The sequence below is a fragment of the Mesorhizobium australafricanum genome, from assembly GCF_033977265.1.
GTDB lineage: Bacteria > Pseudomonadota > Alphaproteobacteria > Rhizobiales > Rhizobiaceae > Mesorhizobium > Mesorhizobium australafricanum.
In genome coordinates, this window is sequence record NZ_JAVIIT010000008.1 from 55789 (window position 1) to 162960 (window position 107172).

General features: G+C 64.5%; 125 protein-coding genes, 2 tRNA genes, 1 pseudogene and 1 riboswitch (1 of these 129 only partly in view). Of the genes and pseudogenes, 75 read left to right on the forward strand and 53 right to left on the reverse strand.

Annotation, left to right across the window (positions count from 1 at the left end):
• Both RFM98_RS16895 and RFM98_RS16900 read left to right on the forward strand, forming a co-directional pair.
• A protein-coding gene (locus RFM98_RS16895) for a hypothetical protein (RefSeq protein WP_320309933.1) crosses the window boundary here: on the forward strand, positions 1 to 295 show its final stretch. 335 nt of this gene lie to the left of the window's left edge; only the last 295 of its 630 coding nucleotides appear in the window; the start codon falls outside the window, past its left edge; it ends in the stop codon at positions 293 to 295.
• Positions 296 to 353: 58 nt separating this feature from the next.
• Positions 354 to 1202 (forward strand): 23S rRNA (adenine(2030)-N(6))-methyltransferase RlmJ, encoded by an 849-nt coding sequence (locus tag RFM98_RS16900; protein ID WP_320309934.1) that lies wholly within the window; start codon positions 354 to 356, stop codon positions 1200 to 1202.
• Between the two features lie 6 nt (positions 1203 to 1208).
• On the opposite strand, the gene RFM98_RS16905 is transcribed toward RFM98_RS16900, so the two are convergent.
• Positions 1209 to 1964: a helix-turn-helix domain-containing protein gene (locus RFM98_RS16905; protein ID WP_320309935.1), complete on the reverse strand. Its 756-nt coding sequence runs from the start codon at positions 1962 to 1964 to the stop codon at positions 1209 to 1211.
• 165 nt (positions 1965 to 2129) lie between these two features.
• Between RFM98_RS16905 and RFM98_RS16910 the strand changes: the two genes are divergently transcribed.
• The 3 genes from RFM98_RS16910 to RFM98_RS16920 all read left to right on the forward strand — a co-directional run bounded on the left by RFM98_RS16910 (position 2130) and on the right by RFM98_RS16920 (position 3513).
• Positions 2130 to 2552: a VOC family protein gene (locus RFM98_RS16910; protein ID WP_320309936.1), complete on the forward strand. Its 423-nt coding sequence runs from the start codon at positions 2130 to 2132 to the stop codon at positions 2550 to 2552.
• A gap of 34 nt (positions 2553 to 2586) precedes the next feature.
• Positions 2587 to 2949: a DoxX family protein gene (locus tag RFM98_RS16915; protein WP_320309937.1), complete on the forward strand. Its 363-nt coding sequence runs from the start codon at positions 2587 to 2589 to the stop codon at positions 2947 to 2949.
• Positions 2950 to 3060: 111 nt separating this feature from the next.
• The gene (locus tag RFM98_RS16920) at positions 3061 to 3513 is read left to right on the forward strand and encodes a hypothetical protein (protein WP_320309938.1); all 453 of its coding nucleotides are present in this window, start codon (positions 3061 to 3063) and stop codon (positions 3511 to 3513) included.
• Between the two features lie 52 nt (positions 3514 to 3565).
• Here the strand turns inward: RFM98_RS16920 and RFM98_RS16925 are convergent, their stop codons facing one another.
• From RFM98_RS16925 to RFM98_RS16935, 3 genes are all read right to left on the reverse strand, one after another.
• A complete protein-coding gene (locus tag RFM98_RS16925; protein WP_320309939.1) occupies positions 3566 to 4828 on the reverse strand; it encodes an RNA polymerase sigma factor in 1263 nt (420 codons plus the stop codon).
• Entirely contained in the window at positions 4825 to 5229 is a 405-nt protein-coding gene (locus RFM98_RS16930; RefSeq protein WP_320309940.1) for a YciI family protein, read from the reverse strand. Before RFM98_RS16930 ends, RFM98_RS16925 begins: the two co-directional genes overlap by 4 nt.
• Before the next feature lie 153 nt (positions 5230 to 5382).
• Positions 5383 to 5973, reverse strand: a complete 591-nt coding sequence (locus RFM98_RS16935; protein WP_320310184.1) for a TetR/AcrR family transcriptional regulator — start codon at positions 5971 to 5973, stop codon at positions 5383 to 5385.
• Positions 5974 to 6076: 103 nt separating this feature from the next.
• On the opposite strand from RFM98_RS16935, the gene RFM98_RS16940 reads away from it, so the two are divergent.
• From RFM98_RS16940 to RFM98_RS16960, 5 genes are all read left to right on the forward strand, one after another.
• Positions 6077 to 6607, forward strand: a complete 531-nt coding sequence (locus tag RFM98_RS16940) for a DinB family protein (RefSeq protein ID WP_320309941.1) — start codon at positions 6077 to 6079, stop codon at positions 6605 to 6607.
• A 410-nt stretch (positions 6608 to 7017) separates the two neighbouring features.
• Entirely contained in the window at positions 7018 to 7392 is a 375-nt protein-coding gene (locus tag RFM98_RS16945) for a hypothetical protein (protein ID WP_320309942.1), read from the forward strand.
• A gap of 271 nt (positions 7393 to 7663) precedes the next feature.
• Positions 7664 to 8260, forward strand: a complete 597-nt coding sequence (locus tag RFM98_RS16950; protein WP_320309943.1) for a glutathione S-transferase — start codon at positions 7664 to 7666, stop codon at positions 8258 to 8260.
• 134 nt (positions 8261 to 8394) lie between these two features.
• Positions 8395 to 8772: a TfoX/Sxy family protein gene (locus tag RFM98_RS16955; RefSeq protein ID WP_320309944.1), complete on the forward strand. Its 378-nt coding sequence runs from the start codon at positions 8395 to 8397 to the stop codon at positions 8770 to 8772.
• A 64-nt stretch (positions 8773 to 8836) separates the two neighbouring features.
• Entirely contained in the window at positions 8837 to 9259 is a 423-nt protein-coding gene (locus tag RFM98_RS16960; protein WP_320309945.1) for a GFA family protein, read from the forward strand.
• Between the two features lie 123 nt (positions 9260 to 9382).
• Here the strand turns inward: RFM98_RS16960 and RFM98_RS16965 are convergent, their stop codons facing one another.
• Positions 9383 to 10030: an outer membrane protein gene (locus tag RFM98_RS16965; protein WP_320309946.1), complete on the reverse strand. Its 648-nt coding sequence runs from the start codon at positions 10028 to 10030 to the stop codon at positions 9383 to 9385.
• A gap of 412 nt (positions 10031 to 10442) precedes the next feature.
• On the opposite strand from RFM98_RS16965, the gene RFM98_RS16970 reads away from it, so the two are divergent.
• The 6 genes from RFM98_RS16970 to RFM98_RS16995 all read left to right on the forward strand — a co-directional run bounded on the left by RFM98_RS16970 (position 10443) and on the right by RFM98_RS16995 (position 15622).
• Entirely contained in the window at positions 10443 to 11207 is a 765-nt protein-coding gene (locus RFM98_RS16970; RefSeq protein ID WP_320309947.1) for an SDR family oxidoreductase, read from the forward strand.
• Entirely contained in the window at positions 11204 to 13303 is a 2100-nt protein-coding gene (uvrC, locus tag RFM98_RS16975; protein ID WP_320309948.1) for an excinuclease ABC subunit UvrC, read from the forward strand. Before RFM98_RS16970 ends, uvrC begins: the two co-directional genes overlap by 4 nt.
• A gap of 493 nt (positions 13304 to 13796) precedes the next feature.
• Positions 13797 to 14393, forward strand: coding sequence for a CDP-diacylglycerol--glycerol-3-phosphate 3-phosphatidyltransferase (gene pgsA / locus RFM98_RS16980; protein WP_320213841.1), 597 nt, complete (start codon positions 13797 to 13799; stop codon positions 14391 to 14393).
• A gap of 1 nt (position 14394) precedes the next feature.
• A complete protein-coding gene (gene moaD, locus RFM98_RS16985; protein ID WP_320309949.1) occupies positions 14395 to 14646 on the forward strand; it encodes a molybdopterin converting factor subunit 1 in 252 nt (83 codons plus the stop codon).
• 1 nt (position 14647) lies between these two features.
• The gene (locus RFM98_RS16990; protein ID WP_320309950.1) at positions 14648 to 15127 is read left to right on the forward strand and encodes a molybdenum cofactor biosynthesis protein MoaE; all 480 of its coding nucleotides are present in this window, start codon (positions 14648 to 14650) and stop codon (positions 15125 to 15127) included.
• Positions 15128 to 15205: 78 nt separating this feature from the next.
• Positions 15206 to 15622 (forward strand): YbaY family lipoprotein, encoded by a 417-nt coding sequence (locus RFM98_RS16995; RefSeq protein WP_320309951.1) that lies wholly within the window; start codon positions 15206 to 15208, stop codon positions 15620 to 15622.
• Between the two features lie 36 nt (positions 15623 to 15658).
• On the opposite strand, the gene RFM98_RS17000 is transcribed toward RFM98_RS16995, so the two are convergent.
• Entirely contained in the window at positions 15659 to 16135 is a 477-nt protein-coding gene (locus RFM98_RS17000; RefSeq protein WP_320309952.1) for a cupin domain-containing protein, read from the reverse strand.
• Between the two features lie 103 nt (positions 16136 to 16238).
• On the opposite strand from RFM98_RS17000, the gene RFM98_RS17005 reads away from it, so the two are divergent.
• The 5 genes from RFM98_RS17005 (at position 16239) to RFM98_RS17025 (ending at position 18682) form a co-directional block, all read left to right on the forward strand.
• Positions 16239 to 16655: a MarR family winged helix-turn-helix transcriptional regulator gene (locus RFM98_RS17005; protein WP_320309953.1), complete on the forward strand. Its 417-nt coding sequence runs from the start codon at positions 16239 to 16241 to the stop codon at positions 16653 to 16655.
• A 168-nt stretch (positions 16656 to 16823) separates the two neighbouring features.
• Positions 16824 to 17090 (forward strand): hypothetical protein, encoded by a 267-nt coding sequence (locus RFM98_RS17010; protein WP_320309954.1) that lies wholly within the window; start codon positions 16824 to 16826, stop codon positions 17088 to 17090.
• 206 nt (positions 17091 to 17296) lie between these two features.
• Positions 17297 to 17362: riboswitch (Fluoride riboswitch) on the forward strand.
• Between the two features lie 96 nt (positions 17363 to 17458).
• Positions 17459 to 17872, forward strand: a complete 414-nt coding sequence (gene crcB / locus RFM98_RS17015) for a fluoride efflux transporter CrcB (protein WP_320309955.1) — start codon at positions 17459 to 17461, stop codon at positions 17870 to 17872.
• Positions 17873 to 17884: 12 nt separating this feature from the next.
• Entirely contained in the window at positions 17885 to 18307 is a 423-nt protein-coding gene (crcB, locus tag RFM98_RS17020) for a fluoride efflux transporter CrcB (RefSeq protein ID WP_320309956.1), read from the forward strand.
• A 30-nt stretch (positions 18308 to 18337) separates the two neighbouring features.
• Complete coding sequence (locus tag RFM98_RS17025) at positions 18338 to 18682, forward strand: DUF190 domain-containing protein (RefSeq protein ID WP_320213847.1); 345 nt, start codon at positions 18338 to 18340, stop codon at positions 18680 to 18682.
• Here the strand turns inward: RFM98_RS17025 and RFM98_RS17030 are convergent.
• Both RFM98_RS17030 and ndk read right to left on the reverse strand, forming a co-directional pair.
• Positions 18664 to 18846 (reverse strand): hypothetical protein, encoded by a 183-nt coding sequence (locus RFM98_RS17030; protein WP_320309957.1) that lies wholly within the window; start codon positions 18844 to 18846, stop codon positions 18664 to 18666. The two genes, RFM98_RS17025 and RFM98_RS17030, sit on opposite strands and share 19 nt — an antisense overlap.
• A gap of 216 nt (positions 18847 to 19062) precedes the next feature.
• On the reverse strand, positions 19063 to 19485 hold the full coding sequence (ndk, locus tag RFM98_RS17035) for a nucleoside-diphosphate kinase (RefSeq protein ID WP_320213849.1): 423 nt from the start codon (positions 19483 to 19485) through the stop codon (positions 19063 to 19065).
• A 174-nt stretch (positions 19486 to 19659) separates the two neighbouring features.
• Between ndk and RFM98_RS17040 the strand changes: the two genes are divergently transcribed.
• Complete coding sequence (locus RFM98_RS17040; RefSeq protein WP_320309958.1) at positions 19660 to 19875, forward strand: hypothetical protein; 216 nt, start codon at positions 19660 to 19662, stop codon at positions 19873 to 19875.
• 3 nt (positions 19876 to 19878) lie between these two features.
• On the opposite strand, the gene RFM98_RS17045 is transcribed toward RFM98_RS17040, so the two are convergent.
• Together RFM98_RS17045 and RFM98_RS17050 are read right to left on the reverse strand one after the other, a co-directional pair.
• Entirely contained in the window at positions 19879 to 20175 is a 297-nt protein-coding gene (locus RFM98_RS17045; protein ID WP_320309959.1) for a DUF1905 domain-containing protein, read from the reverse strand.
• 16 nt (positions 20176 to 20191) lie between these two features.
• Positions 20192 to 20884, reverse strand: coding sequence for a glutathione S-transferase family protein (locus tag RFM98_RS17050; protein ID WP_320309960.1), 693 nt, complete (start codon positions 20882 to 20884; stop codon positions 20192 to 20194).
• 61 nt (positions 20885 to 20945) lie between these two features.
• On the opposite strand from RFM98_RS17050, the gene RFM98_RS17055 reads away from it, so the two are divergent.
• From RFM98_RS17055 to RFM98_RS17070, 4 genes are all read left to right on the forward strand, one after another.
• Positions 20946 to 21455 (forward strand): DinB family protein, encoded by a 510-nt coding sequence (locus RFM98_RS17055; RefSeq protein ID WP_320309961.1) that lies wholly within the window; start codon positions 20946 to 20948, stop codon positions 21453 to 21455.
• Positions 21456 to 21643: 188 nt separating this feature from the next.
• Positions 21644 to 22324 carry a hypothetical protein gene (locus RFM98_RS17060; RefSeq protein ID WP_320309962.1) on the forward strand — a complete coding sequence of 227 codons (681 nt, stop codon included), beginning with the start codon at positions 21644 to 21646 and terminating at the stop codon, positions 22322 to 22324.
• Positions 22325 to 22657: 333 nt separating this feature from the next.
• Positions 22658 to 23443, forward strand: a complete 786-nt coding sequence (locus RFM98_RS17065) for a GGDEF domain-containing protein (RefSeq protein ID WP_320309963.1) — start codon at positions 22658 to 22660, stop codon at positions 23441 to 23443.
• Between the two features lie 343 nt (positions 23444 to 23786).
• Positions 23787 to 24602 carry a sterol desaturase family protein gene (locus tag RFM98_RS17070; RefSeq protein ID WP_320309964.1) on the forward strand — a complete coding sequence of 272 codons (816 nt, stop codon included), beginning with the start codon at positions 23787 to 23789 and terminating at the stop codon, positions 24600 to 24602.
• 63 nt (positions 24603 to 24665) lie between these two features.
• On the opposite strand, the gene RFM98_RS17075 is transcribed toward RFM98_RS17070, so the two are convergent.
• From RFM98_RS17075 to RFM98_RS17085, 3 genes are all read right to left on the reverse strand, one after another.
• Positions 24666 to 24968, reverse strand: coding sequence for a DUF982 domain-containing protein (locus RFM98_RS17075; RefSeq protein ID WP_320309965.1), 303 nt, complete (start codon positions 24966 to 24968; stop codon positions 24666 to 24668).
• A 195-nt stretch (positions 24969 to 25163) separates the two neighbouring features.
• The gene (locus RFM98_RS17080; protein ID WP_320309966.1) at positions 25164 to 27245 is read right to left on the reverse strand and encodes an ATP-dependent helicase; all 2082 of its coding nucleotides are present in this window, start codon (positions 27243 to 27245) and stop codon (positions 25164 to 25166) included.
• A gap of 83 nt (positions 27246 to 27328) precedes the next feature.
• Entirely contained in the window at positions 27329 to 27496 is a 168-nt protein-coding gene (locus RFM98_RS17085) for a hypothetical protein (RefSeq protein ID WP_320309967.1), read from the reverse strand.
• Between the two features lie 135 nt (positions 27497 to 27631).
• On the opposite strand from RFM98_RS17085, the gene RFM98_RS17090 reads away from it, so the two are divergent.
• Entirely contained in the window at positions 27632 to 27805 is a 174-nt protein-coding gene (locus RFM98_RS17090) for a hypothetical protein (protein ID WP_320309968.1), read from the forward strand.
• 432 nt (positions 27806 to 28237) lie between these two features.
• Here RFM98_RS17090 and RFM98_RS17095 read toward each other — a convergent pair whose 3' ends face one another.
• Positions 28238 to 29206 carry a LysR substrate-binding domain-containing protein gene (locus RFM98_RS17095; RefSeq protein ID WP_320309969.1) on the reverse strand — a complete coding sequence of 323 codons (969 nt, stop codon included), beginning with the start codon at positions 29204 to 29206 and terminating at the stop codon, positions 28238 to 28240.
• 113 nt (positions 29207 to 29319) lie between these two features.
• Between RFM98_RS17095 and RFM98_RS17100 the strand changes: the two genes are divergently transcribed.
• The 5 genes from RFM98_RS17100 to RFM98_RS17120 all read left to right on the forward strand — a co-directional run bounded on the left by RFM98_RS17100 (position 29320) and on the right by RFM98_RS17120 (position 32593).
• Positions 29320 to 30153: a hypothetical protein gene (locus RFM98_RS17100; RefSeq protein ID WP_320309970.1), complete on the forward strand. Its 834-nt coding sequence runs from the start codon at positions 29320 to 29322 to the stop codon at positions 30151 to 30153.
• Positions 30153 to 31277 (forward strand): DMT family transporter, encoded by a 1125-nt coding sequence (locus RFM98_RS17105; protein WP_320309971.1) that lies wholly within the window; start codon positions 30153 to 30155, stop codon positions 31275 to 31277. The genes RFM98_RS17100 and RFM98_RS17105 overlap by 1 nt, the downstream gene beginning before the upstream one ends.
• Positions 31258 to 31479, forward strand: a complete 222-nt coding sequence (locus tag RFM98_RS17110; protein ID WP_320309972.1) for a hypothetical protein — start codon at positions 31258 to 31260, stop codon at positions 31477 to 31479. Before RFM98_RS17105 ends, RFM98_RS17110 begins: the two co-directional genes overlap by 20 nt.
• A 358-nt stretch (positions 31480 to 31837) precedes the next feature.
• Entirely contained in the window at positions 31838 to 32281 is a 444-nt protein-coding gene (locus RFM98_RS17115; protein ID WP_320213863.1) for a Ros/MucR family transcriptional regulator, read from the forward strand.
• A gap of 3 nt (positions 32282 to 32284) precedes the next feature.
• Positions 32285 to 32593 carry a hypothetical protein gene (locus RFM98_RS17120; RefSeq protein ID WP_320309973.1) on the forward strand — a complete coding sequence of 103 codons (309 nt, stop codon included), beginning with the start codon at positions 32285 to 32287 and terminating at the stop codon, positions 32591 to 32593.
• Positions 32594 to 32716: 123 nt separating this feature from the next.
• On the opposite strand, the gene RFM98_RS17125 is transcribed toward RFM98_RS17120, so the two are convergent.
• The 3 genes from RFM98_RS17125 to RFM98_RS17135 form a co-directional block, all read right to left on the reverse strand.
• Positions 32717 to 32917, reverse strand: a complete 201-nt coding sequence (locus RFM98_RS17125; protein WP_320309974.1) for a hypothetical protein — start codon at positions 32915 to 32917, stop codon at positions 32717 to 32719.
• A 287-nt stretch (positions 32918 to 33204) separates the two neighbouring features.
• Positions 33205 to 33345 (reverse strand): hypothetical protein, encoded by a 141-nt coding sequence (locus RFM98_RS17130; protein WP_320309975.1) that lies wholly within the window; start codon positions 33343 to 33345, stop codon positions 33205 to 33207.
• A 141-nt stretch (positions 33346 to 33486) separates the two neighbouring features.
• Positions 33487 to 33756, reverse strand: coding sequence for a hypothetical protein (locus tag RFM98_RS17135; protein WP_320309976.1), 270 nt, complete (start codon positions 33754 to 33756; stop codon positions 33487 to 33489).
• Between the two features lie 137 nt (positions 33757 to 33893).
• Between RFM98_RS17135 and RFM98_RS17140 the strand changes: the two genes are divergently transcribed.
• The 5 genes from RFM98_RS17140 (at position 33894) to RFM98_RS17160 (ending at position 42134) form a co-directional block, all read left to right on the forward strand.
• Positions 33894 to 35771: an ABC-F family ATP-binding cassette domain-containing protein gene (locus RFM98_RS17140; RefSeq protein WP_320309977.1), complete on the forward strand. Its 1878-nt coding sequence runs from the start codon at positions 33894 to 33896 to the stop codon at positions 35769 to 35771.
• 130 nt (positions 35772 to 35901) lie between these two features.
• Entirely contained in the window at positions 35902 to 37104 is a 1203-nt protein-coding gene (locus RFM98_RS17145) for a helix-turn-helix transcriptional regulator (RefSeq protein ID WP_320309978.1), read from the forward strand.
• Positions 37105 to 37801: 697 nt separating this feature from the next.
• Positions 37802 to 39016, forward strand: a complete 1215-nt coding sequence (locus tag RFM98_RS17150) for a hypothetical protein (protein WP_320309979.1) — start codon at positions 37802 to 37804, stop codon at positions 39014 to 39016.
• Positions 39017 to 39168: 152 nt separating this feature from the next.
• Positions 39169 to 39768 carry a hypothetical protein gene (locus RFM98_RS17155; RefSeq protein ID WP_320309980.1) on the forward strand — a complete coding sequence of 200 codons (600 nt, stop codon included), beginning with the start codon at positions 39169 to 39171 and terminating at the stop codon, positions 39766 to 39768.
• A gap of 260 nt (positions 39769 to 40028) precedes the next feature.
• Positions 40029 to 42134 carry a molybdopterin oxidoreductase family protein gene (locus RFM98_RS17160; RefSeq protein ID WP_320310185.1) on the forward strand — a complete coding sequence of 702 codons (2106 nt, stop codon included), beginning with the start codon at positions 40029 to 40031 and terminating at the stop codon, positions 42132 to 42134.
• On the opposite strand, the gene RFM98_RS17165 is transcribed toward RFM98_RS17160, so the two are convergent.
• Positions 42135 to 44891, reverse strand: coding sequence for a tetratricopeptide repeat protein (locus RFM98_RS17165; protein ID WP_320309981.1), 2757 nt, complete (start codon positions 44889 to 44891; stop codon positions 42135 to 42137). It abuts the gene before it with no gap.
• Positions 44892 to 45105: 214 nt separating this feature from the next.
• Between RFM98_RS17165 and speB the strand changes: the two genes are divergently transcribed.
• The 5 genes from speB to RFM98_RS17190 all read left to right on the forward strand — a co-directional run bounded on the left by speB (position 45106) and on the right by RFM98_RS17190 (position 49745).
• Complete coding sequence (gene speB, locus RFM98_RS17170) at positions 45106 to 45909, forward strand: agmatinase (RefSeq protein ID WP_320309982.1); 804 nt, start codon at positions 45106 to 45108, stop codon at positions 45907 to 45909.
• 74 nt (positions 45910 to 45983) lie between these two features.
• Positions 45984 to 46760 carry a 4-hydroxy-tetrahydrodipicolinate reductase gene (gene dapB, locus RFM98_RS17175; RefSeq protein WP_320309983.1) on the forward strand — a complete coding sequence of 259 codons (777 nt, stop codon included), beginning with the start codon at positions 45984 to 45986 and terminating at the stop codon, positions 46758 to 46760.
• 200 nt (positions 46761 to 46960) lie between these two features.
• On the forward strand, positions 46961 to 47947 hold the full coding sequence (locus RFM98_RS17180; protein WP_320310186.1) for an ABC transporter substrate-binding protein: 987 nt from the start codon (positions 46961 to 46963) through the stop codon (positions 47945 to 47947).
• Positions 47948 to 48046: 99 nt separating this feature from the next.
• Positions 48047 to 48856 (forward strand): ABC transporter ATP-binding protein, encoded by an 810-nt coding sequence (locus tag RFM98_RS17185; RefSeq protein ID WP_320213875.1) that lies wholly within the window; start codon positions 48047 to 48049, stop codon positions 48854 to 48856.
• A gap of 10 nt (positions 48857 to 48866) precedes the next feature.
• A complete protein-coding gene (locus tag RFM98_RS17190; protein WP_320309984.1) occupies positions 48867 to 49745 on the forward strand; it encodes an ABC transporter permease in 879 nt (292 codons plus the stop codon).
• 27 nt (positions 49746 to 49772) lie between these two features.
• Here RFM98_RS17190 and RFM98_RS17195 read toward each other — a convergent pair whose 3' ends face one another.
• Both RFM98_RS17195 and RFM98_RS17200 read right to left on the reverse strand, forming a co-directional pair.
• Positions 49773 to 51146, reverse strand: coding sequence for a sensor histidine kinase (locus RFM98_RS17195; protein ID WP_320309985.1), 1374 nt, complete (start codon positions 51144 to 51146; stop codon positions 49773 to 49775).
• Complete coding sequence (locus RFM98_RS17200; protein ID WP_320309986.1) at positions 51143 to 51820, reverse strand: response regulator; 678 nt, start codon at positions 51818 to 51820, stop codon at positions 51143 to 51145. Before RFM98_RS17200 ends, RFM98_RS17195 begins: the two co-directional genes overlap by 4 nt.
• 482 nt (positions 51821 to 52302) lie before the next feature.
• On the opposite strand from RFM98_RS17200, the gene RFM98_RS17205 reads away from it, so the two are divergent.
• From RFM98_RS17205 to RFM98_RS17220, 4 genes are all read left to right on the forward strand, one after another.
• Positions 52303 to 52533 carry a DUF680 domain-containing protein gene (locus RFM98_RS17205; RefSeq protein ID WP_320309987.1) on the forward strand — a complete coding sequence of 77 codons (231 nt, stop codon included), beginning with the start codon at positions 52303 to 52305 and terminating at the stop codon, positions 52531 to 52533.
• Positions 52534 to 52585: 52 nt separating this feature from the next.
• On the forward strand, positions 52586 to 52792 hold the full coding sequence (locus RFM98_RS17210; protein ID WP_320309988.1) for a DUF680 domain-containing protein: 207 nt from the start codon (positions 52586 to 52588) through the stop codon (positions 52790 to 52792).
• 273 nt (positions 52793 to 53065) lie between these two features.
• The gene (locus RFM98_RS17215; RefSeq protein ID WP_320309989.1) at positions 53066 to 53311 is read left to right on the forward strand and encodes a DUF680 domain-containing protein; all 246 of its coding nucleotides are present in this window, start codon (positions 53066 to 53068) and stop codon (positions 53309 to 53311) included.
• Positions 53312 to 53368: 57 nt separating this feature from the next.
• Complete coding sequence (locus RFM98_RS17220; protein ID WP_320309990.1) at positions 53369 to 53614, forward strand: DUF680 domain-containing protein; 246 nt, start codon at positions 53369 to 53371, stop codon at positions 53612 to 53614.
• A gap of 216 nt (positions 53615 to 53830) precedes the next feature.
• Here RFM98_RS17220 and RFM98_RS17225 read toward each other — a convergent pair whose 3' ends face one another.
• From RFM98_RS17225 to purM, 3 genes are read right to left on the reverse strand one after another with little or no spacing between them, the layout of a single operon-like run.
• Positions 53831 to 54340 carry a SixA phosphatase family protein gene (locus RFM98_RS17225; RefSeq protein WP_320309991.1) on the reverse strand — a complete coding sequence of 170 codons (510 nt, stop codon included), beginning with the start codon at positions 54338 to 54340 and terminating at the stop codon, positions 53831 to 53833.
• A gap of 14 nt (positions 54341 to 54354) precedes the next feature.
• Positions 54355 to 55062, reverse strand: a complete 708-nt coding sequence (gene purN, locus RFM98_RS17230) for a phosphoribosylglycinamide formyltransferase (RefSeq protein ID WP_320309992.1) — start codon at positions 55060 to 55062, stop codon at positions 54355 to 54357.
• A complete protein-coding gene (gene purM / locus RFM98_RS17235; protein WP_320309993.1) occupies positions 55059 to 56138 on the reverse strand; it encodes a phosphoribosylformylglycinamidine cyclo-ligase in 1080 nt (359 codons plus the stop codon). Before purM ends, purN begins: the two co-directional genes overlap by 4 nt.
• Before the next feature lie 402 nt (positions 56139 to 56540).
• On the opposite strand from purM, the gene RFM98_RS17240 reads away from it, so the two are divergent.
• From RFM98_RS17240 to RFM98_RS17260, 5 genes are all read left to right on the forward strand, one after another.
• A complete protein-coding gene (locus RFM98_RS17240; protein ID WP_320309994.1) occupies positions 56541 to 57158 on the forward strand; it encodes a CDP-alcohol phosphatidyltransferase family protein in 618 nt (205 codons plus the stop codon).
• A complete protein-coding gene (locus RFM98_RS17245; protein ID WP_320309995.1) occupies positions 57070 to 58317 on the forward strand; it encodes an AI-2E family transporter in 1248 nt (415 codons plus the stop codon). The genes RFM98_RS17240 and RFM98_RS17245 overlap by 89 nt, the downstream gene beginning before the upstream one ends.
• Before the next feature lies 1 nt (position 58318).
• The gene (gene hdaA / locus RFM98_RS17250; protein ID WP_320309996.1) at positions 58319 to 59023 is read left to right on the forward strand and encodes a DnaA regulatory inactivator HdaA; all 705 of its coding nucleotides are present in this window, start codon (positions 58319 to 58321) and stop codon (positions 59021 to 59023) included.
• A gap of 395 nt (positions 59024 to 59418) precedes the next feature.
• Complete coding sequence (locus RFM98_RS17255; RefSeq protein ID WP_320309997.1) at positions 59419 to 59676, forward strand: type II toxin-antitoxin system Phd/YefM family antitoxin; 258 nt, start codon at positions 59419 to 59421, stop codon at positions 59674 to 59676.
• A complete protein-coding gene (locus RFM98_RS17260) occupies positions 59673 to 60053 on the forward strand; it encodes a type II toxin-antitoxin system VapC family toxin (RefSeq protein WP_320309998.1) in 381 nt (126 codons plus the stop codon). Before RFM98_RS17255 ends, RFM98_RS17260 begins: the two co-directional genes overlap by 4 nt.
• Before the next feature lie 16 nt (positions 60054 to 60069).
• Here RFM98_RS17260 and RFM98_RS17265 read toward each other — a convergent pair whose 3' ends face one another.
• The 4 genes from RFM98_RS17265 to RFM98_RS17280 all read right to left on the reverse strand — a co-directional run bounded on the left by RFM98_RS17265 (position 60070) and on the right by RFM98_RS17280 (position 63400).
• Complete coding sequence (locus tag RFM98_RS17265; protein WP_320309999.1) at positions 60070 to 60792, reverse strand: LCP family protein; 723 nt, start codon at positions 60790 to 60792, stop codon at positions 60070 to 60072.
• A gap of 69 nt (positions 60793 to 60861) precedes the next feature.
• A tRNA-Pro gene (locus RFM98_RS17270) sits at positions 60862 to 60938 on the reverse strand.
• 183 nt (positions 60939 to 61121) lie between these two features.
• On the reverse strand, positions 61122 to 62297 hold the full coding sequence (locus RFM98_RS17275; RefSeq protein WP_320310187.1) for a flavin-containing monooxygenase: 1176 nt from the start codon (positions 62295 to 62297) through the stop codon (positions 61122 to 61124).
• Positions 62298 to 62431: 134 nt separating this feature from the next.
• On the reverse strand, positions 62432 to 63400 hold the full coding sequence (locus tag RFM98_RS17280; RefSeq protein WP_320310000.1) for an NAD(P)H-dependent oxidoreductase: 969 nt from the start codon (positions 63398 to 63400) through the stop codon (positions 62432 to 62434).
• Between the two features lie 251 nt (positions 63401 to 63651).
• On the opposite strand from RFM98_RS17280, the gene RFM98_RS17285 reads away from it, so the two are divergent.
• Together RFM98_RS17285 and RFM98_RS17290 are read left to right on the forward strand one after the other, a co-directional pair.
• Complete coding sequence (locus RFM98_RS17285) at positions 63652 to 63957, forward strand: ETC complex I subunit (RefSeq protein ID WP_140803495.1); 306 nt, start codon at positions 63652 to 63654, stop codon at positions 63955 to 63957.
• Positions 63958 to 63996: 39 nt separating this feature from the next.
• Positions 63997 to 64073, forward strand: a tRNA-Arg gene (locus RFM98_RS17290).
• 37 nt (positions 64074 to 64110) lie between these two features.
• On the opposite strand, the gene RFM98_RS17295 is transcribed toward RFM98_RS17290, so the two are convergent.
• The gene (locus RFM98_RS17295) at positions 64111 to 64440 is read right to left on the reverse strand and encodes a LysR substrate-binding domain-containing protein (protein ID WP_347349894.1); all 330 of its coding nucleotides are present in this window, start codon (positions 64438 to 64440) and stop codon (positions 64111 to 64113) included.
• Positions 64441 to 64532: 92 nt separating this feature from the next.
• Between RFM98_RS17295 and RFM98_RS17300 the strand changes: the two genes are divergently transcribed.
• The gene (locus RFM98_RS17300) at positions 64533 to 65555 is read left to right on the forward strand and encodes a glycosyltransferase family 9 protein (protein ID WP_320310002.1); all 1023 of its coding nucleotides are present in this window, start codon (positions 64533 to 64535) and stop codon (positions 65553 to 65555) included.
• Between the two features lie 421 nt (positions 65556 to 65976).
• On the opposite strand, the gene RFM98_RS17305 is transcribed toward RFM98_RS17300, so the two are convergent.
• Entirely contained in the window at positions 65977 to 66219 is a 243-nt protein-coding gene (locus RFM98_RS17305; protein WP_320310003.1) for a DUF982 domain-containing protein, read from the reverse strand.
• A 279-nt stretch (positions 66220 to 66498) separates the two neighbouring features.
• Between RFM98_RS17305 and RFM98_RS17310 the strand changes: the two genes are divergently transcribed.
• Entirely contained in the window at positions 66499 to 66663 is a 165-nt protein-coding gene (locus tag RFM98_RS17310; RefSeq protein WP_320310004.1) for a hypothetical protein, read from the forward strand.
• 154 nt (positions 66664 to 66817) lie between these two features.
• On the opposite strand, the gene RFM98_RS17315 is transcribed toward RFM98_RS17310, so the two are convergent.
• Together RFM98_RS17315 and RFM98_RS17320 are read right to left on the reverse strand one after the other, a co-directional pair.
• Positions 66818 to 67063, reverse strand: a complete 246-nt coding sequence (locus RFM98_RS17315) for a DUF982 domain-containing protein (RefSeq protein ID WP_320310005.1) — start codon at positions 67061 to 67063, stop codon at positions 66818 to 66820.
• A gap of 105 nt (positions 67064 to 67168) precedes the next feature.
• Positions 67169 to 67363, reverse strand: a complete 195-nt coding sequence (locus RFM98_RS17320; protein ID WP_320213907.1) for a hypothetical protein — start codon at positions 67361 to 67363, stop codon at positions 67169 to 67171.
• 432 nt (positions 67364 to 67795) lie between these two features.
• Here RFM98_RS17320 and RFM98_RS17325 point away from each other — a divergent pair, with 432 nt between their 5' ends.
• Positions 67796 to 68155: an ArsR/SmtB family transcription factor gene (locus tag RFM98_RS17325; RefSeq protein ID WP_320310006.1), complete on the forward strand. Its 360-nt coding sequence runs from the start codon at positions 67796 to 67798 to the stop codon at positions 68153 to 68155.
• A gap of 219 nt (positions 68156 to 68374) precedes the next feature.
• On the forward strand, positions 68375 to 68917 hold the full coding sequence (locus RFM98_RS17330) for a cytochrome b (protein ID WP_320310007.1): 543 nt from the start codon (positions 68375 to 68377) through the stop codon (positions 68915 to 68917).
• Positions 68918 to 69278: 361 nt separating this feature from the next.
• On the opposite strand, the gene RFM98_RS17335 is transcribed toward RFM98_RS17330, so the two are convergent.
• The 5 genes from RFM98_RS17335 to RFM98_RS17355 form a co-directional block, all read right to left on the reverse strand.
• Positions 69279 to 70085, reverse strand: a complete 807-nt coding sequence (locus RFM98_RS17335; protein WP_320310008.1) for an ABC transporter permease — start codon at positions 70083 to 70085, stop codon at positions 69279 to 69281.
• A 5-nt stretch (positions 70086 to 70090) separates the two neighbouring features.
• Complete coding sequence (locus tag RFM98_RS17340; RefSeq protein WP_320310009.1) at positions 70091 to 70924, reverse strand: ABC transporter permease; 834 nt, start codon at positions 70922 to 70924, stop codon at positions 70091 to 70093.
• 22 nt (positions 70925 to 70946) lie between these two features.
• Complete coding sequence (locus RFM98_RS17345; protein ID WP_320310010.1) at positions 70947 to 72059, reverse strand: ABC transporter substrate-binding protein; 1113 nt, start codon at positions 72057 to 72059, stop codon at positions 70947 to 70949.
• Between the two features lie 74 nt (positions 72060 to 72133).
• Entirely contained in the window at positions 72134 to 73228 is a 1095-nt protein-coding gene (locus tag RFM98_RS17350; RefSeq protein ID WP_320310011.1) for an ABC transporter ATP-binding protein, read from the reverse strand.
• A 188-nt stretch (positions 73229 to 73416) separates the two neighbouring features.
• Positions 73417 to 74304 carry a LysR substrate-binding domain-containing protein gene (locus RFM98_RS17355; protein ID WP_320310012.1) on the reverse strand — a complete coding sequence of 296 codons (888 nt, stop codon included), beginning with the start codon at positions 74302 to 74304 and terminating at the stop codon, positions 73417 to 73419.
• An 82-nt stretch (positions 74305 to 74386) separates the two neighbouring features.
• Here RFM98_RS17355 and RFM98_RS17360 point away from each other — a divergent pair, with 82 nt between their 5' ends.
• The 3 genes from RFM98_RS17360 (at position 74387) to RFM98_RS17370 (ending at position 77836) form a co-directional block, all read left to right on the forward strand.
• Positions 74387 to 75979 carry a zinc-binding metallopeptidase family protein gene (locus RFM98_RS17360; RefSeq protein WP_320310013.1) on the forward strand — a complete coding sequence of 531 codons (1593 nt, stop codon included), beginning with the start codon at positions 74387 to 74389 and terminating at the stop codon, positions 75977 to 75979.
• Positions 75980 to 76014: 35 nt separating this feature from the next.
• On the forward strand, positions 76015 to 76947 hold the full coding sequence (locus RFM98_RS17365) for a dimethylarginine dimethylaminohydrolase family protein (RefSeq protein ID WP_320310014.1): 933 nt from the start codon (positions 76015 to 76017) through the stop codon (positions 76945 to 76947).
• A gap of 166 nt (positions 76948 to 77113) precedes the next feature.
• Entirely contained in the window at positions 77114 to 77836 is a 723-nt protein-coding gene (locus tag RFM98_RS17370; RefSeq protein ID WP_320310015.1) for a 3-keto-5-aminohexanoate cleavage protein, read from the forward strand.
• A 130-nt stretch (positions 77837 to 77966) separates the two neighbouring features.
• Here the strand turns inward: RFM98_RS17370 and add are convergent, their stop codons facing one another.
• From add to RFM98_RS17385, 3 genes are all read right to left on the reverse strand, one after another.
• Positions 77967 to 78959 (reverse strand): adenosine deaminase, encoded by a 993-nt coding sequence (gene add, locus RFM98_RS17375; RefSeq protein ID WP_320310016.1) that lies wholly within the window; start codon positions 78957 to 78959, stop codon positions 77967 to 77969.
• A 107-nt stretch (positions 78960 to 79066) separates the two neighbouring features.
• Positions 79067 to 80125: a Gfo/Idh/MocA family protein gene (locus RFM98_RS17380; RefSeq protein ID WP_320310017.1), complete on the reverse strand. Its 1059-nt coding sequence runs from the start codon at positions 80123 to 80125 to the stop codon at positions 79067 to 79069.
• 162 nt (positions 80126 to 80287) lie between these two features.
• A complete protein-coding gene (locus RFM98_RS17385; protein ID WP_320310018.1) occupies positions 80288 to 81073 on the reverse strand; it encodes a ThuA domain-containing protein in 786 nt (261 codons plus the stop codon).
• Positions 81074 to 81244: 171 nt separating this feature from the next.
• Here RFM98_RS17385 and RFM98_RS17390 point away from each other — a divergent pair, with 171 nt between their 5' ends.
• Positions 81245 to 81976, forward strand: coding sequence for a bestrophin-like domain (locus RFM98_RS17390; RefSeq protein ID WP_320213921.1), 732 nt, complete (start codon positions 81245 to 81247; stop codon positions 81974 to 81976).
• A 2-nt stretch (positions 81977 to 81978) separates the two neighbouring features.
• On the opposite strand, the gene RFM98_RS17395 is transcribed toward RFM98_RS17390, so the two are convergent.
• The 7 genes and pseudogenes from RFM98_RS17395 to RFM98_RS17425 all read right to left on the reverse strand — a co-directional run bounded on the left by RFM98_RS17395 (position 81979) and on the right by RFM98_RS17425 (position 89094).
• Complete coding sequence (locus RFM98_RS17395; protein ID WP_320310019.1) at positions 81979 to 83217, reverse strand: glycosyltransferase; 1239 nt, start codon at positions 83215 to 83217, stop codon at positions 81979 to 81981.
• A gap of 254 nt (positions 83218 to 83471) precedes the next feature.
• Positions 83472 to 85100 (reverse strand): DUF2778 domain-containing protein, encoded by a 1629-nt coding sequence (locus RFM98_RS17400; RefSeq protein WP_430682317.1) that lies wholly within the window; start codon positions 85098 to 85100, stop codon positions 83472 to 83474.
• A gap of 588 nt (positions 85101 to 85688) precedes the next feature.
• Entirely contained in the window at positions 85689 to 86804 is a 1116-nt protein-coding gene (locus RFM98_RS17405) for an NAD(P)/FAD-dependent oxidoreductase (protein ID WP_347349895.1), read from the reverse strand.
• Between the two features lie 23 nt (positions 86805 to 86827).
• Positions 86828 to 86920: pseudogene (locus RFM98_RS31260) on the reverse strand (FAD-dependent oxidoreductase); the annotation flags it as partial.
• Positions 86917 to 87639 carry a methyltransferase domain-containing protein gene (locus RFM98_RS17415; RefSeq protein WP_320310023.1) on the reverse strand — a complete coding sequence of 241 codons (723 nt, stop codon included), beginning with the start codon at positions 87637 to 87639 and terminating at the stop codon, positions 86917 to 86919. The pseudogene RFM98_RS31260 and the gene RFM98_RS17415, both read right to left, overlap by 4 nt.
• Complete coding sequence (locus tag RFM98_RS17420) at positions 87636 to 88703, reverse strand: type III polyketide synthase (RefSeq protein ID WP_320310024.1); 1068 nt, start codon at positions 88701 to 88703, stop codon at positions 87636 to 87638. The genes RFM98_RS17415 and RFM98_RS17420 overlap by 4 nt, the downstream gene beginning before the upstream one ends.
• Positions 88704 to 88935: 232 nt before the next feature.
• On the reverse strand, positions 88936 to 89094 hold the full coding sequence (locus RFM98_RS17425) for a hypothetical protein (RefSeq protein ID WP_320310025.1): 159 nt from the start codon (positions 89092 to 89094) through the stop codon (positions 88936 to 88938).
• Positions 89095 to 89352: 258 nt separating this feature from the next.
• Here RFM98_RS17425 and RFM98_RS17430 point away from each other — a divergent pair, with 258 nt between their 5' ends.
• The 6 genes from RFM98_RS17430 to RFM98_RS17455 all read left to right on the forward strand — a co-directional run bounded on the left by RFM98_RS17430 (position 89353) and on the right by RFM98_RS17455 (position 93552).
• A complete protein-coding gene (locus tag RFM98_RS17430) occupies positions 89353 to 90876 on the forward strand; it encodes a multicopper oxidase family protein (RefSeq protein ID WP_320310026.1) in 1524 nt (507 codons plus the stop codon).
• Positions 90873 to 91439: a cytochrome c gene (locus RFM98_RS17435; RefSeq protein ID WP_320310027.1), complete on the forward strand. Its 567-nt coding sequence runs from the start codon at positions 90873 to 90875 to the stop codon at positions 91437 to 91439. The genes RFM98_RS17430 and RFM98_RS17435 overlap by 4 nt, the downstream gene beginning before the upstream one ends.
• Positions 91440 to 91618: 179 nt before the next feature.
• Positions 91619 to 91852 (forward strand): hypothetical protein, encoded by a 234-nt coding sequence (locus RFM98_RS17440; RefSeq protein ID WP_320310028.1) that lies wholly within the window; start codon positions 91619 to 91621, stop codon positions 91850 to 91852.
• Positions 91853 to 91951: 99 nt separating this feature from the next.
• Positions 91952 to 92098: a hypothetical protein gene (locus RFM98_RS17445; protein ID WP_320310029.1), complete on the forward strand. Its 147-nt coding sequence runs from the start codon at positions 91952 to 91954 to the stop codon at positions 92096 to 92098.
• Between the two features lie 424 nt (positions 92099 to 92522).
• On the forward strand, positions 92523 to 92741 hold the full coding sequence (locus RFM98_RS17450; RefSeq protein WP_320213935.1) for a hypothetical protein: 219 nt from the start codon (positions 92523 to 92525) through the stop codon (positions 92739 to 92741).
• A gap of 106 nt (positions 92742 to 92847) precedes the next feature.
• Entirely contained in the window at positions 92848 to 93552 is a 705-nt protein-coding gene (locus RFM98_RS17455; RefSeq protein ID WP_320310030.1) for an SOS response-associated peptidase, read from the forward strand.
• A gap of 28 nt (positions 93553 to 93580) precedes the next feature.
• On the opposite strand, the gene RFM98_RS17460 is transcribed toward RFM98_RS17455, so the two are convergent.
• Together RFM98_RS17460 and RFM98_RS17465 are read right to left on the reverse strand one after the other, a co-directional pair.
• The gene (locus RFM98_RS17460; RefSeq protein ID WP_320310031.1) at positions 93581 to 93841 is read right to left on the reverse strand and encodes a hypothetical protein; all 261 of its coding nucleotides are present in this window, start codon (positions 93839 to 93841) and stop codon (positions 93581 to 93583) included.
• 3 nt (positions 93842 to 93844) lie between these two features.
• Entirely contained in the window at positions 93845 to 94132 is a 288-nt protein-coding gene (locus tag RFM98_RS17465) for a hypothetical protein (RefSeq protein ID WP_320310032.1), read from the reverse strand.
• Positions 94133 to 94244: 112 nt separating this feature from the next.
• On the opposite strand from RFM98_RS17465, the gene RFM98_RS17470 reads away from it, so the two are divergent.
• Positions 94245 to 94424 (forward strand): hypothetical protein, encoded by a 180-nt coding sequence (locus RFM98_RS17470; RefSeq protein WP_320310033.1) that lies wholly within the window; start codon positions 94245 to 94247, stop codon positions 94422 to 94424.
• 67 nt (positions 94425 to 94491) lie between these two features.
• Here RFM98_RS17470 and RFM98_RS17475 read toward each other — a convergent pair whose 3' ends face one another.
• Positions 94492 to 94908, reverse strand: coding sequence for a winged helix-turn-helix transcriptional regulator (locus tag RFM98_RS17475; RefSeq protein WP_320310034.1), 417 nt, complete (start codon positions 94906 to 94908; stop codon positions 94492 to 94494).
• 100 nt (positions 94909 to 95008) lie between these two features.
• Between RFM98_RS17475 and RFM98_RS17480 the strand changes: the two genes are divergently transcribed.
• The gene (locus RFM98_RS17480) at positions 95009 to 95596 is read left to right on the forward strand and encodes a dihydrofolate reductase family protein (RefSeq protein ID WP_320310035.1); all 588 of its coding nucleotides are present in this window, start codon (positions 95009 to 95011) and stop codon (positions 95594 to 95596) included.
• Between the two features lie 172 nt (positions 95597 to 95768).
• Here the strand turns inward: RFM98_RS17480 and RFM98_RS17485 are convergent, their stop codons facing one another.
• Complete coding sequence (locus tag RFM98_RS17485) at positions 95769 to 95987, reverse strand: hypothetical protein (protein ID WP_320310036.1); 219 nt, start codon at positions 95985 to 95987, stop codon at positions 95769 to 95771.
• Between the two features lie 149 nt (positions 95988 to 96136).
• A complete protein-coding gene (locus RFM98_RS17490) occupies positions 96137 to 97336 on the reverse strand; it encodes a cytochrome-c peroxidase (protein ID WP_430682320.1) in 1200 nt (399 codons plus the stop codon).
• A gap of 263 nt (positions 97337 to 97599) precedes the next feature.
• Between RFM98_RS17490 and RFM98_RS17495 the strand changes: the two genes are divergently transcribed.
• Complete coding sequence (locus tag RFM98_RS17495; protein WP_320310037.1) at positions 97600 to 99132, forward strand: acid phosphatase; 1533 nt, start codon at positions 97600 to 97602, stop codon at positions 99130 to 99132.
• Positions 99133 to 99348: 216 nt separating this feature from the next.
• Here the strand turns inward: RFM98_RS17495 and RFM98_RS17500 are convergent, their stop codons facing one another.
• Positions 99349 to 99801: a MarR family winged helix-turn-helix transcriptional regulator gene (locus tag RFM98_RS17500; protein WP_320310038.1), complete on the reverse strand. Its 453-nt coding sequence runs from the start codon at positions 99799 to 99801 to the stop codon at positions 99349 to 99351.
• 104 nt (positions 99802 to 99905) lie between these two features.
• Between RFM98_RS17500 and RFM98_RS17505 the strand changes: the two genes are divergently transcribed.
• Positions 99906 to 100730 carry a p-hydroxycinnamoyl CoA hydratase/lyase gene (locus tag RFM98_RS17505; protein WP_320310039.1) on the forward strand — a complete coding sequence of 275 codons (825 nt, stop codon included), beginning with the start codon at positions 99906 to 99908 and terminating at the stop codon, positions 100728 to 100730.
• A gap of 83 nt (positions 100731 to 100813) precedes the next feature.
• Positions 100814 to 102304 (forward strand): AMP-binding protein, encoded by a 1491-nt coding sequence (locus RFM98_RS17510; RefSeq protein ID WP_320310040.1) that lies wholly within the window; start codon positions 100814 to 100816, stop codon positions 102302 to 102304.
• Positions 102305 to 102399: 95 nt separating this feature from the next.
• On the opposite strand, the gene RFM98_RS17515 is transcribed toward RFM98_RS17510, so the two are convergent.
• A complete protein-coding gene (locus tag RFM98_RS17515; protein ID WP_320310041.1) occupies positions 102400 to 105069 on the reverse strand; it encodes a putative bifunctional diguanylate cyclase/phosphodiesterase in 2670 nt (889 codons plus the stop codon).
• A gap of 3 nt (positions 105070 to 105072) precedes the next feature.
• On the opposite strand from RFM98_RS17515, the gene RFM98_RS17520 reads away from it, so the two are divergent.
• The 3 genes from RFM98_RS17520 to RFM98_RS17530 all read left to right on the forward strand — a co-directional run bounded on the left by RFM98_RS17520 (position 105073) and on the right by RFM98_RS17530 (position 106895).
• Entirely contained in the window at positions 105073 to 105495 is a 423-nt protein-coding gene (locus RFM98_RS17520) for an OsmC family protein (RefSeq protein ID WP_320310042.1), read from the forward strand.
• 5 nt (positions 105496 to 105500) lie between these two features.
• Positions 105501 to 106025 carry a carboxymuconolactone decarboxylase family protein gene (locus RFM98_RS17525; RefSeq protein ID WP_320310043.1) on the forward strand — a complete coding sequence of 175 codons (525 nt, stop codon included), beginning with the start codon at positions 105501 to 105503 and terminating at the stop codon, positions 106023 to 106025.
• Between the two features lie 126 nt (positions 106026 to 106151).
• Complete coding sequence (locus RFM98_RS17530) at positions 106152 to 106895, forward strand: 2OG-Fe(II) oxygenase (RefSeq protein WP_320310044.1); 744 nt, start codon at positions 106152 to 106154, stop codon at positions 106893 to 106895.
• Positions 106896 to 107172: the final 277 nt, after the last annotated feature.

Sequence of the window (107172 nt, forward strand, 5' to 3'; positions counted from 1 at the left end):
CTTTCGCGACGAGGCCGGCGTCATCGAGGCGGTCACACCCGGTCCTTACGTCTTCACCGTCGGCCCCGGAGATGCCGACGGCATCGACATGCGCGCAGTCGATCTCATCCTGCGCGCCGGCACCGCCTCGGTCGACGAACGCGCGCAGCCGGTCGGCTATGGGCTGATGGGCATCGGCCTCGCCGGACTGGTGCTGTCGCTGGTCGTCGGCCGGCGCGGCGGAGGCCATCCGCAGAATCCCAATTCGCAGCCGCCACCGCCGCGCTGGGGCCGCAACGGTTCGCCGCGAGCATGATGCCGAAGAGTGTGAAGCGGTTTTCGGTCGACATGATGCTCTTTAGAGTGAGGCGCGCATGAACTATCGCCACGCCTACCACGCCGGCAATTTCGCCGATGTCGTCAAGCATGCCGTGCTCGCGCGCCTCATCGAATATCTCAAGCAGAAGGACAGGGCCTTCCGCGTCGTCGACACCCATGCCGGCATCGGCCGCTATGACCTTGCTTCGCTCGAGGCCGGCAAGACCGGCGAGTGGCAGGGCGGCATCGGCCGGCTGATCGAGGCCGCGCTCGAGCCGCGGGCAGCGGCACTGCTTCAGCCCTATATGGAAGCGGTGCGCGCGCAAAATCCCGGCGGTGGCCTGAAGCATTATCCGGGCTCGCCGCTGATCGTTCGCCATCTCCTGCGCGGCCAGGACCGGCTGACGGCGATCGAGCTGCATCCCCAGGATGCCGCGCGGCTGAATTCGGTTTTCGCCGGCGATTTCCAGACGAGGGTGATCGAGCTCGACGGCTGGCTGGCGCCGGGCGCGCAATTGCCGCCGAAGGAAAAGCGCGGCCTTGTCCTCATGGATCCGCCTTTCGAGGAAGAGGGCGAGTTCTCCCGCCTCGTCGAGGCCCTGAGGAAGGCGCACCGGCGCTGGCCGGGCGGCATCTACGCGCTCTGGTACCCGATCAAGGACCGCAAGGCGGTCACCGCTTTCCGCGCGGCGCTGAAGGAAACCGGCATTCCGAAACTGCTCGACATTGCTTTCGAGATACGGCCTACCTCGGGCGAACCAAGCTTCGACGGCAGTGGGCTGGTGGTGGTCAATCCGCCCTACACGCTGGAAGGCGAATTGCAGCTGATGCTGCCGGCGCTACACAAAGTGCTCGCCGTCCGGCAGCCGTCGCGCTGGATGCTCGATTGGCTGGCTGGCGAGTAGGGCGCTCTAAGCCAGTACCGAGGGCGTCACCCCGGTCAGCCGCCGGCTCTCGCGGATCAGATGTGCCTGGTCGGCATAGCCGGCTTCGATCGCCAGCAGCGCGGTCGAAGCTTCGCCCTGCCGTCGCTGCAGGCGGCGGAACCGGTGGAAGCGCAGGATGCGGTCGAGCGTCTTCGGGCCATAGCCGAACGTGTCATCGAAGCGCCGGCGCAGCGTCCGCTCGCTCATATGCAGGTGACGCTGCAGGAACGGAACAAGCGGCGTTTCCGGCGGCAATCCCTCGTGGATGACGTCGAAGGCCCGGCCCATCTGCGGGTCGAGCGCATCGCGCCCCTGCGTGTGCATGCCGACGGTCTCCTCCAGTTGCCGCACCAGCTCGACAAGGTCCGGCGCCGCCTTGACGCGCTCGGTCAGCGCGCGGGCGCGGGTGCCCCAGACCTCGCCGAGGTCCAGCCGCCCGCCGACGATTTCGCCGGCCGGCACGCCGAGCCAGCCGGCGGCCGCGCCCGGCCGGAAGCGGAAGCCGATGATCACCGCACCGGCCGGCGGCGTCTCGATCTGCGGCTCCTTGTCCGGCCCTGCCACGCGGAAGCGGCCGTCGATCCACTGCAGATCGATCGTGGCGTCCGGTGTGATGACGATGGGTGGAACAGCGTGCTCGTCCATGCGGTGAACCCAGACCGCGGAGAAGGCATCGGCCAGGTCCGGAGGGGCGGGCCGCTCCCGAAAGAAGCCGGTTGTCTGCGCCAGGACCGGTTCCATCTCTTCTCCGATATGATCGGTACGACGGCCGTTTTGGCCGAAATCTTCAAGGCCGGCCACGTCATCCATGGCAAAACGGACGGAGCTTCACGGGTGCTTCGCGCACTCTCATCGGACCGCATCCGTTTGCGACTGTGGTCACAAATATAGAAAGGAGTGAGAGAAATGAAAGCTCGCATCACCGTACTGACGCTCGGCGTCGATGATCTGGAAGCGTCCCTCAAATTCTATCGCGACGGCCTCGGCCTGCCGACTGACGGCATCATCGGCCGCGAATTCGAGCATGGCGCCGTCGCGTTCTTCGATCTCGCCGGCGGCCTGAAATTCGCCATCTACGAGCGCGCCAACATAGCCTGGGATGCCAGCGTTCCTCAAACCGGCCGCAGCCCGACCGAGTTGACCATCGGCCACAATGTCGGCAGCGAGGCCGAGGTCAACGCGGTGATGGCTGAGGCCGTCAAGGCCGGCGCGCGCGTGGTCAAGCCGGCGCAAAAAACCTTCTGGGGCGGCTATGCCGGCTACTTCCAGGATCCCGACGATCATCTGTGGGAGGTCGTCTACAACCCGGCCTTCGTACCCGAGGACTGAACGGAGCGAAGTGTGTCGTCGAGAGGAGGCCGCCATGCCTGATCAAATGATCCAAGCGCTTGGCGCTCTCCTCATCGGCGGCGTGTTCGTCTTCGCCGGCATCGAGCATTTCGTGAAATTCGCGGCGATGCGCGACTATCTGGCCGCCCGGAAATTTCCGGCTCCGGCCTTGATGCTGGCAGCCGGTTCGGCGGTCGAGGTCGCCGCCGGTTTGCTGCTCGCTATTGGCATAGCCCGGCCAATCGCCGCCGGCGCGCTGGTCATCTTCACGCTGACGACGAACCTCGTGCTGCTGCGTTTCTGGGCCAGCGAGGAGCCGGAGCGCCAGGTGTTGCGCAATGCGTTCCTGATCAACATTGCCGTTATCGGCGGGCTGCTGCTTGCCGGCACTGTCTGATTAGCCGGTGTGGTCTGGAACGAAATTTTGCGGAAACCATTGTTTTCGCACCCGCTTGACCGCCGCCAAGCGAATCCGCACAGTGCGTGCAATCGACCTTGAGAGGCTGTCATGACTCGCTTCGCCCATTCCGCTCTTGCCGCGCTGATTTCACTGAGCACCCCGTTGGCCGCCCCGCTTGGCTTCAGCCAGGCTGCGCATGCCGCCGACCTGTCCATCTATACCGAGGACGACGGCAGCGTCTGCGGCGAAAGCTGGGTGCTGAGCAAGATCACCGACCGCTTCTCCTACCAGGTGCATCACGTGCCGCATCTGCCGGACGTCGCGATCACCGATTTCCGCAACATCCGCCAGCATCGCTATGAGCCGGCGAGCGACGAATGGCCGATCGGCCGCCACTATTGCCGCGCCACCGTCAACCTGTCGGACGGCCGCGACCGCTCGATCTTCTACCTGATCGAGGAAGGCCAGGGTTTTGCCTCGATCGGCGACAATGTCGAGTTCTGCGTCTCCGGCTTCGACCGCTGGATGGTCTATAACGGCCGCTGCCGCGTGCTTAGGTAAGGCGGAGAGGCGCTATCGCCGAAGCTGCCAATCTCCCCCGCAAGGGGGGAGATCAGATAATTGTGCTGGTCTCAACCGTTTCACCACCGGCCCGCGCGAGCAGCAGCGCGCGTTCCCGTTCATTGCCGGTGAGCGCGGCGGCGCGGCGGAATTCGGCGCGGGCTTCCTCCATCCGGCCGAGCTTCGCCAACAGGTCGCCGCGCACGATGGGCAACAGATGTGTATCCTTCAACTGCTCCCGCAGCGCGTCGGCGATGGCGAGGCCTTGCGCCGGTCCGAACGCCATGCCGGCAGCAACGGCCCGGTTGACCTCGACGATGGGCGAGGGCGCGGCCAGCGCAAGCGCCTGGTAATAGGCGGCGATGGCGATCCAGTCGGTGTCGGCCGCGCTCACAGCGCGGGCATGGCAGGCGGCGATCATCGCCTGCAACTGATAGGAACCGGGTGTCGGCGTCAGCGCCATCGCGCGTTTCAGCCCGTCGAGGCCGCGCTGGATCAGTGACCAGTCCCAGCGGCCGCGGTCCTGGTCGGGCAACAGGATCGGATTGCCCGTTCCGTCGGTGCGGGCGCCAAAGCGCGAGGCGCTGAGCTCCATCAGAGCCACAAGGCTGAGCGCCTCGGGCTCCTCGGGCACCAGCGCCGCGAGCAGGCGGCCGAGGCGCATCGCTTCGCCACTCAAATCCGCGCGCAGCCAGTCCGGTCCGGCCGAGGCGACATAACCTTCGTTGAAGATCAGGTAGATCACTTCCAGCACGGCGCCCAGGCGCTCGCGCCGCTCTGGCCCGCGCGGCGTCTCGAAGGCGATGCCGGCATCGCGCAGTGTCCTTTTGGCGCGCACGATCCGCTGGGCGACGGTGACCTCGGGCACCAGGAAGGCGCGCGCGATCTCCTGCGTCGACAGCCCACCGAGCATTCGCAGCGCAAGCGCCGTGCGCTGCTCGGCCGGCAGCACCGGATGGCAGGCGATGAAGACCAACCGCAGCAGATCGTCGTCGATATCCTCGTCGAGCGCCGCCTCGATGTCGGGCATCGCGCGCTCCAGCTCGGCGAGATCGACGGCGAGCTGCCGATGCTTGCCGTCGATCAGCACGGTGCGGCGCAGCCGGTCGAGCGCCCTGTTGGTGGCGACCCTGGTCAGCCAGGCGGCCGGGTTGTGCGGAATGCCGTCGTGGGGCCAGCGCTCCAGCGCCAGCACGAAGGCATCCTGCACCACCTCCTCGGCCAGCCCGACGTCGCGCAGGGTGCGGGTAAGCCTGGCGGCGAGCTTCGGCTGCTCGATCCGCCAGACCGCTTCGATCGCCGCCGTGACGGTCAACCCTTCAGCTCTCCGAACCCTTCGGCGGCCTTCTGGACGTCCTCGGGGAAATCGTTCATCTCGAAAACGCGCCGGACCTCGATAACGTCGTTTTCCCCGGCGGGGCAGCGCCGCGCCCATTCGATGGCCTCCTCGGGCGAGCGCACATCGATCACCCAATAGCCGCCGAGCACTTCCTTGACCTCGGCGAACGGGCCGTCGGTGACAGCCGGCTTGCCGCCCTTGAAGGAGACCCGTGCGCCCGAGGACGGCGGATGCAGCCCGTCAAGCGCGAGCAGGACGCCGGCCCGCTTCAGTTCTTCATTGTATTTCATCATCGTCGCCACGGCCTCGGCTTCGGGCCTGGCGTCGGGAGCCGCGGTCGCGTAGCCGCCGGGGATCATCAGCATCATGAAACGCATCTTGTATTCCTTCGGTTTGGTTGGTTGCGATCATACGACGAATGGGGATCGGCGGAATCGACAGGCGATGCGAAATTAATTGCGATACCGGCAGCCGGGCGAGGAGGCTTGGCGGCGCGCGGGCCGAAGTAAGCTTCCTCTGCCAGCGCTGCCTCAGGCTGCCTTGCTGCCCGATAGGTAGGCGCAGATCAGCTCGCCGAGTTGCTTCTGCAATTCAGGCGCGTCGAGCATGTCGCGGCGCGCTGCGTTGTGGATCACGCCCTCGATCGCCGAGGAGAGCACGCGCGCCATCGTCTCGGTATCCTTGCGGCGCTTGCGATACTGCGCGACGGCCGCCGCATAATGTTCGAGATAGCGCGCCTGGAACGAAGCATGCGCGGCGCGCGAGCCGCGGTCGCCGGGCGCTTCGTCGAGGAGCACCTGGTGCAGCGTCGGATGAATGCTGTGCGCGCCGATCATGCCGCGCACCAGCTCGCGCGCGAACTGCCTGAGCGGCTTCTCGTCTGCTGCCGCTTCGCTGATCACCGACAGCACCTGATCGAAGTGACGGCGCCGGATTGCCTCGACCAGAGCGAGCTTGTCGGGGAAGTATTGATAGAGTGAGCCGATGCTGACGCCCGCGGCCTCGGCAACCTTGTTGGTGGAGAAGCCGGCCCAGCCGAGCTCGCTCAGAACGTGAGCACCGGCTTCGATGATCGCCTCGACGGTAGCGATCGAACGCGCCTGGCGCGGCTGCTTGCGCATGCGCGCGGCCGGCTTTGCAATGCGAGTAGACATCCTGGCCCGTCTCCCGAGAATATAAACAGGATACTCACATTCATTTCATCAACGCAAATGGAGCCGGAAGATGAGTGCCAAGACCCTGCTGAAGAGCTTGTTTGCCTATCAGGCCTGGGCGAACAATGAGCTTGTCGAAAAGCTTGCCGGAATGGGTCCGTCTCCCGACGCCGGGGACCGCCACGCCGCGATCCGTCTGATGAACCACCTCCATGTCGTGTCGCGGATTTTCGCCGCGCATCTCAAGGGCGTTGCCCATGGCTATGCGAGCGACAACACCGAGGAAACTCCGGAGCCCGCCGGGTTGCGCGCCGCGTTGGCCGAGGCCGACGGCTGGTATCTCGATTATCTCGAAACCGTTTCGGAGCAAGAGCTTGCCGAGCCGGTCGCCTTCACATTCACCGACGGCGACAAGGGCTGCATGACGAGGCAGGAGATGCTGACCCATGTCGTCCTGCACGGCAGCTACCATCGCGGCGAGATCGGCCGCATGCTGACGCGGATCGCGGTCTCGCCGCCTTGGGACACCTACGCCGTTTATCTGCATCGGGCCGAGCCGATGCGTCGCCTGCAGGGCGAACGCGAACCCGCGGAGGCTTGAGGGCGGTATCTGAATATGAGCTAAAAGCTCACTTACCAGCGCGCAAGCTTTGATCGCGGCGCGCAGCCGATTGATCTGTAGATGTTTGTGCTGGACAAGATGAGACAGGCGCTCGGCGGGTTCTCCTCTATTGTGAGCACTATGCTCACATTCATTTGTAAGGTTATGCTAGGGATGGGTGGATGATCGGGTCATAGAAGCCGCACGGAAACCTGCATGGCGTGCCGTCACTTCGAAAGTGAAAGATTCGCTCACAATTTTCGATGAGATGCATCTTCTCGCGTTTCGCGTAACCAAAATTCAATAACTGAAAATCATTGTGTTGCTTCGCTGGCTAGACAGTCGCGAGTCAGATATGCATAGGCACGCCGGGTCACTCACGACCATCGGCAAAACGCAAGGGGCATCGCATGGCAAAGACGACAACCAAGGCGCCGGCGGCGAAAGCGCCGGCAAAGAAGCCGGCAGCTAAGGCTGCCGCGAAACCTGCAGCAGTGAAGAAGGCAGCGGCGCCGAAGGCAGCTGCCAAGGCTCCGGCCAAGGCAGCAGCGAAGCCGGCGGCGAAGGCTGCGGCCAAGCCGGCCGCAAAGGCCGCGGCGAAGCCTGTCGCCAAGGCAGCGGCAAAGCCCGCGGCCAAGGCAGCAGCCAAGCCTGCCGCCAAGAAGCCGGCAGCGAAGGCCGCGGCCAAGCCCGCCGCCAAGGCTCCGATGAAGGCAGCCGCCGCCAAGGCACCGGCAGCTGTCAAGAAAGCTGCTCCGGCAAAGAAGCCGGCCGGCAAGAAGTAATCGCGTAGCTTCGCTTGGCTGGCCCAACAGGTGAGGGCGGGTGCCACCCAGGCACCCCTCTCGCCAATTCGGTGTGACAGCGAGCGGAGACGGAGCGGACGCTCCTCCTAAAGCTCTCGGAAATTTTGCTGCCAGGCAAAACTTCCGGGAGCTTTTTTGTTGCGGCAGCCGCGCCGGCAAAATGCATTGGCCAATCGGGATTGGCTTTGCTGGGCCGTTGCTCCGGAGATCTGTTCGGTCGACAGTGCGGCAAACAACTGGGAAACCGATCATGCCGAAACTGCTCTACGCCTCCACGTCCCCCTACAGTTCGAAGGTCCGCATGGCGGCCATCTATGCCGGCATCGCCGTCGACCTCGTGCCGGTCAAGACGGAGGACAAGCCCGCCGAGCTGATCTCGGCCAATCCGCTCGGCAAGATCCCGGTGCTGGTGCTGGAGGACGGCCGCGCGATCCATGACAGCCGCGCCATCACCCAGCATCTCAACCGGCTGTCGAAGAACGCGCTGTTCCCGCGCAATCCCGACAAGCGGCTCGAGGCGGAAGTTCTCGAGGCTCTGGCCGACGGCATTTGCGACTGCGCGCTGTCGATGGTCTATGAGCGGCGTACGCGGCCCGAGACTTTTGTCTATCAGCCCTGGCTCGATCGCCAGTGGGTAAAGATCGCCGCCGCGCTCGACCTGCTCAACGCCAACCCGCCGAAGCTGCCGAAGAAGATCACCGCTGGCCAGCTGGCGCTGCGCGCCACCCTCGGCTACCTCGCGCTGCGCTTTTCCGGCCAGTGGGAGAAGGGCCGCGGTCGGCTCCTGCGCTGGGCCGCGCGGTTTGATGAGAAGTTTCCGGAACTGAAAGGCAGCGTGCCGGGGTAAATACAGCCAATCTCCCCCGCAAGGGGGGAGATCAGCAGCTTCGCCGCTGCGCTTCCCCATAGCGCCGCCTCCACTTGAACCTCCTCCCATTTCCATGCTTGCCTGATACCATCCAAATCGAGGAGGTGGTGAGCATGGCAAAGCCCTCGACCGGCGTCGCGCCCGACCCGATGGTCGAGCGCCTGCGCGCCGCCCTCGGCAAGCGTGCCTTCACCGAGCAGAAGATGTTCGGCGGCACCTGCTTCATGATCAACGGCAATATGCTGATCGGCACCTCCAAGCGCGGGCTGCTGGTGCGTGTCGGCAAGGATGCGCATGCGGCGGCCGCCGCCCGTCCCCATGCGAGCCCGATGGAAATGGGCGGACGCTCGATGGAAGGCTATGTCCACGTCGCGCCGGAAGGCACGGCGAGCGAAGCCGACCTCGGCGCCTGGCTCGCTCGCGCGCTGGCCTTCGTCGAGACGCTGCCGCCGAAGGTCAAGTCCGCCAAGGTCGCAAAGCGGCCAGCCTGAAGAGATCGCGCGGCCTATTCTGCGCCGCATGACGGGCCGCGCCCGGCGGCTGGCGGAGGACAAAATGGCATCTCTGGCGGGACGTTGCATGTGCGGCGCGGTCACCTGGACATATTCCGGGGAAGTCACGCGCAACCTTGTCTGTCACTGCGCCGATTGCCAGCGCGCCACGTCCTCCCCGTTCACCGCCTTCCTGGGGCTGCGACCGGGGCAACTGAGCTGGACCGGCGACATCAGGCACTATGAAAGCAGCCCGAACACGTTTCGCGGGTTCTGCCCATCCTGCGGCACGAGGCTCTATTTTCGCTCCGACAAATGGCCCCACGAGATCCATGTCCATGCCGCGACGCTGACCGACCCGGGCGACTACCGGCCGGACGCACAGGTCGTCATGCGCTCGCGCGCGAGATGGCTCGACCAGCTGCCGTCGATCCCCGTCCATGACGGCTTCCAGCAAAAGCCAGCCGTTCCGGCCGAGAGTCTCTGACGGCTGTCCGCCACGGACAGTAGCGAGGCGGCGGGCATGAGGCGCATCGGCTCGCGGGTGAAGCGCAGGCACAAAAAAAGCCGGGCGCGAGGCCCGGCTTTTCTGTGTCGTGGCTTGGACGACTTAGAACTTCATACCGACGCCGAAGGTGACGCGGTTGTCCTTCGACTTGACGCTTCCGACATTGTCGAAGTTCTTGCTGCCGTAGTCGGTGTAACGGTACTCGACACGGCCGAACACGTTGTCCGTGATCTTGATGTCGCTGCCGACGCCGGCCGTCCAGCCAAACATCGCCTTGCTGTCGCTGGAGATGCCGTCATCGATCTTCTGGTTTTTGCCAGCGAGACCGCCGGTGCCGTAGAGCAGGATTTCCGGAGTCACGGCATAGCCGAGGCGAGCGCGCAGCGAGCCATCGAGGCCGCCCTTGGCCTTGATGCCAGCGCTGTCGCCCTTGACGCCGTTGTAGCCGAGATCGGCTTCAGCGCCGTACACGAAGTTCTCCTGCTGCCACTGGTAGCCGCCGAAAACGCCGCCGACGAAGCCCTTGGTCTTGATATTGGGGCCGCCGTCGCGGAGATTGGCATGACCGCTGAAGCCGTAGCCGGCGCTCAGACCGACATAGGGGCCGGCCCAGGAAGCAACCGGAAGCTCGGCAACCGGGGCGGGAGCCGGGGGCTCTTCGGAAACGACGTCCGCGGCAAAAGCGGTACCGGCGAAGGCGAACAGCCCGAGCGCAGCGGCGAGCGGCGCGAATTTGAGATTGGTCTTCATTATTATAACTCCTTAAGCCACAAGACACTTAGGCTTGTTTGTTCATGAAACGCCCCGGCCCGTCCGGGGGGATAAACGGGTCTGGCGTTCAACGGTTCCAAATGTCGTGCTGAAATGCGGCTGAAGCGAACCTGAACTTGGGTCATTCCCTGGCGCGAATGAGGCCGAACCTTGACGTTGCATCTTCGCAACAGCGAAATGTCAGCAGGCTAATTATGTTGCGCTGCACACCGCTTGGTTCAAGGGGTCCAGCGACATATATTGCCGTATGCGACGCCCCGAATCCGGTGGGGTGGACGCGCGTCCGGGCCGCTTCGCCACATTCCTGCCCCAGGTGGAAATGGCATTTAACGCTTTGGTCCGTCATATTGTGCCGGCTCCCGGAATCGTGAAGCCGATTGAGGATTGACAGATGAAGACAGCTGCCGACGTGGCGCTGGTGACAGGCGGGGCCAAACGCATAGGCAAGGCGGTCGTCGAGGACCTTGCCGCGCATGGCTTTGCCGTCGCCATCCACGCCAATCGTTCGGGTGAAGAGGCCGAGACCTTGGCCGACCGCATTAGGGGCGAGGGCGGCCGCGCCGCCGTGATCGCCGCCGACTTGACCGACATGGACGCCGTCTCGGATCTCGTCGGCCGCGCCGAAGCCGCGCTCGGACCTGTCACGCTACTGGTCAACAACGCCTCTCTGTTCGTCGACGACCGAGTGGAAGATTTCGACTGGCAGGCCTGGGACCGCCATTTCGCCATCCATGTGAAGACGCCGGCGCTGCTGGCGCAGAACTTTGCCCGCGCCCTGCCTGAAGGCGAGGAGGGGCTGATCGTCAACATCATCGACCAGCGCGTCTGGCGGCCGACGCCGCGCTATTTCTCCTACGCGCTGTCGAAATCGGCGCTGTGGACGCAAACGCAAATGCTGGCGCAGGCGCTCGGGCCGCGCATCCGCGTCAACGCCATCGGCCCTGGCCCGACGCTGAAGAACAAGCGCCAGGATGACGATGATTTCGACAGCCAGGTCGAGGGCCTGATCCTGCAGCGCGGCCCGCAATTGCCCGAATTCGGCGCCACGATCCGCTATCTCTGGCAGGCGCGCTCGGTGACCGGCCAGATGATCGCGCTCGACGGCGGCCAGCACCTTGCGTGGCAGACGCCCGATGTGACAGGCATGGTGGAATGAGTCCCTCGACCCAAAGACGCAACGGCGCCGCCGACGATCTGCCGCCCGATCTCGACCCCGATATCGACATTGAGGACGAGGCGGCGGAAGAGATCGTCGAGCCCGAGGCTTTGCCGTCCGGTCCTGAGGTCGCCTTCACGGCCATCGACTGGACGCCGCATGCCGGCGATGCCGACGGCATGGTCGGCACCGAGGTGATCCAGACCCTCGTCAAGCGGCTGCCCAACCAGCCCGGCGTCTATCGCATGATGAATGCCACCGGCGACGTGCTCTATGTCGGCAAGGCGCGCAGCCTGAAGAAGCGCGTCACCAACTACGCGCAAGGGCGTTTCCACACCGCCCGCATCGGCCGCATGGTGCGCGAGACGGCGACGATGGAGTTCGTCGTCACCCGCACCGAGATCGAGGCGCTGCTGCTCGAGGCCAATCTCATCAAGCGGCTCAGGCCCCGCTTCAACGTGCTGATGCGGGACGACAAGTCGTTTCCTTACATCCTGTTGACCGGCGACCATGTCTCGCCCGGCATCTACAAGCATCGCGGCGCGCGCTCGCGCAAGGGCGACTATTTCGGCCCCTTCGCCTCTGCCGGCGCGGTCGGCCGCACCATCAATTCCCTGCAGCGCGCTTTCCTGCTTCGAAGCTGCACCAACTCCTTCTACGAGAACCGCACAAGGCCGTGCCTGCTCTACCAGATCAAGCGCTGCGCCGGTCCCTGCACCGGCGAGATATCGCATGAGGGCTATGCCGAGCTGGTCACAGAGGCCAAGGATTTCCTCTCCGGCCGCAGCCAGAAGGTGAAGACCGAAATCTCTGCGGCCATGCAGCAGGCGTCGGAAGAGCTCGATTTCGAGCGCGCGGCCATCTACCGCGACCGGCTTGCAGCGCTGTCGCATGTGCAGGCGCATCAGGGCATCAACCCGCAGACGGTGGAGGAGGCCGACGTCTTCGCCATCCACCAGGAAGGTGGTCAGACCTGCATCCAGGTGTTCTTCTTTCGGACCGGCCAGAATTGGGGCAACCGCGCCTACTTCCCCAAGGCCGATCCGGCGCTGGAGCCGGCCGAGGTGCTGGGCTCGTTCCTGGCCCAGTTCTATGACGACAAGGTGCCGGCGCGCACGCTGCTTCTCTCCCAGACCGCGCAGGAACAGGAATTGCTCGGCGAGGCGCTCTCCACCCATGCCGGCCGCAAGATATCGATCTCGGTGCCGCAGCGGGGCGAGAAGAAGGACCTGACCGATCACGCGCTGCAGAACGCGCGCGAGGCGCTCGGCCGCAGGCTGGCCGAGACTTCGACCCAGGCGCGGCTGCTCACCGGCTTTGCCGAGACCTTCGGCCTGGCAAAGCCGCCGGTGCGCATCGAGGTCTACGACAACTCGCACATCATGGGCACCAATGCCGTCGGCGCAATGGTCGTCGCCGGCCCGGAAGGTTTTGTGAAGAACCAGTACCGGAAGTTCAACATCCGCTCGACCGAGATCACGCCGGGCGACGATTTCGGCATGATGCGCGAGGTGATGCAGCGGCGTTTTTCGCGGCTGCTCAAGGAGCATGGCGACGAGCAGAAATCGTCAGTGTCTGAGAGCCTTGCCCCGGAGGACGGCGCCGGCGAGGAGGATCTGGTCGCCGGCAATGGCGGCTTCCCGGCCTGGCCCGACGTCATCCTGATCGACGGCGGCCAGGGCCAGATGACGGCGGTGCGCCAGATCCTTGCCGATCTCGGCATCGAGGACCGGGTGGTCGCCATCGGCATCGCCAAGGGTCCGGACCGCGACGCCGGCCGCGAGCGCTTCTTCGTCAAGGGCAGGGAGAGCTTCATGCTGCCGGTGCGCGATCCGGTGCTCTACTTCGTCCAGCGCCTGCGCGACGAGGTGCACCGCTTCGCCATCGGCTCGCACCGCGCCCGCCGCAAGAAGGAGATGGTCAAAAGCCCGCTCGACGAGATCGCCGGTATCGGCCCCGGACGCAAACGCGCGCTGCTCCATGCATTCGGCACCGCCAAGGCGGTCAGCCGCGCCGCGGTCGAGGACCTGGTCAAGGTCGACGGTATCTCCGAGCATGTGGCGAAGCTGGTCTACAATCATTTTCACGAGAGCTGACGGCCGGTTTCGGGCACGGAAGTTCAATGCGGGTGGTCTCTTTTCGGGGATGCTCTGCCTGGATAGGAGCCGAGACAGCTACCGCGTCGTCATCCAAGGGCGAAGCAAGGAGCGAAGCGACGCGGCGCAACCCCTAGGATCCATGCCGTGACACCAAGGCGTTGATTCGTTGCAGAATTCTGCTCCGTTGCATCCCTCGATCGAGGTCACGGCATGGATCCTCGGGTCTACGCAGGAGCTCCGCTCCTGCTCCGCCCGTGGATGACGAAGTTGCTCGGCCTTCGCCCAATCTCCAGCATCGCAAAGAGCCGGCATCGGGGGAGATGCCCCGGTCCACCCTCCGCAGCTGCTGCGGAGGACGGGCAGGGCAAAGGGGTCCTTCACGCCGCCCCTCACGCCATTTTTCCCTGTCCAATCGAATCTCGCCTGTTGACCCCCTACATTGGCTTCTGATTTGAGTACCTCTCTGGCGGAGGAGATTTCCCGAGACGACATGGCACAGCGCGCGTTCAACCTGCCGAACATACTGACCTACGCCCGCATCGTCGCGGTGCCGCTGGTCGTGCTGTGCTTTTTTCTCGAGGGGCATCTGAAGTCGTCCGACTTCGCCCGCTGGTCGGCGCTGGCCATCTTCCTGCTCGCCTCGATCACCGATTACTTCGACGGCTATTTTGCGCGCGCCTGGCAGCAGACCTCCAATATCGGCAAGATGCTGGACCCGATCGCCGACAAATTGCTGGTCGCCACCTGCCTGCTTTTGCTTGCAGCCGACACGGACCGCCACGCCGGCATCGCCGGCTGGTCGCTCTGGGCGGCGATCATCATCCTGTGCCGAGAGATCCTGGTTTCGGGCCTGCGCGAATATCTGGCTGCCTTGAAAGTTTCGGTGCCGGTGACGCAGCTCGCCAAATGGAAGACCACCATTCAGATGGTCGCCATCGCCTTCCTGCTGGCCGGCCCGGCCGGCGACAAGTTCTTTCCGCTGACCACGCAGATCGGCCTGGTTCTGTTGTGGGTCGCCGCGCTGGTCACGCTCTACACCGGCTACGATTATTTCCGCGCCGGCCTCAAGCACATCATGGACGAGTGAGATGCGCCTTATCTATTTCGCCTGGGTGCGCGAGCGGATCGGCAAGCCGGAAGAGGATGTCGAATTGCCGGCCGGCATCGAGACGGTCGCCGATTTGCTTGGCTGGCTCAAGTCGCGCGGCGAGGAGTACGAGAACGCGCTGCAATACCCGGACGTCATCCGCGTCGCCATCAATCAGGAACATGTCGGCCACCGCGAGAAGATAGAAGGCGCGCGCGAGATCGCCCTGTTTCCGCCGATGACCGGGGGCTGAGATGGCCGGCGCGGTCTTGCCCGCCATCCGCATCCAGCGCGAGGATTTCGACGTCGCCGCCGAGATCGCCGGCCTGACCAAAGGCCGCGCCGATGTCGGCGCCGTGGTGACTTTTTCCGGCCTTTGCCGTGACGAACAGGGCGCGCTGTCGGCGCTCGAACTCGAGCACTATCCCGGCATGGCCGAGGCCGAGATCGGCCGTATCGCCGCGCAAGCCCTCGAGCGCTGGCCGCTGCAGGGGCTCACCGTCATCCATCGCCATGGAAAGATAGCGCCGGGCGAAAACATCGTGCTGGTGGTGGCGGCCTCGTCGCACCGGCAGGCGGCCTTCGAGGCGGCGGATTTCCTCATGGACTATCTGAAGTCGCGCGCGCCCTTCTGGAAGAAGGAGCATCTCGCCGACGGCACCCAGGGCGGCTGGGTCGAGGCCAAGGAAGCGGACGACGAGGCCGCCGACCGCTGGAAGAAATCTGGCGAATAAGTCCGGCCTCGGCCATCGAACGACCGCAATCCTTCCCGACCTTGCCAATCGGTTTGATTTGCTTGGCGGAGCAGGGTCATGCTGGACCGCATCGCGGAATTCTTCATCTTTGGGCTGGTGCCGCTGGTCGTCGGCGTGCTTGCCGTGCCGGAAGTGACCAAGGCCGGTGAAAAGACGATTGCCGGCGAGGTGACCTACCGCGAGCGCGTCGCCCTGCCGCCCGATGCCGTGCTTTCGGTCGAGATCGCCGACGTCTCGCTGGCCGATGCGCCGGCAACCGTGATTGCCAAGCGCAAAATAGCGCCGGCCGGCCAAGTGCCGATCAAGTTCGAGATCGGCTTCGATCCCAAGGCGATCAAGCCCCGCAGGACCTATGCGCTGCAGGCCCGCATAACTGTCGAGGACCGGCTGTTGTTCATCACCGACAGCCGCCATCAGGTCGATCCGCTGGATGGCAAGCCGCAGACCGTCGTACTGAAGATGGCAGCGTCCTGACGCTTCACCAAGCGAGCCGAGGCATTTCGCAAAAGATCAGCCCTGTGGCGGCTGTGGCGCCGGCGTCAGGCCGAAGCGGCGCATCAGGTCCATGAGCCTCGCGCGGTCGGGCGGGCCACCGGCGCTGAAGATGGCAAATGCCTCGCGGAAATATTCCGGGCCGATCGCCGCGGATGTCACCACGCACAGCACTTTGGCGGTTTCGGTGGTGTTGTTGTCGAAGCGGTGGACCGCGCCGCGCGGAATGCACAGGGCTTGTCCCGGCTCGATGTTGTGCTGCTGGCCGTCGACGGTAAGCGAGAGTACGCCCTCGATCCCATACATCGTCTCTTCATAGTGGTCATGGCTGTGTGCCGGGGCGAGCAGGCGCTGGGAGCCGGGCACCGTCAGCTCAAAGGCGGCGATGCTGCCGTTCGACTGCTCGCCGGTGAGAAGGAAGCGCACGGCAAGCCGGCCATCGCCGATTGTCTCGTCTGCCGGATTGACGCGGATCTGGTTGGCTTTTTCTAGCATTGCATCCTCCCGCATGGTAAATCGAATTTACCGATATGAGTAAATTCAATTTACCGGACTGTCAATGGCCCAACTCACGGATGACCCGCCAAGGAGGCCTCCTTTGATCGGCGCGCTGCTGCGCGTGCCGGCCATGGCCATCCACCGCAAGCTGATCCGGGAGCTCAGGGCATCCGGATTCGAGGACCTCAGCCCGCCGCATATGGCGGTGATCCAGTATCCGGGTCCGGACGGGATGCGCCCGAGCGCGCTTGCCGAGCGTGCGGCCATGAGCAAGCAGGCCATGAACCAGCTGCTGAAGACGCTGGAGGGCATGGGCTACATCACGCGTTCCATGGCGCCTGACGACGGCGGCGGGACGGTCGTCAATTTCACCGACCGCGGCCGCGCGGCCTATCAGAAGATGGCCGACATCCTGTTGGACATCGAGCGCGAATGGGCCGACGAACTTGGCGAAAAGCGCTTTCATGAGCTGAAACGACTGCTCGGCGATCTCTGGGATACGTCGCTTATTCGCTGAAGCGGGTGCCCCTCGGGCCGACCACCATTGCCGGGAATAATCCGGGCCTACGAAGCGTTCCTTCTAACGTGGCGGGCAGGCAAAGGGGATGTTTCCCGAAAACGTCCCTTCGTTGAAGCCGTCGGACCGAATGCGCGGATCGATCTGGCACCTCAAAGGAGACCAGATATGAAAAACTACATGCTCATCCTCATTACCGGTGTATCGCTGATCGCCTTCGCCGGCTTTGCCAGGGCGGACGACCATCTGTTCAATGCCACTCAGCATGGGTTGAGTCCTGACGGGCAGCCGTTCCAGACCAATAAGGCCGGCCACAGCGGCGATCTCGCGCCTGGTCAGGGCAGCCCGTTCGCGGGTGCCGATACCCAGACACCGGCCACCGACAATGAAACGGCGAACGATCATGCGAATGTGAAGGATCGCCAGCCGAAATGACGTTAAGCCCGCCGAGAGGGGGGCGGGTTTTTAAGAGCAAGTGGGATGCCGTTCTCCGTCCGGAATTGCGTGAAAACAAAGAGATGGAGCGGTTCGCCGTTTCCATGAAACGGTGAAATGCTCTTGCGGGTCGGCTCGTCTCAATAGTTCAGTCTTTCAATCGAGCGCCACGCAATTGACCACGCCGCGGCGACCGCCTAGCCTCCCGCGAAAATGGGGATGGGGTTCCCCCGAAACCGCCTACATACCGGGCTGATGACTTCTGCCAGGCTTGCTCTCGCGCGGCAGGATTTGTTTTTTCCGCTCGCATAGTGCCTGCTTTGTCGAGGTGATTCCGTCTGGAATCGCGTTTGGAAAGGCATGAAGCGATGACCCTTGCGGCTTGCGCCCTGGTCCTGATCGGCGGGTTCTTCGGCGGTATTTCCCGGTTTTTCCTCTCCGGCGTGGTCGGCCGTCGCATCGGCGAGACCTTTCCCTGGGGCACGCTGCTGGTCAACGTTTCCGGCGCTCTTGCCATCGGCGCCTTCGCCGGCGCGGCGCGGGCGCATGGCGGCGTCTTTGCCAGCGATCTCGTCCGCGACCTGATCGTCGTCGGCCTGTTCGGCGGTTACACCACGGTCTCGTCCTTCTGCCTGCAGACGCTCAACCTGGCGCTCGACGGCGAGGGGCGGCTTGCCGCCTTCAACGTCGTCGCTTCGTCGGTGCTGTGTGTGCTGTCCGTCGCTCTCGGCTTCCTGGCCGTCGTCTGGGTGGTTGATTCAACCACCTGGACGATTGGTTAGGCGGCCTGAGCGATGGCGGACAGGCAGACGGCTATGCGGCTGTATCTGGCGGTCGGCTGCGGCGCGGCCATCGGCTCGCTGGCCCGCTTCCTGTCGGGCTATGTCATCGTCTCGCAGCTTGGCCTGAATGCGCTCTATTCGACCGCTTTCGTCAATGTTGTCGGCTCGTGGATCATCATGGCCTTCGCCACGCTGACCGGGCCGGACGGCCGCCTGATGGTCGGTCCCGCCAGCCGCAATTTCGTCATGGCCGGCTTCTGCGGCGGCCTCACCACTTTCTCGGCGATGAGCCTCGATACCTTCATCCTGCTGTTCGAGGGCGACTTGCCGCTGGCCGCGACCTATCTCATCAGTGTGGTCGGGCTGTCGCTCGCCGCCGCGTGGCTGGGCTATCTCATGGCGTCCAGGTTGAACCGCTTGCCCGTCAACAGATAATCAGGCCAACAGGCAATCAGGGAGGAGAACATGGAACTTCCCGCGCAATGCGCGCTGCTCAGGATATTCTTCGGCGAGGACGACAGAGCGGCCGACGGCAGGCCGCTGCACGAGGCGATCGTCATCAAGGCGCGCGAGACCGGCATGGCCGGCGCCACGGTGCTGAGAGGTCCGCTCGGCTTCGGCCGCTCCAGCGTGCTGCACACCGCCAAGATTCTGCGCCTGTCGCAGGATCTGCCTATCGTTGTCGAGATCGTCGACGCGCCGGAGAAGATCGATGCGCTGATCCCCGAGATCAAGGCGCTGACGAAGACGAAGAGCTGCCTGATCACCCGGGAGAAGGTCGAAGTCATCCGCTACGGCGACGGGGACTGAACCCCGATCCCCCGTGAGCCGCCGCGAAGATGGCGGCCGATCGTCCCTTCGTCGAAGATACCGGCGGAAAAGAGTTTCATCGCCTCTACTGCCAGGTCCGATGCCGCGGAGCTTCCCACGGCGATGCCGCGCTCCTCGCAGATCTGGTCATAGATACGCTTCAACAGGACGAGATCGTCCGGATAGGCAGCGCCACTTTCGGAAACATGGGGCTTGACTATGCTCCCCTCCCTCCTATCGGGCGGAAGCGCGATGGTCGCTCACAGCCGGCGACGCCCTTAGCCATCTTGTCGCCGATGCCGCCGATCTAGGGTGTTCGGCGGGTTTGTCCACCCGCAAGCAACGAAGCAACCCGGTCCGACCGGGTTGCTTCGTTATCCTTAGCCGACGATCTCGGTGTCGGAGAACCAGTACTTGATCTCCTGCGCGGCGGTCTCCGGCGCGTCCGAGCCGTGCACCGAGTTCTCGCCGATCGACAGGGCGTGCACCTTGCGGATGGTGCCCTCGGCGGCATTGGCCGGGTTGGTGGCGCCCATCACTTCGCGGTTCTTGGCGATGGCGTTGTCGCCTTCCAGCACCTGCACGATGGTCGGAGCCGACGACATGAATTCCACCAGCTCGCCAAAGAACGGGCGATCCTTGTGGACGGCGTAGAAACCTTCCGCCTCGCGGCGGCTCATCCACACCCGGCGCGATGCGATGACGCGCAGGCCGGCGTCCTCCAGCATCTTGGTGATGGCGCCCGTCAGGTTGCGCCTGGTCGCGTCCGGCTTGATCATGGAGAAGGTGCGTTCGATCGCCATAGGGTCGTCCTTGTTCTGGGAATGGAAATTGGAGTGGCGGGCTCTATACAAGTCGCTTGGCGGCTTGCCAAGGGGAGGCGGCTTCTGGTCAAGGCGAGCCCTTTGCGGGATAATTAGACGGCTGCGAACGCGCGGAACGCAGGCTTGAAGCATCGCGGCGTGGAGCCCGAGGCAATGAACTGGCCCTACCTCAGACGTGGCGATATCGCTGGTATTCTCTTCATGGCCGTTGTCCTTGCCGTGCTCGTCTTCGCCGTGCTGGTCCTGCCGCCGCGGGATCACAATTTCGGCTTCGGCCCGGAATGGCAGTGCACGCGCGTGGGTGAGGGCGAGCCGATCTGCGTCAGGCTGGTCGAGAAGGGCGAGGCGAACAAGGAGCGCCAGGAATAGGCGCTAAAGCTCGATCTCAATGGTCAATGTCGGCGCATCGCCGGCCTTGAGGCCTTCGCGCTGGCGCACCGAGGCCTTGACCGGCAACAGCAGGCTGCCAGACGCCTTGTCGGGAAAGAGCGATGTTTGCCACCTGGTCTTGCCGATCTTAGCCGTGACGCCGAGCGAGCCCCAGGGGCGCGCAAGTCCCGCCATCGCCGCTTTGATCCGTGCCGCGAAGTCGGTTGGCAGCGTCATGAAATGCCAGCCGCCTTTGCCGGGATAGACCCAGATCTCGGCCTGCATCTCATAGCGCAACATCCGACGCTCGCGGCCTTCACGCCGCCGCCGCGACCTGCCGGCCGATCCCGCCATGCAGGTCGAGGCAGCGCTCGAACCAGTGGGCGATGCTGTCGCTATCGTCGAGCAACTGGAAAGGCGAGGCGATGCGGCCCCATTGCAGCGCCCCGAACACGATGTAATCGGCAAACAGCGGCGCCTCGCCGCCAATGAAGGGCTGGTAGGTGAGCGTCGAGCGCAGCGGCTCCAGCGCGGCGCGGAAGGCTGTGAGCCCGGCATCGCGGTTGGCCACGACGTCTTCCAGCCGCTTGCCGTAGCGCTGCTCGCGATTCTCGCGGAAATAGGCCGCATTCGGCACGTCTTGCATCGCATGCAGATCGGTCAGTGCCACCGTCGCGATATAGGGATGGATGGTGAGCTGCGACCAGCGCTCGATGAAGCGCGCCGTCGCCTTGCCGCCTTCGCCGGAAAACAGCGTCGGCCGTTCCGGATAGGCTTCGTCGAGATAGAGCGCGATGGCGAAGGAATCGGCCACCACACGCTCGCCGTCGCGGATCACCGGCACCGTCTTCGATACGCCGCCCTCGACTTTCGGCACCTCGAGGAAGCGCGTCGGCACCTTGGTGGCGGCGAGCCCCTTATGCGCCAAAGCCATCTTGGTCTTCCAGCAATGCGGGCTGAACGGGCGGGCGGTGTCATGGCCGACGAGGTCGTAGAGCAGAATGGTCATTGGCGGGTCCGTTGCTGCGGGTTACGAAGAGCCCGGATTCGCGATGAGCCGGGTGGGAAGAATGAAGCAGCATTTCATGATGTTTGCGGCCTACAATCAATGGGCCAATGGCCGCCTCTACGATGCCGCCGCCGATCTTGGCGAAGACGAGCTCGGTCGTGACGTCGGTGCCTTCTTCGGCTCGATGCTTGGCACGCTCAACCATCTGCTCGCCGTCGACCGTGTCTGGATGAAGCGCTTCACCGGCGAAGGCGACGCGCCTGCCAACACCGCCGCCATCCTCTACCGAGCCTTGCCGGCCTTGAAACTGGCGCGCGAGGCTGAAGACAGAAGGATCGTCGACTGGGTGAGCGGCATGGGCGACAAGGCGATTGCCGGCCGTTTCTCCTACATGACCGTCGACATGCGCACGGTCTCGCAGCGGCTTCCGCCGGCGCTCAGCCATTTCTTCAACCATCAGACCCATCATCGCGGCCAGGCGCATATGGTGCTGACGGTGCTCGGCCGGCCTTCCGTGCCGCTCGACCTGATGCTGTTCCAGCGCTCCGAGGAAGGCCGCGCCTATGCCTGAAGCCTCGCTCTGGAGAAGTCTCACGTTTCTGGTGCGATTTCATTGTCACTCGCGCCTGCTGTGAGAACGTCTCGCGTCTGGAGCTTTTACCTTAAATATTGATGTAATATCGTAAGGTTATTTAATATTTCGATATAGAGATCAAAAACTACAAACTATTCTTAAAAATTCGCATCCGAAACCGAGTCATGGCTTTCGGCGTAGATATTTGCGCGCAAGTCATAGCTAAAACACGCGATGCTAATATGGCGCAGCGCAGCAAATATGGCGTTCAAAAGGAGAGTGTCATGCCTAGTATCGTTCGAAAAATGTATAAAGCCCTTACCTGTGGCACGATTATCGCTATTTTGGCAGTTCCAGCGAATGCTGCAAGTCTCGGGCTTGGTGGTCTCGGCGGCGCATCCGTCGGAGATAACAGCGCCAGCGCCAACGCGGGCGGGGCAAGCGGCGCCAATGCAAACGCCTCGTTCGGGGGAAGCAGCACCAGTGCGACGGCTTCCATCGGCGGCACCAGCGGTGCAAACACCTCGGTTTCGCTTGGCGGCGGCCAGGCAGGGGATGCGGCGGTTTCCCTCGGCGGCACCAGCGGCACCGGAGCCACCGCCTCGGTCGGCACTAGGGGCGCCAATGTAGGCATCGGCACGCTTGGAGCTTCTGGCGGTGTCGGCGTCGGTATCGGCACACCAGGCACACTGGGAGTTCCGGGTACCCCCGGCACGCCAGCTACCATCGGTCAACAACGTGCCGTCGCTCAGATGACGAGCAGCCAGCTCGCGCGCATGAAGAAGCGGTGTGTCGATGTGCTTTCCAGCGAAGGTGCCTATGACAGCGATCTCAGGGCCTTGTGCCTGATGATCTCGCGTCGCTGACGCCGGATCGAGGATCCGGCAGGATCATGCGCCAGGTCAGAGTGCCATGCCGTTCCGGGTGCCGCCAGGCAACACCGGGCAATGGACCAGTGTCGGACCAGCCGTGAGGCTCCACGGCACTCTCCTACCGCGCCGCCGGCGCAGCCTGCGGCGTGCTGACGAGAACCTCCGGCCAGTCGGAAAGCCCGCCACCAGCGGTGGTGGGCTTTCTGTTGCCCGTCGAGGTGGGCCGGTCCCGACCTCTGGTTAACCAAACTTGCATTGAACCTAATAGATTAGGACTTCGTTTGCGCTCCTGCCCCAAAATGGAGCCGTTGCAACGGGAGCAATGGCATGCGCATCGATTTGTCCCCGACAAGCTGGGGCAGGGTTTTGGTGGTCACAGCCGCCGGCACCGCCTTTTTCATTGCCGCCGCCTTCTTCGTCGATTCCTTCAATTTCCCCTCGCTGTCGCCGCAAGCGCTGCTTTGGGCGCAACTCACGGATCTTTTCCTGCCGCTTGTCCTTGGCGGCTCCTTCCTGTTCGTCCTGATGTGGAAGATGCGCCAGCTGGCCATCGCGCAGAAGGAGCTCAGCGTCGTTGCCGCGACCGACAGCCTGACCGCGGTCTTCAACCGCGGCGCCTTCTCGATGCTGGTCGAAGCCTACCTCCAGCAGGCGCGCGGCCAGACGGTCGCCGATGCCGGCGCGCTGCTGATCGTCGATGCCGACCACTTCAAGTCGATCAATGACCGCCTCGGCCACGATTGCGGCGACCAGGCGCTCAGGCTGATCGCCGCGACGATCAAGGGGCAACTGCGCGGCGCCGACATTGTCGGACGCATCGGCGGTGAGGAATTCGCGGTCTTCCTGCCCGGCGCCGACGCCGCGCGCTCCTTCCTGGTCGCCGAATCCATCAGGCGCCGCATTCGCGAGGCGGAGTTTGCGCCCGACGGGCGGCCCTGGCCGCTTTCGGTGAGCATCGGCGGTATCGCCTTCAGCGGCCCGACCACCTACCACGACGTGTTCCAGGTCGCCGACCGCCACCTTTACAGGGCCAAGTCCAACGGCCGCGACCAGGTGAGCTTCGAGAGCCCGCGCGGCGGACCTGCCGGCGACGCTGGCGGTACCGTGCACTAAAGCGCGTCGCGCTGAACCGGATTCAGGCGACGCGCTTTAAGTCTTTGTCTTGATGCATGTCGTTGTCCCAGAACCGCTGCACACTTCTGGGCGACATGCATTAATCCGCTTCGGCATGCGCTTTAAACGCCTTGCCGGCGCACCTTGAGTGCGGTCAGCCGTGGCTGCGATTGAGCAGCGGCCGGTCGAATGTCCCGTGCGGTGTTTCACGCAGCGGTCGAAAAGTTCCACGAGATTTTTCGCCCATCCCAAAGTGCCGCGCATGCCGGCGGCGCCATCAACGGTCCGTTCATGCTTTGGCGGCTAGTGTCGGCGGCTGACTTCAGCCGATCCGCGAGCGACCGTGTTCGATCTTATCGACCTAAAGGCGGTGCTGGTCATCGCCCTCATCTTCATTCCGCTGGAGCAGCTCCTGCCCCTGCATGGCGAGCAATCTGCGACGCGCCGGCATTGGCTGAACGACGTTTTCTATCTGCTCTTCAACGGCATCGTCATCAAATTCGGCATCTTGCTGGTAATCGGCGCGACGATGCTCCTGGTCCAGCGTTTCGTTCCCGCGGCGCTTACCGCCGCCGTCCAGTCGCAGCCCATCTGGCTGCAGGCGATCGAAGTGCTGCTCGTCGCCGACATCGGCTTCTACCTTGCCCATCGCGCCTTCCACGCGGTGCCGTTCCTGTGGCGCTTCCACGCCATCCACCACTCGATCGAGGAGATGGACTGGCTGGCCGCCCACCGCGTGCACCCGGTGGACCAGATCCTGACCAAGTCGGCTTCGTTCCTGCCGCTGCTCGCGCTGGGCTTTTCCGGCGAAGCGGTTCTCATCTACGTGCTGATCTATCAATGGCAGTCGGTGTTCATCCACTCCAACACACGCATCAAGTTCGGACCGCTGAAATGGCTGATTGCCTCGCCGCAGTTCCATCACTGGCACCACGCCAACGAGCGTCAGGCCTATGACAAGAATTTCGCCGGCCAGCTGCCCTTCCTCGACCTGATCGCCGGCACCCTGTTCATGCCGCAGGGCATGCCGGAAAAATACGGTGTCGACGAGCCGGTGCCGCAGCTCTACCACCAGCAGTTCGTCTACCCCTTCGCCGCAGCGGCCGAGCCGGCCGCGCCGATCGCCGACGCCTCATCCGCCGCCGGCAAGCCGGAATGATGGTATGAAAAAGCCCGCCGTCTGGTGGCGGGCTTCCCGGGAGGATGGTCTTTTGCCGTAAGTTCAGGCGGCAAAGCCGCCATAGCCGCGCGCCACGGGCTTGACCGAGATGACCGGCTGCTCCGAAGGCCACAGGACGCCGGCTGTCACCGCGAAGGTGATCAGTGCATCGCGCGCGGCTTCGGCCGGGATATCGCCGCTCCGCGCGGCCTCGCAGGCCCTCACCGCGGCGCCGTAGCTGAGGCGACGGCGCGACGGCGGGAATTCGGTCAGGAAGTCATGCATCTCGAACAGCGAGGCGATCATGCGCTTGTGGCCGGCGCCGACGCTGAGAGCGACCGGGGTGAAGAACATCCTGTCGTACATTCGGACCTCGTCAATTGGCTGCGAAAACGGCGGGGCTGCCGCCTCCGGTCTGGGGGTGGGACGCCACACAACGCTGCTTGCGGCGAGAGGTTCCGCGCATGTCAATTTTTCTCGGACTGGCTCGATATGCCGTCCTGCTGGAGCGCAAACAAATCGGGCTCTTCGCCTGGCAGCCGGCCGGAACGGGCAGGCGGCCTATTTCCACATGCCGCGCATGCGCGCGCCGAGGTCGACCTTGACGCCCGGTCTCTGGCGCGGGTCGTCCTTGAGCGCGGCACTCGCCCAGGACGACTGCTCGAAGGCCGAAAGCATAGAGGCCGGGATGAAGCGGGTGCGCGAGGCATAGACGTGGCGGTCGCCGCGCGCCGGCTGGTTGTGCGGATAAAAGCGCTGCGGCACGACGAGATGCAGGCTGTCCTTGGCTCTGGTCATCGCCACATAGAGCAGACGGCGTTCCTCCTCGATGTCCTCCTTGGTGCCGACGCCGAGATCGGCCGGGATGCAGCCGTCGACGGTGTTGAGCACGAAGACATTCTTCCACTCCTGGCCCTTGGCCGAATGGATGGTCGACAGGATGAGGTAATCCTCGTCGCGATGCGGCGGCCCGGCCTGGTCGCTGGTGGCGTCGGGCGGGTCGAGTGTCAGCTCGGTCAGGAAACGCTCGCGCGAGGGATAGGTCGAGGCGATCTGCTCGAGCTGGAGGAGATCGGCCCGCCGCGTGATGGCGTCTTCATGGATGCGCTCCAGATGCGGCTCATACCAAAGCCTGATCCGCTCGAGGTCGGCCGGCCATTTGGCGCCGGCGCGCAGCCCGCTATAGATGTCGAGGAACACCGGCCAGGCTTCAGCCGCGCGCTGCGGCGGCCGGAAGCGGGCGAGGCCCAGCGTCTCGTCGAGCGACGTCGCCATGGCGTCTACGATCTGCGAGGCGGCGGACGGCCCGATGCCTGGCATCAATTGCAGCACGCGGAAACCGGCGACGCGGTCGCGCGGGTTCTCGGCGAAGCGCAGCATCGCCAGCATGTCCTTGATATGCGCGGCATCGAGGAATTTCAGGCCGCCGAATTTGACGAAAGGAATGTTGCGGCGCGTCAGTTCCACCTCCAGCGGCCCGCTGTGGCTCGATGTGCGGAACAGCACTGCCTGCGCCTTCAGCGCCGTGCCGGCCTCGCGTTCGGCCAGGATCGCCTGGCAGACATAATTGGCCTGCTCGGCCTCGTCGCGCACGCTGACCAGCTGCGGTTTGTGCGAGGACCGGCGCTCGGTCCACAGGTTCTTGGTGAAGCGCTCGCTTGCCTCGCCGATCACCGTGTTGGCGGCGGCCAGGATCGTCTCGGTCGAGCGGTAATTGCGTTCCAGCATGACGACCGCGGTTGCTTGCGCGAACTGCTTTGGAAAATCGAGGATGTTGCGCACTTCCGCCGCGCGGAAGGAATAGATCGACTGCGCGTCGTCGCCCACCACGGTGAGCCCCGCGCCATCCGGCTTGAGCGCCAAGAGGATCGAGGCCTGCAGCCGGTTGGTGTCCTGGTATTCGTCGACCAGCACATGGTCGAAACGGCTGCCGAGGTGGGCGGCGATCTGAGGCTCGGCCGCCATCTGCGCCCAGTAGAGCAGCAGGTCGTCGTAGTCGAGGACGTTCTGCGCCTGCTTGGCCTCCACGTAAGCCGCAAACAATTCCTTGAGCTGTTCTGCCCACCCTGAGCACCAAGGGAAGGCGGAGCCCAGCACTTCGCCCAGCGGCGTCTGTGCGTTCACCACCCGCGAATAGATCTGCAGGCAGGTGCTTTTGGTCGGAAAGCGGCTTTCGGTTTTCGAGAATCCCAGCTCGTGCCGGGCGAGATTCATCAGGTCGGCCGAATCCTCGCGGTCATGGATGGTGAAGGCCGGATCGAGGCCGATCTGCTCGGCATAGTCGCGCAACAGCCTGGCGCCGATGCCGTGAAAAGTACCGGCCCAGGCGAGCGCGTCGGCAATGATGGCCGCGTCGCGTCCCAGCACCTCGCCGGCAATGCGCTCGACCCGCTTGGCCATCTCGGCGGCGGCGCGGCGCGAGAAGGTCATCAACAGGATGCGGCGCGGATCGGCACCTTTGACGATGAGGTGGGCAACGCGATGCGCCAGCGTGTTGGTCTTGCCGGAGCCGGCGCCGGCGATCACCAGAAGCGGCGCGGCCACCTTGCCGTCGCCATGCACCACCGCCAGCCGCTGCTCATCATTCAGCCGGGCAAGATAAGCGGGCGCCTCGAAGGACGAATCACGAGCGGCGATGTTCATCGCCCATCAAGCATCGTTTCCGCTTTGTTCGCAATACGGCTGATCTCGCCCCTTGGCGCTTGTGATTGGCGAAGCCGACTGAACTACCGTCTCGGCTCGACCCCCATCGCAGCCGACTGGCGACGCAGCGCGCGTCTTTCGTCGCCGGGCATGTCCAGCGGCGCGACATCGCCGGGAACCTCGTCGATGATCCTCACAGCGACGCGATAGGCGATGTAGGCAAACAGGCCTGTTAGCAGCAGGCGGATCATGGCAAATCTCCTCATGCGGTTCGATTGGCTCTCAACCGGGCGCGCCGCGGTTGGTTCCCTTCCAGCCAAACCGCCTCACGCAACCAAACCGCCATCGCTTCGTTTGCTCCGAGGAGCGAACGAGAGGAGGTCGTCATGAGGAAGCTTCCTGTGCTGCTGGCTCTCGCGGCAGGGCTCGCGCTCGCCGCCTGCGACAACAGCGTGCCGCCCACCAAGGCACCCGTCGACCAGAACCCACAGGTCGACAAGAACCCGGTGCCGAAATCGACCACCGGCGGTGATCAGCCAGGCACGCCGCCCAAGCAATAGGGACAAGGCAGGTCCGGCCGAAACTGCCGTTGGGCTGAAACGAAGAAGGCCGGCGCTGCTTGGGAGGAAAGGAGCGCCGGCCAAGCGGGAAAATCAGGCCCGCCGCACAGTCCAAGATAGCTGAGTCTTTCCGTCACGTCATGGTGCGATCGCGGTAGCCGGCTATACGGCACCAGATAAATCACCGGAAAATTGCGAAGCAACCCCGGCTGCTGCATCGTCACGCATTCCAACCACGAATGGCTGCAGTTCCGGCGCGGCTCTACGAAGATGGCGTCTCAGTTCGTGCAGATAAGCTGCCTCATCGAAAGGACATCAAAGCCGGGTTACTACTTCCGTGAAGTTTCGATCGATGCCGACGGCCGGATATTGGACACAAGGGGCATCGAGATAAATCTGCGCGAACGTTGGTAGCCGGCAATCCGACGACCCTCACGCCAGCGCCGCGCGCCCCTGTTGTCCGCCGGCGATCTCGAGGTCCAGCTGGCGCTGCGTCAGCGCCGCCTCGGCCATGATCCACTGTTTGAATAGCTCCACCTTGCGCGCGCCGAGCGCCTTGAGGGGGCTGACGAAATACCAGCCCGCCGTGTTGGGGTGGTGGACCGCGAAGGGGGCCACCAGCCGTTCGGCGCGGATGTCGCTTGCCATATAGGCGCGGTTGGCGACGGCGAAGCCCATGCCGGCATTGGCCGCTTCGTAGGACATCATGCAGGAATCGAAATAGACGCTCCTGGTTTTGCCAAGCACGAAGCTCGCGCCGGCAAAGCCCAGCCACGACTGCCAGTTCTGGGTGCAGGTGTCGGAATGCAGCAGCGTGAAGTAGCGCAGATCTTCCGGCGTCACCTTCGACAGCGGCTTGTCGCCCAGCACGTCGTGGAAGAGCTTGCGGCTGCATACTGGCGTCAAATCCTCCCTGAACAGCAGCTCCCAGGTCAGGCCGGGGAAATTGCCGTCGCCATAGCGGATCTCGAGATCGTATTCCGAGGTCGAGAATTCATGCGTGGCGTAGGAAGTCGACACCCGCATCTCGATGTCGGGAAAATGCCGCTGGAAGGACGACATCCGCGGAAACAGCCAGCGCGCGGCGAAGGTCGGCAGCACGCAGATACGAAGCACATGCGCCTGCGACTGGCCGGTAGCCTCCATGCTGGCCGCCACGATCCGCTCCAGCGCTTCGCGCACGCGCGCCACATAGGTCTCGCCCTCCGGCGTCAGCGACACCGCATTGCCGCCGCGCTCGAATATCTTGAAGCGCAGCTGATCCTCCAGGCTCTTCACCCGCTGGCTGACGGCGGAAGCGGTGATAAACTGCTCTTCGCCCGCGCGCGTGAAATTTCTGTGCCTCGCGGCGCTTTCCACGATTTTCAGCGAGTTGAGGTTGACCTGACTGAGCAGCCGCACGGGGGTTTCGACCTTAAGCTGGGCTTACGCTACCACCAGCATTCCTAAATTTACAGGGGTAGGCGTTCAAATGACTGTTAAGCAAGTGTTGCCCCCACCTTGGAGAAAGTAGAATGAACGCCCATACAATTCCCGAACTGCGCTGTGCAATGAGCCGCGAGGCCATCATTGGCCATGAGACGGCATGGAAAGTGTCGGGCTTCGGCGTCGCCCAGTATCGTCATGGTTACGACCCCGCTCTGCTTGCCGCCATCGAGGAAGCCGCCCTGAAGCTGAAAGCCAGCCATGCCGTGCACAAGCATCTCGACCTCACCTTTATCACCGGCGCCGACCGCTATATTCCGGAGATCAAGGAGCTTTTGCACGACAAGCTGCGCCTGGAAAAGCTGTCCGACATGATGGGAACCAAGCTTGAGCCGTATCCGCTGTCGATCGTCGGCTCGACCGTCACCTTCATGAACCCGAAGGACGGCGCGGTCGAATGGCATTGCGATGGCGTTCCGGTGACGGAGCTCATTCCGCTGTCGATCAGCGACCCTCTCATCGGCGGTCATCTTGAAATCTATTGCGACGATTCCGAGACCGGCCGCTCGATCCTGGAAACCGGCCGCGACCTGCCGCGCAACAAGATCATGCGCATCGACCACAAGATGAACTACGCCACGCTCGGCCAGTTCCTCGGCGTGCTCCACCGCACCGCGCCGATCCAGCTCGGCGAGCGCGTCACGCTGGTGCTCAACCAGCGTTCGGCGACCAAGCCCTATGTCGACGACAACCGCATGTTCTACCTCGCCGCCGACAACGACCATGACCGTGCCTGGGTGAACGAGCTGGCCGAGGATGTCTGGACCAACCAGCTGCCCGCCTATCGCCGCCATGCCGGGGAGCATCCCGTGCCGCAGCCGACGGCGGAGACGGTCCCGGGCGGGGCAAGGGAGTCGTGGTAATGAGCCATGATCCGGCCGAGCCGCCTTCAGTGCCGCTGAGCCTCGTGCCGGAAAGTCAAACCCGCTCCAGCGTCGCCCCCGGGGCGGCGCTGGTCTTCGCCCTCGGCGCCGTGGCGCTGTGGGCTACCAACGCCCTGGTCGGCAAGACGCTGCTTGCCAGCTATCCGGTGTCGCAAGTGCAGTTCCTGCAATTTTGCGGCGCGGCCCTGGTCTTTGCGCTGATCAGGCTGTCGGGCACTTCTCCTTCCCCCCTTGTGGGGGAAGGTGGATCGGCGCGCAGCGCCGAGACGGATGAGGGGTGTTCCAGCGAAGTGAGGCCGTGGCGTTCCCTGGAACACCCCTCATCCGACCTCGCTTCGCGAGGCCACCACCCGGGGGCGAGCCGCGGGTCTCGCCCCGTCCTTCGGACCCCACAAGGGGAGAAGGGAAATACTGCGCTCGCCTACGCCGTCGGCTTCCTGGGCCTGGTCGGCACGATGGTGCTGCAATATATCGGCTTCGCCTCGATGCCGGTTATCGAGGCGAACCTCGTTGCCTATACTTGGCCGCTGATGACTGCGGCGGTGGTTATCCTGCTTGGCCGGCCGCGGCGTCCGCTGCTGCTTGGGCTGGCCGCGGCGCTCGGCTTCGTCGGCGTCGCGCTGGTGATCTCCGGCGGCCGCGCGCAGACCTGGTTCGAAGGCAGCCTCGTCGGCTACCTCGCCGCTTTCGGCTCGGCGCTTTGCATGGCTTTTTACTCGCTCACCGTAGGCCGCCTTGCCGTCTCGCCGGAACGTCTGCTTTTGCCCTCGGCGCTGATCGGCGTCGCGCTCACCTTTGCCTGGTGCCTGCATGATGGCGTCGTGCGCCCGACCGGCGCGCACCTTCTGCTCGGCCTCTATCTCGGCGCCGGCCCGATGGGACTCGGCTACTATTTCTGGTCGCGCGCGGCAAAGCTCGATCACGGCGGCAGGATAGCGGTCGTCGCCTATCTGACGCCGATCGCTTCGACGTTTCTGCTGACGCTCTCGGGCGAAAGCCTGTCGACGACGGCGGTCGCCGGCGCCGTCCTCGTCATCGGCAGCTGCCTTGCGGTCGGCATCGAAGGTACGGAGACCCGGGACGATGTCCAAAATGCTCGTTGACGAGGACGAACGCCGCGCCAGACAGGAGGCGCACTGGCTGGTCAGGGAATTTGGCGCGGAAGCGCCGCTCTATGCGGCCATGAAGGCGGAAAAGGCTATCGAGCAGAAGGATTTCGGCCGCTGCGCGCGCTGGAAGCGCGTGCTGGAAATCCTGGCGGACAAGCCACCGGCGGATATCAGCCGCGGCGTCGCCGCCAAATGAGCGATTTGCCACGGCTCCGCCGAATCGCGCATGGTCGACTATCCGGCCGGCGGATTATCGTTGCCGCATCGGAACTTGGCCTGAACTTCGATTTTTCAGCAACTTCCACGATAAATCGAAGTGCTATAGCGACTTTTACGCGTCCAGGCGGACCGCCTGTGCTATAAAGTGTTTGTTATAGCTATTAGAATTCCTAACTTGCGCGTTTGCAGATCGCGTAGAAACATCACCCTGTATTGAGTCTGGTAGCTTTACTGACACTGGACGGTCCGTTGGGGGACAGGTCCAATTCGATACACCGACGAAAGTCTTAAAAAAAAGAGCTGGCGATTTGAGGACCAGCAGAAGGTGAAAAAAGTTGTCCAACATTGATGACAAGACTGCAATCGAGCTGACCGCCGACATTGTCTCGGCCTATGTCGGCAACAACCCGCTTCCCGCCTCCGGCCTGCCTGATCTGATCGCCAGCGTCAGCGCCTCGGTGCGCAAGCTCGCCGGCGGCAGCGTTGTCAAGGAGGCGGTGGCGCTGACGCCCGCCGTGAACCCGAAGCGCTCGGTCTTTCCCGACTACATCGTCTGCCTGGAGGATGGGAAGAAGTTCAAGTCGTTGAAGCGCCACCTTGCGACCGACCATGGTCTGACGCCGGATGAATACCGCGCCAAATGGGGCCTGCCCGCCGACTATCCGATGGTGGCGCCGAGCTATTCGGCCACCCGCTCGGCGCTGGCCAAGTCTTCCGGCCTCGGCCGCAAGCCGGCCGCCGGCGACGCCGGCAAGGGCAAGCGCAAGGCCAAAGCCTGAGGCATGCTGCCCGCAACGGATGATGTCTCGCCATTACCGTGGCGCGACCATCAGGCCGCCCTCGGCGCGTTGCGCCGTGGGGTAGCCGCCCAGTCTTCGGTGGACGCGGCCGATGGCGTGAAGGCGAGGCGCATCCTGTTTTCGCTGGGCAAGCCGCCCGGTGACCTGCTTGCGGCGCTCCACGCGCTCGACCGGTTCGAGCGCGCCATCGTCGTATGCGATGATCCATCGGCCATCGAGACGTACAGGCTGAATTGCCTCGCCGTTCTGGACCGTCTCACGGCAAGCGGTCAGCCGCGCGCGATTTGTTAGAGCAGTTCCAGGAAAAGTACGTAGCGGTTGGGCTCGGCGCCTCGCCGTAGCCTTCCGTCCGGAGTTGCGTCAGAACAAAGAGATAGAGAGCGGTTCGCTGTTTCCGTGAAACGGTGAAATGCTTTAGCCGTGGGCCTGAGGCGGCCCGACCGGCCGGGCGCGTTGGGGACCCTGTTCGCTCGCAAGGTTCTCCGCTTCAACCGCCGTCATTTCAAGAAGATAGACAAGCATCTGGTAGCGCGTGCGCGAAAGCATCTTTGCCAGCCTGCGCGCGATCTCCGCAACATATCTCAACATGCGCAGATCGTTGACTGCTTCGCCCATCGCGAACTCCTGACATAGCCAAGTTATTTGGCCGAGCTATTTGTGCCAAGTTATCGTTGGCGCCCACTCACGACTCACGGCGCATCCACAAGATCGCAGACTTGCGATCAAAACTGGAATCAATTTTTGATAAGCATCACGCCTGACCCGGAAGATTTTGCTGTCCTTTGTATCGTCTCTTCTCGTGCCAATATTGAACCAAAGGCGAACTTGCGGTTGCTATGCCGGGTTGATCTTCCGCAGCGGAATTTTGATCGTCGCGGGCCAGCGGGGACCGGGCAGCGCGCTCAGTCTTTGTAAGCGGAACAGAAGGCCGGCCGATTGTCGTTGCCGATCATGGCGCAGCCGCGCGTGATCTCGTCGATCATCATGCCGCATGCGATCTGGCCGTTGCAGGGCGGGTGGTCGCCGGCGACACCTGGACGCATGGCGAGACTTATTGGTCCGATTTCGCCTTGCCGGCGGATTGCGATAGCGGCGATCAACGCCAAACTGTGACGTGGCAAGCAAAGTGTGACGGGAGGACGGGCAGGGCAGAGGGGGGAGGCGCTATCCCGCCGGCGTTTCAGTCAGATTTGATTTCCGGCATAAATTTGGATCACCAGGTGTTCTGTCGTGCGCCCCTCTGGCCTGCCCGTCCTCCGCAACAGCTGCGCTGCGGCCGAGGAGGGTGGACCGGCCATTTCCTCCTCGAGAGGGGTGATCGGCTGTGCCTGCGCCCCGCTCGCGGGTTCGGCGACCGCGGCGGCATCGTCCTCGAACAGAACCACCTGCGTCGCCAGCGCGGTTGTCGTGGCGACCTGGAAGAAGATGAAGGCGAGGGCGAGATAGCGGATCACGGGCTGCAAAACGCTCCGGCAGGCAACTGGTTCCCGTCCGTCGGGCTTTTTGGCGGATGGCCCGCGGTCGCAGGCGTCGAGCCCCATCCAAGGTCTGGCTCTTGCGAAGCGCCGATGTCCCGTGCAAAAGCCCGCTTATGCTTATCATCAACGATCTTACGCTGCGCATGGCGGGGCGGCTGCTTCTCGATCATGCCTCGCTGACCTTGCCGGCCGGCACCAAGGCCGGTTTGGTCGGCCGCAACGGTACCGGCAAGACCACTCTGTTCAAGGCGATCACCGGCGATTTCCCGTCCGAGACCGGCTCGATCAGCCTGCCGAAAAACACCCGCATCGGCCAGGTGGCGCAGGAAGCGCCCGGCACCGAGGAACCGCTGATCGAGATCGTGCTGAAAGCCGATGTCGAGCGCCAGGCTTTGCTCGAAGAGGAAAAGACCGCCACCGACGCGCACCGCATCGCCGAGATCCACATCCGGCTGGCCGACATCGACGCCCATTCGGCCGAGTCCCGCGCCGCCACCATCCTGGCCGGCCTCGGCTTCGACGATGCCGCGCAGAGGCGGCCGGCCTCGTCCTTCTCCGGCGGCTGGCGCATGCGCGTGGCTTTGGCCGCCGTGCTGTTCTCCGAGCCCGACCTTCTGCTGCTCGACGAGCCGACCAATTATCTCGATCTCGAAGGCACGCTCTGGCTGGAGAACTATGTCTCCAAATATCCGCACACGGTTTTGCTGATCTCGCACGACCGCGACCTGCTCAACCGCGCCGTCAACTCGATCGTCCATCTCGACCAGAAGAAGCTGACCTTCTGGCGCGGTGGCTACGACCAGTTCGAGCGCCAGCTCACCGAGCAGCGTGAGCTGCAGGAAAAGAGCCGCGTCAAGCAGGAAGCGCAGCGCAAGCACATGGAATCCTTCGTCGAGCGTTTTCGCGCCAAGGCCTCCAAGGCAAGGCAGGCGCAGTCGCGTCTGAAGGCGCTGGAGAAGCTGAAGCCGATCGCCGCAGTGATGAACGATACCGTGCGGCCGTTTTCCTTCCCCGAGCCGGTGAAGACGGTGGCCTCGCCGATCGTGGCACTGAATGCCGTCAATGTCGGCTACACCGAGGGCAGCCCGGTGCTGAAGAAGATGACGCTGCGCATCGATGCCGACGACCGCATCGCGCTGCTCGGCGCCAACGGAAACGGCAAGTCGACCTTCGCCAAGCTGCTCGCCGGCCGGCTCAAGGCCGAGACCGGCTCCATGACGGTTGCGCCGGGGCTGAAGGTGGCGATCTTCGCTCAGCACCAGCTCGACGATTTGCGCCCAGAGGAAAGCGCCTATGAGCATGTGCGCCGGCTGATGCCGGATGCGCCGGAAGCCAAGGTGCGCGCCCGCGTCGCCCAGTTCGGCCTGTCGACCGAGAAGATGAACACAGCCGCAAAGGACCTGTCCGGCGGCGAGAAGGCGCGCCTTCTGATGGGCCTGTCCGCCTTTGAGGGACCGAACCTCTTCATCCTCGACGAACCGACCAACCACCTCGACATCGACAGTCGTGAATCGCTGATCCATGCGCTGAACGATTTCCCTGGCGCGGTGATCCTCATCTCGCACGACCGGCATCTCTTGGAAGCGACGGCCGACCGGCTGTGGCTGGTCAAGGACGGCGCGGTCAATCCCTATGACGGTGACCTCGAGGACTATAAGACGCTGGTGACCGGCGTGTCCTCCAACCGCCGCGAGCAGAAGGAAGCCGACAAGGCGTCCAAGGCCGACCGCCGCCGCGAGGCCGCCCAGCGCCGCGCCGCGCTCGAACCTTTAGCCAAGGAAATCCGCGCCACCGAGGCGCTGATGGACCGCATCCGCAAGCGAATGGACCTCATCGAGGACGAGCTCGCCAACCCGGCGATTTACGAGAAGGACCCCTCGACCGCGACACGGCTGGCCAAGGAGCGCTCGCAGCTGGCGCATACGCTGGCGCTCAACGAGGACAAATGGCTGACCATGTCGGCGGAATATGAGGAAGGGATCGCGGAGTAGGGTTTCAGTCCCTGGCAGCAATCTCTGGGCGGAAGACAATACGCGCAAATAAAGGACGGATTGCGAACAATTCTGCGCTCATGCCGTTATTTGCTTGCATTGCCGGCGTCATCAGTCGTTCATCTTCCCAGTGCGGCTCGAAAGGGTTCGGCGAGGTTCCGCCCTGCCTGCGCGGTCGGCGAACCCGGCGCCGGCGGAAGAGATCCGCAATTGGGGGAACGAACTGCGGGGCATGACTGACCAGATCGAGGACAGGATTTACGAGGCGGCCTTCGTGCCGGAACTGTGGCCTGAAGTGCTGGAGGACATGAGCAGCCTTTCCGGATCGGCCTCCGGCACGCTGCTGGTGTTCGATGGCCCGGAACGGCCTCCCCGCTACCGCACGACGGAGTTCACGGAGGATTTGCTGCGGAACTTCACGACCTCGGAGGACTGGAAGCACAGCGTTTGCGTGCGGACCCTCACCTGGGTCAAGCCGGGCGAGCTGTCGCGCTTCTTCTACATGGCCGACTACATCCCGCCTGAGCAGTTCGAGCGCGACGGGGCCCTCCTCGGGCTCGCCGAGCTCGGGCTCGGCGAGCAGATCACCGCCCGGGTCCCGATGCCCAGCGGCGAAACGGCGGCCTTTTCATTCGAGCGCTGGCAGAGCGATGGACGCCATCAGCCGGAGGCGATTGTGGAACTCGACCGGCTGCGCCCGCATCTCGCCCGCGCCGGCCTCGTCGCCAGCAGGTTGTGGCTGGAGCAGGCGAAAGGCACGGTTTCCGCGCTTCGCGAGATCGGCCTGCCGGCGGCGGTCCTCAGCAGCGCAGGACGCGTGCTGGCCGCCAACGACCTGTTGGAAGCCTTGGCCGATGTCTTTGTTGCGACGGCCCATGGCGGCGTCGCGCTCGCCAGCGCATCGGCCGACGCACTTCTGCGGCAGGCGATCGAGCACAACGGCGATCATCGCGTCGTGCGCTCGATTCCCGTTCCGGCCGCCGGGGAGGGTCCGGCCATCATCGTCCACCTTCTGCCGCTGCGCCGCGCCGCGCACGACATCTTTTCGGGCGGCGACGCCCTGCTTGTCGTAACGACAGTCGGAGCGGACGCCCAAGCGCCTGCGCCAGCCATGCTTTGCGGATTGTTCGACCTGACGCCGGCCGAAGCGCGGCTGGCGGGCGCGCTCGCCACGGGCCTGTCTCTCAAGGAGGCCGCCGCGCAAGCCGGCATCGGCTTCGGCACCGCGCGCAACTATCTGATCCGCATCTTCCGCAAGACGGGCGCCCATCATCAGAGCCAGCTGGTCGCGCTGCTCAGGTCCACTCATCCGCTTCCCGACTCCAGAGCATGATCCCGCAAAGTTGCAGAAGACGGGCAGAAGCGTTGAAGTTGGTATCAGGCGGCATCTGTTCAGATAGCGCCAGGGTCATACACTCTGCCTTCAGAACGAGGAGGTGGCCCCTGGTGCGTAATTCCTTAAATCGAAATCGATTTAAGGATAAAATTATACAGCAAATTCAAAATACTATAGCATCCTTTGCACGTCTTGAAAGACGCGCGGCGCTGTAGGCGACGACAGCATGACCCCGCGCCGGAAGACCCGCGCCAGTCACGGGCTGAAGCCGGTTCTCGGACCAAATTCATGCCAGACAGGAAGACAAGAGCCCATTCCTGATGTTTTCCGCCCGCTTCAGCCAGGCGTCGGCGCGCCGCCGCTTCGATGCCATGTCGAGCCTGGTCATCTTCGCCATCGCCGGCTTGCTCGCGGTTAATCTGGTCGCGGCGCGGCCGTGAGATTGCGCGCTCGCTCAGGCAAACCACGCAAGCGTTGCGCATCGGCAACACCGGGGCCTGGACCCGGTCGAAAGCCCGCGAAAGCGCTAAAATTGGTATCAAATGGCATCTGTTCAGATGTCGCCGGCATCATGCACTTTGCCTTCAGATTCACGACAGGCCGCCGGCGACGATCCGCGCGGGGCCAGGATGGCAGGGGGTACGCGATGATCGGAAAAAGACTGGCTGCGGCGGAAATCTTGCGGAAGGGCCGAGTGGCGCCGCTCGCCGGCGCGGCCCTTGCGCTGCTGGCAGCAGTCGCCGTCCAAGGTGCGCTGTTCGGCATCGAGGCAAGGGCGGAAAATGGCACCGAGAGCGGCTGCGACGGTGATATTTTTTCAGGTAATCTGGCTTGCGGCTACGGCTCTCACGCCTATGGCAGCGAAGAAATTACTACGAACGCAACGGCTGTGGGAGGTAGCTCCAACGCTTACGGACTGTACAGCTCAGCTTTTGGAAGTGGGGCTAAGGCGGCATACAGCGGTACTGCAGCAGGCGCTTATGCAGGCGCGATCGGGCCGGATGCCGTCGCGATCGGTGTTGTAGCGAATGCCGGAGGCACATACGGAAGCGGACTCTACAATCCCGGCGCGACTGCCGTCGGCAGCGGCGCGCAGGCGGGATCTACGGCCGCCAACCAGGCTAACGCCACGGCGATCGGCTACAATGCCCAAGCCAACGCATCGAATGCCACGGCCCTGGGCGCGCAGGCAACCGCCAGTTATTCCAACTCCATCGCTGTCGGCCAGGGCGTGACCACGGAACGGGACAATCAGGTCAAGATCGGTCAGGACGGCAACACATACACCCTCAGCGGCATCAACAGTGCGGCCAGCAAGAGCGCGCAGAGTAGCGGAACCAAATATCTGGTGACGTCCGACTCACGCGGCAATCTGGCGACGGCCTCTGTCAACATCGGCCAGATCGAAGGACTGGTGGAAGACGTGGCGCAACATACCACCCAGATCACCTCGCTGAACACGACCGTCGGCAATCACACGACCCAGCTTGCCGGCCATGAAGCCCGCATCACCGCCAACACCAACGCGCTCAACCTGCACACCACCCAGATCGCCAGCCTCGACAGCCGGGTGACGGGCACCGAGAACAATATTTCGGCGCTCGACGGGCGCGTCGGCGCGCTGGAAACCGGGCTCGACCGGTTGGGCAGCGAGATCGGCGAAACGCGGCAAGAGGCCCGCCAGGGCATCGCCGCGGCGATAGCCATGGCGAACGCGCCCATGCCGTCGGCGCCGGGGCGCACGAGCTGGGCGGCCAATGTCGGCCATTTCAAGGGCGAGACGGCCTTCGGCGGCTCGCTGACACACCGGCTGGACCTGCTCGATGAACCTTTCGCCGTCAGCCTCGGCTACTCCTATGGCGGCGGCGACAGCCACGCGCTGCGCGCCGGGCTGATGGGCGAGTTCTGACGGCCGCTTATGCTCCCAAGCAGCGGAGGGCGGACCTTGCCGAAGCGGCGCGATTGCCGCTTCGGCAAGGTTTTGCCATCCGCGCCGGCGGCAGGATCTGCCTCGACCGAAGGAGAAGACAAATCGCGACCTACCTGATGCGAACGCACCCCATGGCGGGCGTTGTGCTTGCGGCGCTTGCGCTCGCCGCCCCCGCCGTGGTCGGCGCGTCCCCTGTGCTGGCCCAGACGAGCAAGGCGCAGAAATCGGCCAAGCCGCAGGCGGCCAAGCCCGCCAATATCGACCGCAACGGCGTGCTGATCCTGCTGCGCGGCGCACTTCTGGCGCTCGACCAAGCCAACAAGACCGGTAACTATACGGTGCTGCGCGACATCGGCGCCCCCGGCTTCCAGGCCAACAGCGCCGCCAGGCTGGCCGAAATCTTCGCCAGCCAGCGCAACGATCAGCTCGACCTTGCCGGGGTGGCCGTGCTGGAGCCGCAGCTCACGCTGCTGCCGCAGATCGAGCCAAACGGCATGCTGCACATGGCCGGCTTCTTCCCCTCCGTGCCCATGCAGGTCAATTTCGAGCTGCTATTCGCGCCGCATAAACGGCAGTGGAAGCTCTTCGGCATCTCCGTCTCGCTCGGCAAGGGCGGCCCGCAGGCCCCTGAAACCGCGCCGGAGCCGGTCCAGCCGCCGTCGACGGAAACGCCGGAGCCGCCCACGCCGGAGGTCAGCGCCAAGCCCAAGGCCGAACAGCCCGGCAATTGAGGGCAAGTGGCTGGTGATGTCTGCCGAGTAAGAGGCAGGGATCGCGGAGTAGGGGGCGGTTTCACCTTCTCCCCTTGTGGGAGAGGTGTCGCCGAAGGCGACGGATGAGGGTGCTCCCCAGGGAACGCCAGCGCCTCACTCCGCTGGAACACCCCCCATCCGTCTCGGCGCTGCGCGCCGATCCACCTTCTCCCACAAGGGGAGAAGGGAAGAGCCCTTTGGCCCTACACGCCACCCGCAAAACCCGCTACACACCCCGCATGAACCAGCACGCCAAGCTCCGGATCGGGCATTCGGCCTGTCCGCATGACTGCCCCTCCACCTGCGCGCTCGAGGTCGAGCTGCTCGACAATAACCGCATCGGCCGCGTCCATGGCGCCAAGGCGAACAGCTATACGGCGGGCGTCGTGTGCGCCAAGGTCGCGCGCTATGCCGACCGCGTGCACCATCCCGACCGGCTGATGAAGCCGCTGGTGCGCTCAGGCGCCAAGGGCGAGGGCGTCTGGAAGGAAGCGAGCTGGGAAGCCGCGCTCGACCTCGTTGCGGAAAAATTCATCGCCGCCGAGGCGAAATACGGCTCGGAGACGGTATGGCCCTATTTCTATGCCGGCACGATGGGGCTGGTGCAGCGCGACGGCATCGAGCGGCTGCGGCACGCGAAAAAATATTCAGGCTTCTTCGGCTCGATCTGCACCAATCTCGCCTGGACCGGCTGGATGATGGGGGCGGGCGCGCTGCGTGGTCCCGACCCGCGCGAGATGGCCAAGGCCGACTGCGTGGTGATCTGGGGAACCAACGCGGTCGTCACGCAGGTCAATGTCATGACCCATGCGACCAGGGCACGCAAGGAACGCGGCGCCAAGATCGTCGTCATCGACATCTATGACAACGCCACGATGAAGCAGGCCGATCTCGGCCTGGTGCTGAAGCCGGGCACCGACGGCGCACTCGCCTGCGCGGTCATGCATGTGCTGTTCCGCGATGGCATGGCCGACCGCGCCTATCTCGAAAAATACACCGACGACCCGCGCGGGCTTGAAGAGCATCTGCGCACCCGCACCCCCGAATGGGCGGCCGCCATCACCGGGCTCTCCGTCGCCGAGATCGAGGCATTCGCGCAACTCGTCGGCACGACGAAGAGGACCTATTTCCGCCTCGGCTATGGCTTCGCCCGTCAGCGCAACGGTTCGGTCAACATGCACGCCGCCTCCTGCATCGCCGCCGTCACCGGCGCCTGGCAGTATGAGGGTGGTGGCGCCTTCCATTCCAATTCCGGCATCTTCAAGCTCAACCAGGACGTGCTGGAAGGCACCGCGATGCGCGACCCGAAGGTGCGCTATCTCGACCATTCGCGCATCGGCCCGGTGCTGACGGGCGCGGCGGACGCGCTCTATGGCGGTCCCCCGGTGACGGCGATGCTGATCCAGAACACCAATCCGGCCAATGTCGCGCCCGAGCAGCGGCTGGTGAGAAAGGGTTTTCTGCGCGAGGACCTGTTCACCTGCGTACACGAGCAGTTCATGACCGATACGGCCAGGCTCGCCGATGTTGTGCTGCCGGCGACGATGTTTCTGGAGCATGACGACATCTACAAGGGCGGCGGCAACCAGCACATCACGCTCGGCCCCAAGCTGATCGAGCCGCCGGAAGGCCCGCGCACCAACCACTACGTCAATGAGGAGCTCGGCAAGCGGCTGGGCGTCGGCGACCGGCCCGGCTTCGGCCTGACCGAGCGCGAGCATATCGACATCATCCTCGGCAAGCGCGGGCTTGGCAGCTTCGACAGCCTGAAGGAACAGAAGTGGGTCGACCTGCAGCCCGACTTCGACGACGCGCATTTCATCAACGGCTTCGGCCATGCCGACAAGAAATTCCACTTCCGGCCCAACTGGACCGGGCAGTCGGCACCCAACCGGCCGCCGAAAAGCATGGGCCTGTTCGGGCCGGTCGGGCGGCTGCCGGAATTTCCCGACCATGTCGAGCTGATCGAGGCCGCGGATGAGGAGCATCCGTTCCGCCTGGCGACGTCGCCGGCGCGCAATTTCCTCAATTCCAGTTTTGCCGAGACGCCGGTGTCGAAGGCCAGGGAAGGAAGACCCGAGCTTCTCATCCACCGCGAAGATGCCGCGGCGCTCGGCATCGAGGATGGCGGCCGCGTCGAGGTCGGCAACCGGCGCGGCGACGTGGTGCTGCACGCCAGGTTCTTCGACGGCGTCAAGCGCGGGGTGGTCATTGCCGAAGGCATCTGGCCGAACAGCGCGCATGAGCGCGGCGAGGGCATCAACGTGCTGACCGGCGCCGACGCACCGGCGCCCTATGGCGGCGCCGCCGTCCACGACAACAAGGTGTGGCTCAGGGCGCTTTGATTACTTCGCGGCCCGCGCGTCCAGCGCCTTGACCTCTTCGGCGGCCGCCTTGCGCGCCGCGGTGTCGACGCCGGAAGCGCCCTTGTCCTTGGCGTAGGCGATCAGCGCGGTGCGCGTGTCCTCGTCGCATCCGTCCGACCCGATCCCGTCGATGCCGGCCTTCTTGGCAGCAGCAAGCACGGTGTCGCAGGCCTCCGGCGCGAAGGCGAACTGGCCCATGATGGCGCCGAGCGTAAGCGGGTCCTGCAGGCGCGGATCGTCACGGATTGCCTGCAGGGTGGCGCTGCCTACCGCGCGTGCTTTCCGGTCCTGCGCGATCTGGGTCAGGTCGAAGATGAACTCGAACTCCGGCTTGTCGACGCCCTGAGGCTTCGACACCAGGATATCGAGCGCATAGCGGGTGACTTCCTCGGGCGTGACGACCGATCGGATGGCCCTTGCCTGATGGTAGTTGCGCACCAGCACCCAGCGCGAGGGGAGGTCGCCATAGCGGGCGAGCATGCCGAGTTGCTTGATGGCGGCAAGCTTCTGCTTGTCCGTCTTGGCCACTTGCGCCTGGGCGAACACTTTGTCGCGGACGCGGTCGAGCATCTCGCCCGCGAGCAGGCCCGCAGCCGGGGCCGCCTGCTGCGTTCCGGCTGCGACTTGCGAATTGGGTGCATCGGTAAGCGGACCCTTCGCGTCGACCCATGCGGCCAGCGCCTTGCGCGCGTCCGGGCCGAAATAGCCCTTCGGCTCGCCGGCGTAAAACCCTTCGCTCTTCAGCGTCGTCTCGATGGTGACGCGGATCTCGTCGGGAAGCGCCTTGCCGATGCCGACGAGGTTCTCCTCCGCGAGCCCGGCCGGCGCCTCGCGGAACGCATCCATCACCGCGGCCGCGATAGCCGCCGTACCGGCGTTTGAGGCCGGTCCGGAAAAGAGCCCGCTCAGTTCCATGCCGGCGTCATTGCCGAACACGCCGGCGCCCATCCGGCCGATGCCGTTGTTGTAAAGCGCGATGCGGTCGGTGATGCCTTCGCGCAGCGTCATCAGATGGTCGAAACTGTCGAAGGTGAAGGCGTTGGCGAGTTTGCCCTTCGCCTTGAGTGAGCCGAGGCGCGCGGCCTCGCGCCACGCATGCAGGCGTTCGCGTGGGTTCTTGTCGATGCCGAGACCATCGTCATAGGCGTCGCCGAGCAGCAGCATCGCCTCGACGCTGCCGAGATTGGCGGCGTTGATCAGCATCGCGGTCGCCTTCGCGTCGTCCTGCGGATAGACCACGCCTTTGCGCAGAAGCTTGGCCTGCAGAAGATAGGCCTGCGCCTCCTTCTTGGCTTCGCCTTCGTCGATCAGCGCTTTCAATTGATCGTCGCTCGGCCCGTCGTCGCGACGCGACGGGCGATAGCTGGTCGAATCGAGATTGGCATATTGCGTCGAGGCGTAAAGCCACAGCGCGTCGCGGTCGCCCGCATCCGCCAGCGGCTTCAGCATGGCGCGCGCCGAGTCTTCGTTCTTGAACTGCTGGTCGTCCGACAGCTGCAGTCGCGCCAGCGCCAGCGCCGCGCCGGGCTCGCCGGCCTCGGCGGCGTCGCTCAGGCGAGCGACAAGCTGGTCCGGATTGTCGATCCGGACGCCGTCATAGTCGGGAAGTAGGCTCGCAAGCCTGATGCCGGCGTCGAGATCCCACGAGGCGTTGAGCAGCCGGATCGCCTCGCGCGGCTGCCTGCCGACGAACTTGCCGTCCAGGAGCACACCGGCGAGCATCGGCCCGGCGTCGGCGACGTTCTTGGCGGCGGCGCGCAGCATGGCGATGGCGCGCTTGCCGTCCGCCGCGCCGCCTTCGCCTTTGGCCAGCATGTCCGCCAGCATGGGCACGGCATACTGATCGTTGCCGATGCGCGCTTCCAGCAGCTGCCTGGCCGTGGCTGCGTCCTGCTGCGTCCCGCGGCCCAGCCGCAATGCCTTGATATAGGCAATCACGGATGGTTCCGGGCCGTTGGTCCCGGCCTTGGAATCCGCGTCCACGGCGTGAAAGGCCTTTTGCTGCTCCTCGCTCGTGAAGCCGTCCTTCTCCAGCGTCGTCTGCGCGATCAGCAGCGGCATGGCCTTGCGGAACCGGCTGTCCCATTCGCCGGGTGACGGGCCCTGCACCGGCGCGTCGATGATGCGCTGCGCGGTCTCGACTACCTTGTGCGCGTCGCGGCGCAGCAGCGGCCCATCAATATACTGACGGAGCAGCGTCTCAAGCGCCGTGAGATGACCGGCAGCACCTGCCTTCTGCAAGGCATCGAGCGCCATGCCGCGCGTGACCGGCGGCGGGCCGGCATCGGCGGCGTCGTGACGATGCACCGAATAAAACTCGTAGAGCAGATAATTCGCCTCGGGACTGCCGCCGTCGGCGAGCAGCTTGATTTGTGGGATGAGCCAGCCCAGTCCCGGCTGGTTGAGCGCCACCTGGACCCGCAGCCATTGCAGCGTCAGGCGCTTTTCCTGTGGCGCGCCGAGCATCGCCGCCTGGCATTTGTCGGCCAGGACCTTGAGCTTGCTAAGGTCGAAATCCTGGGGAAAGAGCTCGCCATACTGGACAGGCGGCGCCTCGGCTCCGGGGTCGAGCGGCACCGAGGCGCCCCGGTCGCAGACGCTGATCGCCTCGGCGAGCGCGGCCTTCTTCGCCGCATCGTCGGGTTTATCGGAAGATGCCTGGACCGCGAAGGCCCCGCCGGCAAGCGGCGTCAAGGCGAAGCAGGAAAGAACCAGGACATGCACTGGCCGCAACATGGGCGTCCCCCTCGGACAGGGGTCCGGGTGCAGCCGGACACACAGGCGCTAAATTAGCACATCGCACGAGTGATGATGAGTGTGGCGCTTCACATTCGCGCGGCTTTGCCTGGCGACTGCGCCACGCTTTGCGACCTGGCCCAAGCACCTCGGGTCGCGCCCGCCAGCTCCGGCGTTTATAGAGGCACCGGTTTCCAGTGGCATGGAGGATGTCGTGGCCAAGGTCTCGCTTCTGGGCATTCCGCATGACGAGAACTCGTCCTATCTGCGCGGGCCGGCCGAGGCGCCGCCGCTGATCCGGCGCGAGCTCGCCAGCGATGCTTACACGTCATGGTCGGAAACCGGCTTCGATCTCACCGACCGCTTCGTCGACTACGGCGATATCGATTTCACGCAACCCGGCGACCCGTGGGAGCGGATCGAAAATGAAGTCGGCCGCGCGCTCGATGCCGGCCACCCGCTGATCTCGCTCGGCGGCGACCACGCGATCTCCTGGCCGGTGCTGCGCGCGGTGCGCCGCCGCCACCCGAGCCTCACGATCGTCCATATCGACGCGCATCCGGATATCTATCATTCCTATGACGACAACCCGCGCTCGCATACTTCGCCCTTTGCCCGCATCATGGAGGAGAAGCTCGCCGACCGGCTGATCCAGATCGGCCTGCGCACCGTCAACGATCACCATCGCGACCAGTTCAAACGCTTCGGCGTCGAGGTGGTGGAGATGCGGCATTTCAAGGAAGGCTTGCAACTCGACCTCAAGACGCCCGTCTATCTCTCGATGGACCTCGACGCTCTCGATCCAGCCTTCGCTCCCGGCATCTCCCACCGTGAGCCGGGTGGATTCTCCACCCGCCAGGTAATCGGCCTGATCCAGGGAATAGACCAACGAATAGTCGCAGGCGACGTCGTCGAATACAATCCACGCCAGGACCTCTCCAACGTGACGGCGCTGGTCGCCGCCAAGCTGGTCAAGGAGATCGCCGGCATGATGCTGAAGACCAACGGCGCCGCCTGAATCGACGCTTGAATCACTTTGCCAAGGCCGCGTGCTAGAGGATTGTTCCGACTCAGCTTTCGACAGGGATCGCCATGCCGCAGCCGCTCAGGATAGCCATCGCCGGCGCGCTCGGCCGCATGGGCCGGCAGATGGCGGAGACAATCGCGGCCGATCCCCGTTTGCAGCTGGTTGCCCGCTTCCATCGGCCCGGCAGCGCGGGCGAGGCGCTGGTCGAGCGTGATGCGGCGCTGGCGCTTGCCGATGTGGTCATCGATTTCACCACGCCCGCGGCTTCGGCCGAATTGGCGAAAGCATGCGCGGCCCGCGGCGGCCCGGCATTGGTGATCGGCTCGACCGGCTTCGGCGAGTCGGAGCTGGCCGCAATCGCCGAGACGGCAAAGAAGATCGCCATCGTCCGCTCGGGCAGCTATTCACTCGGCCTCAACATGCTGACCGGTCTGGTCGAGCAGGCGGCGAGGGCGCTTGGACCTGACGATTGCGACATCGAAATCCTCGAAGCGCATCACCGCTTCAAGGTCGACGCGCCTTCGGGCACGGCGCTGATGCTGGGCGAGGCAGCCGCGCGCGGACGTGGCGTCGAACTGGACGATGTGGGCAAGCGCGCCCGCGATGGTCTCACTGGTCCGCGCAGCGCCGGTGAGATCGGCTTTGCCGTGCTGCGCGGCGGCAGCATTGTCGGCGAGCATAGCGTCAGCTTCCTTGCCGAAGGCGAGACACTTACGCTCTCGCATGCCGCCGGTGACCGCTCGATGTTCGCGCACGGCGCCATCGCGGCGGCACTCTGGGTCGCCGGACGGCCGCCCGGCGAATACGACATGCGCGACGTGCTCGGTTTCGGCGCCTCGTGACCGGGAACCAGGCCAGGTTCCATCTTAACGCCGCTAAAATGGCTGAAAGCCAGCTGAAAGCTTGGCCGTGCCATGACAGTTTTGTGGCGTTCGCCACGTGGCTGGCCTGGGAGGGCCGGCAGGAGGAAATGCGGCTCAGCCCGGATGGCGGCCGCCAAGGTGGAGGAAGTTACGTGACCGGTTTCATCTCTAAATGCGCCCTGGGTTCGGCGCTGCTGACGCTTGCCACACTTGCCGCGGGCGCAACGACAGCGTCGGCTGCCGACAAGGTCTCGATCATGGTGGGCGGCTACGAAAAGCAGATCTACCTGCCCGCCAAGCTCGCCGAGGCGCTCGGTTATTTCAAGGATGAGGGCCTCGACGTCGAGTTGCTCAACGAGCCGGCCGGCGTCGACGCCGAGAATGAAATGCTGGCGGGCGCCGTGCAGGGCGTGGTCGGCTTCTACGACCACTGCATCGACCTGCAGGCCAAGGGCAAGTTCGCCGAATCCGTCGTCCAGTTCAGCCAGGCGCCAGGCGAGGTCGAGCTCGTCTCGTCCAAGCATCCGGAGATCAAGTCGCCGGCCGACTTCAAGGGCATGAGCCTCGGCGTCACGGGTCTCGGGTCGTCGACCAACTTCCTGACTGAATATCTTGCCGTGAAGAACGGCCTGAAGCTCGGCGAGTTCACCTCGGTGCCGGTCGGCGCCGGCAATACCTTTATCGCCGCAATGCAGCAGGACAAGATCCAGGCCGGCATGACGACCGAGCCGACGATCACCCGGCTGCTGAAGACCGGCGAGGCGAAGGTTCTCGTCGACATGCGCACCGTGGAGGGCACCAAGGCGGCGCTTGGCGGCACTTATCCGGCGGCCTCGCTATACATGCAGACGGAATGGGCCGACGCTCACAAGGAAACGGTTCAGAAGCTCGCCAACGCCTTCGTCAAGACACTGAAGTTCATCAGCACCCATAGCGGCGCCGAGATCGCCGAAAAGATGCCAAAGGACTACTATGTCGGCGACAAGGAAGGCTATGTGAAGGCGCTTGACGACGGCAAGGCGATGTTCACCCCCGATGGCGTGATGCCGCAGGGCGGACCGGAGACGGTTCTGACCGTGCTTTCGGCCTTCAAGAAGGAACTGCAGGGCAAGCAGATCGACCTTTCCAAGACCTACACCACGGAATTCGTGAAGAACGTGAAGTAGCGGATTAGGCGGCGCGACTCCTCCGAACTCGCGCCGCCTCTGTTCCACGTCCGGCGATCCCCCGCGCGGCGGTCGCCTGCTATTGGAGTTTGCTCTACCATGGCCATCGAAAAGACCGCTCCGGCGATCGAGCTGATCAATGTCAGCCGCCGTTTCCTTTCCCCCACCGGCAAGTCGTTGACGGCGCTCCGCGATTTCACCATGACCGTCGAGCGCGGCGAGTTCGTCGCCGTCGTCGGCCCGACCGGCTGCGGCAAGTCGACGACGCTCAACCTCGTCACCGGGCTTGCCAGCCCGAGCGCCGGCGAGGTCCGCGTCATGGGCGCCCCCGTCAAGGGCATCGACCCGCGCATCGGCTTCGTGTTCCAGACCGACGCGCTGTTTCCGTGGCGCACCGTGATCGAAAACGTCATGGCGGGCCCGCTGTTTCGCGGCAAGCAGAAGGCGCAAGCACAGGCCTCGGCCCGGGACTGGCTGGCGCGTGTCGGCCTGGCGCGTTTCGAGCAGCACTATCCGCATCAGCTTTCAGGCGGCATGCGCAAGCGTGTGGCGTTGGCCCAGACCTTCATCAACGGCCCCGAGATATTGTTGATGGACGAGCCGTTCTCGGCGCTCGACGTGCAGACGCGCGTGCTCATGCATGAGGAGCTGCTGCGCCTGTGGTCCGACGCCAAGGCATCGGTGGTCTTCGTCACGCATGACCTCGAGGAAGCGATTGCGCTTGCCGACAAGGTCTATGTGCTCACCGCCGGGCCGGCGACGGTGAAGTCCGTCTACACGATCGACCTGCCGCGCCCGCGCGTCGTCGCCGACATCCGCTACGAGCAGAGCTTCATCGATTATTCGCGCACCATCTGGGCCGACCTCAAGGAAGAGGTCGAGACCAGCTACGCCCGCGCGGCAGCATGAGGAGGCCGAAATGACTGACGCCACCATCAATATCTCGACCGCTACCTTCAAGCCGGGCACTTCGGACGCCGAGATCGAGGCCGCCGCCGCAAAGGCAGCCGCGCATCGCCGCCACGCCGTCACGTTCTGGCGGCTCGCCATCCTGATCGCCTTCCTCGGCTTGTGGGAACTCGCCGGCCGCATGGCCTGGATCGATCCCTTCTTCTACGCCATGCCGAGCACGATCGCAGGGCGGCTCTATGAATGGATCACGGAAGGCACGTCGGAAGGCCCGCTCTGGTACCACCTCTATGTCACCATGGAGGAATCGGTGCTGGGCTTCGTCACCGGTTCGGTGGCCGGCGTCATCATCGGCGTCGCGCTCGGCCGCAATCGCATGGCCGCCGATGTCTTCTCCATCTACATCAAGGTGATCAACTCGATCCCGCGCGTCGTGCTGGCGCCGATCTTCATCATGATCCTCGGCCTCGGCCTTGCCTCGAAAGTGGCGCTGGCCTTCGTCATGGTGTTCTTCGTCGTCTTCCACAACGCCTTCCAGGGCGTGCGCGAGGCCGATCGCGCGATGATCGCCAACGCCCGCATCCTCGGCGCCTCCGACTGGCAGCTGACGCGCTCGGTGATCGTGCCGTCGGCGATGAGCTGGATCTTCGCCAGCCTGCATGTCAGCTTCGGCTTCGCCATTATCGGCGCCATCGTCGGCGAGTTCGTCGGCTCGCGCTACGGTATCGGCCTCTTGATCAATATCGCCAAGGGCTCCTTCGACGCGGCCGGTATGTATGCCGCGATCGTCATCGTCATGGTGGTGGCGCTGGCCGCCGAATATCTTATGACGATGGTCGAGAACAGGCTGGCGAAATGGCGTCCCCAGCCGCTGCATGAGACGCAGTGAATGCGCCATGGTTTGCAGGTGGCCGAGCTAGCCATTTGCCAGCGGCAGCCGCACCTCGACCTTGAGCCCACCGCCGGCAGCGTCTCCAAGCGTGACGCTGCCGCCGGCATTGTCGACAACCTCGCGTACGATTGCCAAGCCGAGCCCGCTGCCTTCCTCCGTGGATCCCGCAATGCGATAGAAGCGCTCGAAAACATGCTCCCGCTCTTCCGCTGGAATGCCAGGCCCGTCATCGGTGACCGTGAGCGCGGCCTCGCCATCGACGACGGCGAGCTGCACCGTGACGCTGCCACCGGCTTTGGAGTGGCGTAGCGCATTGTCGACCAGATTGACGATCATCTCGCGCAGCATCGTGCCGTCGCCGGTGACCGGCACCGGGCCGGTCTCATCGAGCCCAAGGTCGATGTTGCGTTCGATTGCCTTCGGCGCTTGGCCTTCCAGCACCTGCCGGGCGGCTTCGGTAAGGTCGATGCGATCGGCACGCGGCCGCCGGCTGCCGGGCTCGGCACGCGAGAGCGTGAGTAGTTGCTCGGCCAGCCGCGCCAGCTTGCCGGAGCTCGCCTGCAACGCCACCAGTGCCTCCTGGCGCTGATCGGCGGCGGTTTCCCGCAAGGCATAGCTTGCCTGTGTCGACAGCAGCGCCAGCGGCGTGCGCAACTGGTGCGCGGCGTTGGCGATGAAACGCCGCTGTGCCGCCATCTGGGCCCGCACGCGCTCCATATAGGCGTTAAGCGCCTCGACCAGCGGCCGGATTTCGCTCTGCGCGTCCGAAACCTCGACCGGATCGAGATCGCTGCGGCTTCGCGAGCGCACGGCGTCGCGCAGGCGCAGCAGCGGCGCCAGGCCCCGGCGCAGGCCGAGCAAGACGAACACGCCGGCAATTGCGACCAGCGCCAACTGCTGGCCGAAGGCGCTTAGCCACAGACGCCTCGCCATCGCGTCATGGCCGGCGAGCGTCACGCCGACGGTGACCGTGATCGGCGAATCCGCCCCGGCGCCGATTACGGCATGGCTGAGCGTGGCGAGCCGCAGACGGTGATCGCGAAAGCCGGTCTCGATGCTGCCGCGCTGTGACGCCATGGGCAGGTCGGGATAGCCGGTAAGCAGGTGTCCGCCCGCGGTCTCGACATGGTAGTAGACCCTGTCGCGGTCGCCGGTGTCGAACATTTCGATCGCAGCCGGCGGAATGGTGGCGTCAAGCACGCCGTCTTTTACCGCGACCTGCTCGGCTATGGCGCGCGCCGACGCCATCAGCATCCGGTCGGTAACCAGATCGGCAGTCACGCGCGCATTGCCATGGCTGGTCCACAGATTGATGGCGGCGAGCCCGGCCAGCGGCAGCACCACCCAGGCCAGCAATTGCAGGCGTAGGCTGCTGATCCGAGGCCTGACGATTCTCATGGCGCCGGATCATCATGGCGCAAGAGGTAGCCGAGGCCGCGCAAGGTGGCGATCTGAACGCGCGATCCCTCGAGCTTCTTGCGCAGGCGGTGCACGTAGATCTCGATGGCGCTGGGGTCGGCGTCGGTTTCGAAGTCGTAGATCGCCGCCGAAAGCGCCGCCTTGCTCACCGTGCGCCCGGCCTTGACGACGAGCTGTTCCAGCACCGCGTGCTCGCGCGGCGTCAGCGACAGCGTCGTGCCGGCGAGCGAGAACAGGCGGGTGTTGGTGTCGAAGGCCAGATCGCCGCAGGAAATGACCGGGGCGGTGCGGTCGTTGGCGCGGCGCAACTGCACGCGGATGCGCGCTTCCAGCTCCTCGATCTGGAAGGGTTTCGCCAGATAGTCGTCGGCGCCTTCGTTGAGGCCCTTGACCCGGCCGTCGAGGCTGGCGTTGGCGGTGAGCACGATCACCGGCACCGGGTTGCCGCGCGCCCGCAGCCTTTTCAGCACCTCCATGCCGCTCATGCGGGGCAGGGCGAGGTCGAGGATGACCAAAGCATGATCGCCGGCGGCCAAAGCATGCTCGACATCCTCGCCGTCATGGACGACGTCGACGACATAGCTCGCCTGGCGCAGCGTCTTGCTCAGCCAATCGGCCAGTTCGCGATTGTCCTCGACAAGCAGCAGCCGCATCGTTCGTCGCTGTTTCCTCCCAACATCGTCGGCTTCGCCCAAGGGCGCCAGCCAGCGTCCGAATTGGTCCCTGAAGCCAACCGATAGTATCGATCCGCCCGCAAGGCAAACGTGGTTTGCCGGCGGTCGCCGTCGCGGCCATTGCGCCTGTCGAGCCGCCTCATCGGCCGGACGAGTGATGAAACCGAACCGTTCGGTTCAATTTATGTTGACGGTTCGTATAACTAAGATGAACGTTGGCACACCGAACTGGGGTGCGCATTGCCCAGTGGTCACTGTAACTAGTTGATATCAAAAGATAAGAATGTGGCAGCCGCGCCGTTCGCGCAATTTCAAGATCGAACCGAACGGTTCGGTTCACACATTTTCGTGATTGGAACCGGCAGCAGGGCAGACCCATTTCGGGGTGGTCCGAGCGACGCGAATTTCCATCAAGGCACGCCACTAGACGGGCAAGACTTTGAAAATCCGGAGTACTTAAAATGACCAAGATTGCTCTTACCGCCGCCGCCCTCCTCGTCGCCACGAGCGGCGCCTTCGCCAGCAGCGACCATTATGGTTCCGACAACGTCAACCAGCCGGCCGTGACTGCTCCCGCAGGCAATGTCGACAACAGCATCACCGGCTCGATCCGCAAATTCGAGCAGCGTGACCTTCACATCAAGCCGGCTCAGAACCAGCCGGAATCCGGCCAGGGCATCTGGGGCCGCTAATCCGGCCCCTGACCAACTTCCACCCAACACCTTTGAATCTGGAGTAACTCAAATGACCAAGATCGCTCTTACCGCCGCCGCCATCCTCGTTGCCACCGGTGCCGCTTTCGCCGGCAGCGAAAACTATGGCTCGAATAACGCTAACCAGCCGACCGTCGCCGTCGACAGGACCGCCACGGCCTCGATCACGAAGTCGGACGCCGATGTCCAGAAGCCGTTGACCCAGGGCGCCGACCGCAACCTGTTCGGCAATCATTGATCGGTCCCCGGCACTTCAAGGGCGGCGGGTGTGCCCCGCCGCTCTCTCTTTTTGGAGCCGGCTATGGGTCGGCCTGAATCAGTCGAGCAGCAGCTCCTTCCAACTCATTGTTCGAGATGAATTTTCCGTGTGATGTCTTGACGGTGGCGACGAAGCGACCGGAGAAGAAGAGATTTCGCCCGGGAATAAATCCGGGCCGTTCCAGGTCTTGTCGACAGCGGGGCCATCCTCCCAAGGCGCCGCCGATGAAACGACAGGACAAGGAACACTGAGATGACCAGGATCGCATTCGTCGCGGCCGCCATGCTCGTCGCTGCCCTGGGCAGCGCCTCTGCCGGCAGCGACCACTATGGCTCCGACGCCGCCAATCAGCCGACCCCCGGTGTCGATCATGCCTTCACCGCCTCGATCCGGAAACCGGATATGGCGCATCAGCAGGATCCGGTCGCGACCGGCTCCGGCGAGTCGGTCGCCGACGTGATCGCTCGGCACAACGACGAAGGCATCTGGGGCAACTGACAGCGCTCGGCCTTCCTCAAAAACTCCCATCCCTACTCAACGACAGGAACTTCCGAAATGACTAGGATCGCTCTCACCACCGCAGCCATGCTTCTCGCCATGGGTTCTGCCTTCGCCGGCAGCGACCACTACGGCGCCGACAACGCCAATCAGCCCACCACCGCCGGCGTCGACCGCGGCCTCACCGCGTCGGTGCGCAAGCATGAGGCCGCCAAGCCGGCCAATGTCGACACCTCGACGACGACCGGAGCGGCGCCCTCGCAGGCCTGGCCGGATCCGGGCCAGGGCATCTGGGGCAATTGATCTCGCCTCCCGAACTGCAAATGGCGGCGGGCTTGCCCGCCGCCATTTGTTTCGCAGTTCACCCCCGCTGGCCGTTCCCGTCCCGCCGACCCGTACAGCCGCACACTAATGCATGTCGCCCAGAAGTGTACGCGGTTCTGGGACAACGACATGCATAAAAACAAGGACTTAAAGCGCGTCGCCTGAATCCGGTTCAGCGCGACGCGCTTTAGGCTTCTAAGCCAAATCCTTCGGCCTTAAGCAATGCGTCAGCCGCGCGCCGCGAAAGTCGAGGTCAGCCCAATCCTCGTCCAGCGTGAACCGCGCAAGCGCCGCTGTCGGGAACTTCGCTTCGATCTTCTTGAAAACGCTCTCATCCGATCCGGCGCCGGCCAGCCGCAGCGCAAAGTGCTGCAGGCCGGGATTGTGGCCGATCACCAGCAGGCTCGTCGCCTTGACCTGGCGCACGCGCGCCAGGATGGCGCCGGCCGCCGCCTCGTAGAGCTCGTCGGCAAATTGCGCCGGCACATGCTTGGGCAACTCGGCCGCGACCAGCTGCCAGGTCTCGCGGGTGCGCAGTGCCGGCGAGACCAGCGCCAGATCCGGCAGCCAGCCGCGCCGGGCAAGCTCTCGCCCAATCAGCGGCGCCGTCTTCAAGCCACGCGGCCCAAGCGGCCGGTCGAAATCGGCAAGGCTGGAATCGTCCCAGCTCGACTTGGCGTGGCGCAGGATGAGGAGCTGTTTCATCGGCATTACAGCCTCTAAGGCGTGATCCGCGCCAGCTGTTCGAGATCACTCTCCTCGCGCAGCGGGTCCGGCGCCATCACCACCGAAGTGGCGTTGTCGGCGTCGTCGGCGAAATGAGCAAGCACGGTGTGGCCCTTTTCCATGCGCGCCTTGCCTTCGGCGACGAGACCCAGCGCCAGCGGATAGAGCCGGTGCTCCACCTTCAGCACCCGCGCGGCTAAAGTGTCCTCATTGTCGCCGACCATCACCGGCACGGCGGCCTGTGCGATGATCGGGCCGTCATCCATCTCGGGCGTGACGAAATGCACCGAGCAGCCATGGATGCGCACGCCCGCACGGATGGCCCTTGCATGCGTGTCCAAACCCTTGAAGGCCGGCAGCAGGGCAGGGTGGATGTTGACCATGCGCCCCTGCCATTTCTCGACGAGGCCGCGGCCGAGGATGCGCATATAGCCGGCCAAGGCCACGATGTCGGCGCCGAAGCCGGCGAGCGCGGCATCGATCGCGGCGTCATAGGCATCCTTGTTCGGATGGTCGGCGCGCTGGATCACCTTGGTGGCGATGCCGCGCGACTGGGCGATGCCGAGACCGGCTGCGTTGGCGCGGTCGGAAATGACGCCGACGATTTCCGCCGGATAGCTGGGATCGGCGGCCGCCGCGATCAGCGCCGTCATGTTGGAGCCGCGCCCCGAGATCAGGACGACCGTTCGTTTCCTGCTCATAGGCCGATCGAGCCCCGATAGATCACGCCGGCGTCGCGGCGCGGCACGATGCGGCCGATCGGCGTCACCGTCTCGCCGGCCTCCTGCAGCACCGCCGCGACTTGCGCGGCCTGGCCGGAGGCGACGGCGAGGATCATGCCGATGCCGCAGTTGAAGGTGCGCATCATCTCTTCCGGCGCTACGCCGCCGGTCTTGGCCAGCCACGAGAACACCGGCGGCACCTCGATCGCCTCGAGGTCGAGCTCGGCCGAAAAATCCTTGGGCAGCACACGCGGAATGTTCTCCGGGAAACCGCCGCCGGTGATGTGGGCGAGCGCCTTGATGCCATGCGTGTTGCGGATCGCCTTGAGGATCGACTTCACATAGATGCGCGTCGGCTCCAGCAGCGCCTCGGCCAGCGTCGCCTCATCGTTGAACGGCGCCGGATCGCCCCAGCCAAGGCCGCTTGCGGCCACGATGCGGCGCACCAGCGAAAAGCCGTTGGAGTGCAGGCCCGACGAGGCAAGGCCGAGCAGCACGTCGCCCTCCACGATATCGTCGGTCGGCAAGAGCTGGCCACGCTCGGCCGCGCCCACGGCGAAACCGGCAAGGTCATAGTCCTTGTCGTGATACATGCCGGGCATTTCAGCCGTCTCGCCGCCGATCAGCGCGCAGCCCGCCTGCCGGCAGCCTTGCGCGATGCCGCCGACGATCGAAGCACCCTGGTCGGGGTCGAGCTTGCCGGTGGCGAAATAGTCGAGGAAGAACAGCGGCTCGGCGCCCTGCACGACGATGTCGTTGACGCACATGGCGACGAGGTCGATGCCGATCGTGTCGTGTTTGCCGGAATCGATGGCGATCTTGAGCTTGGTGCCGACGCCGTCATTGGCCGCGACCAGCACCGGATCGGTGAAGCCGGCGGCCTTGAGGTCGAACAGCCCACCGAAACCGCCGATCTCGCCGTCGGCGCCAGGCCGGCGGGTGGCGCGCACCAGCGGCTTGATCTTCTCGACCATCAAATTGCCGGCATCGATATCGACGCCAGCCTCGGCATAGGTGAGCCCGTTCCTGCGCTTGGCCTGGTCGCCCTTGCTCATCGTCGGCTCGTCCCTGTTTCCATTGCGGGCTCTTCGCATGAATGGTTTCGGGGAGCAAGGATGACGGTCGTCGAGGCGGACAAAACCGTGGAAAGTGGGCGAGCCGCCGCAGCTGCCAATCTCCTCCCTTGCGGGGGAGATGTCCGGCAGGACAGAGGGGGGTGTGAAGGATCGCGACCTTCGAACGATTAGCTTTTCGATCCCGGTTGAGCAATGGCCTACACGCTGGCGGGACAGCACCCCCCTCTGCCTTGCCAGGCATCTCCCCCGCAAGGGGGGAGATTGGCTGTCATCGCCGCTTTCGCAAATCGCCAGCGCGGAAGAAGGAAACAAGCTCCTCCCTTGCGCCCACCTCCCATCTCCATCATCTTTTCCCCAACAAAGGCCACGATGGGACATCACGTGACCATCCCCAACCTGATCACCATCCTGCGCTTGCTGCTGGTGCCCGCCGTGGTGCTGGCCATGCTGCAATCGCTTTGGGGTTGGGCCTTCGCCGGCTTCCTCGTCGCCGGCATCTCCGATGGCGTCGACGGCTTCATCGCGCGCCGCTGGAACCAGTCGTCCCGCCTTGGCGCCTATCTCGATCCGATTGCGGACAAGCTCTTGCTGGTCTCGGTCTTCGTCGTCATGGGCTTTGCCGGCGAACTGCCGCTCTGGCTGGTGGTGACGATGGTCTCGCGTGACGGGCTGATCGTCTGCGCCGTGCTTTTGTCCAGCGTGATGAGCCATCCGATCGAGGTGAAGCCGCTCTTCGTGTCGAAGGCCAACACCGCCGCGCAGATCGTGCTGGCGGCGCTTGTGCTGGGCGAGATGGCCTTCTCGGTGCATCTCGGCCCGCTGCGGACCGCGTTCATATTGCTGACCGGGGTCTTGACCGTGGCTTCGGCCGCGGCCTATCTCGTGGCTTGGCTAAGGCATATGAGCGGCTATGGCGAAGGCTCCCAGACGAGCAACTCCCGTACAGGCGACACCAGGTCGGGCATCAGCAGGTCGGGCGGCTCCAACACGGGCGCCTGACGACGATGGCGCGGCGGTCGCCGCTGACGGCGGCTCGGGCGCGCTCCGCCGCCAGGTCTTCTTCTGGCTGGCCACAGCCGTTCTGCTGGCGCTCTTCCTCTATGTCTTCTCAGGCATTCTACTGCCCTTCGTCGCCGGCATGGTGCTCGCCTATTTCCTCGATCCGGTCGCCGACTGGCTGCAGCGGCTCGGCCTCTCGCGCCTGATGGCGACGGTGGTGATCCTGATCGCCTTCATCGTCGTGGTGGTGCTGGCCTTCGTCATCCTGGTGCCGGTGCTGGCCACCCAGATGGCCGATTTCGCCCGCAAGCTGCCTGAATATCTCACCCGCCTGCAGTCGCTGATCACCAGCTTCGACCCGAAATGGCTGGAGCAGCGTTTTGGCGTCAATGCCGCCGGCCTGCGCGACGGACTGAACTCGCTGCTCACCTCCGGCTTCAGCCTGCTCACCACCGTCTTCACCTCGATCTGGAGTTCCGGCGTGGCACTGGTCTCGGTGGTGAGCCTGTTCGTCGTCACCCCGGTCGTCGCCTTCTACATGCTGCTCGACTGGGACCGCATGGTGGCCGTTGTCGACAGCTGGGTGCCGCGCGACTATGTCGAAACGGTGCGCGCGCTTGCCCGCGACATCAACACCGCCACCGCCGGCTTCGTGCGCGGGCAGGGCACGCTCTGCCTTGTGCTCGGCGCCATGTACGCCACCGGCCTGACGATGACCGGCTTGAACTTCGCCATCCTCATCGGCTTCTTCGCCGGGCTGATCTCCTTCATTCCCTATGTCGGCTCGCTGACCGGTTTGGTGCTCGCCGTCGGCGTCGCCTTCGTCCAGTTCTGGCCGGACTGGACCATGGTGGTGCTGGTGGCCTGCGTGTTCTTCGTCGGCCAGTTCATCGAGGGCAACATCCTGCAGCCCAGGCTTGTTGGAAAGAGTGTCGGCCTGCATCCGGTCTGGCTTATGTTCGCGCTGTTCGCTTTCGGCGCTTTGTTCGGCTTCGTCGGCCTTTTGATTGCGGTGCCGGCCTCGGCGGCGATTGCCGTGCTGGTGCGCTTCGCCATCGGCCGCTACCTCGAATCGCCGCTTTACAAGGGCCACGCCAACGGCCCCATGCCGTCATTGCCGGCCGATCGCGGCGGCGGCCATCGCTCGACGCGGGGCTGAAATGGCTGCTCAGCCAGCAGATCCGCCGCGCCAGCTGCCGCTCGATCTCGGCCACGGCACCGGCTATTCGCGCGACGAGCTCGTCGTCTCGGGCACCAATGCGCAAGCGGCATCGCTGATCGACCGCTGGCCGGACTGGCCGTCACCGGTCGTGGTGCTGGCCGGGCCGCCCGGCTCCGGCAAGACGCATCTCGCCCGGATCTGGCAGGACAGGGCGCACGCCGACGCCATCGATCCGGCGCGCATCGGTGAACACATTGCCGGGCCCGGCATCAGGCCGGCGCTCATCGACGACATCGACAACGCGGCGATCGACGAGCACGGCCTGTTCCACCTGATCAACGCCGTGCGCGGCGCCGGCTCGACGCTGCTTTTGACGGCGCGGCGTTTCCCCTCCGCCTGGCGTGTCGTGCTGCCGGACCTCGTTTCGCGGCTGAAAGCGGCGGCGACGGTCGAAATCCACGAGCCCGACGACCTCTTGCTTGCCGGCGTCATCACAAAACTCTTCGCCGACCGCCAGGTCGAGGTCGAGCCGCATGTGGTGCAATATCTGGTGCGCCGCATCGAGCGTTCGCTCGGCACAGCCATGCGCGTCGTCGGACGTCTCGACCGGGCAGCGCTCGAGCGCAAGACGCCGATCACCCGCGCTTTAGCCGCCGAGACCGTCAGCGCCATGGACGAAGGGCAGCGCGAGTTCGATATCTAATGCATGTCGCCCGGAAGTGTGCAGCGGTTCTGGGGTAACGACATGCATAAAAGCAAAACTTAAAGCTGCATGTCGCCCGGAAGTGTGCAGCGGTTCTGGGATAACGACATGCATAAAAACAGAACTTAAAGCGCGTCGCTTGAATCCGTTTCAGCGCGACGCGCTTTAGCTCGCTCTGTCCCATTTCGGGATTTTCCCGTCGGCACCAATCTTGCAGCGCAACCATGCCGGCTAACCCCGGTCCCGGTCGCGTTCCAGATCGGGTTGTAGGCTCGCCGGGCTCGAGGCGTTGGGGTTCTCGCCCGGCGGGTTTACCGTTCCTCCGAGGTGCTGTTGTAATGGTCCATCGAATGGTCTATTTTTATGGACCAGATCATGGTCCATGAGGAGCAACCATGCAGATATCCGTGACTGACGCCAAGGGGCAGCTGACCGAACTGGTGAGGCGCGCCGAGGCTGGCGATGAGATTATCCTGACCCGTCACGGTCACGCCGCCGTGCGCCTCGTCCCGATACGGTCCGTGCCCGACCGCAAGCACCGCCGGGGCATGCTGCAGGCTGCACGGGCAGCGGGCGCCGCGAAAGCCGGTGCCGGGCCGTCCGCGGCGCGCAGTCAGGATTTCCTCTATGGCGATGACGGCCTGCCGGAATGATCGCCGTCGATACTTCTGCGTTGATGGCCATTGTCCTCGACGAGCCGGCGGCGGATGCCTGCATAGCCGTGCTCGAAGCGGAAGACGACCTTGTGATATCGGCCGGAACCGTAGCCGAGTTGCTGATCGTCGCCGCGCGACGAGGCGTAGGTGAGGAGATACGATCCCTGCTCGACGGGCTCGGTTTCGAGATCACGCCGGTGACGGAAAGCACGGCTCGTCGTGTCGCCGAGGCCTATGCGCAATGGGGCAAAGGCATTCATGCGGCGCTTAATTTCGGTGACTGCTTTGCCTATGAGGTGGCGAAGGATCGGGCGTGCCGGCTGCTCTATATCGGCGACGATTTCTCCAAGACCGACATCGAAGGCGCGATCTGAGTGGCCCGGAAACGGGCTAGTTCCTCTTGCCCTTTAGCCCATCGCGCAGCTTCCGCAACTGCCGTCGCCACCATGGCTTCGGCTTGCGCGGGACCAGGACCATCCTGCCGTCGATGACGGCGTCATCCACCCAGTCCTGCACCTGCATGCGCCAACTGGCCGTGACGCGGGCAAGCAGGGGCGACGGGTCCTCGCCGGTGATCCGCACCAGCTCCGGGTCCTTCAGAGCGAGGCGGAAATCGAAGCCCTGCACGATCAGGGCGCGCAGGAACACGATCTGGCGTAGCATGCGGTGGAAGTCGGTACCCTGGCCGTTGACCATGCTGCGCGCGCCGATCCACTGGTGGAGACGGGCGCCCGTAAGCGTTTCGGAGGGTGGGCGAAAGGAAATCTGTTGGCGCCCGTCCTCGAGGCGACTTGTCGGCGTCAGCGGATACCAGAAATCGAGCGGCTCGCGGATCGCTACCCTGACGCTGGCGCCGGCAAGCGCGGCCTCGGTCGCGCCGCGCCGGAGGCAGACTGCGCTCTGCGCCGCAAATCCCAGTCCCGCAAGCGCATCGAGCAGCAACCTGCCGCCACCCATGGCGAAGGCCGCATTGATGCGGTCGCTTATGAAGGGAGACCACAAGTCGCGCGGGATCCATGTCAGCCGTCGTCTGGAAACATCCACAACGACGATGATGTCGGTGTTGGCGTCCCAATTGTCCCTGTCGAGGATCGCTACGACGACCGCTGCCAAGATATGAGCCCTTCGGGCCAGGATCCCGGGGCCGCGAGGCCGGCCAGGGTTCTTTCTGGGAAGAAGCGATGGTCGGAGTGGCAGGATTCGAACCTGCGACCCCCTGATCCCAAATCAGGTGCGCTACCAGGCTGCGCTACACTCCGACGTCCCGCGGCGTATAGGGGGCGGACGACCGGAAGGCAACACAAAATCGGAGGGCCCCTGATCGAGGCCAATGCCGCAGCGTTGAAGGGCACGACTATCGCGCCGACTTGCTCAGGGGCGTGACAAAGGGACTTCGCCGCGTCGACCGATACCTTCACGGTTTCACGCCGCGACGGTTCGGCTCAGCGCTTCTGGCCGGCGATCCTCCTGGCGATCGCCGCGGCCTGGATTCTTGCATTGGCAAAGCAGCCGCGAATGCTCGGCCGCATGCCGGTGAACCAGAGCCCGGGCAGCTTCGGGTCGTTCGCGGCGCCGTTGAACAGCGGCACGCCCCGTGCGTCGAGCACGCCGAGCTTGCCCAGCATCGTTTCCAGTCCGGTGCGGTAGCCGGTGGCAGCAATGACGATGTCGGGCGCGATCGACTGGCCATTGTCGAGCACGACGTCGTCGCGCCTGAATTCGCGCAGCTGCGGCACGACGATGATGCGCCCGGCCTTGATGGCGTCGACCGCGCCATCGTCGGCGGCGATCGCCGTATAGTCGGAGCCGAGCCGGCTGGCGCCGCCCGATGGAGCAGGGGGGAGGCCGTATTTGGTCAGATCGCCGAACACCAGGCGCTGTGTCGCCGCCATCACCGCATCCGCGAGCCGTGTCGGCAGGTTTGCCATGACCGGCGACATGCGGTGCACCGCGATCTTGCCGATGCGCTTGGGTAGCAGCGAAGGTCCGTTGCGCGCCGAAAGCCAGATCTGGCCCGTCTCTGCGCGCGAAAGATGGTTGAGGGCATCGAAGCCGGAGTTGCCGGCGCCGACCACCATCACCTTCTTGCCGGCATAGTCGCTCGCCCTGCCGAAATCGGCCGAATGGATGATCTTGCCTGAAAAATCCTCCATGCCCTTCCAGGCCGGGATGAAGGGTTGCCGGTCGCGTCCGGTGGCGATCACCACATGTCGCGCCGCCCTCAAGCCCTCGCTTGTGCGCAGCAGCCAGTGGTCGCCGCGAAATTCGATCTCATCGACCTCGACACCAAAGGTGATCGGCAGCCGGTGCGTCTCGGCGAAGTCGTTGAAATGGCGGATGACGCTGCTGCGGTGCGGGAAGGCCGGCGTCCCTGCTGGAAAAGATACGCCGGGCAACGAAGACAGGTCGCGATGCGTGTTGAGGTGCAAATTGTCGTGGCGGCGGTGCCAGGGCTCGGCCAGCCTTTGCTCGCGTTCCAGGATTTGCGTCGTCACACCGGCCTTGGCCAGCGCATGCGCGGCGGCAAGCCCGGCGGCGCCCGCGCCGATGACAATCGCGCCGTCCAGTATCGCTGGCTTACCGACCCCCGACGGCAAGACGTTCGCTTCCGCGCCCATTGGTGTCTTTATCGTCGTCATCATGCCTTCAAGTGGCACGATCATGTATCTGACATATGCCGCTCCCGGTCCAGAAGGAATAGGTGGCTGTTGCAAAAACCCCCGGCATTGTGTCGCGGATTTTGAAGGGTCGGCTAATGAACCGGGTCGGCGTGGCGATGCACCAGCTTGAACGCGCCGTCCTCCAGCCGGAATACCTCGGTCACCCGCAAGGTCATTTCCGTTGCCTCGCCGTTCTTGCCGATACGCGCCTTGGCATGCTGCAGGCCGCTCCAGAAGGCCAGATCGCCGCTTGCCGAAGCCTGCAGCACCTCGAGGTCGGTGCTGCCGCCTTTGTGGAAGCTCGCCGCGTCGCGTTCGTAGCGGCCGGCAACCACCTCGGCGCCTTCGAGATGATCGCCGCGCGGCGAAAAGAACGTCGCCGGCCCGGCATGGGTGACGATTGCCTTCAACGAAGTCGCATCGCCATTGACATAGTCCTCGGCGATCTTCTCGCGCTGCTTCATGAATGTATCAAAGGACGAACCGCCCGGATGCACCGTCCTGATCCATGTCTCTAGGCCGGCCATGAAATTCTCGAGGAAGGCGCTGGTTTCGCCATTGGTCACGGCGCCTTTTTCGTCGAGCAATTCGGCGACATTGCGGATATAGGCCTCCGGCTGTTGCATCACCGGCATGTCGAGGAAGACGAAGGTCTGGCGCAGCGCATGGTTGGCGCCGAAAGCCCCGAGCTTGTTCGGTGTGACGCTGACCACCCCGGCGGGCAGGCCCTTGAACACGCTCTTGCCCGACGGCCGCGAGCCGACGTCGAGCGCATTCTTCAGGCAGCCCGGGATCGAGCGGTTGTATTCCGGGGTGACAAACAGCACCGCGTCGCATTCGCGTATCGCCGCGCGGAAGGCCGACCACGCCGGCGGCGGGTGGTCGCCCTCCAGATCCTCGTTGTAAAGCGGCAGGCCACCGATCTCGATCAAGCGGCAGCGTACCGAATCCGGCGCGCGGGCGGCGAGCGCCTTGGCGATCTTGCGGCTGAAGGATTGGGCGCGGAGGCTGCCGACAAGCACGGCAAGCTGCAGGACGGCGTGTTCGGTTGCATTGGTCATGGCTAAATGTCCGGTTCTGATGGATGGCTCACGCAGAAGGCCGGCCCGGGCTGGCCACCCGACGTTTCGATAATGTCGCCAGCGCAGCGAGGTTCCCTGCGCCGTGGCGGGTGCAGGGTGGCCTTGCGGCCTTGCCGCCGCGGCCATTGCACAGTAATGACGGGTTGGCGCGAGATTTCAGGCTCCCGATAGGATCTCGGAAATGGCGCCACAAAAGGGTGCCCGCATTGTCGGGCGGCAACGAGGTGGTCATGTCCGCGCGCATTTTCAGTCCAGCCAAAACCGCGATGCAGTCCGGCAAGGCCAAGACCGGACATTGGGTGCTGGAATTCGATCCCGCCCAGCGCAAGAAGATCGACCCCCTGATGGGCTACACCACCTCCGGCGACATGCTGAGCCAGGTGAAGCTCACCTTCGACACGAAGGAAGAGGCGGTGGCCTATGCCGAAAAGGAAAAGATCGCCTATCGCCTCGAAGAGCCGAAGGAAGCCAAGCGCCGGCAGATTTCCTATTCGGACAATTTCCGCTATGACCGCCGGACGCCCTGGACGCACTGACTTTCGAGTATGACAGATCAGCCGGCTCGGCCGGCCGACGGTCCCGTAGCTCAGCTGGATAGAGCACCGGCCTTCTAAGCCGATGGTCGCAGGTTCGAATCCTGCCGGGATCGCCAGTTCTTTGGCGCCGCTTGGGCGAGCGTTACTTCCGCATCAATTTAGGGGGGGCCCGGTCAGCCATTGCTTGCCGTCTTTCTCACTGGCCCACGGATTGCCGACTCTGACCCAAACCCCCGCCAGCAACTCCGCCACGAAATCCACGAACACCCGCACCTTGGCGGCGCCGTATTGCCGCGAAGGGTGGATGGCATAGAGCGGGGAGAGTTCCTCCTGCCAATCGGGGAACAGGTCGATCAGCCGTCCGTCACGGACCTGCTCGCGCGTCGCGAATTCCAGCACCTGCGCGATGCCGGATCGATTTTCGCGATCCGAACACCGAACTGCGTAAGGGGAGCACGGGATAGACGAAGCGATTGCGAAGATCGTAGGGGAGCCTTGCCATTAAGCTGCTTGGAATACGGCGGGACATGAGCTAAGCGAAGTGTAGGCCGAGCAGGTAGTGCAAGGGAGCGCTTTTGACTGATAGCAGCGCCAAACCGATAATTCTTGCGCTTACGCACAATGAAAAGCTTGGCGATGCAGTGTTGCGCATCCCAATGTACCGGGCTTTGCGTCTGGCCTTTCCGACTCATTCGATTGTTTGCGTTTCGTCAGAGGGCTCGGTCTGGCTCTCAACTTTGAACGCCATACGGAAAGAACTGATCGATAAAGTCTTGCTAGATCAGCCATTGTCGAGCGTTTCCCGATTACGCGCCCTAATCCGCCAGCTCGGCCCGGTGGAATATGTGCTTGATATTCGCTCCAGCAAGCGAACAATACCAAGCTATTTGGCGACCACTGGCTTGAACCTGCGGTACCTTGCGTGTTTTCCTGGCTTTGCTCTGCGGCACAACATTCCTGGCTTTGGCGAGATAAGACCATCGACCAACGCTCTCCGTTGGCACCGAATGGCCGAAATCGCTGCCGGGCGCCTTCTGCCGTTTGAAACAGTCGTTCCCGTTATGCCGGAGGCGGCCAGTGAAGCGGCCCGTCTGGTGCCGATCGGAAATTCTTTCATAGGGCTGTCTCCAGGGCCAGCAGTCAACAAGTTTTGGGGCAGGGACAAATGGCTTTCCCTTGCTGCTCATGCTGCCCAAGGCGGCAACATTCCGGTGTTCCTGATCGGCCCACAGGAGCAGGATCAGCGGGAATGGATAGACCATGCCGGCTTTCAAGCAATCGACGCTTCAACGGTACGCGATCCGTTGCTGCTTCCTTGGATATTCCATGCTCTTGCTGATCGCGCCGTATGTATAGTCGCTGCCGAAAGTGGTTTGGGTCATCTAGCCGCGACACGGTCGGCCGCAATCCTCACGCTTGCAGGGCCAACGAATGCGCGCCTCTGGCGGCCCATCACCCCGCACCATTGGGTGGTCGAGGCGAAGGAGTTCGAGTCGTCGAAAACAGAGGACATTCCGCTGGACGTTGCGATTGCCCGCCTTGATGAAATAGTCAGGCAACTGCCACGCTTGAACTGCGGCCTCGGCAAAGCTGCCTAAAGCGCGTCGCGCTGAAACGGATTCAAGCGACGCGCTTTAAGTTTTTGTTTTTATGCATGTCGTTATCCCAGAACCGCTGCACACCTCTGGGCGACATGCATTAGAATTGCGTTTCCATTAGATTCTGTCGAGCGCATGCATTCGGTGTCGTGTGCCTGTGGATAGTAACCTCCCGTTTACCACGCTTCCGCGCTCGCGTTGCGGCCGGGCGCCCGACTCGCCGAAATGGAACGGCCTGAACCCGTCAGGCAACCCCGAAGCCCAGCGGCCGGCGTTTTCATGTACCCCAACCGGGAGCGTTGTTGCCGCGCCCGAAAGTATGCGCCGGTCGTCGCTTCGCCTGCTCAAAAGTCAAGCCCGCCGCGGCAACGGGAAACCGCGACGGGCTCGATCCGGCGTCTGGGACGCCATCGGGAAGGGGCTAGGCCAGCAGACCGGCAGTTCTCGCCGCCTTGCGCAGCGTCTTGCGGGCTTCCACCGGGCTGCGCAGGCCGTCGAGAGCGTCGCGGCAGATGCGGCTCGCCGAGCGCCAGGCGCCGTCGCGCGCCTGTCCGGGCCAGCGCTGGTCGAGGCATTCCATCGCCTCGAAGCAGCTCGACACCTTGCGCTGGCCGTTTGGCTGGAAATCGATCACGACTGGTTCGGAAAACCAGACATCGTTCATCACTTCCTCCGTTCTTGTGATTGTCTTAGAGCAGCAGGCGGCGCCGGATGGCGCCCGATGCAGGTCCGTGGGGGCTTGCGGACCCGCGCGTTAACCAACCACTGCGCATTAGGTTCCGAAGAATCTCAAGGTGGCGACAGGCCGCTTTCGGACCGGCTCACCGGCACTGGCCGACACGCGATCCGAGGCTCAAAAATCAACGTGACCAAAGTCACCGACGCAGCCTCGCGGGCGGCGCTAATGAATCCAGCAGGCTGACGAAACGCGGGAAGACCTCTCATGCTTATCGCCGTGCTTGCACTCACCATGACCGCCGCGACGTTGATGGCGACCGCTTTCGGGCTTTATGAGGAGGCCCGGCGAAACCGTGGGCATGCTGAAGCCGATCGGGTGCACGCGTTTCGAAAGGTACGTCGGTTTTCCGTCAATTCGCGCAATCGATAGGGCCGGCGCCACCAGGCATGTTCACTCCGCTTTACCTGGCCATGTGCATCTCTCGGGCCGGAATCTTGCTCTCTCCGGCAGTGTTCGCGGTGCTGGTGCTGTTGTGGCTTTTCTATCGATAGGCGGGCCTGTGGAACACGAGCCCCGCCATGCTCTATTCCACCAGCACATGCGCCTCGCGCGCGGCGATGACGAAGGCCTCCCTGGCGTTGTCAGCCGCGACGTCGCCGCGGATCGCCCGGCGGCAGGCGCGCAGCGCCGCGCCATGCGGCGCGCTGCCGGCATCGCGCCATTGGCCGGTCAGCAATTCGACGGCTTGCTCGGCGTTGGATATGTGGCGGATCGAGCCGGAAACGCCGACGGCGACTTCGACCGGCCTGGAAAACCATCCCTGGATCATCGCGAAACCTCCCGAAATATGTCGGAACACGATATTTTAGCGTGGAGTTCCGTGCTGGAACGTCAACTTAACGTGAAGCCGTCTCGCGAAGGCGGCGTATGTTGCTCATCTTCCAAGCGGTCTCCGCGAAAGCTCGATCAGTTCCGCCTCGTCGGTGATCCCCGCCATGTAATTGGCGATGATGCGCGAGGCGCGTGCTTCCTTCTGCTCGGCGGTCTCGCCCTCGATGTTGCCGTTCTCATAGACACGGCCAAGCATGGCCGTCTCGTCGGGGGTGAATGTGTTGCGCACAGCGGACACGGCTTCCTCCTCCTGCCCGGCTCCTTTCTTGTCCGGCTGATATTAGCATGTTTCAAGGTTGAGAGTGAGTCGCGGCGATATCGCGGCGAGGCCTCCTTGCCAGGCACTTATGCTGGGGCCGTTCTTCGCCTGCGGCCGGCCGCTGCTTTGCCTGCCTCGTTATATTCTTGCCGAATGAGCGCCGCGCTGATACGCATTAGCGGCGTGGAATTTTTCCGAGTCTGCATTGACTTGAGTCTGGAAAAAGCTCCGCGCATTCTGTCCGAGACCAATAACCCCGACGTGGTGGCAACCGGGTTACGAAGGGGTTCTGGTCGAAAAAGAAGCAGGGCAGGTCCCGTGTCCAAATCGGGGCATGCCCACCAACGCTCTGGAACTCTGAAGCCATCTGCCCCCATGGCCTTCGGAAGAGCATGAACCGTGGGGAAATCGATGGTTACGAAGAAACTTACCGCCAATGCAGAAAGCGCGGCAGCCTTTCTTGCGGTGATGGGCAACGAGAAGCGTCTGCTCATCATGAACTATCTGGTCGAGGGCGAACTTTCCGTCGGCGTGCTCGCCGACAAGGTCGAACTTAGCCAATCGGCGCTGTCGCAACACCTGGCCAAGCTGCGCAGGTTTGGCCTGGTCGAAACCCGCCGCGATCGTCAGATGGTCTATTATTCCTGCAAGTCTTCGGCAGCGCGCGAACTTCTGGCGCTGCTCGACGGCCTGCTGGCCAACAACAAGCCGCTTGTCGGACCGGCAAGGCAGGCTTTTGTCGAGAGGATGCGGCGGCCGCAGGCCGCTTGAACTGCCAGCTGCGCACGGGCGAGGCCGGTCGGCCTTCGTCCGGCGTGGCGCCTCGAATGGCGCGGACGCAAACAAGCTCTACCGCCCGCGTGTAGGCGCGGGGGCCTGTTCGAACCAACACGTCAATTGGTCGAAGCCTTACCGATTCTTAATTCGGCGGTCACAAGTCTGCCAGGAACACGCTCGAAACAGGGGCCGCAGTCCATGGAGTCGCGCGGAATGGCCGCCAACATCGCCTACACGTCCACCCAGAAGTTCCTGCACTGGGCTCTCTTCGGCCTGGTGATCGTTCTCTATGCCCTGACCTATGGCGACAGCTTCTATCCGCGCGGAGACACCGCGGTTGCTGCCTTGTGGCGGCTGCATATTTCTTTTGGCCTTCTTCTGGCAGCGTTCGTTTTTTGGCGGGTGGTCCTGCGCGCCGTAAAGGGAGCGCCGGGCCTTCCGGCGGAAATGCCGGTCGCCGAGCAAGCGGCAGCGAAGATTGGGCATTTTATCCTCTACGCGCTGCTCGTCGCGATCCCCATCCTCGGCATACTTTTGACTTGGTTCAGAGGCGACGCGCTGAGCTTCTTCGGCCTCTTCACCGTGCCGGCCCCGTTTGCTCCGGACAAGGCGACCGCGCGAACCATTCGCGAACTGCATTCGCTGTGCGCGAACGGCATATTGATCGTGGCGGGCATGCACGCCTTGGCCGCGCTCTATCATCACTTCGTTCGCCGGGGCACGATCCTGACCAGGATGCTGCCGGGAAATCGGTAGCCGGCGGTTGCGTTCTTCAGTGCGCGGCGGCCTGGGTCGCCGTCGAGCCGGTCGGTCTCTACGTCTCGCCGGCATCCATCACTTTTGATTGAGGGACGCCCCGCCGGCGCGGTCGCGGATTCTTGCAAGGCGATGATAATACGCCTCTTTTGCCGGTGCGGCTCGCTTTCGCCGGGTCTGAAGATTACGGATTTGTAAGTCGCCGGGCCAGGCTCCGTTGGCTAGATTTCGAGGCGATCCACACCCCCGGATCATGACGGCGCTGGACTTCCACACCGGCTCCGTAAGAGGCCCGCCGCTCCCGGCGGGTCTCTTTCGTTTATAATGGTTGGCGGGTCTCCTAAGACCGGACGTTTCCGGCCTATGTCGATGCCTTGCGCCGTGTGATCAGGCTGCGCGCGATGAGCACCAGCACGGTAATGATGATGAGGATCACCGAAAGCGCGGCGATCGCCGGGTCGATGTTGTCGCGCAGCCCCATCCACATCAGCCGCGGCAGGGTGATCGCGTTGACCGAAGTGATGAACAGCGTGACGCCGATCTCTTCCCAGGAGAGCACGAAGGACAGCAGCGCCGCGGTGACGATGCCGAACTTGATGTTGGGCATGATGACGCGCGTCGCGCGCTCCCAGACGCTGGCGCCCAACCCGCGCGCGGCAAGGTCGATGCGCCGGTCGAGCTGGCTGAGCGACACCAGGATGAGCACCGTGGCGAATGGCACGGTCATCACCGAATGCGCCATCGCCACACCCAGCCAGGTGTCGTAGCCGAAGAACGAGGTGATGCCGGAGACCGAGGTGAGCAGGAAATAGAGCGTCACCGCCGAGACCACCGGCGGCACCACCATCGGCAACAGCACGAAGCCGACAAGGGCGGCCGCGAAACGCGGTTGGAACATCCAGACGCCCAGGCTGAAGGTGAGGGCAAGCACGGTAGAGAAGATACTGCTGACGATGCCGATCCTGAGCGAGAGCAGGATGGACTCCAGCCAGCGCGGATCCTCGATCAGCGAGCGGTAATGGCGCAGCGACAATTCACCCGTCGGCATGGTCAGCATGCGGCTCGGCGTCAGCGACACCGGAATGACGGCAAGCAGCGGCATCAAAAGGAACACCGCCACCAGCACGGCGAGGATCAGCGAGACGGGACCGGGGCGGTAGGTCGGCATCTTGGCTACACCAATTGCTTCGGCTTGACGTAGCGGAAGAGCAACGCCATCAGCGCGCCGACGAACACCACCAGCACGACGCTGATCGCCGCGCCCAGCCCCCAGTCCGGGCTCTGGAAGATGCGCAGGTAAATCAGCTCCGCGATCATCACGCTGCGGCCGCCGCCGAGGATTGCCGGCGTGACGAAGAAGCCCAGCGAGAACACGAAGGTGATCAGCGCCGAACCGATGATGCCGGAGCGTGTCATCGGCACGAACACCGTCCAGAAGGTGCGCATGCGGCTGGAGCCCAGCCCGCGCGCCGCGAGCAGCACCCGCTCGTCCAGGCTGCGCATGGCCGACGCCAGCGGAAACACCGCGAAGGGAATGAGGAAATGCGACATGCCGACGATGACGCCGAACTCGTTGCGCACCAAGGTCAGCGGCTCGGAGATGAAGCCGATCGATTGCAGCCAGGTGTTGATCAGGCCGCGGTTGGAGAGCAGCGCCACCCAGCCGAAGGCGCGCGTCAGCACTGAAATCCAGAACGGCACCAGGATGCAGAATTCGGCCAGCACGCGCTGCACCGGGCCGCCGCGCACCCACACCACGGTGATGGCATAGGCGGCTGTGACCGAGACCACGGTGACGATCGCCGCGATGCGCAACGTGCGGATGAACACCGACTGCACCAGGTCGTCGGTGAGCAGGGCGTGGTACTGGCCGAGGCCGGGGGTGGGGAGAGTAAAACTCCACTTCACCACGCCGAGGAAGGGCCAGGCATAGGCAAGGACCAGGAACAGGAGAAGCGGCGCCATCAACAGCGCCGCGCCCATCCTGTCGGAGAGGGTGCCTCTCATCAGTCTGAAGATCCCCGCCCGCTTAGGCCGAGATGATCTTGGTGTATTCGTCCAGTGCTGCGCCGTAGTTCTTGGCGTACCACTCCATGTCGAGCGGGATCTGCTTCTTCATGTTCTCCGGATCGACCGGATTGATGCGCTTCTTGTCGGCCGGGATCAGCGCGTCGGTCGCAGGGTTGGCCGGGCCCTGTCCAAGCTTGTCGAACATGACGAGCTGCTTTTGCGGATCCTGCGCGCTGGCGATGAACTTCATCGCCGCGTCCTTGCCGCCGGGGTTGTTCTTCAGCACCGCCAGCGCGCCGGGCGAGATCAGGCCCTGGTCCCAGATGAACTTGATCTGGCCGCCGGAATCCTGCTCGATCAGCGAGGCGCGGGTCGACCACACGATCGCCATCGAGGCCTCGCCATTGAGCAGCACGCTCTGGCTTTCGGCGCCGCCGCCCCAATAGGAGACGACGTTTTCCTTGAAGGCGGCGATCTTGTCATGTGCGCGCTTCAGATCCAGCGGATAGAGCGAGGCAGGCGCCACGCCGTCGGCCAGAAGCGCGGCTTCCCAGCTCGACACGCCCCATTTGTAGAGCGAGCGCTTGCCGGGGAATTTCTTGACGTCGAAGAAATCGGCCATGCCGGTCGGCGCATTGGAGCCGAATTTCTGCGAATCGTAGGCGATCACATAGGAGAAGAAGTAGGTCGAGGCGGCATACTCCCAGCCGAAGCCCGGCCGCATCTTGCTCTTGTCGACGACCTTGTAGTCGATCGGCTCGAGCATGCCCTGGCCGCCCAGCGTGATGGCCGAGAACGGGTCGACGTCGACGAGGTCCCAGGTCGGCGCGCCGCTCTTGAACTGCGCGGCGATCGCGCCTTCCGTCGGGCCGGAGCCGTCCATCTTGACCGGGATGCCGGTCTCCTTGGTGAAGGCCTGGCCGTAAGCGGCGTCGTAAGCGGTGATGGCGTCGCCGCCCCAGTTCACCAGCACCAGCCCTTTGGTCTCGGCGAAAGCGCCGGTCGAGCGCAAAAGCATCGGCGTGCCGGCAAGCACGAGGCCGGCGAGTTGTGCGAACTGGCGGCGCGAAATCTCGCCGTGTCTGGTCCTCTCGGCGAGGGATTCAATCGTCTGTTTTTTGGTGTCGTTCATGTCAGTTCCCCTTGTTTTTCGTTGATCTGAATCCGGAAGCCGGTGCGGCGATTTCCATGCCGCCGCAGCGCTGCTTATTGTCCTCCGTCCGGAAGGAGGAAACCCTTCTCCGCCGGCCAGGTCAGCCAGACGGAATTGCCTTTGCTCAAGGCCGCGGCCGCGACCTCGTTCGGCACCGAGACGGTGACCTTGGCGCCCTGGCGCGTGGTGAGGTCGAGCTTGGTTGCGGCACCGAGATAGGTCGAGGCGACGGCGGTCGCGGCGATGCCGTTCTCGTCGACTGACGCTTCCGGCGCGATCGACATGTCCTCGGGCCGGATGGCGAGGATCGCGTCGCCCTTGATCGCCTCGGCCTTGCAGCGCATGTTGACCGCGCGGTCTTCGCAGAGGCCGGTGGCGCCATTGTCGGCGGGGCGCACGCCCTTCACCGGCAGCATGTTGATCTCGCCCAGGAACTCGGCGACGAAGCGGTTGGCCGGCCGGTCATAGACCTCGTCGGGCTTGCCGACCTGCAGCAGCTTGCCATGGTTGAAGATGGCGACGCGCGACGACAGCGCCAGCGCCTCGCTCTGGTCGTGGGTGACGAAGACGAAAGTGGTGCCGGTCTCCTGGTGCAGCCGCTTCATCTCGGCCTGCATCTGGCCGCGCAGGCTCTTGTCCAGCGCCGAGAACGGCTCATCGAGCAAGAGTACGCCCGGCTCGAACACCAGCGCCCGGGCCAATGCCACGCGCTGCTGCTGGCCGCCGGAAAGCTGTGCCGGCAGCTTCTTCTCATGGCCCTTGAGACCGACGCGCTCGATCATCTCGCCGACGCGCTGCCTGATCTCTGAAGCCGTTTTCTTGCGCACCTTGAGCGGGAAGGCGATGTTCTGTTCCACGCTCATATGCGGGAATAAAGCGTAGCCCTGGAACACCATGCCGGCGGCGCGCTGCTCGGCCGGGCGGTTGGTGATGTCGACGCCGTCGCTGAAAAGCTTGCCTTCGCTCGGCTTGACGAAGCCGGCCAGGATCATCAGGAAAGTGGTCTTGCCGGAGCCGGATGGCCCGAGCAGCGTCAGGAACTCGCCGCGGCCTATATCGAGCGTCAGGTTGTCCAGCGCCCGGAACGAGCCGAAGCTCTTGCCGATCCCGTTCGCCTTGATCTCCGCCGCCCGGCCGGGTTGCTGCATCCTGCCTCTTTCCTCACCGTCATCCAAATCGTAGGCACGGCTGCGGCTCACCGCAACCGAATAGTTTTCGCCTGATCGGCAAATTTGATTCACGGGTGGGCGAGTTGGTAGCGACGTTGGAGCGCTGATCTCCCCCTTGCGGGACCGCAAGGGGGAGATTGGCTCTCCATCGCCCCGGCTCAATCCGCCTAAAGCCTGCTCTCCGACAGCTTCGCCCTGAGCCACTCGCTGAAGGCGTTGAGCACCGGGTGCCCCGCCTTGGCATGCTCGAAGACCAGGAAATAGGCGCGCGGCGAGGGGACGGTCGCTTCGAACGGCTTGACCAGCCGGCCCTCGCTCAGCGCCCGCCGGCCGGTCAGCTCGTCGCCGAGCGCAATTCCTTGGCCGGCGATCGCCGCCGAAAAGACAAGGTTCATGTCGGAAAAGAAGATGCCGCCCTCGGTATCGGGATGTTCCACCTTGGACAGCGCAAGCCAGCGCGCCCAGTCCTCGGTGTCGCTGAGGTGCAGCAGATTGGCGCGCAGCACGTCGGCGGGTTTGGAAAATCCGCCGATCTTGTTGAGCAGCGTCGGGCTGCAGAGCGGCGTGAAGGAGACTTCGCAAAGCAGTTCCACCGCCCGGTTCGGCCAGTTGCCGACGCCGAAGGCGATGAAGGCGTCGGCCTCCGGATTGCTGACGTCGTCGAGGCGCCGTGGCGTCAGCACGGAGAGCGCGACGTCCGGATACATCTGCTGGAACTCGCCGATATGGGTGCACAGGAACATCGAGGCGAAACCCGGCGGACAGGAGATGCCGAAGGAGCCGCCGACGCCGGCGCCGCTGTTTTGCGCTCCCGCGTCGCCGAGCACGGTCAGCGCCTTCCGGACATCGGCCGCGTAGCGCTGGCCGCGCGGCGTCAGCGCCACGCCCTTGCCGATGCGCTGCAAGAGATCGAAGCCGAGGTCGCGTTCGAGCAGCCTGAGCTGATGCGAGACGGCGCTGCGGGTGAGGTGGAGCTCGTCGGCGGCGCGCCACACGCTGCCATGACGGGCGAAGCTGTCGAGGGCGCGCAGCGCCTGCGTGGAAGGTATTCGCAAGGGGCCTCAGGTGAACCGAATTTGCACGAGCCGGGAAAACATATCACTTTTTGATGAGCCGCTTCACTGCTTTCTTTGAGCCATGGACAAACCGGTGACGAGTTCGGCGCAGGAAACCGCGCTTGCCTGTATCGACGGCATCCAGCCGCTGCTGTCGGCCTGGACGCGTACCATCTTCGATTTCGGCGAAACCGCCTGGCGCGAGTACCAGTCGGCAGCCTGGTATGTGGAGCGGCTCAAGCGCGAGGGTTTTTCCGTCGAGGAAGGTTCGGGCGGCATGCCGACGGCCTTCTGCGCCCACTGGACGAATGGCGACGGTCCGGTGATCGGCATGTATGGCGAATATGACGCCGTGCCCGGCAACTGCCAGGATGCCGCGACGGCCAGGCGGCCCCGCGCCGGTCTGGGCGTCGAGGCCGGCGGCCACACCGATCCGCATTCCGGGCTCGGCGTCGGCAGCCTTGGCGGCCTTTTAGCCACCAAGGCGGCGATGCTGGAGCACGGCATCAAGGGCACGTTGCGTTTCACCGGCGAGCCGGCCGAGAAGGTGCGGGGCTCGAAGCCGATCCATGCCGCCAAGGGCTATTATGACGGCCTTGCCGGCATGATCTCCTTCCATCCCTTCTACATGCTGCCGCTCTGCAACACGGCGCGCTGGGACACACATTGCGGCGCCGCCTATTCGATGATCTATCGCTTTGTGTGCGACGAACCCGAAAATTGGGTTCGCGCCAGCGACGCGGCACCCATCCCGCAGGCGCATTCGGCGGTCAGGGTGCCGGGCGCCAACGACGCGCTGATGATGATGTACATGGCCTCCAAAGCGCTGCGCGATTCCATGCTGACGCATCAGGGCGGCTGGTCGATCAGCGAAGCGATCCTGACGGCGGGGCAGGCAACCGCCGACAATCTGCCGGCGGGGCTCGCCGAGATCCAGTACATGATCCGCGTGCCGACCATTGCCATGGCCGAGCAGGTCACCGCCGTGCTCGATCGCAACGCGCAAGCGGCGGCGACGATGAGCGGCTGCCGCTACGAGCGCCACTGGGTGTCGAAGTCGCGCCCGGGGCTGGCCAACCACGCCATGGCCGACATCACCTATCAGTCGCTCTCGACTGTCGGCGCGCCGCGCTGGGACGAAGCGGCCAAGGCCATTGCCCGCGAGGTCCAGGTCAATGCCGGCGGCGAGGCGACCGAGAACCCGTTCATCGACGAGCTGGAGCGCTTGACAACGCCGCGGGAGGCCGAGGCGATCCTGCGCCGCGACCTGCCGCCGTCGCAGGTGAATTCCACCTCCGACGACTACACCGACATGAGCTGGCACGCGCCGACATCGCGCTTCTACGTCGCCCGTCCGGCGCTGCGCTCGACCAAGGGCCATGCCTATCCGGCCTGGGCGATGAACGCGCTGGGCGGCATCCCCGCCACCATCGACCCGATGGTCACCTGCGCTTCCAAAACGGTCGCGCTGACGGCGCTGCGCCTGCTCGAGGACAAGGCCGCGCGCGATGCCGCGATGGACGAGTTCGTCGAGCGGACTGGCGGCGGCGTCGGCGGCTCGAACTGGATAGCGCCGCTCTGCGACTACGAACCGCCGATCAACTTCCGCTGGCCGGAATATGTCACCACGCCGCGCGGCCGCGACTGGTGGATCCCGGCCGCTTCCACCGCATGACTGACCACGATAATCTCAAGCTCGAGGAGAATCCCATGACCGTTCATGACCGCATCGTCGCCGAGCCTTTCTCGCTGCAGCGCCGCAACCCCAATGGCGGCACCAAGCCGCTGACCGCCTGGGGCTTCGCCAACGAGACGGATGTGCTGACCGACGTGCTGCTCGGCTCGCCCAATTTCCTGCGCCATCTGTCGACCAGCTCGCTGTCGAGAAAACATCTGCGCGAGGCGCCCTGCAACGTCCAGATCGCGCAGGCGCAGCACAAGGACCTCGTTGCGGCCTATGAGCATTTCGGCGTCAACATCCATTGGCACGAGCCGACGCCGGAACTGCCGATGCAGGTCTATTCGCGCGATTCCAGCGTCATGACGCCCTACGGCGCCTTCATCACCGCCATGGCCAACTGGTGGCGGCGCGGCGAAAATTATGCCGCCATCCGCACCTATGAGAAGCTCGGCATCCCGATCTACGACATGGTGACGGCCGGCACCTTCGAGGGCGGCGATTTCAACGTCATCGAGGAGGGCGTTGTGCTGATCGGCTGCGGCGGCGCCCGCACCCAGGAAGAGGGCGCGCGCCAGGTGCAGGCCTGGTTCGACAAGGAAGGCTGGGAGACGCGGCTCGCCTTCATCGACGAGTACTACGTCCATATCGACCTGATGGTGGTGCCGATCGCCGAAAAGCTCACCGCCGTCTGCCTTGCCTGCACCGACCCCGGCATCGTCGACTGGCTGAAAGGCAAGGGCCACGCGATCATCGACGTGCCTTTCCAGGACACGATGGCGCTCGGCTGCAACTTCATGTCGCTCGGCAAGGACCGGGTGATCGCGCCGACGTCGAGCAAGACGCTGATCGAAAAGCTGAAGGCGCAGGGCTTCGAGGTCGCGGCCGTCGACATGAGCGAAATCTCCAAGACCGGCGGCGGCATCCACTGCATGGCGCAGGCCCTGAAGCGCGTGCCGGCGTAACGGGCTTTCGAAGTTCGGCAATCGCCCACGATGAACGCCTGTCCCTCTGGTCGGTCGGCCAGGGGGATATTGCTTGCCTCGGCCTGTCAGGAGATTTCATCGCTCCGGTTCCGGCCAATCTGATCCTGCGCTAGGCTCCCGCCAGCCGAAACAGGATTGCCGCAAGATGATCGTCCAGGCCTGCATCAACGGCGCCCGTCCCGCCGACTTCCACCCTGCATTGCCGCTCGACCCTGAGGCGATGGCGCGCGACGCCGCGGCGTCGATCGCGGCGGGCGCGGCCGAGCTGCATGTCCATGCGCGCGGCACCGACGGCCAAGAGAGCCTGGCGCCGGAAGCGATGGACAGGACGGTCGCAGCGCTCCGCCGCGCCTGCCCGGGCACGCTGATCGGCGTTTCCACCGGCGCCTGGATCGAGAAGGACGACCTTCGCACCCTGGTCGCCATCTCCGGCTGGCGCGAGCTACCCGACTATGCCTCGGTCAATCTCAGCGAGACGGCGGCGCCGATCGTCATGGAAAGCCTGCGCCAGCGCGGCATCGGCATCGAGGCGGGCCTGGCGTCCATCACCGACGCCGAGCGACTGGTCGGCCTCGATCATGGCGGCCGGGTGCTGCGCGTGCTGATCGAGATTTCCGAGCAGACGATTGATCAGGCCTTTGCTGTCGCCGACAGCATCGAGAAGGTGCTGGCGCGCGCCGGTATCCACCGCTCCATCCTGCTGCATGGCGAGAACGCCACGGTGTGGCCCTTCGTGGAAAGGGCGGCGGCGCGGAAGCTTTCGACCCGGGTCGGGCTGGAGGACGGCAAGGAATTGCCGGACGGCAGCGTGGCGGAAGGCAATGCGGCGTTGGTTGCCGCGGCGGCCGGGATTTATCGCGGAGCGTGACGACAGCCAATCTCCGGGGAGATCAGCGCTCCGGCCTCACGGCGTATCCGCGTTGGCCCTCAACTCCGCCCGCTTTTCATCCGACACCACCGCGACGGTTTTTCGGAAGGACGTTCGGCAACTCAATCCGTCAGGCTTGCCAAGTTGCCAGATCGGCCAGGATTCGCGCCTTCACGGCAGTGTCGGCGTAGCTCGCATGCACCGATGTCGCGGCGAGCTGGCGGATGGTTTCGCCGTTCCAGGCGAAGGCCTCGGCGCAGGCGGCATAAGACGCTTCAAGCGTCGTGTCGAGCAGCGCCGGATCGTCGGTGTTGATCGAGACGGGAACACCGGCCCTGCGCAGGGCGTCGATCGGATGTTCGGCAAGCGACGGATAGACGCCGAGCGCGATGTTGGAGACCGGGCAGACGCCCAGGGGAATCCGCCTCTGCGCAAGCAGGTCGACCAGAGCCGGCTCCTCGATCGCCCGCACGCCATGGTCGATGCGGTCGGCGCCCAGCAATTCGATTGCGTCGCGGACACCCTCGGGGCCGCTTGACTCGCCGGCATGAACGGTCCGCCGCAATCCGGCCGACGCGCCGCGGCGGAACGCCTCGGCGAAGCGCGGGCCGGTGCGGCCGGCCGCCGCCTCGTTGCCGTCGATCGAAAGGGCAACGACGCGCGGGTGCCTGATCCTGCCCAGCAACTCCACCAGCTCGATCGCTTCCTCCGCTGATTGGGTGCGCAGCAGGCTGACGCAAAGCCCGACCGGCGGGTATCCATCCTGCTCGGCCGCCGCAAAACCGGCATCGAATGCGTCGATCATTCCGGGGATGTTGCTGTGCCAGTGCGGCCAGTGGGTTGGGTTGACGATGACGTCGGCGTAGCGCACGCCGCTTTTGGCCATTCGCCGCGCAAATTTATAGGCGGCGACGGCCAGTTGCTCCCGCGTGCGAAACGTGCCGCACAGCCAATCGAGCATTTCGAGGAAGCTCTTCAGATCGTGCGCCTCAAAGAGCCGGTCACGCGGAGCACGCAGTGGAATACCGGCCTGCTCGCAGTTCCTGATCACGTCGTCGGCCTCGAAGCAGCCCTCGATATGGATGTGCACTTCAGCCTTCGGCAACCCGATATAGTCGGTCAATGAAGCCTCCCGAGTTCGTGGCCGCATCAAATCACGAAGCGCCAGGGCCAGGCTTCAAGAAATGATTGAAAGAGTTTTGTGGCGCCGCTCGAGAGCGAGGAAAAGGGCTACTGCGTATCCGCGTTGGCCCTCAACTCCGCACGCTTTTCATCCGACACCGCGGCAAGGTCCAGCACCTTCTGCAGGCCCGCCGCGTGGCGGAAGGTCGGCTCGGCCTGCACGCCGCTCTTCACCGCCTCGACGAAGCGCTGGTAGTTGGTCGGCACCGTGCCGGCATCGAGCTCGTCCCATTTGGCGTTCTCGACATTGTCGCCCACGCAGGCCCTCAGAGTCGAGCCGTCGAGATTGTGCATCACCTCGATGCCGCCCTTGTCGCCATAGATGCGCAGGCGCAGTTCGTTGATATGGCCGGTGGCCCAGCGGCTGGCATGCACCACGCCGAAGGCGCCGTTGGCGAAGTCGAGCGTCATGGCGAAACTGTCATTGGCGTCGAGCTGGTATTCGCCGATGCTGTTGTTCGGCGCCTTGTCGAAGGCGCGCAGCCGGCAGAACACATGGTCGACGTCGAGCGCCGCGCCGTAGCTGGCGAAATCGAGGATGTGGATGCCGACATCACCGAGCACGCCGTTGGAACCGTGGCCGCGCGACAGCCGCCACAGCCATTTCGGGTCGGTGCGCCAGTCGCCCCAGAACTTCGACACCAGCCAGCTCTGCAGGTAGGACGCCTCGACATGGCGCACCGTGCCGATCTCGCCGGCCTGCACCATCTGGCGCGCCTTCTGCAGCGCGGCCACGTTGCGGTAGGTGAGGTTGACCATGTTGACGATGCCGGCGGCTTCCGCGGCATCGGCCATCTCACTGGCCTTGCCGAAATTTTCCGCCAGCGGCTTCTCGCACAGCACCGGCTTGCCGGCGGCGACCAGCGCCATGGTGGTCGGGTGGTGGATGCGGTCCGGCGTGACATTGGCGACCGCGTCGAAATCGCCCCAATCGAGCGCCGCCTCCAGCGTGGTGAAGCGTTTCGGGATCTTGTAGGTATCGGCGTATTCGCGGACGCGGGCCGGATCGACGTCGACCGCGCCGACGATGTCGACGCCCTCGATGGCGCCGAAGCGGCGGGCATGCTCCTGCGCCATCCAGCCGGTACCCAGTATCAAAAGCCGCATTTTTTGCTCCTCCGAGCAGCTTGGTTCGATTCAATGTATGGGACGGATTCTACATGCGCGCAATTCCGGACGGAAAACCGCTACGCACTTTTCCTGGAATTGCTTTCTTGCCTGCGCAATTCCAGGCGGAAAACCGCTACGCACTTTTCCTGGAATTTGCTTTTAGCGGAAGCCGGCCTCGCCATGCGCGTGCAGCTTTGGTCCGCGCTCCTCGATCGGCTCCAGCGCCTTCTCGACCGGCACATTCGGCGCATTCAGGATGGCGGGTTTCGACCCTTGCGGGTTGTGCGCCCACTTCACCGCGTTGCGCAGCACTTTCTGGACCGTCGCGTCGTGATAGGTCGGATAGGTCTCGTGTCCGGGGCGGAAGTAGAAGACGTTGCCGGCGCCGCGCCGGTAGGTCAGCCCGGAGCGGAACACCTCGCCGCCCTGGAACCAGGAGATGAAGACGGTCTCCAGCGGCTCGGGCACGGCGAACTGCTCGCCATACATCTCCTCGTTCTCGAGCTCGAAGAACTCGCCCACGCCTTCGGCGATGGGATGGCTGGGGCTCGTCACCCAGAGCCGCTCGCGCTCGCCGGCCTCGCGCCACTTCAGCGTGCAGGGCGTGCCCATCAGCCGCTTGAAGATCTTCGAGAAATGGCCGGAATGGAGCACGATCAGCCCCATGCCTTCCCAGACCCGGCGCGCCACGCGCTCGACCACTTCATCGGCCACCGCGCCATGGTCCTTATGGCCCCACCAGACCAGCACGTCGGTCTCAGTGAGGCGGGCTTCCGGCAGGCCGTGCTCCGGCTGCTCCAGCGTGGCGGTCGAGGCGGAGATCGCCTTGTCGGCATTCAGCGCCTTGGCGATGGTCGCGTGCATGCCTTCCGGATAGATGCCGGCGACCACCTCATTGGTCCGCTCATGGATGTTCTCGCCCCAGACGACAGCGCGAATTGTCATGGATAGCCTCGTGAGTGATTGGGAGCAGCCCCGGAGGCCATACATAAAGGCTTTGGACTGTATTGGAAGGTGTTTCGTGGGGCTTTGTAGTGGCGGCCTTTCGGGTCCCTAATTGGCAAGCGCCTTCTGCCGTGCGCAATATAAGCAATGGGCGAAGTGCTTGTAGGGGTAATGATCTTTGCTTGTCTGGCCGGGGCAGCGCTGGCCAGCCTGATGATCTACTCACGCTTCCCCGAACATCATCGCCAGGAAGACACCGGTGCGGTGGTCCGGCTTGCCGCCAACCTGTTCGTGGTGATGTCCTCGCTGGTGCTCGGCCTGATGATCAACTCGGCCAAGAATACTTTCGAGACAATCGATCACAACGTCCATAATTTCGCGACGCAGCTGATCATTCTCGACCGCTCGCTTCGCCTATATGGACCGGAGACGGAAGGTGCGCGCGCCACGCTCACCGCCTATCTGCAGCGCCTGGTCGACGCCACCTCGCCAACGCAGAAGACGCCCGCGGTTGCCAACCGGCTGTCGGAACTGCTGCTCAACAAGGTCGGCGACCAGTTGGCGGAGCTGACGCCGCCGGAAGCAAAGCGTGCCGCGACGCTGCAGAACGCGACACAGCAATTGCAGAAGGTGATCGAGCAGCGCTGGGTGCTGGTCGGCCAGTCCGAAGGCATCATCCCCGTGCCGCTGATTGCGCTTCTGGTAGCCTGGCTGATGCTGATCTTCGCCAGCTTCGGCTTCCGCGCGCCGCGCAACGCGACCATCGTGGGAACCTTCATCGTCTCAGGCGCGCTGGCGGCCGCGGCCCTCTATCTGATCATGGATATGGACACGCCGTTCACCGGCCCGATCCAGATCTCGCCGGCGCCGCTGCAACGGGCGCTGGCGGAACTGAAGCAGTGAGATCACCCGCTTAAAGCATCCACCAGCCACTTCGCCGCGGCTTTAGCACCGTCGGCGCGAACCTTACCCGCCAGCTCGAGGGCGCGAACCCGGACCCTTGGCGCCAGGGCCATCTCCAACGCCGCCGACAGCGAGCCCGTCGTCGGAACCGGGCCGTCATGAGCGGCGCCGATGCCGAGTTCGCCCGCGCGCTTCGCCCAATAGGGCTGGTCGCCGATTTGCGGCACGATCACCTGCGGTGCTCCCGCCCGCGCGGCGGCGACCGTGGTGCCGGCGCCGCCATGATGCATGGTGGCGGCGACGCGGCCGAACAGCGCCTGCTGGTTGACCTCGCCGACCTGGAAACAGTCGTCGCCATCGTCGACAAGGCCAAGCCCGGCCCAGCCTTGCGCGATCACCGTGCGAAGGCCCTTGGCGCGGATCGCCTCGATGGCCGCGCTACCGGCTTCCCTGGCGACCGATATCGAGCCGAAGCCGACATAGACCGGCGGCGGGCCGGCATCGAGGAACGCTTTGAGCCCGTCGGGGAGGGGCCGTTCGTCCGGCAGGATGAAGGCGCCGGTCTGCACGGCATCGATCAGGTCCGAGGGCAGCCATGGCCCCAGCGTCGGGTCGCAGGCGAGCAGGACCGTATCGCCATAGACATAGTCCCGGACATTTTGCACCGGAGGCAGTCCGAGCGAGGCGCGATGGCCGTTGATCGCCTCGCCGAAGAGCGCGTTCTTGGTTCGGATGTCCATCTCCCACAGCAGCCGGTTGTCGGTCTCGCCGGGCGGCAGCGGATGGCCCGGATATTCATGCGGCCGGTTGTGCGGCGACGGCAGCCAGACGGGGCAGAACGTGCCGAGCAAGTAGCGCATGCCGCGTTGCTCCGCGACCAGCCGCGCGGCGGCACAGGAAGGAAAGAGGCCGAACGCCACCACGGCATCGCAGCCTTCGGCGGCCGCGGTCAACGCCTCATACTGCCTGGCGACGATCTCGGTCGCCTGACCGGAAATCAACCTGGCCCGGCCCTCGGGCGACGCCGATCGTGACCGATTGATCATCTCCTTCGCCCATTCGCGCACCGGCGCGAAGGCCGGCGCCAGCGGCACGCCCGCACGGGCGAGCAGCGAGGCAAACTCCGTGTCGCCCGGCGCGCTCACCCTGGCTTCAACGCCATGCGCCCGCAGCGCCGCACCCAGCGCCGCCAACGGCTCGACGTCGCCGCGCGAGCCGTAAGTCGATAACAAAATCCGCATTCCATGCTCCGTTGTCGTCTTTCGGAGCAGCGTTGATACGCCATGGCCGAGGGCTTGCCGCAAGCCCGGGCTGCGCCATATTTATGTCCTGGGAAAGGTCGTTATCGCTTCCTCGATTCAGGTTGCGATCGCCGCCATGCCTTGAAGCGGGCAACGGACTGCCAGATACCCGGGGCGCGATGCGGGCGCCGGAGGATCGGCTGATAAGTGGGGATTAGGAAGTGCCGGCGACCAGCTCGCCGGTCCGGTTCGGATTAACCTTGGCGGCCTTCCTGGGCGACCTGGGTGGGGGACCTTGTGAGACGCGGGACGACGACAAGGCGCTTGATCTTGCCGTTCTTGTAGGCGGCAAGGAAGCGGTGATAGTCCTTGAAGACCACGCAGCCATTCGACTCGGCGCGGCCGCCGCGCAGCATATAGGTGTGCGCGAGCAGGCCGTTGCGGCCATATTTGTTGCCGCCGCTGGTCGGCGTCAGTCTGATTGCCTCGACGCCGTGGAAGCGCGATTCACGGATCGACAGATTATAGGTGTCCGGGGGCGTCGGGCCGACATTCTTCTTGTTGACGAAGCGTGGCTGGTCGACCATCGAACCCAGTCCCGAATGCGCCTCGAGCCGCGAGCCGTCCGGCATGTAGACGGTCTTGGCCGAAATGTCGTAGACGGCGACGCCATTGCCCATCGAAGGCGAATTGAACAGGTTCCCGAAGGCCCTGCCGAGACCGCCACGCTCCGGCGTGTCCGGCTTGGCATAGGCGAGCATCTCGGACGCCTGCGCCTTGCGCTTGCTGGGCTGGGAGTCGGCCACCATCGGCTTCGAATTCGCTACGCCCGGCAGGCCTTGATCGCCGCTTCTCGGCGAGACGGCCGTCGGCGCGCTTTGCGCGGTGTCGGCGGGGGCCGGCTGCGGCTTGGCCTTGGCGGCCTGCGGCTTCGCGGGCTCGGGCTTCTGCGGCTTGGCCGCGTTCTGTACGGGCGCTTCGGTGGCGCGCTCGAGCGTGGTGCGTGGACGAAGACCTGGCACGGCAATGCTGTCGGGCAGATCGTCCTGCGGCGGCAGCGAGGCGACCTGGTACTCGCCGTCCTGGCCCTTTTCCGCATTGCTAGCACCACTGGGGCCGGCGACATCGGGCGCGTCGCCGTTTTGCAGCGCGACGGCGGTCGGAACGTCCGCCGTGTCCTCGGGTGCGATGTTGGCTAGCGCCAGCGCCAGCTCGGAAGCGCCGGCGGTTTCGGCCGGCTGCGAACCGAAGCGGGCCTCGATCGGGGCGTCCGGCTGGGCGCCGCCGAAGCGGCTCGCCGAAGGCAGGCTGGCAAGCAGGAACGGCGCGTTCTCGGCGCGGGCAAAGGCATCGGCAAGCTTCTGCGGCGAAAGTGCCGCGCGCTTCACCACGCCGTCGAAACGGTCGGCGGCTCCGGCGGCCGAAGCCACCACCACGGCCTTTTCATGCGCGACGCTGTAGGGCGCCGGCAGCTTGAGGCGCGCCGCCTTGCCGTCGTGGCCTTCATTCTTCAGCTTTTCAGTAGTTTGGCCGTCATGTCTGAAGCTTGTCGCGAGGCTGAAGCAGCCGGCGTCGCAGCCGCCGACGAGCGAGCCTGCCTTGTAGCCGCCCTTGGCGGCAAGGGGCGGCGCCCAGGCATTGGCGATCTGCCGGCGCTGGTCGCCAAGCGCGATGGTGCGCGGCGAAAGCAGGCTCTGCGGCAATCCGTTGGAAGCGGCGGTCAGCGAGGTGCTCACCGAATAGAGCCCCGCCAAGGTGGCAAGGGACCATAGGGCGAGGGCGGCGCCGACAGCAGGCACCACGACCCAACGATGACCAGACTTTTTCGAAGTTACCCCCCCAAGAGGAGCGTCACCCCGGTTTTTCAAACGCAAAAACGCCATACGACCACTCTCAATCGGCATGCCGGTTTGCGGACCTGGCACCCGTCACGATCACAGTTCGCTGGTGCCCCCTGCACCTTCACGCGTCTGTTGCCGATTGATTCAAAAGATGGACAAAGATGGTTAACCAATCCCTCCACCAATCGCCGATTTGGCGACGGTCCATACGAAAAAAGAGCCCTCCATGGTCTTCGCCACGGTAAAAATGCTCTCCCTCACCCGCTTTGCTGCCCGTTTTTCCAGCCTGTGTCAAGAAACCGTGAAGACTGGAACCGCAGCAATCCTGGCCGCGTATCGAGCGATTGGGGTCAAAATGCGGCCCAGATAGCCGGCGCTGGAACAAGCCGGCCAAAGATGCAGTGGGCCAACCTGCAGAACCGGCGGAAGGCATTGCGGCACCGGGACCACCCCAAAAAAGTCACCTCCGCCGGAGGGCGGGCGCGACATGAAGAGTGGAAACCATGCGTTGCAGAGGTCTCCGCGTGGGAATTTCGGATGCTCCCGGCCAGGCTGGTCGCAACCACGCTGGCGGTTTTCAGCACGCTTCGTCCGTTCTGTCGGCGACGCCGACGCGACGCCCGCGCCCCGTCAGCCAAAACCCGGTACGGCTCTCGTCTTGCCGCTGAGCCGCGCTCCCAAGGTCAGCGCCTGCGGAAAATTGCGGACAACCGTTCTCATCATGGCGGCGCCGCCATGGCCGAGGGCGATTCGCGCAATGGCTTCGGCGGCGAGGATCCGGGTCGAGAACAATCCTCTCCAGGCCGCCTCGTAGCGTCTGCCGGCCGCTTCGCGCCCCGTCTGCCCGCCTTTTGCCGCGCCGAGTTCCAGGGCCAGGAGCCAGCCGGATTGAAGCGCCATCGATATGCCCTCGGCGATGATCGGATGCGACTCGCCGGCGACGTTGCCGACGCGAAAGATGTCCCTTTCGTAGCCGGCGCGGATGCCCGGCCGGATCGGACCGGCGGCAAGCCACGGACCCTCGAGGCGGGCTTCTTCGAGCGCATCTAGCGCCCCCCGGCATGTCGTCCTGAGATGATGCTCGACGGTTTCGGCCGCCGAGACCCGGCCGCCGTGCTCGCGGGCATGGCTGGCGCGCAACCTGGCGAGCACATCGCGCCTTATGCAGCAGGAGATGGACAGGCGGCCATGGTCTGCGAGCACCATGCCGCCATAGCCGCCGGGAAACGTCAGCAGCGGCATCAGGTCGGGCGGCAGCGTCGATCCTGTGAAATGCGCCTTGAAGCCGAGCAAGTCCGATGGGTGGCTTTTCTTTTCGAGCTGGCTCGGCAGCTCTCCCGGCTCCCACGAGCCGTGCGCGGCGACGATCACCGGCGCCCGCAGGATCTTCGTCTCGTCGCGAGAATTCCCGGCTCCTGTCTGGATCCGCACCGCCTGGCAGGCGCCATCGCGTTCGATGGCGGCGGCGCGGCAGGGCTGGAAGACTTCCGCGCCGGCCGATCGGGCCGCATCCAACAGCAGGGAGTCCAGTATGTCGCGGCCGAGCGCCCGGCCGAAGCCGCCTCCCGCCGCGGGCCGCGACGTCACGCCCGGCATCGACGCCTCGACACTGGCGTCGCCGGAAAAGAGGCCGACCCGGCGGATTTCGGGACCGGCTTCGGCCCGCCACGCATCGCCGATCTCCAGCCGCTCGAGCAGCGCGAGATTGCTCGCCGAGATATATTCGCCGCACACCTTGCGGCGCACGCGCTCTTTTCCACGATCGCCACGGCCCAGCCGCGCCGGGCCAGCGCCAGCGCCGCTGACGTGCCTGCCGGGCCGGCGCCGATGACGATCGCATCGTGGGTCGATGCCGGCCTCATTGCGGATTTCCGGCAGGCGTCGACGCGGCGCCGACAAAGACATGGGAGAAAGGACCGGCGCGCCGCTCCTCGATCAGTCGGCCGCCGGCTGCGTTCCAGAGATCGGAAAGCTCGCTGCCGCGGAAGCCGGCGCGCACGCTCTGGGCAGCGTCATGCCTGGTGACGTCATTGGCGCCGATCGCCGGCAGAAGGCGGCTCGCCGCGAGCGCCAAGCCCGCCCTCAGCGGTTCCGTCGCCAGGAGCAATGGCGCCCTGCGAACCAGCAGCGAAAACAGATGCAGCAGTCGGGCGTCGTCGAAATGATGCAGAAACAGGTTGACCGTGATCACATCGAAGGCCTCGCCATCCGCTTTCTGTGCCCAGTCGAAGACATCGGCGGTGAAGGTTTCGAGCTTCCATCCCAGACCGGCGAAATCCGCCGCGAGCTTTGGCGTGAAGAGGTCGATGCGATCGAGCATCGTTAGCTCCACCTTCGGCCAGTCTCTTGCCATGCGCCGGGCCACTTTAAGCATGAAGGTGCCATCGCCGGCGCCGATCTCAAGGATGCGGCCGGGCGCCTTAGCCACGAATTTCCTCATGAGCGACGTCATGATCGCCGCTTGGAACATCAGCGCGTTGATGCGGGCGAGATCGCGCCGCGAGCGGAGCGCCCGCGGATCGTCCGCGGCAAGGCGATCGAGGATTTCCGGGACGAGTATGCGTTGATCGAGCGCGTTCATGAGACGGTCCGGAACAACATGGTCTCGGCCGTCAGTCCGGGTCCGAACGACATGCCGCAGCCGACCAGTTCGCTTGGCGCCTTCAGCATCTCTTCCATCACGAACATCACTGTGGCCGACGACATGTTGCCGTATCGGCGCAGCACCTCGCGCGACGGCTGGAGCGCGGCCGGCGCGAGGTTCAGCGCCCTCTCGACGGCGTCGAGAATGGTGCGTCCGCCGGGATGGACGGCCCAGAGGCCGATCGCGTCCGGCGGCCGGCCGCCGAGGATGGCGTCCTGGTTGCGGCGCAGAGCCTCCTGGATCGCCGCCGGCACCTGACCGGAGAGAAACATGTCGAAGCCATGGTCGCCAATATCCCAGGTCATCAGCTCCCGCCGCTCGTCCGCGACGGTGCAGCGAAAGCTGTCGAGCTCGATGCCGAGCGGCTCGGCGGTGACGAGCGTTGCGGCGCAGCCATCGCCCCAAAGGCAGAAGGACAGCAGCCTTTCCAACTCCGTGGTTTCTCTCAGATGCAAGGTGCAGACTTCGATATTGACCAGGAGGACTCTCGACTGAGGGTCGGAACGGACGATGTGGCGGGCAAGCTTGAGGGCGTTGACCGCGGCGTAGCAGCCCATGAACCCGATCATCGTGCGTTCGATACCGTCCGGCAGGCCGCAGCGCGCAGCAAGGTCGAGGTCGATGCCCGGCGCGGAGAAACCGGTGCAGGTGGTGATAATGAGATGGGTGATGCGCGATGCTTCCTCGCCAAGGCGCAGTCCGTCGACGGCCTTTTGCGCCAGGGCGGGTGCTGCCTGGCTGAACATCGCCATCCTGGCGGCCGTTCCGGGAAACGCGCCGCGCCTGAATGTCCCGGCAAGGTCGGCCGACGGCCCTTCGGGGTCGAGAGCGGGCGCAAAGCAGGAAAAGCGGTGCTCGATGCCGGCAAGGCCGGCCATGCGTTGGAATATCCTCCTGCGATCGGCGGCAAGCATGGATGCCGCGTAGCGCAGGTAGAACTGATGGACTTCATGCTCCGGAACCGCTGTCGCGATCCGGTTGATGTAAGCGTTGACGGGCATGTGATGTCTCCCGGGCCTCGGGCGCGGTGCGCGCTGTTGCCGAAGGGTTCCTTGCTCACGAGCACCCTTGTCAGGCGCCAGGCGCTGAGCGTTGCTTGTTCGATAAACGTTTCGGAAAACCTGTTTCTTCCCTGGGGCGTAATTCCGAACCCAAAGGTTTCGAAGGGATGACAGGCAAAATCAAAGTGTTACGGCCCTTTCTGTGTCCGAGCAGGTAAGAACTACGGGCCGATCACCTGCTGCCCTGCGCCGCTCCGGGCACGATCAAGGCTCCCTGATCGGGCTCCGAATATCTGAAGCCGATAAAGAACAAGGCGATGATGATGAGGCAGATCGCCAGCACGGTGGCGAGGATCCTTCCCGGGTTTTCGACAGGCGGTTTGTCTTCCATGGCAGTTCGCCTCGCATATAAACCCTGCGAGAGCGGCAAGGGTTCCGAGCTCCAGGCAGGTTCCTCGGACTGGGGAATGCCGAGCGCCTGCCGCGATCACGTGACATCGATGACCACCGTGCGGCGATTACGATCCGCCGGGCGGATTTTTCCGCCCCAAACCCGATGGTCCGCTTGACCTTCCAGTTGCTGGAACCCTTAGCGTCCGTGGCGATGTCCTTTCGGACGGAACCTTCAATCTGGATCAAGGAGCGAAAAATGCACCGACGCGGCTTTCTGGTGGCGGGCCTGGCAACGGCTCTGTCGGGTTCTCGCGCGCTGGCGCAGATGAAGATGGATGGCATGTCGGGCATGGATTCGATGCCGGGGATGGAGAGCGGTCATGCGGGCCATGACATGGGCGCCATGGCGCAAGCGCCCGCCGCGCTGCCCGAGGGCGAGGCGTTGCGCGAACTGCCGCTGCTTGCCAACGAGGCCGGCCGGTCCGGGCTGTTCAGGGCAAGGCTGACGGCGGAGGCGTCCACGGCGCGCTTTGTCGAGGGACAGGACACGCCGATCCTCGCCTATAACAGCACGAGCCCCGGGCCATTGATCGAGGCCTATGAGGGCGACCGCGTCGAGATCACCTTCGCCAACCGGACCGAGGGCGAGCAAAGCACCGTCCACTGGCACGGCATGCCGGTGCCGGCGGACCAGGACGGCAACCCCATGGACCCGGTGGCGGCGGGCGCCGACCGCGTCTACGCCTTCGAGCTGCCCGAGGGCTCGGCCGGCTCCTACTGGTATCACCCGCATCCGCATGGCCGCACGTCAGAGCAGGTCTATCGCGGCCTTGCCGGCGCCTTCGTCGTCAAGGCGAAGGCCGACCCGATCCCGGCCGCCTACGGCGACACCGCGCTCATGTTCACCGACCTTCGCCTTGCCGCCGACGGCTCCATGCCCGACAACACCATGACCGACCTGATGAACGGCAGGGTCGGCGACCATGTGCTGGTCAACGGCCAGAAGAACCCGAAGTTGGCGGTGACGCTGGGCGCGAAGCGGCGGTTGCGGCTCTACAACGCCACCAATGCCCGCTTCCTGAGGCTCGCTTTCGCCAACGCCGCGATGACCGTGATCGGCAGCGATGGCGGCCTCCTGGAGGCGCCCGTGGCGGCCGACGAGATCCTGCTCAGCCCGGCCGAGCGTGTCGAGCTGGTCGTCGCCTTCGACAAGCCGGGTGCCGCAACCCTGACCACGCTCGACTATGATCGCGGCTGGATGGGTCCGGGCCGGCCGGCGGATGCCGGGCTCACGCTTCTGACGGTCGATGTCGCGGACATGCCGGCTGAGGCGATGCCGCCGCTGCCCGAGCGGTTGAGGCCGATCGCACCGCTTGGGCAGCCCACCGTCAGCCGCCGTCTCGTCTTCACCGAGACCATGGCGATGAACCCTACCGGCATGGAGATGGGCTTCCTGATCAACGGCAAGGCATTCGACATGGCGCGCGTCGACATCGTCGCCAGGGCCGGCGAGACCGAACTCTGGGAAATCGTCAACCAGGCCGACATGGACCATCCGTTCCATCTCCACGGCACGCAGTTCCAGGTGATCGAGCATGAGCGCGACGGCAAGGTCTCCAAGCCGCCCTATCTGGCGTGGAAGGACACGGTCAACGTGGCGCGCGGCGAGACGGTGCGGCTCGTCACGCGCCAGGAGCGGCCGGGCGCGCGCATGTATCACTGCCACATCCTCGAGCATGAGCAGCTCGGCGTGATGGGCATCGTCGACGTGCAGGCGTGAGGTCCCGCGTCGTTCTCGGGGCGGCGATGCTGGTGCTCGCCGGCCCCCTGGTCCTTGCTCCGTCGCTGGCGGCGGGTCCGAGCGACCCCATCGTGGCGGCGCGCCAGGCCTCGATGAAAGAGATGGCCGCCGCCGCCAGGGCGATCGCCGAAATGTTCAACGGCAAGCGCGCCTATGAGCCGGCGGCCTTCAAAGCGGCGGCGGACACGCTCAGCACCCGCGCCGGCGCTGCCCTGGTTGCTGAATTCCCGCAGGGCACGCTCGGCGCGCCGTCCGGCGCCAGGCTGGAAATCGGCGAGGCCCGGCCGGAATTCGAGGCGCTCGCCCGCCATATCGGCCGGCTCGCCGACGCACTCGCGGACAAGGCCGGGAACGCGCCGCCGGAGATCACCGCCGACATGCGCATGGGAGCTGGCCTACCGATGGATGGTGGCAGCCTGCTCGGCAAGCGCCCGGGCGCCGCTGAAGCCGATCCAGCCAAAATGCCGGCCGAACATCTCCTGCATCTCATCCTGCAGGACTGCACGAGCTGCCATTCGAAGTTCCGGCGGAAAGTCGAGTGAGGGCCGACGCGCTCAGCCGGCCATTGCGTGAGAACAAAGCGCTAAAGCGGTTCGGCGATTCTATCAAATGCTGAACCGTTCCGGAGAGGTCGGCGTTGATTCCGTCGGCGCGCATCATAAAAATGACGTTCTGGCCCCGCTATATGCTAGGCTCATGCCGCCAAAACAGGGTTCTCGTTATGGATGCCAGGGAATTGCAGGCCATAGGCGATACGCTGATGCGCCTCGTCACCCCCGACATGACGCCGAAGGAACTGGTCAAGGCGGTGCGCATGGAGCACCCCGACGCCAAGAAGAAGGACATCGCCCGCGCGGCCTTCCACGCCATCATCGCCAATGCCGACCAGGACCCCGGCAAGTCGCGCAACCTCCAGGCCTTCGCCCTTGCCGAGCGCACCCAGCAATCGGAATAAATTGCCGCGAATTGTAGCGTTGGCTTTGCCGGAAATTTAATAAGCGGTTTCTAATATAAATGCCCGACCGGCAGTGGCCCCCAACCGGTAATTGAGTCCATGACGAAAAACCTCGGCAATGCCAAACCCAGCGCTCCCGCCAAGGAGATAAACCCCTCGCTGTTCAACAAGGCGGCGCCGGCGCTGTTTCCGCTGGTCGTCGCGGCGGTGGGCTATCTCGTCGGCCGGCAATTCTTCGGCTTTTGAAGCAGCCGGCTTCGCTCAATTTTCCAATCGATCCAATCGCAATTGGTCGCCCCGGCCATGTCCCTTGCAGCTTTGGTCCTAGGGCCTAGGTCGTTCTTGTCCTTGCGTGGGCGCAAGCGCATGCTCATGGCAGCCGGCGGCCTCGCAAACTCCGGTCAGGCCCGGCCGCCGAACCCAGTATCACCCCCCAAGGCTGCCGGGCCGCCGCCGCGCGCCAAGTTTGTGCCGGCTCCAGCATGGCGCGGCAGCGTGCCTGTTCTACGACAAATCGTTTTTATTCAGCAGGCTTCGCAAATGTACTGAATATCGGCGAGTGCCTTTGCACTAAAGGCCAATCAGGCCCGCTTTTTCGACAGCCTCGAGCGCTCTAGATCATATTGGATCCGAGGGAGCCAATTCTTCGGCTGAGGAGCAGGAGCTGTAAATGGTAACGGACGAGCCAGACAGTGTCCGCGTAAAGGCCATCAATGGCCAATGGATCGTGCGCATCGTCGAAGGCGGCAGGCTGACGCAACAAGTGTTCGACGTTCACGCGCAAGCCGAGACCTTCGCCGAGGAGGAGCGGTTGCGACTGGGGCTGCCGGGAGAACCGCCGGCCGAGGAGCCGGCCGGGCCGTTGCTGCGCGGCGGCGAGGTGGGTTGACATCATCATCGAGGTTCGTGGCGCGTCAAATGCGCTGCTTGCGCTCGTCTGGTTTGCGCTTCCTCTCAAAATGCGGGAACAATCGGCACACGGAGAAACGCTGCCGATGTGCAATCTCTACAACATCACCACCAGCCAGGAGGCGATCCGCCAATGGACGCGCGCGTTGCGCGACATAACCGGCAATTTGGAGCCGTCGCTCGACATCTATCCCAACCAGCCCGCGCCTGTGGTGCGCAACGGCGCCGACGGCAGTCGCGAACTCGCCAGGCTGCGCTGGGGCATGCCGACGCCGCCTGAGCGGATGCGCGGCAACGCCGATCCCGGCACCACCAACATTCGCAACCCGCAATATGCCCATTGGCTGCCCTATCTCGGCGTGGAGAACCGCTGCGTGGTGCCGGTGACGAGCTTCGCCGAGCCGTCGCCGACGCCCGGCGACAAGGACCCGGAGACCGGGGTGCAGAAGAACTTCTGGTTTGCGCTGAGCGGAGATAGACCGCTGTTCTTCTTCGCCGGTCTGTGGACCCCTTGGCATGGCGTGCGCAAGGTGAAGGAAGGCCCGGGCGATCATGAGCTCTACGGATTTCTGACCACAAGGCCCAATGCGCTGATCGCACCGATCCACGAAAAGGCAATGCCGGTGATCCTGACCACCCAGGAACAAATTGAGCTGTGGCTGACCGCGCCATGGTCGGAGGCGAAGAAGCTGCAGCAGCCCGCGCCGGACGATGCGCTGGTGATCGTGGAAAAGCCCGCGACGCAGATCAAGTTTCCGGCCGAACCGCCGGCGCAGGGATCGTTGTTTTAGATCCCGGGAGAGGAGGGGGTGGGAGTCCTCACCCCCGCGCCTTTTGCAGCACCCAGATATAGCCCTTGGGCGGATGGTCCTGGTCGATGAACTGGGTCTTCACCACCGTGTCCTTGCGGCCGCAGCGCTTACAGCGGAAGCCGATGGCTTCGAGCGGCTTGTTCCAGCCCACCACCTTGGCCACGTCGTTCGCTCTAAATCGACCCGCGTGGTAGCAATGGCGGCATTCGACCACGAGCAGCATGTTGGCCTTGGCAGCGCGGCCGACACTGTCCATGGATCCGGCCATCCGCTATACCCGGTCGCAATAGTCCTCGGGCAAGGGCAAGAGCCCCAGCCAGGCGGCACGGAAATCGGGTTCCTTTCCGGCCACGGCGCCCATCACCTCGTGCAGCCGCTCGACCAAACCATTAAGTCGCCAATACATTTCACCGTTGGCTTTGAGGTTGAGCTGCGCCGCCAGCACCGTCTCGCGCAGCTTCAGCGCATCGCCAATGATCGCCTCCGCGTCCGAGTGCAACAATCTGTCATAACGGCTTTTCCGTCTGCCCACCGCGGCTCTCCCTGGAAAATCGAGCAACCGCCCCACCTCCTGACAAAATAGGAACCCATTCCTCGGCAAGTCAATTCCTGCTTGACATTTTTGTTCACTTTTTGTTCACTTTCTAATAATAACGGCAGGAGCAGGCGTTATGGATCACATTGTGAGGTTGGACAGCCGCCAGGAAGCCGCGCTTCAGGCGATCGCCGAGAGCTTCATTGCCCAACATAAGGGCGACCCGGTGAAGGCGCTGAAAGAGATGATCGTGCTGAACAGCCACCTGCAGGATCGCCTCGACGCAGTTGGCGCGGCACGCCAGGCGGCGCGCTAACCTAGCCTCGCGCCTGGACCCCGCACTCGGTCGCCTGGTCAAAGGGGCAGCGGTGTTCCTCCGGCCGCTACCCCAGATGCTCCGCCCTGAGCTTCCCCTTCATCCGCTTGAGCGCCGGCTCGCCGCCGGCCGCCAGGTCGTCCGCTATTTGGGCGAGCTTTTCGTCGGCCTTGCGGTGTTTGCTGCCCCAGGCGCCGAGCGTCGCCAGCACCGGCAAAAGGTCGATGCCGGCTTCGGTCAGGCGGTAGATCGCCTTCAGCCCGTGCGTCGGGTCGTCGCTGCGGGTGAGGATGCCCTCGTCCACTAGGGTCTGCAGCCGCTCGGCCAGCGTTCGCGACGAGATGCCTTCGTCGGATTGCAGGAACTCGCGGAAATGTTTTTTCCCGGCGAAGACCAGGTCGCGGATGATGAGCAGCGTCCAGCGGTCGCCAAGCAGTTCGAGCGAGAGGCTGATCGGGCAGCCGGATCGTCCCTTGGTCGACATTAGTATGGTTCCATTTTTAAATCACTTTACTATTGACATCATTCTTGCCTTGGGTCAAATGGTTCCAAAAATAAATCATTTGATCGTGAGGAAACCGGACATGAGAAAGCTCATCCTGCAGATGCAGATGTCGGTCGACGGCTTTGTCGGCGCCGATGAGGATCATCGCTGGCAGCTCTGGGAATGGGGCGACGACAGCGCCTGGGACGAGGAATTGAAACAGGATTTCAATACCGTCTTCACGACCGTCGACACCATCCTCTTGAGCCGCAGGATGGGGCAGGAGGGGTATCTGACCCATTGGGGCAATGCGGCGAGGAAATATCCGAAGGATCGCTTCTATGCGTTCGCGCAACGTATCGTCGAGGCGCAGAAGGTGGTGGCGAGCGACAAGCTCGAGGCTTCGCGCTGGGAACGTACGCGGGTCGTCAGCGGCGACCTGCCGCCCGAGGTCAATGCGCTGAAGCAAGGCGAGGGCGGCAACATCGCCGTGTTCGGCGGTGCCGGCTTCGCCTCGGCGCTGATCGCCGCCGGCCTTGTCGACGAGTTCCAGCTCTTCATCAATCCGGCGGTGCTGGGAGCGGGCCGCCGCATCTTCGACAAGGGCGGCTTCGCCAGGCTGAAGCTCATCGGCTCGAAAGCCTATGCCAGCGGCATGGTGGTGAGCCGCTATGCACCGGCCGGGTGAGGGGCTGAGGTCGCGCAACCTGAATCAATCCGGCAGCGCGGCTTCCTAAAGCGCGTCGCGCTGAACCGGATTCAGGCGTCGCGCTTTGTTTTGATGCATGTCGTTGTCCCAGAACCGCTGCACACTTCGGAGCGACATGCATAGCCGCCAATTTGGCAGTGCCTTTCCCGGATCAGATAGGCCCGCCAGCGCCAACCAGCCGCAGTTGCGCGACCGGCCGGCTGTATTGCGGCCATCCCGTGTGGTCGTTGCCCATGGCGACGAACCAGCGGGCTTCGCGCCACGTCAAGCCGATAAGCACGCGGCCGGCATATTCGGCCGGCACGCCATTGCCCGCATCGAACACTGCCCAGCTGCTGCCGGGCGGCTCCTGCACCGCGACAAACCTCATGCGAGACCCCCGTCCCGTGATGAGCGACTGTTATAGCAGACGCCGATTGGCGTTCCTATGACCTGGCTCACATTGCACAGGAAAAACCGGCGGCCCCCGACTGGGAGCGGGGGCCATATTGCCTAGCAAAGGTATTCAGCGGCCCAGCCTTACTGTCCCGCCTGGTCGGCATCCGTCAGCGTGCCGAGAAAGGCGACGATGTCGTCGATCTCGGCGTCGCTCAGCGCCGGCTTGTCGCCGGGTTTCTTGCCGTTGAAGGGCGGGTCGGTGTTGAGGTTTCCCCAGTAAGCCTTTGGCAGGTCGTCGAACTTGTCGACCGTGCCGTCGGCCTCCCTCGAATACCAGCGGCCTGGATCCGTGTCGCGGCTGGCATAGAAGGCCACCGCCTCGCGCAGCGTGTGGAAATAGCCATTGTGGAAGAAGCTCTTTCGCAACGCCACGTTGCGCAGCGTCGGTGTCTTGAACAGGCCGCAATAGTCGTTGTGGCCCTTGAAGTCGGTGCGCAGCGGGCCGCACAGGCCAAGGTCGAAATAATTGGGATCGGCGTTGGCGGGGATCGCCGGATTGCGCGGCACGGCAATCGCGATCAGGCCGTAGTCGGTGAACTGCGGCGGCTCGCCGTCATTGGCGGGCTCGCTCAGATGACAGCTCGCGCAATTGCCCTTGCCCTCGTCCTCGAACAGCATGCGGCCGCGCAGCTCCTGTGCGGAGAGCTGCGTCTTGCCGGCAAGGAAGGCGTCGTAACGGCTGGAATAGGGATAGAAATCGGTGCTGCTCTGCTCGAAGGTGCCGAGCGCCTCGACGGCGGCATCGAAGGCATCTTGCGGATGATCCAGCACGTCGGCGCCGAAGGCCGCCTTGAAGGCGTCGGCATAGGGCGCCTTGCGCAGTGCCGCGACCACCTGGGCCTCGTCCTTGTTGCCCATCTCGAAGGGCGAGAGCAGCGGGATCCTCGCCTGGTCCTTGCCGTGGTCGGCGCGGCCGTCCCAGGTCAGGCCGCCGGTCGGGCCATTGTCGACGCTCTCGTCGCCTTCGTCCTCGGAGTCGTAAAAATGCTCGGTGAAGGCTGGCGCCGCCTGCAAATAGCGCAGCGACGGCACCGCGCGAACGCCGGGCTGGTCGAGCCTCGCTCCGCCCATCTCGACCGGCGTCGCCGAGGCCGGTCCGAAGGCATGGTTGGGATCATGGCAGGACGAGCAGGCCTGCTTGCCCGAGGCCGAGAGCGAAAGGTCGAAAAACATCTGCCGCCCGAGTGCGGTCAGCGCATCGGCGCGCGCGAAGGCTTCCTGGCGTGACATCGGGCCGGGGTGGACACCGGACGTGTTGGCGTGCGTGGTGAAGCCGACCATCGCGGCCGCTGCAATGGCGATCGCGTGAGTTTTCCGACTTCCCATCGTCTTCGGCGACATCCCTGATTTCTTTCGCCCGATCTCTTTGGCGACGTAAGGAGCGAGTGCAACGGATTGATGACGGCCGTCTCGCTCACGAAACCGTGTTCGGCCGGTGCGGAACTGTCACAAAGGTGACAAGGCATCGAAGTAGCTGGGGATTGATGCAGCCGCATGCCTGCATTGCCGTCCTCCAGCCATTCCCAGCCACGAGGCATTTTCCGATGATCCGGTCCTTTCTCTCCCTTTGCCTCGCCTCCACGGCGCTGGCATCGCTCGCCGCTGCTGCCCAGGCGGCTCCTGCCGGCTACGACAAGATCGACACCGTTGTCGTCATCTACGCCGAGAACCGCAGCTTCGATAACCTCTATGGCGGCTTCCCCGGCGCCAATGGTCTGGCCAACGTGTCGCCCGGCCAGGCGCGCCAGCTCGACCGTGACGGCAAGCCGCTTCCCGAACTGCCGCCGGCCTGGGGCGGACTGACCGGCAAGGGCGTGACGCCGGCGGTGACGGAAGCGCAGAGCGCGCATCTGGCCAACGCTGTCTTCGCCATCGATGATGTCAAGGGTTTCAACGAGGGCACCGGCGTCACCACGCACGACCTCTGGCATCGCTTCTACCAGGAGCAGATGCAGATCGACGGCGGCAAGAACGACAAGTTCGTCGCCTGGGCCGATTCCGGCTCGCTGGTGATGGGTCACTATGACGGCTCGGTCCTGCCGATGTGGAACATCGCCAGGAAATACGTGCTCGCCGACAATTTCTTCCAGGGCGCCTTCGGCGGCTCCTTCCTCAACCACTTCATGCTCGCCTGCGCCTGCGCCCCGTTCTATCCGAATGCCGACATCAGCCCGGTGAAGGGCCAGATCGCCGTCGTCGAGCCGGATGGCGTGACGCTGAAAGCGGCCGACAATTCGCCCGCCTCGGCGCTGGGCGGCGTGCCGAAATTCGCCAATGACGGTGCGATCACCCCAGACTTCTACGCCGTCAACACCATGCAGCCGCCTTACCAGCCGAGCGCCAACAAACCGGCCGAGGGCGGCGACACAGCACTGGCCGATCCGGCGCAGCCGACCACGCTGCCGCCGCAGCACGAGATCACCATCGGCGATCTCCTGTCGCTGAAGGGTATTTCCTGGGCCTGGTACTCAGGCGCCTGGCAGGCGGCGCTCGACGGCAAGAACGCGACGCCCGTGCCGAACTTCCAGTTCCACCACCAGCCCTTCAACTATTTCGCCGCCTATGCGCCGGGCACGGCCGCGCGGGCCGAGCACCTCAAGGATGGCGGCCTCGGCGGCACCGAGTTCATCAAGGCGATCGACGACGGCAAGCTGCCGGCCGTTACCTTCTACAAGCCGCAGGGCAATCTCAACGAACACGCCGGCTATGCCGATGTGACCTCGGGCGACCAGCATCTGGCCGACCTTGTTTCGCATCTGGAGAAGAGCCCGCAATGGGCCCATATGCTGGTGGTCGTCACCTATGACGAGAATGGTGGCTTCTGGGATCACGTCGCGCCGCCCAAGGCCGACCGCTGGGGCCCGGGCAACCGCGTCCCGGCCTTCATTATCTCACCCTATGCGAAGAGCGGCATGGTCGACCACACGCAGTACGACACGACCTCGATCCTGCGCTTCATCACCAACCGCTACGACCTGCCGGTGCTGCCCGGCATCGTCGCCCGCGACAAGGCGCTGCGCAACCACGATCAGCCGCCGATGGGAGATCTGACGGCGGCGCTCGACCTGACGCGCTGAGGGAGTGAAGGAAGCCCGTTGCGCCGCGATCCTTCAATCCCCTCTGTCCGGTCCACCCTCCGCAGCTGCAGCGCAGCTGCTGCGGAGGACGGGCAGGGTAAAGGGGATGCTGTCCCGCCAGCCGTTCAATATTCCTTATGCAGAACAACCTGAATCAGTCCTGCAGGACGCGCCGCTATCGAATTGTTTTGCTTGGGGTGCGGAGGGCGCCAGCCCTCACTCCACCTCATCCACCCAGATCAGCCTCAACAGCCGCAGCAGCGTTGCCCGTTCCACACTCGTCAGCCGTTGCAGGAAGCGGTCCTCATGCCGGCGCACCTGCCGCCGCCAGGCGGGCATTGCCGCCCTGGCGACCACGGTCAGGCTGAGTTCCTGCACGCGCCTGTCCTCGGCATGGTCGTCGCGCTCGATCAGGCCTCGCTCTTCCAGTTCGGCGAGCAGCGGTGCCATGTTGGCGCTCTTCATGCCGAGCAGCCTGCAGAGCTCGGCGGCGCGGATGCCCGGCCGCTCGTCGATCACCGCCAGCATGGCGTAGGTGACGGGGCGCAGCGACGCCTCCGTCATCTCGACCGCGAAATCGTTGAGCGCCAGCGCCGAGGCGCGCCTGAGGTTGTAGCCGATCTGCGCGTCGAGCGCGTCTTCGCCGAGGGCGGTCGTTGGTTCGTCCATGTCGGATCGATCGCCGCGATGCATCCTCTTGTCAAGGCAAAAATACTATGCGACATAGCGAATATAGTTGCTATGTGGCATAGCAATATGGGAGGAGTCGTCCAGTGGAAGAAGAAACCGAAGACACCGTCGCCTTCGACATCGAGGACGGCATCGCCTGGGTCCGGTTCAATCGGCCGGCCAAGCGCAATTCGATGAGTCCGACGCTCAACCGGCGCATGATGCAGGTGCTCGACGAGCTCGAATTCCGCGACGATGTCGGCGTTCTCGTTCTCTCGGGCGAGGGCGCCGCCTGGTCGGCCGGCATGGACCTCAAGGAATATTTCCGCGAGACCGAGGCGAAGGGGCTGGGTGCCGTGCGCAAGGCGCAGTCCGAGGCCTATGGCTGGTGGCGGCGGCTGCGCTGGTATCGGGTGCCCACCATCGCCATGGTCAATGGCTGGTGTTTCGGCGGCGGCTATGGCCCGCTGTTTGCGTGCGATCTCGCCTTCGCCGCCGACGAGGCGCAGTTCGCGCTCTCCGAGATCAACTGGGGCATCCTGCCCGGCGGCGGCGCCACCAAGGTGGTGGTCGATCTCTTGTCGATGCGCGACGCCATGTACCACGCGCTGACCGGCGAGCTGATCGACGGCAGGAAGGCGGCGGCCTGGAAGCTGGTCAATGAAAGTGTGCCGCTCGCCGGCTTGAAGGCGCGTGTGGCCGAGGTGGCGGCAGTCCTGCTGAAGAAGAACCCGGTCGCGCTCAAGGCCACCAAGGACGCCATCCGCCGCGTCGCCGAGATGACCTACGACAATGCCGAGGACTATCTGGTGCGGGCGCAGGAGGCCGCCAATTCCTTCGACAATGAGGGCCGCAAGGAAGGCATCCGCCAGTTCATCGACGAAAAGAGCTACAAGCCCGGCCTCGGCGCCTACGAAAAGGCGAGATGATCGCACCGAAATGAACCGACGCAGGGCCGGCGATCCAAGCCGCCCGGCACCCGATACGGCGCGTGACAGGGGAGGAGATCGCAATGCCGGCCTGGACGACACCGGATCCGATTGCCTTGCATGCCAGGGAAGGGCCGGACCGCCTCGCTTGCGTCGACCTCGCATCCGGGCGGCGCTGGACCTACGCGGCGTTCGACGACGCCATCCAGCGCGCGGTCGCGGTGCTTGAAAAGCATGGCATAAGGCAGGGCCAGCGGATCGCTATACTGGCCCGCAACAGCGCCGACCTCGTCATCCTGCAGCAGGCCGCGATGCGCCTCGGCGCCATCTTCGTGCCGGTCAACTGGCGGCTCGCGGCGGCCGAGCGGCAGGCGATCCTCGGCGACGGCGATCCCGTGCTCCTGGTTCGCGACACCGAACTCGACACGGCGCCGCCTGCCGGCTGCGCGCAGCTCGAGGTCGCGCGTTTCGCGGCGATGGTGGAAGAGCAAGCGCCGGCGCCGCGCCGCGCCTTGCCGGAAGCCGATCGGCCGTCGATCATCCTCTACACCTCCGGCACGTCGGGCCGGCCGAAGGGCGTCATCGTCACCGAGGCCAACGCCTTCGCCACCGCGATCAACTTCGGCGTCATCGGCCGCGTCGGCCATGACAGCATCTTCCTCTGCGATGCGCCGATGTTCCATGTCATCGGCCTGATCACCAATTTGCGCCCGGTGCTGCTCAAGGGCGGCACGGTGCTGATCTCGGCCGGGTTCGACCCAGGCCTCACCAACCGCCGGCTCGCCGACCCAGCGCTCGGCATCACCCACTATTTCTGCGTGCCGCAGATGGCGAGGATGCTGCGCGAGCATGCCGACTTCGCACCTCATCGCTGGACATCGCTTGTGGCTCTCTTCACCGGCGGCGCGCCCAACCCTGCCGCCGATGTGCTGTGGTGGCTGGACCAGGGCGTGCCGATGGTCGACGGTTTCGGCATGACCGAGGCCGGCACCGTCCTCGGCATGCCGCTGGAGAGCGAGCGCATCGCTGGCAAGGCGGGTTCCGCGGGCCTGCCGGCGCCGACCGTTTCCCTGCGTGTCGTCGATGACGGCGGCAACGATGTCGCGCCCGGTGAGGCGGGCGAGATCTGGCTTGCGGGGCCTAACATCACGCCGGGCTACTGGAACCGGCCTGAAGAGACGGCGCGCGCCTTCAGCGACGACGGCTGGTTCCGCACAGGAGATGTCGCGAAGCGTGACGAAGACGGCTTCGTCACTTTGGTCGACCGCCGCAAGGACATGTTCATCTCGGGCGGCGAGAACGTCTTCCCGGCCGAGGTCGAGATGGTGCTGCTCGCCCATCCCGACATTGCCGAGGTGGCGGTGATCGGCATTGCCGACGAGCGCTGGGGCGAGGTCGGCCGCGCCTTTGTCGTGCTGCATCCCGGCCGTGCGCTCGACCCGGCAGCCCTTGCCGGCCACTGCGCCACGCGCATCGCCCGCTACAAGGTGCCCAAGGAATTCCTTGCCGTGCTGACCTTGCCGCGCACGGCATCGGGCAAGATCCAGAAACATGTGCTGCGGGGGCTGAAATAGAGAGGCTGGAATTCGGTCGAACACCTTGCGTTGAACACCCACCCTGCGCCAGGAAGAGCGACCCCGCCGCACCTGATCCGACGATATTGCATGGTTCAGGCCGTTAGGGTACGCGGCGCCTCGAAAAGGGCAGGGAGGTCGGACGCCGGCATCGGCCGGCCGAACAACCAACCCTGGACGTCCGTGCAGCCATTCTCCTTGACCAGGCGATACTGGTCCTCGGTCTCGACGCCCTCGGCGGTCGTGGTCATGCCGAGCGTGCTGCCGAGATCGGCCACGGCCTTGACGATAGCCCGGCTTTCGCTGCTCTCGCACATCAGGCTGACGAAACTGCGATCGATCTTGATGCGGTTGAACGGAAAGGACCGCAGATAGCTCAACGACGAGTAGCCGGTGCCAAAGTCGTCCATGGCGATACCAACGCCGAGATCGCGCAGGCTATAGAGTGTCTGGATCGTGTGCTCGTTGTGCGCCAGCAACACCGATTCCGTGATCTCTAGCTCGAGCCGCGCTGGCAGGAGATTGGAGGCGGCGAGTGCCGCGGCGACCTGGAGCGCCAACCCCTGCTGCTTGAACTGGGCCGGCGAAAGATTGACGGCGACCTTGACGGGCTGGGGCCATTGGGCCGCATCGACGCAGGCCTGTCGCATGATCCATTCGCCCAGCGTGTCGATGACCCCGGTCTCTTCCGAAAGGTAGATGAACTCCGACGGCGGCAGCAGGCCGAGCCGCGGATGGTTCCATCGCACGAGGGCTTCGAAGCCCGTAAGCTTGGAAGTCTTTGCGTCGTGCAACGGCTGATAGTGCAGCACGAATTGATCGTTTGCCACGGCGAGCGCCAGCTCAGCCTCGAGCAGGCGACGCTCCTGCAGGCGCGCGTCCATCCCGGGCTCGAACGACCTGCAAGTGCCTCTGCCTTCCATCTTTGCCTTGTAGAGCGCGAGGTCGGCATTGCGGATGAGAATTTCGGAACTGTCGCCGTCATCGGGAAAGGCCGCAATTCCGATACTGGCGCCGATATTGATCTTATGCCCCTGGATCACGAATTCGCCGGACAGCGCGTGGATGACCCGGCTGGCCAGCGCGCCGGCCTGCGCGTCGCCGTCGAACAGCAACTGGATGATAATGAATTCGTCCCCGCCGACCCGCGCCACCATAGCGGTTTCTCCGGCCTGCTGCTTCAGGCGCTTCGCCACGGCACCGAGAAGCTCGTCGCCGATCGGATGGCCGAGCGTGTCGTTCACCGGCTTGAAACGGTCGAGGTCGACGCAATGCACGGCCAGCTTCTCGCTACCCCGCAGGCTTCTCAGTGCCTCGTCCATCGTATCGGCCAGCAGCCCGCGGTTCGGCAGCCCGGTCAGGATGTCATGGGTGGCCAGGTGCTGGATCTCGGCGGTGCGTTCGTCCACCCGCCGCTCGAGCGTTTCGGCCGCGTTTGCCTGAAGCGACATGCTGCGGGCGATCGCGTACCAGCAAGCCATGGCCAGCAGCGTGACGACCACGATCGCGGCATATCCTGAAAGCTCGAACTGGCGCACGGACTTTGCGTCCACATTGGATTCGAACCTGCTGTTGGGAAATCCAGCCCAGAGGTGCCAAGAGCTTCTTGGATCGTTGAGGGAAAGCGGAATGACCTGCGAGTAGATCAGGTTCGGGTCCGGCGCGGTGAACGAGTGGGTGTCGGCTGCGAGCGACGCCGGCAACTGGTGCTGGTCGGATTCGAACCCGTAGCCTGAATTGACGATGACATACTCGCTGCCGGGCAGCAGCTTGCGCAGCGCCGAGGTGAGCATGATGGCCGAGACGGAACCCCGCAGGCTGCCGTCAGCCGAGAAGACGGGAACCGAAAGGATGAAACCGGATCGGTCGCCGTCGTTGCCGCTGTGGATGAAGTCTGTGTTGTCGCAGGTGATCAGCTCCTTGGTGCCGATGACCGGGACGTTGAGCCCGTCGATGCTGCTCGAATTCGGGTAATTGGCCTTCAGCCAGGCAAGTTGCTTGGCAAGCTCGTGGTATTCATATGTCTCGATCTCTTCAGGCGGCCGTGTCAGCGAATGAGCGTCCAACTCCTGCAGCTTGTTCTGATCGGCGGCAGCGCCCCTTGCTTTCGCGTTGACGATCAACTGGTCGAACTGAAGGATCGGCTCCTCGAGCTTGCCCGTCACCGGATCGAAGCGATCCGGATCGAAGTCCAGGGGCAGGAAGTAGACCTCCGAGATGGAAACGCTGTTGGCGAGGTTGTTGTAGATTTGCTGGATCGTCGCGCGCCCTTCGTCGCCGAGATTGGTGCCGTGGCGGTCGAGATTTCGAACACTCGGCAAGTAGGTCAGAGTGCGGACGTTTTCGTAGATCGCTCCCAGCGAGTCCTCGACGGTCTTGGCCGTGGCACGGGCAGTGGCCTGGGAGTTCTCGAAATAACGCTGCCTGGCCAACGCGTAGTTGCGTTGGGCATCGATATGCAACGCGCCAAACGTTGCCGCTCCGGTAAACAGGATCAGCGCAAATCCGATGGCTCGCCTGAACGCCTTCATCCAAAGCCCCAACATGAACCTGGAATGCATAGCATTTCGAAGTTTAGGAACTTCTAATCGTTTGCCTTCGCCTTCCTTCGCGAGGCGACGAAGGATCGACGCCGTCTCGCGGGCTCGGACTTGCTGGGCCAGAAAACGAAACTGGTCGATCTTGCGCGTAGAGATCGATAGCGTGCCGACAGGACACCCATCGGTGTCCGCGACCTCGATTTCTGCAGTGTGCTGAAAGGACATTTGATGAGCGAGCTTAAGGTGAGAACGAGGGCCACAGGTGCGCTCGCCGTCCTGCCGCCGGGCGGCCTGCCGACGATAACCACCCCAACCGGCGGCACGGTCGATGTGGTCACGCAGGTCAGCGCGCCGGGCTTCAATCCGCTCGATCTGCTCTATGCTTCGCTCGCCGCCTGCATGGTGCTCAGCGCCCGGATCGCCGCCACGCGCCTCGGCGTCGCCGACCGGCTTGGCGAGGTGAGGGCGGATGTCGGCGGCGAGAAGGCGAAGGACGAGCCCTCGCGCGTCGAGACATTCAACATCAAGCTGGAAATCACCGGCGATCTCGACGCCGCGACGAAGCAGCAAATCCTCGCCGACGCCGAGGATATCTGCACCGTCTCCAACACGTTGCACGGCGCGCCCACACTGCACGCGACGCTGGGCTGAAGCTGATGGCGCATCTCTCCGCGATCGACTACGCGACCGCTTCCGAAGAAATCCGCGCCGAGCACGACCGCGAGCTTAAGCTGCGCGGCCGCATGACCAACATGAAGCGCATCTTGCTGCGCTCGCCGGCCGCCCACCGCATCTACGCCGAATGGTTCACGCTGCGCGATCTTCTCAAGCCCATGCTCGACGACCGCGCCATCTGGCTGTTCTCGAAGGCGATCGCCGAGACGATGGGCGCCGAAGTCCCGGTGACCTTCTTCCGCCGCGCGTTGATCGACAACGGCCTCGATCCCGAAGCGATAGCGCCAACGGCCGACGAGGCGCTGCTGGCCGAATTCGGCAAGGCGGTCGCGGCCGACGCCAACTCCGTTCCAAATGAAACCTGGACCGCGCTCAAGGCGCGCTACGACGAGACGCTGCTCGTCAACCTCACCGCCTTCGCCGGCATCATGGTGGCGACCTGCGTGTTCACCAACGCGGTGAAGGTGGATCTCGATCCGGAGCTGGAGAAGTATCGGAGGCGGTGAAGTGCGTTTTCCCCTTCTCCCCTTGTGGGAGAAGGGGAAGCCGCGCACATCTTCCGCAGGAATCGGGTGGCTCCCTTTCGTCGCGCGCCCCATCTTCGGAACACAAGCAAGCGATGGAGCCAAGCCATGACCATCCATTCCCTGAACACCAAACGCGCCAGCCGCTCCGCCGAATCCCGCGTCGCGGCGCAGGATTGGCGCGCGCTCGCCTCCGACCTCAACGCCCATGGCTGCGCCGTCATGCCGGGTCTGCTGTCGGCGGAAGAATGCGCCGATATCGCCGGCCTCTATCCGCATGAAGAGCATTTCCGCAGTCATGTCGTGATGGCGCGTCATGGCTTCGGCAAAGGCGAATATCGCTATTTCAAGTACCCGCTGCCGGACCTGATCGAGGGTTTGCGCTCAGCCCTCTATCCGCGTCTCGCCACGGTCGCCAATGACTGGAACGAGAAGATGGATGTGGCGCAGCGCTATCCCGCCGAGCACGCGACCTTCCTGAAGCGCTGCCATGACGAAGGCCAGGTGAGGCCGACGCCGCTTCTGCTGCAATACGGCCCCGGCGACTTCAACTGCCTGCATCAGGATCTTTACGGCGCGCTCGCCTTTCCGCTGCAGGTGGCGATCCTGTTGTCCGAGCCTGGCGAGAATTTCGAAGGCGGGGAATTCGTGCTCACCGAACAGCGCCCGCGCATGCAAAGCCGCGCCGAAGTGGTGCCGCTGAGAAAAGGCGATGCTGTGATCTTCGCCGTGCACAACCGGCCTGTGCAGGGCACCAAGGGCCACTACCGCGTCAACCTGCGCCACGGCGTCAGTCGCTTGCGTTCAGGACAGCGGCATACGGTCGGGATTATCTTCCACGACGCGAGGTAGAGCGCGGCGCCGACGCTGCTGATCTCCCCCCTTGCGGGGGAGATGCCCGGCAGGGCAGAGGGGGGTGCTGTCCCGCCGACGTCTCAACCCGTCACGAATTGAAGCTTGCGAAGGCTTTCGCCAACTATCAGACTCGCACGCTGCGTTCCTTCACACCCCCCTCTGTCCTGCCGGACATCTCCCCCGCAAGGGGGGAGATTGGCTGAGGCACCGCCTTCGCCACATCCTGCGGCGTTTGCGCTCTTCCCTCCGCAGCCTCATTCGCGTATGCCCCGGG

Excerpts from the sequence above, each read along its gene's own strand:
- RFM98_RS16945 (WP_320309942.1), top strand. The coding sequence starts at position 7,018 with ATGGCAAAGACGACAACCAAGGCGCCGGCGGCGAAAGCGCCGGCAAAG.
- RFM98_RS17125 (WP_320309974.1), bottom strand. The coding sequence starts at position 32,917 with ATGGGCGAAGCAGTCAACGATCTGCGCATGTTGAGATATGTTGCGGAG.
- RFM98_RS17085 (WP_320309967.1), bottom strand. The coding sequence starts at position 27,496 with ATGATCCGCCTGCTGCTAACAGGCCTGTTTGCCTACATCGCCTATCGC.
- RFM98_RS17445 (WP_320310029.1), top strand. The coding sequence starts at position 91,952 with ATGACGAAAAACCTCGGCAATGCCAAACCCAGCGCTCCCGCCAAGGAG.
- purM (WP_320309993.1), bottom strand. The coding sequence starts at position 56,138 with ATGAGCAAGGGCGACCAGGCCAAGCGCAGGAACGGGCTCACCTATGCC.
- RFM98_RS17315 (WP_320310005.1), bottom strand. The coding sequence starts at position 67,063 with ATGATCCAGGGATGGTTTTCCAGGCCGGTCGAAGTCGCCGTCGGCGTT.
- RFM98_RS17420 (WP_320310024.1), bottom strand. The coding sequence starts at position 88,703 with ATGCCCGTCAACGCTTACATCAACCGGATCGCGACAGCGGTTCCGGAG.
- RFM98_RS16955 (WP_320309944.1), top strand. The coding sequence starts at position 8,395 with ATGGCAAAGCCCTCGACCGGCGTCGCGCCCGACCCGATGGTCGAGCGC.
- RFM98_RS17120 (WP_320309973.1), top strand. The coding sequence starts at position 32,285 with ATGCTGCCCGCAACGGATGATGTCTCGCCATTACCGTGGCGCGACCAT.
- RFM98_RS17225 (WP_320309991.1), bottom strand. The coding sequence starts at position 54,340 with ATGAAACAGCTCCTCATCCTGCGCCACGCCAAGTCGAGCTGGGACGAT.
- RFM98_RS17365 (WP_320310014.1), top strand. The coding sequence starts at position 76,015 with ATGACCGTTCATGACCGCATCGTCGCCGAGCCTTTCTCGCTGCAGCGC.
- RFM98_RS16915 (WP_320309937.1), top strand. The coding sequence starts at position 2,587 with ATGCCTGATCAAATGATCCAAGCGCTTGGCGCTCTCCTCATCGGCGGC.
- RFM98_RS16965 (WP_320309946.1), bottom strand. The coding sequence starts at position 10,030 with ATGAAGACCAATCTCAAATTCGCGCCGCTCGCCGCTGCGCTCGGGCTG.
- RFM98_RS17515 (WP_320310041.1), bottom strand. The coding sequence starts at position 105,069 with ATGTCCTTTCAGCACACTGCAGAAATCGAGGTCGCGGACACCGATGGG.
- RFM98_RS17105 (WP_320309971.1), top strand. The coding sequence starts at position 30,153 with ATGAGCCATGATCCGGCCGAGCCGCCTTCAGTGCCGCTGAGCCTCGTG.
- RFM98_RS17415 (WP_320310023.1), bottom strand. The coding sequence starts at position 87,639 with ATGAACGCGCTCGATCAACGCATACTCGTCCCGGAAATCCTCGATCGC.
- crcB (WP_320309955.1), top strand. The coding sequence starts at position 17,459 with ATGACCCTTGCGGCTTGCGCCCTGGTCCTGATCGGCGGGTTCTTCGGC.
- RFM98_RS17510 (WP_320310040.1), top strand. The coding sequence starts at position 100,814 with ATGCCGGCCTGGACGACACCGGATCCGATTGCCTTGCATGCCAGGGAA.
- RFM98_RS17360 (WP_320310013.1), top strand. The coding sequence starts at position 74,387 with ATGGACAAACCGGTGACGAGTTCGGCGCAGGAAACCGCGCTTGCCTGT.
- ndk (WP_320213849.1), bottom strand. The coding sequence starts at position 19,485 with ATGGCGATCGAACGCACCTTCTCCATGATCAAGCCGGACGCGACCAGG.
- RFM98_RS17050 (WP_320309960.1), bottom strand. The coding sequence starts at position 20,884 with ATGACCATTCTGCTCTACGACCTCGTCGGCCATGACACCGCCCGCCCG.
- RFM98_RS17000 (WP_320309952.1), bottom strand. The coding sequence starts at position 16,135 with ATGCTAGAAAAAGCCAACCAGATCCGCGTCAATCCGGCAGACGAGACA.
- RFM98_RS17155 (WP_320309980.1), top strand. The coding sequence starts at position 39,169 with ATGGCGGGCGTTGTGCTTGCGGCGCTTGCGCTCGCCGCCCCCGCCGTG.
- RFM98_RS17075 (WP_320309965.1), bottom strand. The coding sequence starts at position 24,968 with ATGTACGACAGGATGTTCTTCACCCCGGTCGCTCTCAGCGTCGGCGCC.
- RFM98_RS17330 (WP_320310007.1), top strand. The coding sequence starts at position 68,375 with ATGGCCGCCAACATCGCCTACACGTCCACCCAGAAGTTCCTGCACTGG.
- RFM98_RS17055 (WP_320309961.1), top strand. The coding sequence starts at position 20,946 with ATGAAGCAGCATTTCATGATGTTTGCGGCCTACAATCAATGGGCCAAT.
- RFM98_RS17165 (WP_320309981.1), bottom strand. The coding sequence starts at position 44,891 with ATGTTGCGGCCAGTGCATGTCCTGGTTCTTTCCTGCTTCGCCTTGACG.
- RFM98_RS17390 (WP_320213921.1), top strand. The coding sequence starts at position 81,245 with ATGATCTTTGCTTGTCTGGCCGGGGCAGCGCTGGCCAGCCTGATGATC.
- RFM98_RS17215 (WP_320309989.1), top strand. The coding sequence starts at position 53,066 with ATGACCAGGATCGCATTCGTCGCGGCCGCCATGCTCGTCGCTGCCCTG.
- RFM98_RS16970 (WP_320309947.1), top strand. The coding sequence starts at position 10,443 with ATGAAGACAGCTGCCGACGTGGCGCTGGTGACAGGCGGGGCCAAACGC.
- RFM98_RS16920 (WP_320309938.1), top strand. The coding sequence starts at position 3,061 with ATGACTCGCTTCGCCCATTCCGCTCTTGCCGCGCTGATTTCACTGAGC.
- RFM98_RS16935 (WP_320310184.1), bottom strand. The coding sequence starts at position 5,973 with ATGCGCAAGCAGCCGCGCCAGGCGCGTTCGATCGCTACCGTCGAGGCG.
- RFM98_RS17140 (WP_320309977.1), top strand. The coding sequence starts at position 33,894 with ATGCTTATCATCAACGATCTTACGCTGCGCATGGCGGGGCGGCTGCTT.
- RFM98_RS17210 (WP_320309988.1), top strand. The coding sequence starts at position 52,586 with ATGACCAAGATCGCTCTTACCGCCGCCGCCATCCTCGTTGCCACCGGT.
- RFM98_RS17060 (WP_320309962.1), top strand. The coding sequence starts at position 21,644 with ATGGCTTTCGGCGTAGATATTTGCGCGCAAGTCATAGCTAAAACACGC.
- RFM98_RS17110 (WP_320309972.1), top strand. The coding sequence starts at position 31,258 with ATGTCCAAAATGCTCGTTGACGAGGACGAACGCCGCGCCAGACAGGAG.
- RFM98_RS17310 (WP_320310004.1), top strand. The coding sequence starts at position 66,499 with ATGCTTATCGCCGTGCTTGCACTCACCATGACCGCCGCGACGTTGATG.
- RFM98_RS17345 (WP_320310010.1), bottom strand. The coding sequence starts at position 72,059 with ATGAACGACACCAAAAAACAGACGATTGAATCCCTCGCCGAGAGGACC.
- pgsA (WP_320213841.1), top strand. The coding sequence starts at position 13,797 with ATGGCACAGCGCGCGTTCAACCTGCCGAACATACTGACCTACGCCCGC.
- RFM98_RS17525 (WP_320310043.1), top strand. The coding sequence starts at position 105,501 with ATGGCGCATCTCTCCGCGATCGACTACGCGACCGCTTCCGAAGAAATC.
- RFM98_RS17160 (WP_320310185.1), top strand. The coding sequence starts at position 40,029 with ATGAACCAGCACGCCAAGCTCCGGATCGGGCATTCGGCCTGTCCGCAT.
- RFM98_RS17195 (WP_320309985.1), bottom strand. The coding sequence starts at position 51,146 with ATGAGAATCGTCAGGCCTCGGATCAGCAGCCTACGCCTGCAATTGCTG.
- RFM98_RS17065 (WP_320309963.1), top strand. The coding sequence starts at position 22,658 with ATGCGCATCGATTTGTCCCCGACAAGCTGGGGCAGGGTTTTGGTGGTC.
- purN (WP_320309992.1), bottom strand. The coding sequence starts at position 55,062 with ATGAGCAGGAAACGAACGGTCGTCCTGATCTCGGGGCGCGGCTCCAAC.
- RFM98_RS17220 (WP_320309990.1), top strand. The coding sequence starts at position 53,369 with ATGACTAGGATCGCTCTCACCACCGCAGCCATGCTTCTCGCCATGGGT.
- RFM98_RS16990 (WP_320309950.1), top strand. The coding sequence starts at position 14,648 with ATGGCCGGCGCGGTCTTGCCCGCCATCCGCATCCAGCGCGAGGATTTC.
- RFM98_RS17305 (WP_320310003.1), bottom strand. The coding sequence starts at position 66,219 with ATGAACGATGTCTGGTTTTCCGAACCAGTCGTGATCGATTTCCAGCCA.
- dapB (WP_320309983.1), top strand. The coding sequence starts at position 45,984 with ATGCCGCAGCCGCTCAGGATAGCCATCGCCGGCGCGCTCGGCCGCATG.
- RFM98_RS17025 (WP_320213847.1), top strand. The coding sequence starts at position 18,338 with ATGGAACTTCCCGCGCAATGCGCGCTGCTCAGGATATTCTTCGGCGAG.
- RFM98_RS17205 (WP_320309987.1), top strand. The coding sequence starts at position 52,303 with ATGACCAAGATTGCTCTTACCGCCGCCGCCCTCCTCGTCGCCACGAGC.
- RFM98_RS17500 (WP_320310038.1), bottom strand. The coding sequence starts at position 99,801 with ATGGACGAACCAACGACCGCCCTCGGCGAAGACGCGCTCGACGCGCAG.
- RFM98_RS17430 (WP_320310026.1), top strand. The coding sequence starts at position 89,353 with ATGCACCGACGCGGCTTTCTGGTGGCGGGCCTGGCAACGGCTCTGTCG.
- RFM98_RS16960 (WP_320309945.1), top strand. The coding sequence starts at position 8,837 with ATGGCATCTCTGGCGGGACGTTGCATGTGCGGCGCGGTCACCTGGACA.
- RFM98_RS17450 (WP_320213935.1), top strand. The coding sequence starts at position 92,523 with ATGGTAACGGACGAGCCAGACAGTGTCCGCGTAAAGGCCATCAATGGC.
- RFM98_RS17200 (WP_320309986.1), bottom strand. The coding sequence starts at position 51,820 with ATGCGGCTGCTGCTTGTCGAGGACAATCGCGAACTGGCCGATTGGCTG.
- RFM98_RS17440 (WP_320310028.1), top strand. The coding sequence starts at position 91,619 with ATGGATGCCAGGGAATTGCAGGCCATAGGCGATACGCTGATGCGCCTC.
- RFM98_RS17385 (WP_320310018.1), bottom strand. The coding sequence starts at position 81,073 with ATGACAATTCGCGCTGTCGTCTGGGGCGAGAACATCCATGAGCGGACC.
- RFM98_RS17335 (WP_320310008.1), bottom strand. The coding sequence starts at position 70,085 with ATGCCGACCTACCGCCCCGGTCCCGTCTCGCTGATCCTCGCCGTGCTG.
- RFM98_RS17520 (WP_320310042.1), top strand. The coding sequence starts at position 105,073 with ATGAGCGAGCTTAAGGTGAGAACGAGGGCCACAGGTGCGCTCGCCGTC.
- RFM98_RS17470 (WP_320310033.1), top strand. The coding sequence starts at position 94,245 with ATGGATCACATTGTGAGGTTGGACAGCCGCCAGGAAGCCGCGCTTCAG.
- RFM98_RS16940 (WP_320309941.1), top strand. The coding sequence starts at position 6,077 with ATGAGTGCCAAGACCCTGCTGAAGAGCTTGTTTGCCTATCAGGCCTGG.
- RFM98_RS17090 (WP_320309968.1), top strand. The coding sequence starts at position 27,632 with ATGAGGAAGCTTCCTGTGCTGCTGGCTCTCGCGGCAGGGCTCGCGCTC.
- RFM98_RS17400 (WP_430682317.1), bottom strand. The coding sequence starts at position 85,100 with ATGGCGTTTTTGCGTTTGAAAAACCGGGGTGACGCTCCTCTTGGGGGG.
- uvrC (WP_320309948.1), top strand. The coding sequence starts at position 11,204 with ATGAGTCCCTCGACCCAAAGACGCAACGGCGCCGCCGACGATCTGCCG.
- RFM98_RS17280 (WP_320310000.1), bottom strand. The coding sequence starts at position 63,400 with ATGACCAATGCAACCGAACACGCCGTCCTGCAGCTTGCCGTGCTTGTC.
- RFM98_RS17480 (WP_320310035.1), top strand. The coding sequence starts at position 95,009 with ATGAGAAAGCTCATCCTGCAGATGCAGATGTCGGTCGACGGCTTTGTC.
- RFM98_RS17455 (WP_320310030.1), top strand. The coding sequence starts at position 92,848 with ATGTGCAATCTCTACAACATCACCACCAGCCAGGAGGCGATCCGCCAA.
- RFM98_RS17255 (WP_320309997.1), top strand. The coding sequence starts at position 59,419 with ATGCAGATATCCGTGACTGACGCCAAGGGGCAGCTGACCGAACTGGTG.
- RFM98_RS17185 (WP_320213875.1), top strand. The coding sequence starts at position 48,047 with ATGGCCATCGAAAAGACCGCTCCGGCGATCGAGCTGATCAATGTCAGC.
- RFM98_RS17260 (WP_320309998.1), top strand. The coding sequence starts at position 59,673 with ATGATCGCCGTCGATACTTCTGCGTTGATGGCCATTGTCCTCGACGAG.
- RFM98_RS17460 (WP_320310031.1), bottom strand. The coding sequence starts at position 93,841 with ATGGCCGGATCCATGGACAGTGTCGGCCGCGCTGCCAAGGCCAACATG.
- RFM98_RS17530 (WP_320310044.1), top strand. The coding sequence starts at position 106,152 with ATGACCATCCATTCCCTGAACACCAAACGCGCCAGCCGCTCCGCCGAA.
- hdaA (WP_320309996.1), top strand. The coding sequence starts at position 58,319 with ATGGCTGCTCAGCCAGCAGATCCGCCGCGCCAGCTGCCGCTCGATCTC.
- RFM98_RS16995 (WP_320309951.1), top strand. The coding sequence starts at position 15,206 with ATGCTGGACCGCATCGCGGAATTCTTCATCTTTGGGCTGGTGCCGCTG.
- RFM98_RS17080 (WP_320309966.1), bottom strand. The coding sequence starts at position 27,245 with ATGAACATCGCCGCTCGTGATTCGTCCTTCGAGGCGCCCGCTTATCTT.
- RFM98_RS17040 (WP_320309958.1), top strand. The coding sequence starts at position 19,660 with ATGAACTGGCCCTACCTCAGACGTGGCGATATCGCTGGTATTCTCTTC.
- RFM98_RS17395 (WP_320310019.1), bottom strand. The coding sequence starts at position 83,217 with ATGCGGATTTTGTTATCGACTTACGGCTCGCGCGGCGACGTCGAGCCG.
- RFM98_RS17350 (WP_320310011.1), bottom strand. The coding sequence starts at position 73,228 with ATGCAGCAACCCGGCCGGGCGGCGGAGATCAAGGCGAACGGGATCGGC.
- RFM98_RS17190 (WP_320309984.1), top strand. The coding sequence starts at position 48,867 with ATGACTGACGCCACCATCAATATCTCGACCGCTACCTTCAAGCCGGGC.
- RFM98_RS17495 (WP_320310037.1), top strand. The coding sequence starts at position 97,600 with ATGATCCGGTCCTTTCTCTCCCTTTGCCTCGCCTCCACGGCGCTGGCA.
- RFM98_RS17370 (WP_320310015.1), top strand. The coding sequence starts at position 77,114 with ATGATCGTCCAGGCCTGCATCAACGGCGCCCGTCCCGCCGACTTCCAC.
- RFM98_RS17325 (WP_320310006.1), top strand. The coding sequence starts at position 67,796 with ATGGTTACGAAGAAACTTACCGCCAATGCAGAAAGCGCGGCAGCCTTT.
- crcB (WP_320309956.1), top strand. The coding sequence starts at position 17,885 with ATGGCGGACAGGCAGACGGCTATGCGGCTGTATCTGGCGGTCGGCTGC.
- RFM98_RS17275 (WP_320310187.1), bottom strand. The coding sequence starts at position 62,297 with ATGGGCGCGGAAGCGAACGTCTTGCCGTCGGGGGTCGGTAAGCCAGCG.
- RFM98_RS16930 (WP_320309940.1), bottom strand. The coding sequence starts at position 5,229 with ATGCGTTTCATGATGCTGATGATCCCCGGCGGCTACGCGACCGCGGCT.
- RFM98_RS17245 (WP_320309995.1), top strand. The coding sequence starts at position 57,070 with ATGGCGAAGGCTCCCAGACGAGCAACTCCCGTACAGGCGACACCAGGT.
- RFM98_RS17475 (WP_320310034.1), bottom strand. The coding sequence starts at position 94,908 with ATGTCGACCAAGGGACGATCCGGCTGCCCGATCAGCCTCTCGCTCGAA.
- RFM98_RS17380 (WP_320310017.1), bottom strand. The coding sequence starts at position 80,125 with ATGCGGCTTTTGATACTGGGTACCGGCTGGATGGCGCAGGAGCATGCC.
- RFM98_RS16910 (WP_320309936.1), top strand. The coding sequence starts at position 2,130 with ATGAAAGCTCGCATCACCGTACTGACGCTCGGCGTCGATGATCTGGAA.
- RFM98_RS16900 (WP_320309934.1), top strand. The coding sequence starts at position 354 with ATGAACTATCGCCACGCCTACCACGCCGGCAATTTCGCCGATGTCGTC.
- RFM98_RS17490 (WP_430682320.1), bottom strand. The coding sequence starts at position 97,336 with ATGGTCGGCTTCACCACGCACGCCAACACGTCCGGTGTCCACCCCGGC.
- RFM98_RS17285 (WP_140803495.1), top strand. The coding sequence starts at position 63,652 with ATGTCCGCGCGCATTTTCAGTCCAGCCAAAACCGCGATGCAGTCCGGC.
- RFM98_RS17100 (WP_320309970.1), top strand. The coding sequence starts at position 29,320 with ATGAACGCCCATACAATTCCCGAACTGCGCTGTGCAATGAGCCGCGAG.
- RFM98_RS16950 (WP_320309943.1), top strand. The coding sequence starts at position 7,664 with ATGCCGAAACTGCTCTACGCCTCCACGTCCCCCTACAGTTCGAAGGTC.
- RFM98_RS17010 (WP_320309954.1), top strand. The coding sequence starts at position 16,824 with ATGAAAAACTACATGCTCATCCTCATTACCGGTGTATCGCTGATCGCC.
- RFM98_RS17340 (WP_320310009.1), bottom strand. The coding sequence starts at position 70,924 with ATGAGAGGCACCCTCTCCGACAGGATGGGCGCGGCGCTGTTGATGGCG.
- RFM98_RS17045 (WP_320309959.1), bottom strand. The coding sequence starts at position 20,175 with ATGTTGCGCTATGAGATGCAGGCCGAGATCTGGGTCTATCCCGGCAAA.
- moaD (WP_320309949.1), top strand. The coding sequence starts at position 14,395 with ATGCGCCTTATCTATTTCGCCTGGGTGCGCGAGCGGATCGGCAAGCCG.
- RFM98_RS17130 (WP_320309975.1), bottom strand. The coding sequence starts at position 33,345 with ATGCGTCCAGGTGTCGCCGGCGACCACCCGCCCTGCAACGGCCAGATC.
- RFM98_RS16905 (WP_320309935.1), bottom strand. The coding sequence starts at position 1,964 with ATGGAACCGGTCCTGGCGCAGACAACCGGCTTCTTTCGGGAGCGGCCC.
- RFM98_RS17425 (WP_320310025.1), bottom strand. The coding sequence starts at position 89,094 with ATGGAAGACAAACCGCCTGTCGAAAACCCGGGAAGGATCCTCGCCACC.
- RFM98_RS17485 (WP_320310036.1), bottom strand. The coding sequence starts at position 95,987 with ATGAGGTTTGTCGCGGTGCAGGAGCCGCCCGGCAGCAGCTGGGCAGTG.